Below are 87931 nucleotides of genomic sequence, written 5' to 3'. Positions count from 1 at the left end.
CGATCCGCTGGCGATCTTTTCCAATGACGAGAAGGCCGAGGCCCCTGCCCCCAGCCGCACCGGGACGATCTACGGCTCGGATGTGGAATCCGAAGTCGCCCTGAAGACCGTCGACTTTCCGCTGAAGGGGTCGACGCTCGCCTTCGGCCCCTCCATGACGCTCGACGAGGTGGAGGAGAACGTCCGGTCGAATGGCGCAGCGCTGACCGACGGCAACACGCAGCTGGCCTCGCTCTTCTATGTCGATCCGCGCCGCTTCTCTTCCGAGAGCAATGATCTCGATCTGATGCAGGGCCTGGCTGCCCGCGTCGTCGAAGAGAACATGACGGTGACGCCGTTCGAGACCATCAGCGACCAGAGCGCCGAATATGCCGACGACGTCATCCCGATCCGCCGCGAGACGGAGATGGCGGCCGCCCTTGTTGCAGCCGGATACGGGCGTGCGCAGGCGGCGGATATTGCCGAGGTGCTGAAGCGCGAGCTGAAGTCCGACACCTTCCGCGAAGGCGATGTCGTGCGGATCGGCATCATCCAGAAGGGGCAGAACGACGAGGCCAAGGTCGTTCGGGCCAGCGTCTACGGCAAGGGCGCGCAGCATCTCCTGACCATGGCGCTCGATGACGATGGCGCCTTCGTGCGGGGCGAGGCGCCGGCGCCGCTCGATGCGGTGAACACCGCCTTCGACGACACGGGCGCACCGACCATTGCCGCCGGCCGCGATCTGCCCCGCGTCTATGACGGGGTCTACCGCGCCGCCCTCTCCTACGGCATGAATCAGAGCATGGTCTCGCAGCTCGTCAAGCTGCTCGCCAGCAATGTCGATTTCCAGGCGCAGCTGAAACCGTCGGATTCGCTCGAGGCCTTCTTCTCGGTTGCGGATGACAGCGGGCGCGCGACGGACAGCTCCGAGCTGCTTTACGTCAACGCCCGCTTCGGCGATGCCGAGACGCGCTTCTATCGCTTCCAGGATCCGGACGACAATTCGGTCGATTACTACAACGAGCAGGGCAAGAGCATTCGCCAGTTCCTGCTGCGCAATCCCGTGCCGAACGGCATCTTCCGCTCCGGTTTCGGCATGCGCCGCCATCCGATCCTCGGCTTTTCGCGCATGCATACCGGGGTGGATTGGGCCGCCCCGCGCGGAACGCCGATCATCGCGGCCGGCAACGGCACGGTGGAAAAGGCCGGCTGGGATTCGGGCGGCTATGGCAACCAGACCCTGATCCGCCATGCCAATGGCTATGTCTCCTCCTACAATCACCAGAGCGCGATCGCCAAGGGCGTGAAGCCCGGCGCCCGTGTGGTTCAAGGTCAGGTGATCGGCTGGGTCGGCACAACCGGTCTTTCGACCGGGCCGCATCTTCATTACGAACTGATCGTCAACGGCAACCGCGTCGATCCGCTGCGCATCCGCCTGCCGGGCGGGAAATCGCTGGACGGCAAGGCGTTGGCCCAGTTCGAGGACGAACGGCATCGCATCGACGAACTGCTCGCCAAGGACAATGGCGGCGAGGTCGCATCGGCGACGCAGTAGGGGTGGCGATCGGAGTCATGAAAAGAGGGCGGCCTCCTCGCGGAAGCCGCCCTTTTTCATTTCCGTCTCAGCCTGCGGAAGCAGCATGCCGAGACAGGCATGCCACTCGAGAGGCGACACTCAGGCCGCAGCCTTGTCCTCGCCGGCACCGCGCAGCTTGAAGTTCAGGCGATCCGAGCCCTCCAGAACCTTGACCAGCGATCCATCCGGGATCTCGCCCGAGAGAATCTTTTCGGCCAGGGGGTCCTGAACGAACTTCTGGATCGTCCGCTTCAACGGCCGGGCGCCATAAACCGGGTCATAGCCCCGCTCGGCGAGCCAGTGACGCGCCTCCGCATCAAGGTCCAGCGTGATCTTGCGATCGGCGAGCAGCCTGCGCAGCCGCTCCAGCTGGATGTCGACGATCGCGCCCATCTCGCCGCGCTTCAGGCGGTGGAAGAGGATGATCTCATCGACCCGGTTCAGGAATTCCGGCCGGAATGCCGCCCGAACGACGCCCATGACCTGCTCGCGCACGCTGTCCGTGTCCTCGTTCTCGCCGAGCGCGGTGAGATATTCCGCGCCGAGATTGGAGGTCATGATGATCATCGTGTTGCGGAAATCGACGGTGCGGCCCTGGCCATCGGTCAGGCGGCCATCATCGAGCACCTGCAGGAGCACGTTGAACACATCCGGATGCGCCTTCTCGATCTCGTCGAACAGGACGACCTGATAGGGCTTGCGCCGTACGGCCTCGGTCAGCGATCCGCCTTCCTCATAGCCGACATAGCCCGGAGGTGCGCCGATCAGCCGGGCAACGGAGTGCTTCTCCATATATTCCGACATGTCCATGCGCACGAGCGCAGTCTCGTCGTCGAAGAGGAAGCGCGCAAGTGCCTTGGTCAGCTCCGTCTTGCCTACACCGGTCGGGCCCAGGAAGATGAACGAGCCGATCGGCCGGTTCGGATCCTGTAGGCCGGCGCGGGACCGACGAACGGCACGGGACACGGCCTGAACAGCATCGCCCTGGCCGACGACCCATTTGGCGAGCTCGTCCTCCATGCGCAGCAGCTTGTCACGCTCGCCTTCCAGCATCTTGTCGACCGGGATACCGGTCCAGCGGGAAACGACATGGGCGATGTTGTCGGGCGTCACCACCTCCTGAACCATGGAGGCGGCGTCGCCGTCCTGCGCTTCCGCCGTCACCAGATCCTTTTCAAGATTGGGGATGACGCCATAGGCCAGTTCGCCGGCCCGCTGGAACTCACCCTTGCGCTGGGCAATCGCCAGTTCGTTGCGGGCTTCGTCCAGTTGCTTCTTGAGATCCGCGGCGAGGCCGAGCTTCGACTTTTCCGCTTGCCAGCGCGCCGTCAGGGCGTCCGCCTGCTCCTCGAGGCCGGTCAGATCGAGCTCGAGCTTCTCCAGCCGGTCCTTCGAAGCACGGTCCGTCTCCTTCTTCAGGGCCTCGCGCTCGATCTTCAGCTGAATGATGCGCCGGTCGAGTTCGTCTAGCTCCTCGGGCTTGGAATCCACCTGCATCCGCAGCCGCGAGGCGGCTTCGTCCATCAGGTCGATCGCCTTGTCGGGCAGGAAGCGGTCGGTGATGTAGCGGTTCGAAAGGGTCGCGGCGGCAACCAGGGCGGAGTCCGAGATGCGGACCTTGTGGTGCTGCTCGTACTTCTCCTTCAGGCCGCGCAGGATCGAAATCGTATCCTCGACCGTCGGCTCGTCCACCATGACAGGCTGGAACCGGCGGGCGAGCGCCGCATCCTTCTCGACATGCTTGCGATACTCGTCGAGCGTGGTGGCGCCGACGCAATGCAGCTCGCCGCGGGCCAGGGCCGGCTTCAGCAGGTTCGACGCATCCATGGCGCCGTCGGCCTTGCCGGCGCCCACCAAGGTGTGCATCTCGTCGATGAACAGGATGATTTCGCCGGCTTCCGACTGCACCTCGTTCAGGACCGCCTTCAGCCGTTCCTCGAACTCGCCACGGAACTTGGCGCCGGCGATCAACGCGCCCATGTCGAGCGCCATCAGCCGCTTGTCCTTCAGGCTTTCCGGCACGTCGCCATTGATGATGCGCAGTGCCAAACCTTCGGCGATCGCGGTCTTGCCGACGCCTGGTTCGCCGATCAGCACCGGATTGTTCTTCGTGCGGCGCGAGAGGACCTGGATGGTCCGGCGGATCTCGTCGTCGCGGCCGATGACCGGATCGAGCTTGCCGTCACGGGCGTCGGCCGTCAGGTCGCGCGCATATTTCTTCAGCGCGTCGAAGCCGGCTTCGGCGTTCGCACTGTCGGCGGTGCGGCCCTTGCGAATCTCGTTGATGGCCTGGTTCAGACGGGCTGCGGTGACGCCGGCCTTGGAGAGGATCTGCGCGGTTGCGGCCGAGCTTTCGACGGCGAGCGCGAGCAGCAGACGCTCGACGGTGACGAAACTGTCGCCGGCCTTCTTGGCAGCCTCCTCGGCCGTGGTGAAGACGCGAGCAAGCGGCTGCGAGAGCGCCAGCGAGCCGTTGCCGCCCGAAACCTTGGGCAGCTTGGCAAGAGCGGCGTCATTGGCAATCTTGGCATCCCGCGCGCGGCCGCCGGCCCGCTCGATCAGCGAGGCCGCCATGCCCTGATCATCGTCAAGCAGCACTTTCAGCACATGTTCGGGCGTGAACTGCGGATGTCCTTCCGACAGCGCATAGGTCTGCGCGGACTGCAGGAATCCGCGGACCCGTTCGGAATATTTCTCGATATCCATACTCATAACCTCCGTCAGACCGATGCGCCCGAAACGGCGCGCAGCGGCGGTTGGGATCAGGCTCCCGATTGCGGCAAGCCCGTCGATTCTCGCCCGTCCCGTTTGGTCGCGGGCGAACGCTTGACTGACATATGGGAGGGAAATTTCGGGAATTAAAGCAGGTCTGCAGAGGAAAAAACGCGTCTTCGAAAGAGCGGCCTTTCAGCGGATGAGGCTTGGGTCGCAGATCCAGCCTTCGAGCGGATCGGCCAGCGCCGGAATGCCGAAATTCCGCCGCCTCTCCCGCCAGGCCCACGCCGCCTGGACGGCGCAGATCAGCGCATCCAGGGAATCGCCGCTCGCATCCTCCGCCAGCGCGTCGGGCGCCTCGAGGGTCAGTCCATGAAGGGCGCCGCCTTCCGCCTTGAGCCGGCTCATCACATCGCGGCGGGCGGCCAGCCGGTCGGCTGTCTGGCGGGCGCGGTCATCGGACTTATAGGACCGCGAACCGATCAGCCGACGGACCATCACACCCGGATAGGCTTCGACCACGATGCGCCGCGGATCACCATGCTGCAGAAGCGGGATCGTGACGCCGGAGGCCAGAAGTCGTGGCGCGCCTTCATAAAACATCAGCCCGACGGGCACGCCATGCAGCTTCTGCGGACTGATCGCGCGGGTGGCAACATCCACCTGGCGGCGATGCTCCTTGTCGCCTTTGTCGCGTGGGAGACGATAGGCGGTCAGGGTCTCGTGGAACTCGGCACGCGTCATCGTGGACACAAGGCCGACATAGGCGGCCCAGTCGCGTGGCCAGCCGATCGTCTCGACGAATCTGCGGGCCTGGCCGAAGGGGAAGTCGAGCCCGGCGATGAAGGGACCCGGCGAGGCCAGCATGGTCGAGAAGCCCTCGAAGCTCGGCCAGCCGTGCAGCGCGGTGACCCGCAATGTCGTCCCCTCCAACAGGCATTCGACGCAGGCAATCGGCTTCCTGCGGGAGGGAGCGGAGGTGAAATCGACGCCGTAGACCGTCATGGCCCCTTCGAGGTCGTCGCCGGAGAGGGCCGGCATCTGCATCCGGGTCATCACCGCGCGAAATCCGGCTCCGGCAGCCTCCCCTCCCCCGCCGGGGCAAGACGCTGGATATGCTGAACGGCAAGAAGGATGGCCGCCACATGCATGGACTGGCCGATCAGCCCCTGGCCGAGGCCAACAAGCACGGAAGCAAGCGGCAGACGCTCGACCGTCAAGCCTTCCTCACCCGCTTCAAGCTGCTGACGGCCCACGGGACGAGCATCGAGCGCCAGAAAGGAATGCATCCGGTTCGCCTGCATGGAGGGATTGGCGTAGAGCGCGCCGAGCGGGATCATCCGCGCGCAGCCATGGCCTGTTTCTTCCATGAGTTCGCGGGCCGCCGCGGCGGCCGGATCCGCATCGTCGGGATCGATCGCGCCGGCGACGCATTCGAGCAGAACCTCACCGGCGCCATGACGATATTGGCGGACCAGAACCAGCTCGCCCTCGGGCGTGATGGCCACCACGCAGACCCAATCGGGATAATCGAGAACGTAATAGGGGTCGATGCGCTGGCCGGACGGTGTCTGGCAGGCGTCGGCGCGCAGGCGCATCCAGCGGTCCTTGATGATGGACCGTGTCTCCAGAACCGTCCAGACCTGTTGCCCGTCAGACATTGCGCTCCCCTCCCCTCTCGCCTGGCGCCGAGATCACCATGTTCTGCCGGTAGGCACAATGCAGAAAGGGCGACGTTGCCGCCGCCCTTTCGCTTTCGATGTTCAGTACGGACCTGGTTATTCCGAGGCGGCCAGGGCCGGGGTTTCCGGCTGGTCGCCCGCCGCACCCTCTTCGCCGGCAGCGTCCGTGCGGCGCGGGCGGCGGGGACGCGGGGTTCCACGACGCCGGCTCGGCGCACGGGCAGCGGAGCCGGAGACTTCCTCCTCGATCGACACTTCGACGGGCGTGCCCTCGATCACCGGCTGCGGGCCGGTTCCATCGTCCACAGGCTCGGGGGCATGCGACGCTGCGGGGGCCGGCTGCGGCTCGCGCACCGGCACATCGCGGGCGGGCTGCGTGTCGCGGGCCTGTGTTTCACGCGGTTGCGCGTCCCGCGGCTGTGTCTCACGGGTCTGCGCGTCGCCGCGGTCCTCGCGCGGCTGCCGGTCGGCACGGCCCTCGCCGCGGTTTTCGCGCGGCTGCTGATCGCGGTTTTCCCGTTCGCGCGGCTGGAAGCTGCGCGGCTGCTGCTGGCGCGGCGGCTGGATGACCGCTGGCGCCTCGTCATAGCCCTGATCCTGATCGTCATCGCCGTCCGCGCCGTCGAGATCCGCGCCCTCATAGGACTGGCGGTCTTCGCGCTGGAAGCGTTCCTGCAGCTGCGCCTGGGCAGCGGCGATGATGCGGTTGTAATGTTCAGCGTGCTGGAGATAGTTCTCCGCCATGACCCGGTCGCCGGCGCTCTGCGCATCGCGCGCAAGGGCGGCATATTTCTCGGCAATGTGCTGCGCGGTACCGCGAATCTTCACATCGGGGCCGGAGCTGTCATAGGTCCGGGTGAGCGGGTTCTGCCCCTTCCGGTTATGATTGTTGCCGCCGCCGCCGCCATTGTTGTTGTTATTGTTGTTGTTACGCCCGCGGCCGCGCTTATTCTGCTGTCCTGGCCTCATTCTTTCATCACCCAAAGTCTCTTGAGAATCTAGTTGGTGGTCGTGGTGTTCCTGGGACGACGCCCTTGGATCCGGCCGTTCAGCTCGGGCCTCCTCTTGGAGGATGGCCGCATCTATCGGCACAGCGCGACAAAAATGCCGGTGACGGCACGTCGCTGGTTCAAGTCAACCGTAACAGATACCCGCACCAGGCTCTGCCAATCTCGCATCTCTTCCGTGAGAGCACTTCTCGCGGCGAGGCCTGACCGGAACGAATCCTCTAGTCCAAGCCGTCTGCCCAGTGCGTGGCCGCAACCTAGACCGCCTGAGCAGGGATTCCAAGCTCTTTCTTCATGTTTTCCGAAAGAACATGTCCCGCCTTGCGTTCGGAACCTGCCACTCACAGATGCAGCGACCTAAGCCTCGTCACCGCGAAATACAGTGCCAAGCCTGCTTCAAGCTGGTGCAAAGACCAGCACCCGGTCCTGCCCCGCCAGATCGCGCAGCGCTGCGATTCGGCGGAAGCGCTCGGCCTCGAAGAGGCCTGAGACTGATTCTCTCTGATCGTAGCCGATCTCGACGCCGACGGTCCCGCCCTCTTCCAGGAAAGTGCGGCTTCGAGCGGCGATGACACGGTAGGCATCGAGGCCGTCGGCACCGCCATCCAGGGCAGCGAGCGGGTCGTGGTTGCGAACCTCGGGGTCCAGCCCACCGATCACCTCTGTCGGTATATAGGGAGGATTGGAGACGATGACATCGAAACGGCCGGAGACATTCACGAACCAGTCGCTCTCGATCAGCGTCACGCGCGGCGAAAGACCGTGCGCCTCGGCATTGCGCGCCGCCGTCACCAGCGCATCAGAAGACAGATCGACCCCGACCCCCTCCGCCTCCGGCGCCTCGGCAAGCAGCGCCAGGAGAATGGCGCCGGTTCCGGTGCCGAGGTCGAGAATCCGGCAGCCGCCGGTGTCCGCGATCCGCGCGCGGACATGCGGCAGCATTGCATCGACAAGGGTCTCCGTATCCGGCCGCGGCTCCAGCGTTCCAGGAGACAGCGCCAAATCGAGCCCGCGAAAGGCCCGGTGGCCGAGGATCCGGTAGATCGGCTCCCGCGCCAGGCGACGGGCAAGCGCCTGTTCCACCTTCTGCTCGTCCGCCGAAGAGACCGGCCGGTCGCCGCGGCTCAGCATCTCGCTCGCCGTCAGATCGAGAAGACCGCCCAGGAGGAGGCGCGCTTCCTGGCCGGGATCGTCGAAATCGGCGGCCTTGAGCGCACTGCGAAGCCGAGCCAGCAGCTGATCGACCGTCTTTGCCATCAGCCCTGCACTTCGCCGAGCTGCGCCAGCTGTCCGGCCTGGTAGTCGGCCATCAAGGCATCCACCACCTCGTCGATCTCGCCCATCATCATCCGGTCGATCTTGTAGAGCGTCAGGTTGATGCGGTGATCGGTCACGCGCCCTTGCGGGAAATTGTAGGTGCGGATCCGCTCGGAGCGGTCGCCGGACCCGACCTGGCTGCGGCGGGAGGCGGAGCGCTCGCTATCGGCCTTCTGCCGCTCCATGTCGTAGAGCCTGGAGCGCAGCACCTGCATGGCCTTGGCACGGTTCTGGTGCTGCGATTTTTCCGAACTCGTCACCACGATGCCGGACGGCAGGTGGGTGATGCGCACAGCGGAGTCGGTCGTGTTGACGTGCTGGCCGCCTGCACCGGACGAGCGCATCGTATCGATGCGGATATCCTCGTTGCGGATCTCGATATCGATCTCTTCCGCTTCGGGAAGCACGGCGACGGTGGCGGCCGAGGTGTGGATACGGCCGCCGGCTTCCGTCTCTGGCACACGCTGGACGCGGTGGACGCCGGACTCGAATTTCAGCTTCGAAAACACGCCGCGGCCGGTGACGGTGGCGATGATTTCCTTGAAACCGCCGGCTTCACCATCGCTGGCGGAAAGAACCTCCACCTTCCAACCCTTGGCAGAGGCGTAGCGCTCATACATGCGGAACAGATCGCCGGCAAACAGGGCGGCCTCGGAGCCGCCGGTGCCGGCGCGGATTTCCAGGATCGCGCTCTTCTCGTCCGCCGCATCCTTCGGCAGCAGCAGGATCTGCATTTCGCCTTCCAGCGCCTCCAGCCGCTCCGCGATCTCCGGCTTCTCCATTTCGGCCAGCTCGCGCATGTCCCGGTCGGTCGTCCGGTCCGAAAGCAGCGTCTCGACATCGATCAGCTCGGACTTCGCCTTCTCATAGGCGCGAATCTTGGCGACCACCGGCTGCAGTTCGGAATATTCGGAGGCCAGCTTCACATAAACGTCCGCAGCAGGCCCCTCGGCCATGCGCGCCTCGATCTCCGCAAAACGCCGCTCCAGCTCGCGCATTTTTTCGACAGGCAATGTCGCCACGTTGAAACTCCAGGGCCGCCGAGCGGCGCGATGGTCGACCGGCAAAACGGTCGAGGGTCGCCAAAGGACGCTTGCGCGCTTTCCAGGCGGGTGTTGAGGACAAGGGGCCAGGCCCCCGGAACGGGGGCAGCTAGACCGGGATCTCGTGGTCCGCGGCAAAGGCCTTCAGGAACTCGCGCGGCGTCTGCCGGCTCTTCGTGTCATCGAGCAGCGCATTGAGCGCCGGCGACAGGAGCGAGAGATCGGTGGCGAGCAGCATGGCCTTGACCGGACCCACCGCCGTCGGCGACATGGAGACCGAGCGGAAACCGATGCCAAGCAGAGCCAGCGCCGAGAGCGGCTTCGACGCCATTTCGCCGCAGAGCGTCACGGAAGTCCGGTTGCGCTCGCCAGCGCGCGCAATGTCGCGCAGCATGCGCAGGAAGGGCCGTCCCAGAACGTCGAACCGATCGGCCACGCGCGAATTGCCGCGATCCACCGCCATGGTGAACTGGAAGAGGTCGTTCGAGCCGACGGACACGAAATCCACCTCGCTCATCAGCTCGTCGAGCTGCCAGAGCAGGGCCGGAACCTCCAGCATGGCGCCGAACTGCAGCTTGCGCGGCAATTGCTCGCCGACCTTCGACTGGCGCTGGATCTCTTTTTGCAGAAGCTCGCGCACTGCGCGCAGCTCCTGCACCTCGGTCACCATGGGCAGCATCAGCTTGAGCTCGGCACCCGCCGAGGCGCGCAACATGGCGCGCAGCTGCGTGCGCAACAGGCCCGGCCGGTCGAGCGAGAGGCGGATTGCCCGCCAGCCGAGCGCCGGATTTTCTTCCTCCGCCGCCCGGAAATAGGGCACCACCTTGTCGCCGCCGATATCGAGCGTGCGGAAGGTCACGGGCTTGCCGCCGGCCTGCTTCATCACATTGCGGTAGAAGGCCTCCTGCTCCTCCATCTTCGGCATGGTGGAGGCGATCATGAACTGCAGCTCGGTGCGGAACAGGCCGATGCCCTCCGCTCCCGATTCGGCCAGCTGCGGCAGGTCGACCATCAGGCCGGCATTCATCTGCAGGCGAATGCGGCTGCCATCCTTCGTCACCGGCTCGACACCGCGCAACGCCCGGAACTGTTCCTGGCGTCGGGCGCGCAGGCGCACTTTTTCTTCGTAAGCCCGCTGGAGATCCGCCATTGGGCGCAGATGCACCTTGGCATCATCGCCGTCTACGATGATCGCATCGCCGTTTTCGGCAAGCGCCACGACGCCGGCCGCCTGGCCGACCACGGGAATCCCCATGGCACGCGCCACGATGACGACATGGCTGGTGACAGCGCCATCTTCGAGCACCAGGCCGCGCACGTTTTCGCGCGGATAATCGAGCAGCTCGGCAGCACCCATGGCCCGTGCGACCACGATGGCATCGACGGGAAAGTCCCCGCCGGCAATCCGCGCACCATAGCCGGTCAACTGCCGCAGCAGCCGGTTGGCGAGGTCGTCGAAATCATGCATGCGCTCGCGCAGATACGGGTCCGTCAGCCGCATCATGCGCGCCTTGGTCTCGCTCTGCACCCGCTCCACCGCCGCTTCCGCGGTCAGGCCGTTGCGGATCGCCTCTTCGAGCTTGCGCACCCAGCCGCGGTCATGGGCAAACATGCGGTAGGCCTCGAGCACCGCCCGGTGCTCGCCCTCCATCGACACATCGCGGCGCGACAGCATGTCGTCGATCGACAGGCGGAGCGAGCCAAGCGCCTCGCTCAGCCGCGCCAGCTCCTTGTCGCTGTCTTCGTTCAGCAGATTGGTGACGACAATGCGCGGCTCGTGCAGGACGACATAGCCGAGGCCGACCCCTTCGCCGAAGCTCGAACCGTCGATCGAGACGGGACGCGAGAGGTCGAGTTCGAGCCCGGGACGGGTGATTTTCTTCAACTCGCCGGTCGCCACCATTTCGGCAAGCACCATGGCCGTGGTTTCCAGCGCCTCCACCTCGTCATCGCGATAGGTGCGGCTGGCCTTGTTCTGCACGACGAGAACGCCGAGCGATCGGCCGGTGCGCAGGATCGGCACGCCGAGGAAGGAATGGTAGACCTCTTCTCCCGTTTCCGGAAGATAGGTGAAGGCCGGGTGCGACTGGGCGTCCGACAGGTTGAGCGGCCGGGCGCTGGCGGCAATGGTGCCGACAAGGCCCTGCCCCATCTGCAGCTGGGCCAAATGCACCGCGTCCTTGTTCAGACCTTCGGTGGCGTAGAGTTCGAGAACGCCATCGGAGCGAAGAACATAGACCGAGCACACCTCGGCCACCATGTTCTGCGCGATCTGGCGCACGATCCGGTCGAGACGCTCCTGCGGCTCCAGCGGCTCGGCCATCAGCTCGCGCAGCCGCTTGAGAAGTACGCGTGGACCCGAAAGGTCTCTCATCGCGGGACCATCTCCCAGATCAGAACGAATGGCGGAAGCAGGCTGCTTCGCGCCGGTCTCAACTCTTATCGAGACCGTAGACGGAATGCAAAGTGCGAACCGCGAGTTCCGCATAGGCACCGTCGATCAGGATGGAAATCTTGATCTCGGAGGTGGTGATCGCCTTGATGTTGATGCCCTTTTCGGCGAGCGCCCGGAAGGCGGAGGCCGCAACGCCCGCGTGGCTGCGCATGCCGATGCCGATGACGGAGACCTTGGCGAGGCCCGATTCGTTCTGGACCGCGTCGAAACCGATCTTGTCCTTCTGGGCGTCGAGGACGCGCAGGGCCTTGTCGACATCGCCCGATGGGACGGTGAAGGTCATGTCGGTCTTGGAGCCGTCCTCGGAAATGTTCTGGACGATCATATCGACATTGATGTGGGCTTCGGCGAGCGGGCCGAAGATCGCGGCGGAGACGCCGGGCCGGTCCGCCAGGCGCCGGAGCGAGATCTGCGCCTCATCCTTGGCATAGGCAATGCCGGTGACGACTTCCTGTTCCACGATTTCTTCCTCATCACAAATCAGCGTACCGGGCGGGTTCAAGAGGTCGCCCATGCCCGGCGCATCGGGGTCTTCGAAACTGGAGCGGACGAAGGTGCGCACCTTGTGCACCATGGCGAGCTCGACCGAGCGTACCTGCAGCACCTTGGCGCCGAGCGACGCCATTTCGAGCATTTCCTCGAACGCGATCTTCTTCATGCGCCGCGCCTTGGGCTCGATGCGCGGATCGGTGGTGTAGACGCCGTCGACGTCGGTGTAGATGTCGCAGCGATCGGCCTTGACGGCAGCGGCAATCGCGACCGCGCTGGTATCGGAGCCGCCGCGGCCGAGCGTCGCGATGCGGTTGTCCGGGCCGAGACCCTGGAAGCCGGCGATGACGGCGACCTGCCCCTCCTTGAAGCGGCGAATGAGATCCGAGCCGTCGATATCGAGAATACGGGCGGCGCCATGGGCATTGTCGGTGCGGATCGGGATTTGCCAGCCCTGCCAGGAGCGGGCATTGATGCCGATATGCTGGAGCGCGATGGCCAGCAGGCCGGAGGTCACCTGCTCGCCGGAGGCGACCACCGCATCATATTCGCGCGCGTCATGCATGGGCGAAGCATCGCGGGTCCAGGCGACCAGCTCGTTGGTCTTGCCGGACATCGCCGAGACGACCACCGCCACCTCATGGCCGGCATCGACTTCGCGTTTGACGTGACGGGCGACGTTCCGGATGCGATCCATATCCGCGACGGAGGTTCCGCCGAATTTCATCACGATGCGTGCCATCTGCCTCTACCAGTACGAGGGGCCCCGCCGCGCTGCAGCGTCTGCGGGCCGAAAACTCGCGGTCTCTTAGCGAAAGAGCGATTGCGGTGCAATGGCAGTCGGCGCTCTGCGGCCTTCTGGCACCCCGCCATCCCTTGACAATCCGCCCCCTGCGGCCGACTTCCTGTCGCAAACGAGCACAGGAGCACGAGGCAATGAGCGAAGCGGCGCGGACGACGATCGACCAGGGCGAGATCGACCGGTTTTCGGCCCTTGCCGCCGAGTGGTGGAATCCGCGCGGCAAGTTCAAGCCGCTGCACAAGTTCAACCCGGTCCGCCTTGCCTATATCCGCGACAAGGCCTCCGCGCATTTCGGCCGCGATCCCAAGGCGCCCAAGCCGCTGCAGGGCTTGCGCCTGCTCGATATCGGCTGCGGCGGCGGGCTGCTTTCCGAGCCGATGGCGCGCATGGGCGCCGACGTCCTTGGCGCCGATGCCTCGGAGAAGAACATCCGCATCGCACAAACCCATGCCGAAGCGAGCGGTGTCGCGGTGGACTACCGGGCGGTGACGGCCGAGAGCCTGGCCGCGGACGGCGAGACCTTCGACATCGTGCTCAACATGGAAGTGGTCGAGCACGTCTCCGACGTCGATTTCTTCTTGAAGACCTGTGCCTCCATGGTGCGTCCGGGCGGCCTGATGGTGATCGCCACGATCAACCGCACGCTGAAGGCGCGGGCGCTGGCCATTTTCGCAGCCGAGAACGTGCTGCGCTGGCTGCCACGCGGCACGCATCAATATGAGAAGCTGGTGACGCCGGAGGAGATTGAAGGCCCGCTCGGCGCCAGCGGCATGGTGATCGCCGAGCGCACCGGCGTGTTCTTCCATCCGCTGTCGAACGCCTGGCATCTCTCGAGCGACATGGACGTGAACTACATGCTCCTCGCCAAGCGGCCGGCGCCGGTTCAGCCGGCCGGCTGAACGGGAGGTCAGTTCGCGTCGTCGGGAAGCAGGGGCAACGGAGCGATCTCGATCCCCTCCTCGATCAAGCCGCGCGCCTCCTCGGCCGTGGCCCGGCCGATCAGACCGCGCGCATCGGCCTCGCCATAATGGATCTTGCGCGCTTCCTCCGGGAATTTCTCGCCCACATCCTCGGAATTGGCGCGAATGGTGGCAACGATCTCGCGGATCTTCGCCGCGGCCTCCCGATGCGCGCTCTCGAGCATCAGCGCTCGCGTCTTCTCTCTCGCCCGGCCGGTGGAAACGGAGGGCGCCATGAGCGCCCGCTTGACGGCGGTGCTGCCGCAGACGACGCAACTGACCAAACCCGCCTCGGCCTGGCCGTCGAAGTCGCTGCTGGAGGAGAACCAGGCCTCGAAGTCGTGGCCCTGGTCGCAGACAAGGCTGTAGCGGATCATGCGCCGGGCTCCGCCCCGCCCGTTGCGGCTTCGAGCGTGAAGCTGCGGGCATTCTTCAGGTTGGGAATTTTTGCCCGCGCCGCGCCGACGTCGGAAAGGTCGAGATCGGCGATGACGATCTCCTCCCCGGCCGCACCGGCCTCGCCGAGCACGCGCCCCCAGGGATCGACGATCATCGAATGGCCATAGGTCTCGCGGCCGTCCTCATGCACACCGCCCTGCGCGGCCGCGACGAGGAACATGCCGTTCTCGATGGCGCGGGCGCGCAGCAGCACGGACCAATGGGCCTCACCTGTCTGGCGGGTGAATGCCGCCGGCAGGGACATCAGCTTCACCCCGTCCACCGCCTGGCGGCGGAACAGCTCGGGAAAGCGCACATCGTAGCAGATGGCAAAGCCCAGCCGGCCGAAGGGGAGGTCCGCCATGCGCGCCGTTTCGCCCGGCGTATAGGCGGCACTTTCCCGCCAGCTCTCGCCATTGTCGAGATCGACATCGAACATGTGGATCTTGTCGTAGTGGCAGATCTTCGCCCCATCCGGTCCGAACAGCAGGCCGCGATTGGCGATCTTGCCATCGTCCAGCGCAATCGCCGTCGAGCCGACATGGAGGTGGATACCGAGCTCGCCGGCAAGGCGGGCCGCCGTGGCGACGATCACATCGTCTTGTTCGCCGCGGAGCTGGGCGCGCAGGGCCGCACGGTCACGCTGCAGAGCGCCGGTCATTTCCGGAGTCTGGATATAGCTCGCCCCCTCGGCCGCGGCCTGGCGCACGAGGCGCGCCATGGCGTCGGCATTGCGGGAGACATCGACGCCCGAGCACATCTGAACAGCGGCAACGCGCAGGGTCACGCACAGCCCTCCTTCGAAAGGCTCTTCTTGCGGGTCATCGCCGGCTCAGGCCGCCAGCATCGGATCGAGCTTGCCAGCGCTGTCCAGCGCGTGAAGATCGTCGCAGCCGCCGACGTGGATGTCGTTGATGAAGATCTGCGGAAAGGTCCGCCCGCCATTCGAGCGCGCGATCATTTCTTCCCGCACCGCCGGCGCATTGGTCGCGTCATGTTCCTCATAGGCGACACCCTTCTTCTCCAGAAGCCGCTTGGCGGCGGAGCAGTAGCTGCAGAACTGGCGGGTATAGATGGTGACGGAAGCCATGATCGATCCTGACGGGAGAAAGGGCTGGCGGGCCGCCGGCGCAGCCGCGACAGCGACGCCGCCACCGGACGGCATAGGACTGTCATATAGGACCGGGCAGCGCCCTTGCAAAGGTCAAAACCGTGATCTCGACCACCCCCGCCCGCCGCAATGCCCGGGCGGCGGCGGCCACCGTGGCGCCCGTCGTATAGACATCGTCCACCAGCACCACCCGCTTGCCGAACAGCACCGCCGCGCCGGCTTCGGTCACCGCGAAGGCACCCCGCACATTGTCGGCACGCTGGAGCGCGCCAAGCCCGATCTGCGGCTGCGTGCGGCGAACCCGGGACAGCGCCAGCGGCAGCAGCGGCGTGCCTGTCAACCGGCTCATGGCCCGGGCCAGTTCGCCCGCCTGGTTGTAGCGCCGCCGCCAGAGGCGCGAGACATGAAGAGGCACGGGCAGGATCGCGTCGGCCGCCTCGACATGGCCCTCGCCTGCCCGCACCATCCAGGCGGCCATCATCGGCGCCAGATCGGTCCGATCCTTGTATTTCAGCCCATGGACAAGCGCGCGCGCCACGCCCTGATGCAGGGCGACGGAGCGGAGCCGATCGAAGGGTGGCGGATGGGCAATGGCCTCGGCCGAGACCAGTGCCTCGCCGAGATCATGCGAGAAGGGAATGCCGAGCACCGGGCAGAAGGGCCGTTCGATGAAGCCGACGCTCTGCCAGCAGGCCGGACAGAGCGCTGCATGCCGGCCCGTCAAACGACCGCAACCGCGGCAGACAGGTGGAAAGAGAAGGTCGCCGACGGCCGAAATGCTGCCCTTCGCACCGTGCCAAATCCGACGGTGCCAGGCTTGCCCCTCGACTGGATGCTCTGCCTGCTCCACATCCATGGCGTTGACTTGTCCCTGGCGGCGCGCGATGTGAGCCCGATCCTAGCAGCGGGGCGGGTCGTCCCGCAATCGAAAGGAGCTTTCCCTTGGACATCGTCTTTGACCAGACGCTGATCGCCGCGCGTCGCCTTCGGGCCCTGAAGGCGGGCGACGAGAAGGCATCCTTCCTGCTGGACCTGGTGGGGCAGGATCTCGCGGAACGTCTCTCCGTGGTGGAGCGCCAGTTCGACGCGGCGGTGGAACTGCATGGCTATACGGGCGCCACGGCCCGGGCACTGCTTGCCACCGGCAAGATCGGCACGCTGCGGCGCGTCGAGACGGACGCGGCCTTCGCCGCCCCCGGCGAGGATCTGCTCGTTTCGCCGCTGGAAACGGTGCCGCTCGCGCCCGCCTCGGTCAACCTCGTCGTCTCGCCGCTCTCGCTGCATCTGACCAACGACACGCCGGGCGTCTTCATCCAGGTTCGGCGCGCGCTGAAGCCGGACGGGCTGTTCCTTGCCGCCATTCCGGGTGCCGGAACGCTGCAGGAACTGCGCAGCGTCCTGCTGGAGGCGGAAAGCGAGGTGACCGGCGGAGCGGGACCGCGCGTGGTGCCCTTTGCCGATGTGCGGGACATGGGCGGGCTTCTGCAGCGCGCCGGCTTCGCGCTTCCCGTGGCCGACACGGAAACCTACACGGTGCGCTACGCCTCGCTGTTCTCGCTGATGAAGGACCTGCGGGCCATGGGCATGACCAACCCGCTCGTCGCCCGCAGCCGCAAGCCGCTGCCGCGCGCGGTGTTTCTGCGGGCCGCCGAACTCTATGCGCAACGATATGCCGATGCCGATGGCCGCATCCGCGCGACCTTTTCCGTCATCTTCATTTCCGGCTGGGCGCCGCATGAAAGCCAGCAGAAGCCGCTGAAGCCCGGATCGGCGAAGGCGCGCCTGGCGGACGCGCTCAAGGTGCGTGACGATCTGTAAGGGAGAACTGCAGCCCTTGTCGCCGCCTTACTTCCAGGCGTTGGCCAACACGTCGGTGATGTAGGTGAACATGTCGGTGAGCGCGGTGGTGAAGTTGCCGAAGGCGACGATGATCACCACCGCCATGATGCCGCCGATAAGGCCGTACTCCACGGCAGTTGCCCCGGAGCGCGCCTTCAGGAGGCGATTGAGAATAGCCTTCATGCCCTTCGCCCCCTGGCCGGCGGCACACAGGCTCGCCGCGCCTTCTTTCGCACCCGGATCAGCAGCCGCTCTTGCTGCCATCCCCATTGATCACGCAGACGGCACCCGGCATGTCCTGCAGAATGCTGCGGCGAACCGTGTAGCGCTTGGTCTCGCCCGCTTGCGCGGGGATCGAGCCTGTCTGGATCGTGTCGTAATCGATCGGCGCATTGGCCAGCACCTTGCTGTCCGACTTCTGGGACAGCATCGGGGTGAGGATCAACGTCAGGGCGATGACGGCCGTGCCGAAAAGCAGCGACAGATTCAGGACGCCGGTGCTTTGACGCTGCGGCATGTCGATGTCCTTGTCCTGCACAGTGCGCCAGAAATCGTCGTTTGCCATGAGACCCTCTTACCATGCGCCTGCAATGGCGGTCCCCTGCTACGCCATTGCGCCTTTGCGCCACAATCGAACACCATTGTGCCGTGAGGAGATAAACGATCCCTTAACGGGCGCCTCCCTTGGAAAGGATTCATCAGTCAGATTGTTGAAAACTTGGCCTGTTGCCGCAATGCCACCAGGCGCTGCCGCGGCTGCGGAGCGCCTAGAGAAGGTCGATCAGATGGGGGATCAGCGGCTCGTCGGCGGGCGGCATGGGATAGTCCCGCAGGCTGGTCGCACGGACCCATTTCAGCGCCTGGCCCTCCCTGCCCTGCGGAATGCCCTCATAGCGCCGGCAGACATAGAGCGGCATCAGCAGGTGGAAGGCCTCGTAGGAGTGGCTGGCGAAGGTCAGCGGCGCCAGGCAATCGACCTTGGTGGTGATCCCGAGCTCCTCGTTCAGCTCGCGGATCAGCGTCTGTTCCGGCGTTTCGCCGGCCTCGACCTTGCCGCCCGGAAATTCCCACAGTCCTGCCATCGGCTTGCCTTCCGGCCGCTGCGCGATGAGCACGCGGCCGTCGCCATCGATGAGGGCGCAGGCGGCCACGACGAGAATGCGGAACTCACGGGGCGGGCTCATGGGTGGTCCTTCGGCTGGCGGTAGACATAGCGATAGGTTTCGCGGAAGCCGAAGCCTTCGTAAAGGGCCCGCGCCGGCGCATTGGCCGCCTCGACGGCCAGCCAGGCCTGGCGCGCACCCTTGAGCCGTCCCCAGCGCAGGCAGGCGGACAGCAGCGCGGTACCGAGCCCGGCGCGGCGGCGCTGCGCATGCACAGCCACCTGGTTGATGCCGAGCAGATCACTGTCATGAACGGCCATGGCCACCGCCGTCGGCCCGAAGCCGCGTTCTTCGAAGAGGAACAGGCCACACTCCGGCTTGATCGCCTCCAGGATCGACAAGAGCGTCGAGGCGCTTTCCGGCGGTTCGCCGCTGATAGCCAGTCGGGCCTCGGCGAAGCGCGCCAGATCACGCAGCGGCAGATGCTCGACCGTTTCCCCCGCCTCATGGGGCGGGATCTCCCCCGTCATGACGATGGTTTCGGCAAAGCGCGACCAGCCGGCTCCATCGAGATAAGCGACCAGGGATGGCGGCGTCAGCGGCGTCTGGCGCAGCGTCAGGGGTCGGCCGGCTGTGGCAAACCGGCGACCGGCGCGGGCGAGCCGGCCCTCAAGATCGCCGCAGTCGAAGGGATCGAGCGGGTTGACCGAGTTCAGCCGGCGGGAGCCGTGACCGGGCGTCAGCCGCACGAGCCAGCTGCCGTCATAGTGGATGTCCGCCGCCGGCCAGGCGCGGAACCCTACGGCCTCGAGCCGCCGGACGGCCGGCAGCGTGGGAGCGGCGGCTTGGCCCGGCATGCTGGTCCCGTCAGCTCCGGTAGTCGCCATTGATCTCGACATAGGCCTTGGTAAGGTCGCAGGTGTAGACGGTCGCCGTTCCGTTGCCGAGACCGATCTCGACCTTGATGGCGATGTCCTCTTCCTTCATCACCGCGGAGGCGGCGGCCTCCGAATAGTCGGGGTCCCGCTCGCCATTGACGGCGACGCGAATGCCGCCGAACCAGATGGCCAGCCGGTCGCGATCGGCCCGTTCGCCGGCCTTGCCGACAGCCATGACCACGCGGCCCCAATTGGCATCCTCGCCGGCGACCGCAGTCTTTACCAGCGGCGAATTGGCGATCGACAGGCCGATCCGCTTGGCGGCCGCATCGCTTTCCGCCCCCTCGACCGCGATGGCCACCATCTTGCGGGCGCCCTCGCCATCGCGCACCACCTGGAGCGCGAGATCGAAGAGCAGCGCATCGAGCGCCGCCTTGAAGCCGGCCAGTGCGGGATCGGCGGCGTCGGTCACCCGGGCCTGTCCGTCCGCAGCTGCCGCGCCGGTGGCAAACAGCATCAGCGTGTCGGAGGTGGAGGTGTCGCTATCGACGGTGATCGAATTGAAGGACGGGCCGACGCCCGCGGACAGAAGCACCTGCAGCGCAGCGGGCGCGATATCGGCATCGGTCACGACGAAGGAGAGCATCGTCGCCATATCGGGGGCGATCATGCCGGCGCCCTTGGCAATGCCGTTCAGCGTCACCGGCACGCCGCCGATCTCGGCGCTGCGGGTGGCGACCTTCGGATAGGTGTCGGTGGTCATGATCGCCTTGGCGGCCTCGAACCAGAAGTCTTCCGTCGCCCGCGCCGTCATGTCTGCGAGCACGCCGGAAAACTTGGTGGCGTCCAGCGGTTCGCCGATGACGCCGGTGGAGGCCAGGAAGACCTCCCCGGTCGTGCAGCCGACGGCTTCGGCCGCCTTCTCGGCGGTCAGTTCGGTCGAGGCGCGGCCCTTGACGCCGGTAAAGGCATTGGCATTGCCGGAATTGACGACGACGGCCCGGGCGACGCCGCCGGCAAGGTTCCTGCGGCAGAAGTCGACTGCGGCCGAAGGGCAGAGCGAACGGGTAAAGACGCCTGCCACCGCAGCCGGCGCGTCGAACACCATCATCAGCACGTCCGTCCGGTTCCGATACTTGATGCCGGCCTCCGCAGTGGCCATGCGCACGCCGCGCAGCGGCGGAATGATGGCGAAGGTCTTCGGAGCGAGCGGTGAGACGGTGTCGGACATGGGCGAAATCCGGTGCTGAAGGATGAAGGATGAAAAATCCCGGGAGCAGGCCCCCGGGATCCATATGGTTCTAGACCAGAGCCTGTCACGGCATCGTGACAGGATGCCGATCAGTTGGCGCCGTCTTCGGCCTCGGCCTTGTTGGCCTCGTCATAGGCCTTCTTGAGAGCCGGATCGCTGATCTCGACGGTCGAGCCCTGCTTGGCAGAGGCGAGCAGAGCAAGATACTTGTCGCGCATGACCAGCTGCTTGACCTGCGGCTCGACCTGTTCGAGCGGCGGCGGCGGCTGCAGGCGCTTATCTTCGAGCAGGATGACGTGATAGCCGAACTGGGATTTGACCGGCGTCGTCGTGTACTTGCCCTTTTCGAGCGCGAAGGCGGCTTCGGAGAATTCCGGCACCATGCGGTCCTTGGTGAAGTAGCCGAGATCGCCGCCGTCATCCTTGTTCGGATCGGTCGACTTCTCCTTGGCGAGCGTGGCGAAATCCTTGCCGCCGTCGAGCTCCTTGATGATCGCCTTGGCTTCATCCTCGGTCTTGACCAGGATATGGCGGGCCTTCACCTCTTCCTGCGGCTTGATCACTGCGACTTCCTTGTCGTAGCGCGCCTTCACCTCGTCCGGCGTCACGGCCTCGACGACATGCTTCTTGAAGAAGGCGTTGTGGAGTTCGCGGTCGTTCAGATAGGCGAGACGCTTCTTGAAGTCGGCGTCGTTCTGCAGGCCTTCCTTCTCGGCATCCTTGGCAAGCAGCTTCACGTCGACAAGGCCCGAAAGGGCGGCGGCGCGCTTCTGTTCGTCCGGCAGCTGGGCCAGCTGCGGATCGAGCGAGCCGATGGCCAGATCGAGTTCGGACTTGAGGATCTCTGCATCGCCCACCTTCGCGACGACCGGATCGGCGGCATCCTGCGCCAGGACGGGGCCGGAGAGCGCCATCACTGCGGTCAGCGCCACGGCTGCGAGCAGTCTGTTCTTCAACATTCCTCTAAAACCTTTCGAGATCGAGTTTCCGAGCCACCCTTCGTAAGGGCCGGGCCGCCGCTTCGAAACCACCAGATTGTGGCCGTTCTTTAGCCTTGCGACGTCGGTTTTTCAGGGTCTTGTCGGGCCGGAACTCCCGTTGACATCAATCGACCCCCCTCTTATCTGTCACGCAACCTCGCGTCCAGAACAAGATCAGGGCGTTTCAGCGCATGCGGCGGGATGACGGAACGCGCGCGAAACGTCGACGGCACAGATGAAAGGACCATGCAGATGGTCAGTCTCGGCGGTTTCGCCCGCAAGCTTTTCGGCTCTTCCAACGATCGCCGCGTCAAGGGATATCGAAGCCGGGTCGAGGCGATCGCCGCGCTCGAACCGGAAATTTCCGCACTCAGCGACGAGGCGCTCGCCCACAAGACGGTGGAGTTCCGCGCGCAGCTTGCAGCCGGCAAGACGCTGGACGACCTGCTGGTGCCGGCCTTCGCCGTGGTGCGCGAGGCTGCACGCCGAACGCTTGGCCTGCGCCCCTTCGACGTGCAGCTGATCGGCGGGATGATCCTGCATGAGCGCGCCATCGCCGAAATGAAGACGGGCGAAGGCAAGACGCTGGTGGCCACGCTCCCCGTCTATCTGAATGCGCTCGCCGGCAAGGGCGTGCATGTCGTCACCGTCAACGACTATCTGGCGCGGCGCGACTCCGCGACGATGAACCGCATCTATTCCTTCCTCGGCATGACGACCGGCGTCATCGTCCATGGCTTGAGCGACGACGAGCGCCGCCAGGCCTATGCCTGCGACATCACCTACGCCACCAACAACGAACTCGGCTTCGACTATCTGCGCGACAACATGAAGTATGAGCGCGGACAGATGGTCCAGCGCGGCCACTTCTTCGCCATCGTCGACGAGGTGGACTCGATCCTGGTCGACGAGGCGCGCACGCCGCTGATCATTTCCGGCCCGCTCGACGACCGGTCGGAGCTCTACCAGACGATCGACACCTTCATCCCGCGTCTGGACGCCGAAGATTACGAGATCGACGAAAAGCAGCGCTCGGCCAATTTCTCCGAAGTGGGCACCGAGAAGCTCGAAAACCTGCTGCGCGATGCCGGCCTGCTGAAGGGCGAGTCGCTCTACGACGTCGAGAACGTGGCGATCGTCCACCATGTCAACAATGCGCTGAAGGCCCACAAGCTCTTCCAGCGCGACAAGGACTACATCGTCCGCAACGACGAGATCGTCATCATCGATGAGTTCACCGGCCGCATGATGCCGGGCCGCCGCTATTCGGAAGGCCAGCACCAGGCGCTCGAAGCAAAGGAAAAGGTGACCATCCAGCCCGAAAACCAGACGCTGGCCTCGATCACCTTCCAGAATTATTTCCGCATGTATGCCAAGCTCGGCGGCATGACCGGCACGGCCTCGACCGAAGCGGAAGAGTTCGGCAATATCTATGGCCTCGAAGTCGTGGAAGTGCCGACCAACCTGCCGATCCGGCGTATCGACGACCATGACGAGGTCTACCGGACAGTCGAGGAGAAGTTCAAGGCGATCGTCGAGGAGATCCGCCAGGCGCGCGACCGCAACCAGCCGGTGCTGGTGGGCACGACCTCGATCGAAAAGTCCGAAATGCTGGCCGCGCTGTTGAAGCGCGAAGGCTTTACCAACTTCCAGGTTCTCAATGCCCGCTACCACGAGCAGGAAGCCTATATCGTCTCGCAGGCCGGCGTTCCGGGTGCCGTGACGATTGCCACCAACATGGCCGGCCGCGGCACCGACATCCAGCTCGGCGGCAATGTCGACATGCGGCTCGAGGCGGAGCTCGCCGATCTGGAACCGGGTCCCGAGCGGGAGGCCCGCGAAGCAGCCATTCGTGCCGAGATCGCCGCGCTGAAGGAACAGGCGCTCGCCGCCGGCGGGCTCTATGTTCTGGCCACCGAACGCCATGAGAGCCGGCGTATCGACAACCAGCTGCGCGGCCGCTCCGGCCGCCAGGGCGACCCCGGCCGCTCCAAGTTCTACCTGTCGCTCCAGGACGACCTGATGCGGATCTTCGGTTCGGACCGCATGGATTCGATGCTGCAGAAGCTGGGTCTGAAGGAGGGCGAGGCGATCGTCCATCCCTGGATCAACAAGGCGCTGGAGCGCGCGCAGAAGAAGGTCGAAGCCCGCAACTTCGACACGCGCAAGAACCTCCTGAAGTATGACGACGTGCTCAACGATCAGCGCAAGGTGATCTTCGAGCAGCGCATCGAGATGATGGATGCGGCCGATGTTTCCGAGACCGTGGCCGACATGCGCCACGAGGTGATCGAGGACATCGTTGCTCGCCGGATCCCCGAAAAGGCCTATGCCGAGCAGTGGGATGTCGAGGGCCTGACCGCAGACGTCAACGAACAGCTCAATCTCGACCTGCCGATCGCCGCCTGGGCGGCCGAGGAAGGGATCGACGAGAACGACATTCGCGAGCGCATCACCGCGGCTGCCGATCAGGCCGCTGCCGACCGCGCCGAGCGCTTCGGTCCGGAGATCATGCGCTATGTCGAGCGCTCGGTCGTGCTGCAGACGCTCGACCACCTGTGGCGCGAGCATATCGTCAACCTCGACCATCTGCGCTCGGTCATCCACTTCCGCGGCTATGCCCAGCGCGATCCGCTGCAGGAATACAAGGGCGAGGCCTTCGAGCTGTTCCAGGCCCTGCTCGGCAACCTGCGCCAGGCGGTGACGGCCCAGCTGATGCGCGTCGAACTGGTGCGCGAGGCGGCCCAATCGCCGCAGCCGGTTCCGCCGGAAATGGCGGCCCATCATGTGGACGCCACGACGGGCGAGGACGAGTTCGGCGGCTCCGGCGCGCCGAGCCGCGATCCCGCCGATCCGGCAACCTGGGGCTTCGTCTCGCGCAACGAGCCCTGCCCCTGCGGCTCGGGCAAGAAGTACAAGCACTGCCACGGCGCCTTCGAGACGACCGAGGTCTGAGGGAAACGGGTGGGCCCACGGCCCGCCCCGGCCACCCTTGAGCGTCTCGCCGCGCCGTCCAACCAAATCTTAACTCTGTCCTGCTATCGCTTGCCTTTGGGTTGTGCGGTCCAAGGCGAGTGTTTTTCCAGTGTTGATGGCGGCGTGTCAGACGGCGGGGCGTGCCCTGCCGCCGGGTTTGAGAGACCGGATCCTGCCGTTGATGCACCGGCTCGAACCGCTGCTCACGAGCTCTGACGCTAAATATCTCGCACAGCGCATGGCGCTGGTCGCCTTTTCCATCCGCATCGTCAGCGCCGCCATCGCCTTCGCGTCCCAGATCGTCCTTGCCCGGCTGATGGGCGAGTTCGACTATGGAATCTATGCCTTCGTCTGGGTGCTGGCGGTGCTGTTCGGCAATCTCTCCTGCCTTGGTTTCCATACCGCGATCATCCGCTTCCTTCCCCAATACAGTGCGCGGGACGCGCACGCCGAAATCCGGGGCCTGACGCTGACGGTACGGGTTTTTGCCATGCTTTCGGCCAGCGCGCTGGCCGGCCTCGGCCTCCTCGGCCTCGTCTTCTTCGGCCGGATGATCGAGGGCTACTACCTCGTCCCGCTTATTCTTGGCCTGATCTGCCTGCCGATGATCGCGCTCGGGGATGTGATGGACGGCACGTCGCGGGCCCATAGCTGGGCTGTCTCGGCGCTCAGCCCCACCTACATCATCCGCCCGCTGCTGATCCTCGGCGCCATGGTCGGCGCCGTCGCGCTCGGCTTTCCCCCGAGCGCGGAAACGGCGATGGTCGCCTGCATCCTCGCCACCTACTGCACGAGCCTCGGCCAGTTCCTAGCCCTGTCCTACCGGCTCGGCCGGCGCTATGCGGCGGGCCCGCGGCGGATCGAGTTCGGCAGCTGGTTTCGCGTCGCCCTGCCGATTTTCCTGATCGAGGGATTCAATTTCCTGCTGACCAATTCCGACGTGGTGGTGGTGGGTCTCTATCTCGAGCCCGACAAGGTCGCGATCTATTTTGCGGCGGCCAAGACCATCGCGCTCGTTCACTTCGTGCTGTTCTCGGTCAAGGCGGCGGCCGGACCGCGCTTCTCGGCGGCCATGGCGGGCAGCGACGGCAGAGAACTCGCCATCATCGCGGTCGAAAGCGCGCGCTGGTCGTTCTGGCCATCGCTGGCCGTCGGCGGCAGCGTGCTGCTTGTCGGCAGTTTCCTCCTTTCCCTGTTCGGCCCCGCCTTCACGCAGGGCTACCCGCTGATGGCGATCCTGCTCGCCGGCATCCTGGCCAAGGCCTTCGTCGGACCGGCCGAGACCCTGCTGACGATGGCCGGTCATCAGTCGCTCTGCGTCAAACTCTATGCCGGCGCGCTGGTCATCAATCTGGCGCTCAATGCGCTGCTCATCCCGCTGTTCGGCCTGCCGGGCGCGGCGACGGCAACGGCGGGCGCCATGGTGGCGGAAGCGCTTCTTCTTCACCTGGCCGTTCGCCGCACCTTCGGGATCGTGCTGCACGCCTTTGCCGCGCCCCGTCCTTTCACGATCCGCAGCCCTGCCGCTTCGTCGTCTGGAGCCGGCGGTGCGCCACGACCAGCAGCGGAGACTGCGCCATGACCGAGGGCACGCCCCACTATCCCACCGACGGAAATGTTCGCCCCTCGCCGATGCCGAGCGGTCCGCTGCCGCGTTTTTCCGAACATCGCGATGCCGAGGCGATCCTCCCCGTCGGGCGGCCGGGGCGGGAGCTTTGCCTCTACCCCGCCCGCGCCGGCTACGACCTGCAGCAGGAACTCGATTTCCTTTCCAACCGGGTGCTGGAGCCGAACATCTTCTTCTCCGGCCGGTTCCTGGCGCCCGCCATGCCCCGGCTCGAGGACCGCGTCGTGCGGCTGGCACTGGTGCGCGACCTCAGCCAGAGCCGCAGCCGCATCCGCTTCCTCATGCCTTTCTCCATCGAACGACCGGGCTTTTCGATCGGCGCGCCGATCCTGCGGGCCTGGGCGAACCCGTTCGGACCGCTCGGCACGCCGCTGCTCGACATGGAAGACGCCGCCGAAACGCTCGACAATCTGTTCGAGGCGCTGGGGCAGCCGGATAACGGACTGCCGGGCGTGCTGGTGCTGCCCGATCTTCGGCTGAACGGCCCCTTCGCGCAGCTGGCCCGGGCGGTCGCGATCGGCCGCAACCTGCCGATCACGGTCGCCGATACCTACCGCCGCCCGATGCTGGACAGCCGGCTCGAAGGCGAGGCCTATCTTGCCGGGACGATCAGCGCCGGGCACCGGCGCGAGGTGCGGCGGCAGTGGAAAGGCCTGTCCGCCTATGGCGAGGTTGCCTACCGCGTTGCCCGCAGCCCGGAAGACATTCGCCTGCGGATGGAAGAGTTCCTGACGCTGGAGGCGCTCGGCTGGAAGGGCAAGCAGCGCACGGCGCTCGTCATGGACCGGCTGCGCGCCGCCTTCGCCCGCGAGGCGATCACCAACCTTGCCGAATCCGACGCCGTGCGCATCCACACGATCGACCTTGATGGCGTGGCGATCGCCTCGATGATCGTCTTCCTGATGGGCGGCGAGGCCTATACCTGGAAAACCACCTATGACGAGGCCTATGCCCGCTTCTCGCCCGGCAAGCTCTTGATGAGCGCTTTGACCGGCTGGCATCTGGACGATCCCAATATCACCCGGACCGACTCCTGCACCCAGGACGACCACCCGATCATGAGCCGCTTCTGGAAGGAGCGGGAGAAGATGGGGACGCTGGTGATCGGCCTGCAGGCCAACCGCGACCGCGATATGCGCCAGGCTGCCGCCCAGCTGCATCTCTATCGCAACACCCGCAACATGGCGAAGATGCTGCGCGACAAGATCCGCGCCTTCGCCCTGCGTTAGACGGGACCGGCTGGCGCGGCGGACTCAGCGCGTTCCGCCTCCGCGCGTGCCTGGTCGCGCAGAAGCCGGCGGATGATCTTGCCGGAGGTGGTCAGGGGCAGGGTTTCGACGAAGGCGATCTCGCGCGGATATTCATGCATGGAAAGCCGCGCCTTCACATGGGCTGCCAGCGTCTGCGACAGTGCCTCCCCCGGCTCGAAGCCCGGCGCGAGCACGACATAGGCTTTCACGATTTCGGTGCGCAGCCGGTCCGGCTTGCCGACCACGGCCGCCATGGCCACGGCGGGATGGCCGACGAGGCAATCCTCCACCTCGCTCGGCCCGATCCGGTAGCCGGAGGAGGTGATGACATCGTCGTCGCGGCCGAAGAAGGTCACATAACCCTCCTCGTCCATGACCCCCTGGTCCCCAGTCGTCATCCAGTCTCCGATGAACTTCGCCTGCGTCGCCGCGTCCTGCTTCCAGTAGCCGAGGAACATCACCGGGTCCGGGCGGCGCACGGCGACCTGCCCCGGCTCGCCCGGGGCAAGCGGCCGCCCGTCGGCGTCGATGATCGCCACCTGATGGCCAGGCGCCGCCTTGCCCATGGAGCCCGGTTTCAGCACGCCCCAGGCCGAGCCGGAGGACAGCACGATGTTGCACTCGGTCTGGCCGTAGAACTCGTTGATCGGCACGCCCAGTGCGGCGCTGGCCTGCTCGTGGGTCTCGCGCCCCAGCGCCTCGCCCGCGGCGCCGACGCTGCGCAGCGCGAATCGGAAACGGGCCTTCGGGTTGTCCACCGTTGCCATCAGCCGCAGCGCAGTCGGTGGAATGAAGGCATTGCGCACCTGCATGGTCTCGATGATGCGGAAGGCCATCTCCGGATCAAACTTCTGCGCTGGCGAGGAGACCACCGGGACGCCGAAATAGAGCGAGGGCAGCAGCGCGTTCAGCAAGCCGCCGGCCCAGGCCCAGTCGGCCGGCGTCCACATGCGGTCGCCCGGCTGGGGCAGGCCGCCATGGTGGAACTGGAACCCCGGCAGATGGCCAAGCAGCACGCGGTGACCATGGAGAGCGCCTTTCGGCGGGCCCGTGGTGCCGGATGTGTAGATCATCAGCGCCGGATCGTCCGGGCCGGTTTCCGCTGGGCGGAACCCCTCCCCCGCACCCTCCGTCAGGGCGGCGAAAGGTTCCGTGCCGGGATCCTTGCCGCCGTCCTGATCGACAAGGACCACCAGTCGCAGTTCCGGCAGACGGGCGCGCAGGGCGGAAATCTTTTCATAGCCAAAGCCATTGGTCACGATTGCGGCCACGCCGGCATCGCGCAGTCGGAACTCGAGCGCCTCGACCCCGAAGAGCAGCGCCAGCGGCAGGGCGATCGCACCGCGCTTGTAGATGCCGGCATGGGCGATCGCCGCCTCGAAACCCTGCGGCAGAAGGATGGCCACCCGGTCGCCCGACGCGATGCCGCGCGCCGCAAGGCCTGCGGCGAAGCGGGAGGAGGCTTGAGCAAACGCCTGATAGGTGAGCGCGCGGTGCTCGCCCGTGGGATCGAAGTGCTGAAGACAGATCCGATCCGGATCGCGACTGGCCCAGACATCGCTGACTGCCGCGCCGATGTTGAAGCGCGCGGGGATCTCCCAACGGAAGTCCCGGATCAGCGCGTCATAGGTCGGTCGGTCGGGCAGCATCGGCGATCCGCAGGAGTTATGCTGCAGCAGCTAACACTGCAGCCCCGGCAAGATCAATTCTTTCGCACTGCCAACGCCGCCCTAGAGCGCGCGAACCGCGTCATCCCCGGCGCACAGCGCCTCGCGAAGGGCATCCTGCGTCTGATAGCCTGCGCAGAACAGGCTGATGGCGGCACCGGCAACCCGAACGCCGGCCTGGCTGCGCAAGGCGATGCTGCGCTCCGCGCAGAGCGAGAAGACAGCCGCTTCGACGACATCGATCTCCGACTGCGGCGGAATGAAAGACTCAGACAGTGACATGGGCGGGCATCCTGCGTGGCGTGATGGGGATGAAAGGCAGGATGCGGCCGACCTGTTCCATTGCGCAACTCACGTCTTCCTCCTGTCTCAACAGCACTTTTCGCCTGTCCCGCCATGGCACGGCATGGAGCGTTTTCGTGCATATTTCCATGGCCGTTTACCTCGCCTTCAGACTTGGCAGGCATGATCCTTCCACGCGCGGTAAGTGCTTGCGTCCGCGCGCCCTTCGCCTCTTTTCAGAGGCCGACGAGGCCAAGACACTCCTCCTCTCTCATGACACGGCACGCCGGCGCGCAAACGAAAGCGGCGCGCCGTTGCCGACGCGCCGTTCCAGGCTTGTGAGAATGAGCCGTGGCGCTCAGAGCGCCTTTTCAAGCTCGGGCAGGATCTCGAAAATATCGCCGACGAGGCCATAATCGGCGACCTGGAAGATGGGCGCTTCCTCATCCTTGTTGATCGCGACGATGACCTTGGAATCCTTCATGCCGGCCAGATGCTGGATCGCCCCGGAAATGCCGCAGGCGATGTAGAGCTGCGGGGCGACGACCTTGCCGGTCTGGCCGACCTGCCAGTCGTTCGGCGCGTAGCCGGCATCGACCGCCGCGCGCGAGGCGCCAACCGCGGCACCGAGCTTGTCGGCGAGCGGCAGGATGACCTCCTGGAACTTCTCCGACGAGCCGAGCGCGCGGCCGCCCGAGACGATGATCTTGGCGGAGGTCAGCTCCGGGCGGTCGGAGGACGACAGCGCGTCCGACACATGGCTCGACAACGCCTTTGCTGCCGGGGCCGGGACAGCCTCGACCGTTGCCTGTCCGCCGGTTGCCGCCGGAGAGAAGCCGGCTGTACGCACGGTGATCACCTTTTTCGCGTCGCCTGACTGCACGGTCTGGATGGCGTTGCCGGCATAGATCGGCCGCTTGAACGTGTCGGCGGAAACGACCTCGGTGATTTCCGAGATCTGCGCCACATCGAGAAGTGCTGCCACGCGCGGCAGAACGTTCTTGCCGAGCGAGGTGGCGGGCGCCAGGATCACGTCATAGGCGCCGGCAAGCGACAGGATGAGATCGGCCAGCGGTTCGGCAAGCCCGTGGGACAGCGCATCCCCCTCGGCCGTCAGGACCTTGGAGACGCCGGACAGCGTCGCGCCATGGGCGGCCGCTGCATCAAGCCCGGTGCCGGCGAGCAACAGGTGGATCTCGCCGCCGATGGCGCCGGCTGCAGAGATCGCCCGGGCGGTCTGGTCGGATACGGTGCTGGCGTCGTGGTCAGCCAGGACAAGAATGGCCATGATCGAATTCCTCATCTCGGCATCCGGGACTAAAAACCGCCCGCCGGACTGCCTTCCTCAACTTCTGTTCGTCGTTTTGCGGTGCCGGCGGGAGCCTGACGCCGCATGGCGCGCGCGCCTTAAAGCACGCCGGCTTCGGTCTTCAGCTTCTCGACCAGTTCGGCCACCGACTTCACCTTGACGCCTGCCTGGCGGCCGGCCGGTTCTTCCGTCTTGAGAACCTTGAGGCGCGGGCTGGTGTCGACGCCGAAATCGGCCGGGCTCTTCTTGTCGAGCGGCTTCTTCTTGGCCTTCATGATGTTCGGCAGCGAGGCATAGCGCGGCTCGTTCAGGCGCAGGTCGGTGGTGACCACGGCCGGCAGGGTGATCTCGATCGTCTGCAAGCCGCCATCGACTTCGCGCGTGACGGTGGCCTTGTCGGCGCCGAGCTCGACCTTGGAGGCAAAGGTGCCCTGGCTCCAGCCGAGCAGGGCCGCCAGCATCTGGCCGGTCTGGTTGCTGTCGTCGTCGATCGCCTGCTTGCCGACGATGATCAGGCCCGGCTGCTCGGCCTCGGCAACGCCCTTGACGATCTTGGCGACGGCAAGCGGCTCGACCGCATCCTCCGTTTCCACCAGGATCGCCCGGTCGGCGCCCATGGCGAGCGCGGTGCGCAGCGTTTCTTCCGCCTTGGCCGGGCCGATCGACACCACCACGACCTCGTCTGCCTTGCCGGCTTCCTTCAGCCGCAGCGCTTCCTCGACAGAAATCTCGTCGAAGGGGTTCATCGACATCTTCACATTGGCAAGCTCGACGCCCGTGCCATCCGGCTTCACGCGGATCTTGACGTTGTAATCAACGACCCTCTTGACGGTCACGAGAATTTTCATGGGATGCGTTCCTCTTGATCGGTCCGGAGACCATGCTCCATCACCGGCAGGGCCGATTGTCGGTTGGCGACATGGATACGCGTTTTCGCTCCAAATTCAATCGCCGCGGCCGACGCTCCCCCAGCCAATGACACTCCTGTGACGTTGACGTACACGTCATGGCCGCCTCGATCAAGCGATGGGTCATGCGCTTCCGCCGCCCTCCCTTCCCTTGGAAGCCTGAGCCCGAGGCCCCCAGGGGCCTGGGGCCGGGCGGCCGGTGTCCACCACGGCCTGCGGCGTGACAAGGCGACGATCGAACAGCGGCACGTCCGGGCGGCGCAGCAGCAGGATCAGGCCGAGACCGGCGAGAATCCCCCCGACATGCGCCCCCCAGGAGACATCGGCCGTCGGATCGACAAGCAGCATGTAGAACTGCTGGCCGATCCATAAGAGAAGCGGCACGAAGGCGGGGAGTGGTAGAGGAATGCGGAAGAAGACCAGCACCCAGACCCGAACGCGCGGATGCAGCACGAGATAGGCCGCAACGACGCCCGACACCGCGCCCGATGCGCCGATCAGCGGCGCCTGCGACTCCACGTTCAGCAGGCCGTGGACCAAGGCTCCGGCGGCCGCGCAGAGCAGATAGAAGAGAAGGAAGCGAAGGTGGCCCAGCGCATCCTCGACATTGTCGCCGAACACCCAGAGGAACAGCATGTTGGTGCCGAGATGCCAGATGTCGCCATGCAGGAAGGCATAGGTGAGAAAGGTCGCCGGCTCGGGAATGACGATCAGATCCGGCGCCAGGCGCGCATCGCCGAAGATCAGCGCCGGGATATAGCCGAAGCTCAGCAGCTCCATATTGGCGCGCATCTCGGAAATGAAGGGCGGCCCGGTCATGACGAAGGTCACGACGTTCACGAGGATGAGCGCGATCGTGACATATTGCAGGCGAATATGTTTGAGCGTGTTCGCATCGTGCAGCGGAATGAACATGCGGTTCCTCGTGCGGCCGAACGCGCCCGGCCGGGCGGCGGCCTAACGGTTCTGGCCGGGCACCCAGAGAATGTCGCCCCGCCCCTTCTCGTTGGCGAAACGGGCCGCGACGAAGAGGAAGTCCGACAGGCGGTTGATATATTCGAGCGCCGGCACCCCGACATGCTCGCCCTCCGTATGGGCAAGCGCCACCATCAGCCGCTCCGCCCGCCGCGCGATGGTGCGGGCGAGATGCAGATGCGCAGCAGCCGGCGTGCCGCCCGGCAGAACGAAGGAGCGCAGCGGATCGAGCGCAGCGTTCAGCTGGTCGATCTCCGTCTCGATCCGCAGCACCTGGGCAGGCACGATCCGCAGCGGCGGGAAGCCCAGCGTTTCGCCGGTGTCCGGCGTCGAAAGATCGGCACCGAGATCGAAGAGATCGTTCTGGATCCGCATCAGCATGCCGTCGAGAACCGGATCGGCGCCGGTCGAGAGCCGTGCCATGCCGATCGCCGAATTCGTTTCGTCCACCGTTCCGTAGCTCTCGACGCGCAGATCGTGCTTCAGCCGGCGCGGGCCTGCCGTCAGGCCCGTCGTGCCATCGTCGCCGGTGCGGGTGTAGATCTTGTTCAGCCGCACCATGCTCAGCGGCCCCCGCCGGTGATCCACAGCGTCAGCATGATGAGGGCGATCGCCACGGCCTGCAGCAGCACGCGCGCCTGCATCAGCTTGTTCGACGTATTGCCGCTTCCGCCTTTCGCCATATGGAAGAGCCCGCGGATCAGAACGATCACGACAAGACCCATGACGAGAAGGGTCAGACCGGTAAGAAAGGAATTCATGGCGGTGTCCGGTTGTTGAGAGGGTCAGCCGAGCCGGCCGATGATGCGGTAGAAGAGGCTGGCCGGCAGGAGTTTCTTCAGCAATACGCCCTGCTTGGCCGGTTGGGTCACGATATAGTGCGGCTTCGGCGATTTTGCCGTCAGCGCCTGTTTGAGGACCGCATAGACCGCCTCCGGCCCAAGCTTGCCGCGCGCCGGCCCGCTTTCCCCGCGCAGGCGGCGGAGCTGACGCGCATATTCCTCGCGATGGACCGAACCTTCGACATCGATGTGTCGTTCCACCGAGGCCAGCGCATTGGCCGTAAATCGCGAGGCGATCGGCCCCGGTTCGATGAGGCTGACGCCGATGCCGCTGCCGGCGAGCTCCATGCGCAGCGTCAGCGTCAGCCCCTCGAGCGCGAACTTGGAGGCATTGTAGGCGCCGCGCCAGCGATAGGGCACGATGCCGAGGATCGACGAGCATTGCACGATGCGGCCATGGCCCTGCGCTCGCATGACGGGGACGACCCGACGCGTCAGATCGTGCCAGCCGATGACGTTGGTTTCCAGCTGGAGGCGCAGCGCCTCCACCGGCAGGTCCTCGACTGCGCCCGCCTGGCCATAGGCGCCGTTGTTGAACAAGGCGTCGAGCCGGCCGCCGGTGCGAGCCAGAACATCGTCCACCAGTCGCTCGATCGTAGCGCCCTGCGTGTAATCCATTAGGAAGGTTTCGATCCCCTCCGCCTCGAGCGGGCCGCGGTCGGCCTCGCGCCGGACCGTGGCGAAGACGCGCCATCCATCGCCCGTCAGGGCCCGCGCCGCATAGGCGCCGATGCCGGAGGAGCAGCCGGTGACGATGATCGAGGGACGGTCTGCCATGCGCGCTTCGCTGCTGCCTTCCGGGAGTGGACAAGAAGCCGAGCTTTCCCATATTCGGGATAGGGTGACAATCTGCCATTGCGGCTCGTTGGAAAGCGGGCCCTGACCAGTGTCGATCGGGGAGACCGGATGCCGTCCTATCTGAGCGTAGCCTGGAAGGTCGTCTTCGACGCGATCTGGCATTTTAGCGACGATGACGGCTGGGCCATGGCGAGCCATGTGGCGCTGTCCTCGCTGCTCGCGGTCTTCCCCTTTCTCATCTTCGGCACCGCGCTTGGCAGCTTTCTCGGCGCCGACCAGTTTGCCGAAACCGCGGTCCACCTGATCTTCGACACCTGGCCGCCCTCGATCGCCCGGCCGCTCGCCGACGAGATCGTGCAGGTGCTGACCATCCCGCGCGGCGGCCTGCTTACCCTCTCCGTCCTTGCGGCGGCCTATTTCGCCTCCAACGGGGTCGAGGCGCTGCGCGTCTCGCTCAACCGGGCCTATCGTGTGGCAGAAAGTCGCGCCTGGTACATGACGCGCCTGGCAAGCCTCGGCTTCGTGCTGGCGGGCACCATCGTGCTCGCCTCGGTCAGCATCGTGCTGGTCGTGGTGCCGCTGGCCCTGCGCTATGCGGACCGCTGGCTGCCATGGCTGGACGAGCTGATGGCCGTCGTTGCGAACTGGAGTGCGGTGCTGGCGCTGCTCGTGCTCACGGCGGGGTTGATCATCTCGCATCTCTACCTGCCGGACGGGCGGCGCAAGATCATGGATGTGCTTCCCGGTGTGCTGGTCACGCTGATCGCCTGGTCGATCGGCGCCTATGCCTTCGCCTCCTATCTCTCGACCTTTGCCAACTATGTCTCGACCTATGCCGGCCTTGCTTCGATCATGATCGTGCTGGTCTTCCTCTACATGGCCGGCGCGATCTTCATCATCGGCGCGGAGATCAATGCCGCGATCATGAAATACAAGGTCAAGCGGATGGTTATCAGCCATTTCCGCGGTGCGCGCGGCGCGCCGAGCCCGGCTGCGGCGGAAACTGTCGCAGAGGAAAAGGCTGCGGAGCAGGTGGCGGAAGTTGCCGTCGCCAAGGCACAGGATGCCGAGCTAGACGAGAAGGAAGCGGCGAAGCTCGTCCGCTGACCGGCCGGACAGGCGCCAGGCCGTCAGCCCCGCATCCCCCTTGCTCTTCGACAGCTTGCGCCCCTCGGGGTCGAGCAGCAGCCGGTGATGGTGATAAAGTGGCACGGGCAGATCAAGCAGCCTTTGCAGAAGCCGATGCACCGATGTCGCGTGGAACAGGTCGCGGCCGCGCGTCACATGGGTCACACCCTGCAGCGCATCGTCCACGACCACGGAAAGATGGTAGCTGGATGGCGCATCGGGCCGCGAAAGGATAACATCGCCCCAGGCTTCCGGCGCGGCGAGAATTTCGCCCGTTTCCCCCTCCGGCCCCTCCCCGCTCTCCGCCCAGAACAGCAGCGCACCTGCGGCCCGTACCGCCTTTCCCATGTCGAGCCGCCAGGCATGCTGACGACCGGTTGCCAGCGCCGCTTCCTGCTCCGCACGGCTCCACTCTCGCTCCGGCCCCGGATAGAGCGGCGCACCATCCGGATCGCGCGGCCAGACGCGTCCCTGCGCTTCATGGGCCGCGACATGAGCCTTGATCTCCCCGCGCGAAAGGAAGGCGGGATAGACGAGGCCCAGCGAGCGCAGCGTGGCGAAGGCCTCTTCATAGTCGGAGAGATGCTCCGATTGCCGGCGGACGGGGCGCTCGTAGGGAATCCCGAGCCAGTCGAGATCGGCCTGCAGCGCGGTTTCGAACTCCGGGCGGCAGCGGGTCCGGTCGATATCCTCGATCCGCAGCAAAAGCCTGCCTCCAAGCTCAGACGCCTGTCGCTCGTTGATGAGCGCAGACAAGGCATGACCGAGATGGAGCGGCCCATTGGGACTCGGCGCGAAGCGGAAAACGGGACGGGACCAGGCATTCGGCATGATCTGCTTTTCGCACAGCCGCACGCGGCCAGAAAGAGGCCGGACCGGCCCTCAGACCCATCTCGGAGTGAGAGGATGGTTTTCTTTCCCCGGAGCATCACGCTTGAAGTAAGAAAGGCCCGCCCCGGCTGGCAAGTCATCGTGAGCTGGGCTTGCTCTAGGCGAACGGCAGCCGAGGTTCGTGCCCCGGCCGCCGCTCCCTCACTCTGTTCGAGGCATCATGACTCTCAAGCGCACCGCATCGATGCACCGGGCTGCGGACAGGTTTGGCGCATGCAGCTGATCCAAACGGATGCCGACGTGGAGACCGGTCTGCGTGCCTTGCTGCGGAAAGACCCGCGCCTTGCGGCCGTTCTCTCCGAGGCGGGCCCGATCCCTCTCCGCCGGACCTCGCCGGGCTTTGCCGGTCTTGCCTCGATCATCGTCTCACAGATGATCTCCAAGGCCAGCGCGGCGGCGATCTGGGCGCGGATGGAAGCCCGGATGAGCGAGGTTACGGCGATGGCCGTGGCGCAGTCGAGCGAGGCGGAGTTTCGGGCGGATGGCCTGTCCCGAGCCAAGAGGCTGACGCTCGCGGGCCTGGCCGAGGCCGTGCTCGCCGAGCGGATCGATCTCGTTGCTCTATGCATGCTGGATGCGCCTGCCGCCGTCGAGCGCCTGTGTGCGCTGCCCGGCATCGGCCCCTGGACCGCAGAGGTCTATCTGCTCTCCTGCGCCGGGCATGCCGACATCTTTCCGTCCGGAGACGTCGCCCTGCAGGCGGCGGTGGCGCATGCTCTTGCGCTCACCGCGCGCCCGGACCGGAAAGCCATGGCAGTGCTTGCGGAAGACTGGGCACCGTGGCGAAGTGTCGCGGCACGGCTTTTCTGGGCCTATTATGCGGTCGGCATGCGGCGCAGCGGCGCCCCGCAGCCGGCGGTTTCCAGCCTCTCAAGCGGGGCCAAAAAGCCAATGCAATGAATCTTTTGCGCGCTTCGGGTTCGGGCTTCACAATCTTGACGTAACACGCCTAATATAGAAGGGCAGATGCCGAATCGATCAGGAGTCCACGTACTTGACGATTGCAGTCTCACCTCAGGCTCTCCCGGCGCTCGTGCTGAACGCCGACTACAGGCCGCTGAGTTATTACCCCTTGTCGCTCTGGTCCTGGCAGGACGCGATCAAGGCCGTTTTTCTTGACCGTGTCGTCATCCTGGCCGAGTACGAGCATCAGGTTTCCTCTCCCAGCTTCTCGATGAAGCTGCCGAGCGTCGTCTGTCTCAAGAGCTATGTGCAGCCGTCGCGGCATCCGGCCTTCACGCGCTTCAACGTCTTCCTGCGCGACCGTTTCGAATGCCAGTATTGCGGCTCGACGGACGACCTGACCTTCGATCATGTGATCCCGCGCTGCTGCGGCGGGCAGACCACATGGGAAAACGTCGTGGCCGCCTGCTCGCCCTGCAATCTGCGCAAGGGCGGCAAGATGCCTCGACAGGCCGGCATGTTCCCGCATCAGAAGCCGTATCACCCGACCGTGCAGGACCTGCACAACAACGGCCGCCTTTTCCCGCCGAACTTCCTGCATGAAAGCTGGATGGACTATCTCTACTGGGATGTCGAATTGCAGCCCTGAGCGGGCGGCAGGGACGCGCGGAAAAGCAACCGAAGGCCCGCTTTACCGGGCCTTTGCGATCCCGATCGCAGCGATGGCGGCGAGCCCCAGGCTAGCCAGAACGTTCCATCCCGCGAAGGAGAGCCCCAGCACCCGCAATGCGGCGCTGGTGCAGGAGGGCCCGTGCTTGCTGTCGAGATCGCCGAGCAGATCGCCGACATTGGAGGAAATGCCCTGCGCCGTGGTGGAGCAGCTGGCAGGCCCTTCCCAAAAGCCCCATTCCGCTCCGGCGTGATAGACGCCGATGCCACCGCCGACGAGCATCATCACCACGATGACGAGAAGCAGCAGCCGCGTCAGCCAACGCGGCATGCCGAAGGCGGCGCTGAGCATGGCCAGCAGGCCGACCGGAATGCCGAAATAATAGGGCTCGCGCTGCATGAGGCAGAGCGCGCACGGGATGTAACCGCCGAGATGCTCGAATCCGAGCGCGATGCCGACGGTGACCGCCATGCCGAGCGTGACGAGCGTGGCATAGAGGAGGGCCGGCGAACGGCGGGCCGAAAAGCCGGCGGACGAGGATGGAAGGGTCATGGGCTCTGGTCTGCGCAATCCTGTCAGATGAACAGGCGGTAGCCGACGAAAATCACGATCAGCACGGCCGCCACGATGCCCGCCAGCAGACCGAGACGCTTCTCGATGAAATGGCGGATGTCTTCACCATAGCGCTTCAGGAGCCAGGCGATAAGATAGAACCGCGCCCCGCGCGCAATGATCGCGGAGACGATGAACAGGCCGAGATTGATGTTGGCGGCGCCGGACAGGATCGTCACCACCTTGATCGGCGGCAGATGCGCCAGACCGGAGGTGACGAGCAGCAACACCAGCGTCTCGTAGCCGACCGAATTCTTGAGCTGCTCGAAGGCTTCCAGCTTGCCGTAGAAGGCGAGGATCGGCTTGGCGATGGCCTCATAGGCGTAATGGCCGAGATACCAGCCGGCAATGCCCCCGAGGACGGAGGCGACGGTCGCGATCAGCGCATAGCGCCAAGCGCGCTGCGGCCGCGCCAGCGCCATCGGCAGGAACAGCACGTCGGCGGGAACAAGGAAGATCGAGCTCTCGACGAATGCGATGATCGCCAGCCAGACTTCCGCGGATTTGCGGGCGGCAAGCGACATGGTCCAGTCGTACAGGCGACGCAGCATACGGGAACCCTTGTCTTGCTCTAGGAGGAATGGGCGGGAGATGAGGCGGCCGGAACCGGCCACGGCGTTTTCTAGGCTGCGCGAACGGCGCTGTAAATCACCCGCAGCGCATGGAAGCCATGCAGGGATGGCTTTTGTGGGCGCGGGTGACCAAAATGCCGTTGACCCGCTTTTGACCCTTCGTATACATCTCTCCCGCTGCCTCCGTGCCCCATTGGCGGAATTGGTAGACGCGCTCGACTCAAAATCGAGTTCCGAAAGGAGTGCTGGTTCGACCCCGGCATGGGGCACCAGCAGGCCTATGGCACGCTCTCCCCTCGCCTTTGCCGACCCTGCTGGAACCAGCCAGCCTGCAATGGGTTTTCCTGTCAAATACAGGAGAAAGCCATGAGCGACGCCAGCAATTCCGATCTCGCGCAGAACGCCGGTTTCGGCAGCGGCAACCAGACGACGCCTTCGGCGGTCGATGTCGAGCGCCAGCCCCAGCCGGCCTCTGCGCCTGAGACCGACTCGACCGTCAGCCCCAAGCCGCCCCTGCCGCTTGGCCCCGGCAGCAAGGCAGAGGAAGCGCCGGTGGAAGGCGAGCCGGGGACGAACCCCACCCATCATCGCGGCCACATGCCGCCGCCGGTCACCGCCAATCGCGACTGAGCAGGAATGACGGCGCTCTTCCGTCACGTCCTCCGGCATTTTTGGACGTGACGGCAGCGGCTGTCTGTTTCATCATGGCGCATGATCCGTCGACACCGTGATAAGACCAGGATGGTTTCGGTCTGGCATTGGCTATCGTGGTTTTGCCCGCTCTCGCCCGTCTCGGCGGGTGACGGCCCGAACGGCCGGCTGGCCGAGACGGTCTCTGGATGGAGGGACTTGCGCATGGAGACCCGCTACGCCGTTCGCCGCCAGCATGGCGACCGCTTTGCCGTCATCGACGAACAAACCGGCCTGCCCGCCGCCTCGGACGGGCGTGATCTGGTCGGCCTTGCGCGGGAAGATGCCGAGGACATCGCCGACGTCCTGAACCGCAGCGAGGACAGCCGCAGCAGTCCGCTCGTATAGCGCCCTGCGCCACGGACTGCCGATGGCTCGGACGTGAAGACGGAGGATTTAGGACCCCTATAGTCCCGCCGCGCCTCGTCATCCGCTTCCCCGCTTGTGCAGCCGCCGCTTATCCCGCAAAATGATCCGGACCCGAGGAGCACGGCCCGTGCCGGCTTCGTCCGCCCGCCCGGAGTGTTTCATGCACCATCCCCGTTTCACGCCTTATCGCCTGGTGCCCGCCGAGGTGGAGGACAGTGCCAACCGTCTCGCCGAGCACGTGGCCGCCGTTCACCTGGAAAGCGGCGAGTTCAGCATCATGACCATCACGGTCGAGGATGTGGTGATCGACGGCATGCCGATGGGCACCTACGAGGTCGAGGTGCGGCAGATCAAACAGCCGGATTTCCTCGAATTGCAGGCCGGACGCTGACCGACACGGACGCGGCCGTGCCTCTCCCCGCTTGCAGGCCGCCAAGAGCCGAATAGACTGGAAATACCGAAGGCGAGCCTCTATCACTTCCCCACCGGCCAGGGCCGGAACTCTTTCGAGCCAACGCGACGAGGAAAAGACCGTCTGATGATCAAGAATGTCGGAGTAGTCGGCGCCGGACAGATGGGCTGCGGCATTGCACAGGTTTCGGCAATGGCCGGGTACCGGGTGCATATCTATGATGTCTCGCCCGAACGGATCGAGACCGGGCTGGCGACGATCAACGGCAACATGGCGCGCCAGGTCGCGTCCGGCAAGCTGACCGACGAGGACCGCAAGAAGGCGCTCGCCCTGATCAAGGGCTCGGTCGACCTGAACGATCTTTCCCCTGCCGACCTCGTCATCGAAGCTGCGACGGAAGACGAGACGGTCAAGCGCCGGATCTATGGCCAGATCTGTCCGGTGCTGAAGGCGGAAACCATCCTCGCCACCAACACGTCCTCGCTCTCCATCACCCGTCTTGCCTCCGCCACGGACCGGCCGGAACGCTTCATGGGCATCCACTTCATGAACCCGGTCCCGGTGATGAAGCTGGTCGAACTGGTGCGCGGCATCGCCACGGAGGAGGAAACCTTCTCTACCGCCAAGGCCTTCGTCTCGACGCTCGACAAGACGATCACCGTGGCGGAGGACTTTCCGGCCTTCATCGTCAACCGCATCCTCCTGCCGATGATCAACGAGGCGATCTATACGCTCTACGAAGGTGTCGGCAGTGTCGACGCGATCGATACGGCGATGAAGCTCGGCGCCAACCACCCGATGGGTCCGCTGCAGCTGGCCGATTTCATCGGCCTCGATACCTGCCTTTCGATCATGCAGGTGCTGCATGACGGGCTGGCCGACTCGAAGTATCGCCCCTGCCCGCTCCTGGTCAAATATGTCGAAGCCGGCTGGCTCGGCCGCAAATCCGGCCGCGGCTTCTACGACTATCGCGGAGAAACCCCGGTGCCCACGCGCTAAGCGCGAAAGGCCTGCACTGCCGTCGTTCTCGGTTAGGGGCTTGCCGGCCCGCCATCGCGCACCGCCGTCACCAGAGCCCGGCCATCGGCACTGTCCCAGCTTGCCGGGCCGTTCATGGCGGAGAGCAGGCAGCCCTGATCGTCGATCAGCAGGGTCACGGGCAGGCCGAAGGCGAGGCCCTCGCGCTTCAAGGCATTGAAGATGCCCATCGAGGAATCGCGATAGGGTTTGAGCGCGGACACGCCAGTTTCGGACAGGAAGGCCCGCGGCTTCTCGTCGCCGCCCGTATCGATATTGACCGCCACGACCTCGAACCGGTCGTTGCCTTCGGCCTTCTCCAGCGCGTCCAGGGCCGGCATTTCCTCCCGGCACGGCACGCACCATGTGGCCCACAGGTTGAGCAGCACGCTCCGTCCGGCAAAATCCGCGATGCGCCGCTCGGCGCCGCTGCCATCCTTGAAGGTCAGCTGGTCGAGGCGGCGGGGCGGGTCGACCGGCGCCATGGCCGCCGCCTGGCCCTTCATCAGTGGGGTCAGGCGCGCGATCCGGTCCTTCGACGCGGCGCACTGGCCGGCATCGGCCGTTTGCGTGGCGGCGCCATTGCCAGACCGGCTTTCCATCACGTATACCCCTGCCGCTCCGGCCAGCACGCCCAGAAGCGCGGCGACCGAGAGCAATCCGACGGTGGAACGGCGCGTGGTCTTTTCTGTCATGTCGGGTCCATCATGTCGGGTCCATGTGATCCTCCCGCCAGGGGTCTTTCCCCAGCCGGGCAATTTCAAGGCGGGCAAGAGAAATGGCGGAGCAGTCAACCGAGTCGAAGACCTCGAACGCGATGTGGGGCGGCCGCTTCGCCTCCGGTCCCGCCGCGGTGATGGAGGAGATAAACGCCTCGATCGACTTCGACAAGAAGCTCTATGCCCAGGATATTCGCGGCTCGATCGCGCATGCCACCATGCTGGCCGCACAGGGCATCATCTCGCAGGCGGACAGGCAAGCCATCGTCGACGGCCTGACGACCATCCAAAGCGAGATCGAGGCCGGCAGCTTCGAATTCTCCCGGCGGCTCGAAGACATTCACATGAATGTCGAATCGCGGCTGGCGGCCCTGATCGGTCCCGCTGCCGGCCGCCTGCACACGGCCCGCTCGCGCAACGACCAGGTGGCCCTCGATTTCCGCCTGTGGGTCAAGGAAGAGCTGCAGCGCACCGAAACGGCGCTGAGCGGCCTCATCGCCGCTTTCCTCGACCGGGCGGAAGAACATGCCGATACGGTCATGCCGGGCTTTACCCATCTCCAGACCGCCCAGCCGGTCACCTTCGGCCATCACTGCATGGCCTATGTCGAAATGTTCGGTCGTGACCGCCAGCGCGTCCGCCACGCCATGGAGCATCTGGACGAAAGCCCGATCGGCGCCGCCGCTCTCGCCGGCACCGGCTTTGCGATCGACCGCCACATGACGGCTGCGGCACTCGGCTTCCGCGAGCCGACCCGCAATTCGATCGATACGGTCTCCGATCGCGACTTCGCCCTGGAGTTCCTGTCGATCGCCGCCATCACCGCCGTGCATCTTTCGCGCCTGGCGGAAGAGATCGTCATCTGGTCGACGCCGCAATTCGGCTTCGTCCGGCTGTCCGATGCCTTCTCGACCGGCTCTTCCATCATGCCGCAGAAGAAGAACCCGGATGCGGCCGAGCTGGTCCGCGCCAAGACGGGCCGCATCAACGGCTCGCTCATTGCGCTCCTGACCGTGATGAAGGGCCTGCCGCTCGCCTATTCCAAGGACATGCAGGAAGACAAGGAACAGGTCTTCGATGCCGCCGAAAGCCTGGAACTGGCGCTGGCCGCCATGACCGGCATGGTGCGCGACTTGCACGTCGCGACCGACCGCATGAAGGCCGCCGCCGGCTCGGGCTATTCGACCGCCACCGACCTTGCCGACTGGCTGGTCCGCGAAGCCGGCCTGCCCTTCCGCGATGCCCATCACGTCACGGGCCGCGCGGTCGCCATGGCGGAAGCCAAGGGCTGCGATCTGGCAAGCCTGTCGCTGGACGAGCTGCAGACGCTCCACCCGGGGATCACCGCCGGCATCTTCGATGTTCTGAGCGTCGAGGCCTCGGTCGCGAGCCGTACCTCCTATGGCGGGACGGCGCCTTCGGAAGTCCGCCGGCAGATCGCCTGGTGGCGCGCGCGCAACTGATCCAGTATAAGCCTCCGTATTCCTTGCCACCGGCCTGGTCCCGGCGGCAGTTCCGACCCGCTCGTTCAAGGACGATCCTCATGCCCTCCCGGCCCCAGCGCCCCCGGCTTTCCTCTCTCGGCGCAACGGCGCTTCTTGCCGCCGCTCTGACGCTCGCGCTGTCCGGCTGCGGCCGCAAGGGCGATCTCGATCCGCCGAGCACGCCGGCCGCCGCTGTGAACCAGAAGGGCAACGACACCAACAAGACCGTGCCGGAGCGGCGCTTCTTCCTGGATCCGCTGCTCTAGCACCCGCGGAGGAACGGACCGCGCGAAGCGCCGATGCCGAATTGCACGTTGCCGGAATGGCAAGACCCAAGACATTCATGCCGATCCGGTACAGGGCAAGGGCCCGCGTTCCGGCCGGACCGAGGAGCAGAAGCTGCCGTGAACCACTTCGATTATCGTGATGGCGTTCTCCATGCCGAGGATGTTTCGCTTCTCGACATTGCGCGCGCCGTGGGCACGCCCTTCTACTGCTATTCGACCGCAACGCTCGAGCGGCATTACCAGGTCTTCGCCAGCGCCTTCGCCGAAGTGGATTCGCTGGTCTGCTATGCGATGAAGGCCAATTCCAACCAGGCAGTGCTGAAGACGCTCGGTCGGCTCGGCGCCGGCATCGACGTCGTCTCGGGCGGCGAGCTGGCGCGCGCGCTGGCCGCCGGCATTCCCGCATCGCGCATCATGTTCTCCGGTGTCGGCAAGACGGCGGGCGAGATGGACATGGCGCTCGAAGCCGGCATCTACTGTTTCAACGTCGAGTCCGAGCCGGAGCTCGAAGTGCTGAATGCCCGCGCCGTGCGGCTGAACATGCGCGCGCCGGTGTCCTTCCGCATCAATCCGGACGTCGATGCCCGCACGCATGCCAAGATTTCGACCGGCAAGAAGGAAAACAAGTTCGGCATCGCCTACGAACGCGCCCGCGCGGTCTATGCCCATGCCGCCACCCTGCCCGGCATCCAGGTAACGGGCATCGATATGCATATCGGCAGCCAGATCACCGAGCTGCAGCCCTTCGACGACGCCTTCCGGCTCTTGAAGACGCTGGTGGAAACCCTGCGTGCCGACGGCCACGAGATCGAGCATGTCGATGTCGGCGGCGGTCTCGGCGTGCCCTACAAGGACGACAACCAGCCGCCGCCGCTGCCCGATGCCTATGCGGCCATCGTCAAGACCCAGCTGAGCGGCCTCAACTGCCGGATCGTCATGGAGCCGGGGCGGTTGATCGTCGGCAATGCCGGCGTGCTTGTGACCGAGGTCATCTACGTCAAGGATGGCGGCTCGAAGACCTTCGTCATCGTCGATGCCGCTATGAACGATCTGATCCGCCCGACACTCTACGACGCCTATCACGAGATCCGGCCGGTAAGGATCCAGGCCGCGAACGCGCCGCGAATCACCGCCGATATCGTCGGCCCCGTCTGCGAAACCGGCGACTATCTGGCGCTCGACCGCGAAATGGCCATGCCGAAGCCGGGCGATCTGTTCTCCGTCAGCACCGCGGGCGCTTATGGCGCGGTGCAGGCCGGAACCTACAATTCGCGGCTTCTGGTGCCGGAAGTGCTGGTGAAGGGCGACCGTTTCCACGTCATCCGCCCGCGAAAGACGATCGAGGACCTGATCGGCCTCGACTCCCTGCCGGACTGGTTCGACTGATCAGCCGCAATCACGATTGCGTTCTCGCCCTCGTCTTCGCCACAAAGGATGGTATCCTCGATCCTGGTCGAGCCGGTGAAGGCTATGGCCGTTGAAGGGATGATGCATGACGGATCGGCAACGGCAGGCACGACAGGGCGATGACCGCACATCGGGCGCGATGAGCGAGAGCCTGGCCCGAAGCCTGGCCGCCAAACGCACTGCTGCGTGTCTGATCCTGATCGCCGAGCGGATAGCCCCGCGGCTGCTGCTGCCGGTTTCGGTGCTGTTGCTCTTTCTCTCCGCGGCCTGGTTCGGCCTGTTCCGCCTTCTTCCCTTCGCTGCCCATGCTGCCTTGCTGTCGCTGTTCGGACTGGCGTTCCTGGCGGCGCTGATCCCGCTGTTCCGCCTCCGTCTGCCGGCGCGCGAGGAGGCGGACCGAATGCTGGAGGCACGCAATGCGCTGCCCCATCAGGCCATTGGCGTGCAGCAGGATCGTCCGGCCACCGATGGCGCCTTCGGCGCGGCGCTGTGGGCCGAACACCAGGCGCGCATGGCCCGGACGATCGAGAGCCTGCGAACCGGCGTCCCGCAGCCGGATATCGCCCGCTTCGACAGGCAGGGTCTGCGCGCCGTTCCCGTTCTTCTGGTGGCGGTCGCTTTCGCCTATTCCTATTCCAACCGCGCCGGCCTGATTTCCGATGCGGTCCATCTGCCGGTTGCCGCTGGCCCCCTTGGACCGGATGTGCGGATCGATGCCTGGGTCACGCCGCCCGGCTATACTGGCCGTGCGCCGCTCTTTCTGACCGCGCGTCCGAATACGGCCGGCGAGGACATGCAGGGCAGCGCTCTGCGCGTTCCCCAATTCAGCGACCTGACCGTGCGCATCACCGGCGGCGCAGCACCGACAGCCGTCTCCTACCAGGCCGATGGCGATGCGGCAGCGGTCGAAATACCGGTCGAAGACGCCAAGAGCGAAGCGGACGGAAAGGCAAGCGCGCCAAAGGACGTGAGCGGCGAACCTGCTGCCGCGCCCAGCGAGCAAACGGCGACGGCGCCCGGAAAGGCCACGACGCACCTCGCCAAGATCACCCGGGACGGCACGCTGACGGTCGGCACCGAGCGCTGGCACTTTGCCGTGATCCCGGATGCCGTGCCGGAGATCGCCTTTGACGGCGGCCCGCGTGCCACGGTCAATGCGGCGCTTGAAGTCCCCTTCATCGCCAAGGACGACTACGGACTGACTGAGGCCTTTGCCGAGATCGTGCCCATCGACACTCCGGCCGCCGATGCCCGGCCGCTCTATCCCGCGCCGGAATACCGGCTGGATCTGCCGCGCCGCAACGCCAAGGACGCAAAGGCCGTCGCCAGCCGCAATCTTTCTGAACATCCGTTGGCCGGCAAGCGCGTCCGGATCACGCTGGTCGCCCGCGATGCCGCCGGTCAGGAGGGCCGCAGCCAGCCGCAGGAGATGATCCTCCCCGCCCGCCGCTTCTTCGAGCCTCTGGCCGGAGCGGTAGCCGAGGAGCGCCAGGTCTTTGCGCTCGACGCGAACCGCGTCGATCGGGCGATCGAGCTGAACGAGGCGATCACGCTTCGGCCGGAAGAGAATATTCCGAACCTGACGCACTACCTGCTGCTGCAATCGGCCAAGGGCCGGATGGAGACGGCGCGCGGCGACGACATGCTGCGTGGAACGGCCGACTACCTCTGGGAAATCGCGCTCGGCATCGAGGACGGCAATCTGTCGCTTGCCGAAAAGCAGCTTCGCGACGCGCAGCAGAAGCTGTCCGACGCGCTGGAGCGCAATGCATCGGACGAGGAAATTTCCAAGTTGATGAAGGAGCTGCGCGACGCCATGCAGGCCTTTATGCAGGCGCTGGCCGAGCAGGCGATGAAGAACCCGCAAATGGCGCAGCGCCAGGCACCCGAAAACAGCCTGACCAGCCGCGACCTGCAGAAGATGATGGACCAGATCGAAAACCTGGCGAAATCGGGCTCGAAGGACCAGGCGCGCCAGATGCTGTCCGAGATGCAGCGGATGATGAACAATCTCCAGGCCGGCCGCCAGCCGCAGATGCAGAACGGCCAGGACAACAGCGCCATGCGCCAGCAGATGGACAAGCTGGGCGAGCTGATGCAGCAGCAGCAGAAGCTGATGGAAGAAACCTTCCGCACCGACCAGGCGCTGCGCGACCGGATGCAACGCGGCGACCCGCTCGGCACCGACCCCCTGTTCGACCAGCCGATGCCGCAGGAGCCGGGCCAGAGCCAGCCGCAGGACCAGGCAGATGCCAATGATCCGATGCAGCAGATGACGGAAGAAGAACTCCGCCAGGCGCTCAAGGACCTGCAGAGCCGCCAGAAACAGCTGGAACAGCAGCTGAGCGAGCTGCAGAAGGGTCTGGAAGGCATGGGCGCCAAGCCCGGTAAGGGTTTTGGCGAGGCCGGCAAGGAAATGCGCGGCGCGACCGGCCAGCTCGGCCAGGGCCAGGGCGACCAGGCGGTCGGCAGCCAGGGACGCGCGCTGCAGGCGCTGCGTGAGGGCGCGCAGGAGATGATGAACCAGATGGGGCAAGGCCAGGGCCCAGGGCAAGGACCCGGCCAGGGCGTGCCGCAATATGGCCAGAACGGCCGCGACCCGCTTGGCCGTCGCCAGCAGAATGTCGGCCCGGACTTCGGCGATCAGGTCAAGGTGCCGGACGAGATCGACACGCAGCGCGCCCGCCAGATCCTCGAAGAAATCCGCCGCCGCCTCGGCACCAACAGCTCACCCGAGCTCGAACGGCAATATCTGGAACGCCTGCTCGATATGCCGTGAGCGCCAAGGAAAGACCCCCTCTGGCCCGCCGCCCATCTCCCACACAAGGGGGGAGAGACCAAGAGGCGCGCGATCGCCCAGCCATTGGGCCAAGTGCTGCTGAGATGGAGGCAGAGGCGCGCTGACCTTGCGCTTTAACTAGAAGAATTCCGCGCGATGGCTTGTCGTGTCCGAGCAGTCGCCCACGTTCTCCCTCCCTTATGGGGGCAGGCAGGCCAGAGGGGGTCTCGGCCGCCGCGCGATAAGCGGCCCAATCGGGGGAGCCCGGCCCTTACGCCGCCAGCGCGGTTGCCACAGCGCGGCGAATATCCGGGAGGCTGAAGGGCTTGGAGACGACGTCGACGATCTTGCCGGCGAGGTCATCCGCCCGTTCCCGCTGCTCGGCATAGCCGGTCATCAGAAGAATCTTCAGGGCGGGAAAGGCGTCGGCGGCCTGGTGGGCGAGCGCGATGCCGTCCATGACCGGCATACGGATATCCGACAGCAGGAGATCGAAGGGCCCTTCCTGGAGCTGGGCCAGGCCATCGGCCCCGTCGGCAGCCTGCGCCACCTCGTGTCCGTCCATCTGCAGCGCCCGCGCCACGAAGCGCCGGAGCGAATCCTCGTCTTCCGTCACCAGAATTCTCGCCATCATGGCCTCCTTGCCCGCACGCCGCAACGCGGCCGTTCGGGCAGGACATGATCAGAGTTTCGTTGGGAAAAGGTAAAAGGGGGTGCAGTGAGCAGTGAGCAGTGAGCAGTGAGCAGTGAGCAGTGAGCAGTGAGCAGTGAGCAGGCTGCCAGCCGCACAACCGCCGTCAAGCCTTGCCAATCACTAACTACCAAAACTAAAAACTAATCACTGATCACTGATCACTGATCACTACAATTCTCACTCCCCAACCACCACCCCCACAAACGGCAACTCTCGAAACGCATAGGCCACGTCCATGCCGTAGCCGACGACGAAGTGGTCGGGGCATTCGAAGCCGATGTGGTCGGCTTCGAAATCCACCTCGCGTTTGACCTTCTTGTCGAGAAGCACGGCGATGGAGACGGACTTGGCGCCGCGTTCCAGCATGAGATCGCGGGCAAAACGCAGGGTGCGCCCGGATTCGAGGATGTCGTCGATCAGCAGAACGTCGCGACCGGCGACATTGCTGTCGATATCCTTGATGATCTTGACCCCGCGCGAGACCGTGCCCGTGCCGTAGCTCGACAGGGTGATGAACTCGACCTCGGGCGCGAGCCCGGCGTCGTGCATGGCGCGGATGAGATCGGCTGCGAAGATGAAGGAGCCCTTGAGCACCGAGATGACGAGCAGGTCGTCGTTGCTGCCGCGGGCGATCGTCTCCGCCATTTCCCGATTCCGCTGCGCGATGACTTCAGCAGTGAACAGCGGTTCGATGGTTTTTCCACGGACGACGGGCATGGCAACGGTTTCTCCGGAAAGAGACGGCGAAGGCGCACCGGCCGGACAAGCGGCGATGCGGTGAGACCTGCCGTTAGCACAGTCAGCGCGCGGACGCACCCGTGGGCGCGAAGGAAACCTCGACCTGCGGCAAGGACCCGCCGGAATGCGGAAGACGCGCGGTAAACCGCCGGCTCTCGCCGGGTGCCAAAGGGCCGATCCCGGCCAGTTGCCCCTGGACGCGCATCAGCCCGGAGGGACCTGTGAGCTCGACCGTGATTGCGGGCACGCGGCGGGTTTCGCCGGAGCCGTTGACCACCGCGCCATAGACCGAGACGACCCGCATGCCGTTCATGTCGGAGAGCCGGGCTTCGACATCCTCGACCCGCAGCGTCGGCGCAGGACCGGCCGATACCTGGCCGCCCAGCAGGAAGGCCACCAGACACAACGTGCCGGTCAGCGCAACGAAGCTGCGGAGCGAGAGAAGGGTCAGCGCCCGCTCCAGCGTCTGCAGCAGCATGGATGCCTTGGCCGGGCCCCGCCCGAGAGGCGGGGAAGCCTTTGCCGATGCGGCGGCGCGCCTGGCACCCGGCACGGTTTCGAAGACGGCATCGACCACGTCCAGCCGTCGCGACGCAGTGCGTTGCGCGGGCCGCGGGCCGCGCCGGCCTTCCGGCGGCAGAAGGTCGGCGGCGCTCGGTGTGAAGCCGCGATGCGTGGATGCGTTCAACCCTTGCTCTCCCTACGGATCATCGGTGGTGACACGCAAAACAGAACACGAAGCCTAGGGGAAACAGGGTTAACGAATCCTTAACCGCGCGGACCCGGCATGCCTCTGCGCATCGTCCGATGCGGGATACCGCAGTCAAGATAGGGCTCTCCGATCGTCTCGAAGCCGAAGCCTTCGTAGAACCCTGTCTTGTCGGCCTGGGCAGAGAGCTCGAACCGGCCGGCCGCCAGCGTCTCGAAATCTGACAGGACTCGGCGCATCAGCGCGGCGCCGACACCGCGGCCGCGTGCCTCCTGCGCCACGGCGACCCGGCCGATCTTGATCGGATCGGTGTCCGCCAGCACCCGCAGCACACCGCAGACCGAGCCATCGAGCACCGCCACCAGATGGTGCGCAGTAAGATCCAGCGCGTCGAACTCCTCGTCCGCAGGCACGCGCTGCTCGGCAATGAAGACCTGGCGCCTGAGACGGAAGCCGAGATTGCACAGGTCCGAAAACAGCGGCACGGTGAGAATGATGGGTGATTCGGCCATGGACACTCCTTTTGCGGCAAGCAAAGCATGGTGCGCGTGAGGCAGGAAGCCGTGCTGCGCGGAGGCGAGCCCTGAAAGCGGCGCTTTTTCATGGAAAATTAACCGGTGTTTAACCATGTTGGAGACGCGCGGCCGCCCGGCCGCTCTGATGCTTCTCGAGGCGGGCAGGCCTTTGATCCATTTTGAAAATGTCGGATTGCGCTATGGGATGGGACCGGAGATCCTCCGCGACCTGACGTTCGACATTCCGCGCCGGTCCTTCCAGTTTCTGACCGGCCCCTCCGGCGCCGGCAAGACGACGCTGCTGCGCCTCCTGTTTCTGTCGCTGAAGCCGACACGCGGTCTGATCCGCATGTTCGACCGCAACATCACCTCGATCCCGCGCGACGAACTTCCCATGCTGCGTCGCCGGGTGGGGATCGTGTTCCAGGATTTTCGCCTGCTCGACCATCTGACGACCTATGAGAACGTGGCGCTGCCGCTCAGGGTGCGCGGCAAGGAGGAATCCTCCTACCGTGCCGACGTGCTGGAGCTGCTCGGCTGGGTCGGGCTCGGGGAGCGGATCAACGTCCTGCCGCCTGTGCTCTCCGGCGGTGAGAAGCAGCGGGCGGCCATTGCGCGCGCGCTGATCGACCGCCCGGAGATCCTCCTCGCCGACGAACCGACCGGCAATGTCGATCCGCCGATGGCCCGGCGCCTGCTGACGCTGTTCATGGAACTGAACCGGCTCGGCACCGCCGTCGTCATCGCCACGCATGATCTGTCGCTGATGGACCAGGTGGAGGCCCGCCGGATGATTCTCACCGAAGGGCGGCTCGATATCTATGACTGAGGCCCGCTCCTCCCTCCGCCGACCGGCCACGCCGCAGGCCAAAGCCCCGCCCGCCGGCGAGGCCCGCCGACCGCCGCTGCGCGTGCGGCCCACAGGGCCGATCGTCCCGCCGGTGAACGTCTCCGGCCAGGCGCTGATGCTGGTCATCGCCATCATGTCCTTCCTTGCCTGCCTGACGCTCGGTGCCGTCTCCATGGTGCGCGCCACCGCGCAGAGCTGGCAGAGCGAAATCTCGCGCGAGGTGACGATCCAGATCAGGCCTGACGAGGGGCTCGATATCGATGCCGCCCTGGCGGAGGCGCGCCGCGTGGCGCTGACCTTCGACGGCACGGTCGACGGCGCCATCGTCGATCGCGAGGCGACGGCCCGCCTGCTTGAGCCCTGGCTCGGCGAGGGGCTGGATCTCGACGAGCTGCCGGTGCCGCGCCTCGTCGTCGTCACCATCGACGAGACCAACCCGCCGGATTTTGCCGCCATGCGCACGGCGCTGACGGAGAAGATCCCGCAGGCATCGCTCGACGATCACCGGACCTGGGTGGACCGGCTGGTGGCCATGGCGCGGACGACCTCGCTGATCGGCACCGGTGTCCTCATCCTGGTCTTCTCGGCCATGGTCCTGACCGTGGTCTTCGCCACGCGCGGCACGCTCTCCGGCAACCGCCATATTGTCGAGGTGCTGCATTTCGTCGGTGCGGAGGCCGGTTTCGTCGCCAACGAGTTTCAAAAGCATTTCCTGCGCATCAGTTTGAAGGGTGCAGGGGCCGGCGGTCTGCTGGCCGCCCTCTGCTTTGCGGCAGCAGGCTGGTGGCAGAGCCGGTCCCTGGCGACGCCCGAAAGCGACCAGGCGACCGCACTTTTCGGCACCTTCACCATCGGCGCGCTCGGCTATGTCGGCATCGCCTTCATCATGATCGTCATCGCCCTGCTGACAACGCTGACCGCGCGATTCACCGTCATGCGGACGATCTACGAAATCGACCTTCTCCGCTCCGATCCGGCTCGGGCGGAGTTTTCGCAGAATTCCTGACATGAGACCGGCGCCGTTCCCCTCCTTGCCGCAATCGCCCGCTAACAGAGGGCCCGCCGAACGCATGGGTGCGCCGGCGAACGAGCGTCGCGGACTGACGGGGCCGAAGCCGGCCCGAGACGAGCACTGATGGCGAACCAGACGACGGAGCGCACGGGAATGGACGAGGACGGCCTGCGCCGTCCGCTGGCGCGGCGCCATGTGGGCCGCGTCCGCCAGGCCGTGCGTGCAATCTTCTATCTGCTGCTGTTCATGGCGGGCCTCACGCTGATCGCCTTCCTCTATTTTGCCGACCAGGTGGCCTCGCTGCAGCCACCGCAGGATCCAAAGGCCGATGCGATCGTCGTTCTGACCGGCGGCTTCCAGCGGATCGACCAGGCCGTGGATCTCCTGAAATCCGGCGCGGGCGGCCGGCTGCTCATCTCCGGCGTCCATCCGAGCACGACCAGCACCCAGATCCGCCGCAACACGCAGAGCCCGCCCGACCTGTTCCAGTGCTGCGTCGATCTTGGCCGCGACGCGATCGACACGATCGGCAATGCCAATGAGACGGCGGGCTGGATCCGCAGCAATGGCTACCAGACCATTCTGGTGGTCACCAACAATTACCACATGCCGCGCAGCCTGCTGGAGCTGCGCCGCGCCAATCCGGGCATCAGCTTCATCGCCTATCCCGTCGTCAATTCCGACCTGAAGAGCACGAACTGGTTGCGCAACCCGATGGTGTTGAAGGCAATCCTTTTGGAATTTGCAAAATTCAGCGTCGCCACCGCGCGGGATGCGCTCGGCGCCCATAGCGCCAGCGGCCTGCGCACGGTCGACGGCCCGGCTGCGGCCGACTGAGCGGGCACTGGCCAAGCGGGGTTTTCGCGGCGCGAAGGATCGTGTAGGCAGCCTTCACCCGCTCCTCGGAAGCTCGCTCATGGTCCCCCTCCGTTCGGCCCTCTTCAACGTCGTCTTCTACGCCAACCTGATCCTGCAGATGATCGTGTTGACGCCCGTCTATTTTCTCATGCCGCGCAAGGCGTCCTGGATCGTTCCGAAAACCTGGGCCAAGACCAATCATGCCCTGATGCGGGTGCTGGTCGGGACGACCTTCGAGATCGAGGGGCTTGAGAACCTGCCGGCCGACGGCGTCTATATCCTTTCACCCAAGCACCAGTCCTTCTGGGATGTCTATGCGCTGCTGCCCTGGCTGTCCGACCCCTTCTTCATCCTGAAGAAGGAGCTGATGCGCATCCCGCTCTTCGGCTGGTACGTGGCCAAGCAGCGCATGGTGCCGGTGGACCGCGCCGCCCGCGGCCGGGCGATGGCGGCAGTGATGGAGCGGACCAAGCAGGAAATGGCGACCGGCCGCCAGCTCATCATCTACCCCGAAGGCACGCGCAAGCCGCCGGGCGCTGCGCCGGACTACAAATACGGCATCGCCCGGCTCTATCGCGATCTGCAGGTGCCTGTGGTGCCGGTGGTCATGCATCCGGGTCTGTTCTGGCCGCGGCGCTCGCTGCGCCGCTATCCCGGCCATTTCAAGGTGCGGATCCTGCCGCCGATCCCGCCGGGGCTCGATGCCGACGCATTCCTGGCCCGGCTGATCGATACGACCGAGACCGCCAGCGACCAGCTGCTCGTCGAAACCCTGCGCGACAATCCGCACCTCCCCGTGCCGCCTGAAGCGGCGGAGAAGCTGCGCGCAATGCAGGCCGCTGCCTGAGGCGAAAGTTCACGCCTCGGCCGGGTGCGACGTGCGGGCGAGAAGCCTTTTCACACCGCGCCCGACCTCTTCCAGCCAGTGATCGCGGATCTTCATGGCGCGCAGATGCTCGAGCGTGTTCATCACATAATCGACGTTCTCGCCGGAGCGGCCGCGCGCATGCGCCACGATCAGCGCTGCCTCGTCGGCCTTCAACGCTCCGGCATATTGGACATGGGCCCGGTCGATCACATAGCCCAGCGCTGACACCCGCCGCCCGTCGGCCAGCATCAACGGCAGCAGGCGCTCCTTGTAGACATGGGTCACCAGCTCCCGCTCGCGCAGATAGGCGATCACGGACGCCCGATCCGAGGCCGCCACCTCGAAGGCCATGCCGCGGCAGGAACCGCCCCGATCAAGCCCGAGCACCAGCCCCGGCGCAGCCTCCGTGCCGCGATGGACATAGGAGCGCACGCACAGCGCCCGACGATAGCCATAGGTCATGGCGGCCATGCTGGAGGTATGGGCAAAGCCCGGGTTCCACATCAGCGATCCATAGCCAAACACCCAGAGATCGCCGCCCTCAAGATCGACAGCCTCGCCTGCCACCTGCATTCATCCTCCTCGTTGCGATCCGGCGCAGAACCGCCGCGCAGAATCATCGTCTCACGCAGTGTTGAAGCAAGGCGGGGTGGCCAGACAAGGGCCGAATTGCACGGGTTGATCGCTTCTCTCCCGCTTTGGTGCGAGTTCCGCCGCAAATCCCGCGCCGCTCTCCACCTCGGAGGGTTGGACGGCCGGCCAATCATGGCCTAAATGGTCGCTTCTGACTGAGCGGGCCCTTGCGTCCGCTGGCGCGGCGCCGAGGCGCGCCCTCCCGTCCGCATGCCGCATCGACGGCCCAACCCGAAGGTCGATCCTGAATGTCGTCAGCCACGCCCACTGCCGCACGCGTGAAGATCAAGCGTCTGGCGATCGGCATCCTCGTCTTTCTCGCTGTCTATACCGGCGTCTGGTTTCTCGCCGCCTATCAGATCGAGACCCGGCTTTCGGCCTTTCTTGCCGGGCGCAGCGGCTCGGCACGCACGCTGGAATGCGACGACATGGCCGTGCGCGGTTTCCCGTTCCGCATCGGGCTGTTCTGCGATTCGCTGCGGCTGGACGACCGGGGCAATGCGGCCTCGGCTTCCTTCGGCGCGCTGCGCTCCGCCGCGCAGGTCTATTGGCCGGGCCGCGCGGTCATCGAACTCGACGGACCGGCAGAGATGCGGGTCTCGCCGGATTTTGGCCTCTCGGCCGTATGGTCGCGGCTGCAGGCCAGCATCGATGCCGGGTTTTCCAGTCTCAACCGCTCGTCGATCAGTGCGGACGATCCGTCAGGCACGCTGGTGCTGGGCTCGATCGGCGAGCGGCTGGCCTTTTCCGCCGCCCATGGCGAGCTGCATCTGCGCCGCAACGGACCGGATCTCGATGCGGCCGCGACGCTCACCCGCTTCGACCTGAAGCCCGCCGACGGACCGAGCCTGCTGCCGCCGCTCGACAGCGCGGTGGATCTGACCGTCAAGGACCGGGCCGACATGCTGGGCCTCGGCCGCCTGCGGGCCGCCGCGTTGCGCGGTGCCAGCGGCGAGGTGCGCAACCTTACCCTCGATTTCGGCAATGGGCTGGTCACCACCGCATCCGGCCCCTTCACCGTCAGCGAGGATGGGCTGATCTCGGGGGCCTTCAAGCTGTCGATGCGTGATGTCGAAGGCTGGCGGCGGACCCTTGCAGCCGCCTTTCCCGAGGATGAAGACACGATCGACAACACCGCCAACATGCTGACCGCGCTTGCGGCCGGCGCCAAGGATGCCAGCGTGACGCTGAACGTGCGCGACGGCACGGCCTTCCTCGCCTTCATCCCGATCGGTGTGTTGCCGACGCTCTGACGATCACCCCTTGCCGTCCAGCGCATGCCGGCCGAAGTCGGCCTGGTCCGTATCCTGCCCGGCCTGAATGATGGATCGGCGAATCGCGCGGGTGCGGGTGAAGAGGTCGAACAGCTTCTCGCCATCGCCCCAGCGGATCGCCCGCTGCAGATAGGCGAGGTCTTCCGAAAAGCGTGCGAGCATTTCCAGGATCGCGTCCTTGTTGTGCAGGCAGACGTCGCGCCACATGGTGGGATCGGAGGCGGCCAGACGAGTGAAATCGCGGAACCCCGAGGCGGAGTATTTGATCACTTCCGACTCCGTCACCGTTTCCAGATCATCCGCCGTGCCGACGATATTGTAGGCGATGATGTGCGGGAGATGCGAAACGATGGCGAGGACCTTGTCGTGATGGTCCGGATCCATCTCCTCGACATTCGACCCCAGGCTTTCCCAGAACGCCCGAAGCTGGGCCTTGGCGGCCTCGTCCGTGCCGGGAAGCGGCGTCAGGATGCACCAGCGCCCCTTGAAGAGACCGATGAAGCCGGCATCCGGGCCGGAATATTCCGTCCCCGCGATCGGGTGACCGGGGATGAAATGCACCGTCTCCGGCAGATGCGGCGCCATCTGGGCGATCACCGACCCCTTGGTCGAGCCGACGTCGGTCACGATGGCGCCGGCCTTGAGATGCGGAGCAATCGCCTGCGCCACGGCGGCCGAAGCGCCGACAGGCACGGACACGATGACAAGATCTGCGCCGGCCACGGCCTCGGCCGGGGACAGGACATAGCTGTCCCCGAGGCTGAGCGCCTCGGCGCGCTTCAGCGTTTCGGCGCTGCGGGTCGAGATGGTGACATGGCCGGAAAGCTGCTTGTCGCGGATCTCGCGGGCGATGGAGGAGCCGATCAGGCCGATGCCGATCAGGGCGATACGATCGAAAAGCTGCGCCATCTCGCCTTACGCCCGCATGAAGTCGGTCAGCGCGGCCACCACGCCGTCATTGGCCTCGGGCGTGCCGATCGACAGGCGCAGCGCATTGGGGAACCCGTAGCCCCGCACCGCCCGCAGAATATAGCCGCGGCGCGACAGGAACTCGTCCGCCTCGGCCGCCCGCTTGCCGTCGATGTCCGGGAAATGGATGAGCACGAAATTGGCGACCGAGGGCGTGACCCGCAGGCCGAGCGCCGACAGGGCGTCGGTCAGCCGGTCGAGCCAATGCGCGTTGAAGTCGACCGCCTCGGCGGTGAAGGCGCGATCCCGCACGGCCGCCGCGCCGGCTGCAATGGCCGGGGCGTTGAGGTTGAAGGGCCCACGTACCCGGTTCAGCGCATCGATGATGGCCAGCGGTCCGTAAACCCAGCCGATGCGCAAGGCAGCAAGGCCGTAGATCTTCGAGAAGGTGCGGGTCATCACCACATTGTCATTGGAGGAGACAAGCTCGATGCCAGCCTCGTAGTCGTTGCGGCGGACATATTCGGCATAGGCCGCATCGAGCACCAGCACGACCGATTTCGGCAGGCCGGCATGCAGGCGGCGGACATCGGCGACGGGCACGAAGGTGCCGGTCGGGTTGGCCGGATTGGCGAGAAAGACCATCTTCGTCTTCTCGGTGACGGCGGCGAGAATGGCATCGACATCCACGCGGCAATCGACTTCCTTCACCGTGACCGGCGTGGCGCCGGCCGCCATGATCTGGATCTTGTAGACGAGGAAGCCGTGCTCGGTGATGATCGCTTCGTCACCCGGACCCAGATAGACATGGGCGAGCAGGCCGAGCAGCTCGTCCGAACCATTGCCGCAGAGAATATTGGCGGCATTCAGGCCATAGACTTCGGCGATCGCCGCGCGCAGCTCATGCGCCTGCCCGTCCGGATAGCGCTCGAGGCTTGCGGCAGCGGCCTGGAAGGCGGCGAGCGCCTTGGGGCTTGCCCCGAGCGGGGTCTCGTTCGAAGACAGCTTGTAGACCTTCTCCACCCCCGGCGCGGTCTCCTTGCCGGGCACATAGGCGGCGATGTCGAGAATGCCGGGGCGCGGGATCGGGTGGGTGGTCGCGGAGCTCATGGGCGTGCTTTCTGCGAAGAAGACGATGCGGTCGGAACAAGCAATGGCAGAGCCATTACCGGCCGGCTGCCCGCTTGTCGAGCCCGCCCATGCCTAGCCTCGGCGGCGAATCACCGCGGCCCGGCCCCGTCGCGCGTCGTCGGCACGCCCTGGGGCGCCAGCACCGGCACGAAGACGCGGCGCGAGGCCCGCGCGGCGACCGGCAGGCCCTGATAGAGCCGCTTCTGCGCCTCCACGACGATCACGCCGGAAAAGAGCGGCCAGAGCGAGCGGCCGATGCGCTCGAAGCCGCGGCCGAGCTTCAGAATGGTCTTGCTGCTCGAAGGCGGGAAGAACAGCGCCTCCGCCGAAGCCCCGGGCGTGAAATTGGTTTCCCGCAAGAGGGCCGTCAGCTGGCCGCGCGAATAGGGCCGGCCGGAGCCGAAGGGCGTATGCTCCATCCGCGCCCACACCCCCTGCCGATTGGGCACGACGATGACGAGCCGGCCGCCGGGCGCCAGCACGCGCCAGAGCTCCTTCATCGTCTCGCGCGGGTTTTCGGCAAATTCCAGCGAATGGACCATCAGTACCCGATCGATCGACGAATCAGGCAGCGGCAGCTCCTCGTCGAAGATCAGCGCCGTGGCGGAAAGCTCTGCCACCGGCCAGTTCACTGCCCCCTGCCCTGCCGGCATGAAGGCAAAGGTGCGCTCCGTATCGGCCTTGAAGCGCTCGAGATAGGGCACGGCATAGCCGAGGCCGACCAGCCGCTCTTCCGGCAGCCGCGCCCAGACGGCGGCGATCGCCATGGTGATCGCCTGCTCGGCGCTGCGCCCCAGAAGCGAATGATAGAACTGGCGAAGGTCGACGATATCGGCGTGCATGGTCGGCAAGGGTAGATCGGGTCGGGCCGAAAGAAAACTCTCCACGGCACAAATTGGAGCGCCGCGACGTTACGGGCGCAGGAGGTCCCGCTGGACTTCCCCTCGCCTTTTCGTCACCTTTCCCGCGTCCACCTCAGGAACCCGCTTCATGCCTGCCTTTACCATCGAGCTCTTTGCCTGCCGCTCCGACAATTTCGGCGTGCTCATCCATGATGAGCTGAGCGGGGCAACCGCCTCGATCGATGCGCCGGAAGAGGCGCCGATCCTCGCCGCGCTGGAGCGCCGAGGCTGGACGCTGACCCATATCTTCACCACCCACCACCATGCCGACCATGTGGACGCCAACCTGCCGCTCAAGGCGCGCTTCGATGCGCAGATCATCGGTCCGGCGCTGGAGGCGGCACGGATTCCCGGCATCGATCTGACGATCGGCGACGGCGGCGATTTCACCTTCGCGGGGCGGCCGGTGCATGTCATCGGCACGCCGGGCCATACGGCCGGTCACATCTGCTATCATCTGCCGGAAGACCACCTGCTGTTTGCCGCCGATACGCTGTTTGCGCTCGGCTGCGGGCGGCTGTTCGAGGGAACCCCGCTCGACATGTGGACATCGCTGTCGAAGCTCATGGAGCTGCCCGACGAGACGCTGGTCTATTTCGGCCACGAATACACGCTCTCCAACGCCCGGTTCGCCGTGACCATCGACCCGCAAAATGCCGAATTGCAGGCCCGGGTGCGGCAGATCGAGGAGGTGCGAGAGCGCGGTGGGTTCACGGCGCCGACGACGATCGGGCTCGAGAAGCGCACCAATCCGTTCCTGCGCGCCCGTGACACGAAGATCCGCGCCGGGCTTGGCCTCGAAGACGCCGGCGATGCCGAGGTCTTTGCCGAAATCCGGCGGCGCAAGGACGCGTTTTGATGACGGCCGACGAGATCATCGAAACGCTGCAGCTCGAACCGCATCCGGAAGGGGGCTACTATCGCCAGACCTTCCGGGATACGGCCGGCGGCGCGCGCGGCCACTCGACCGCCATCTATTATCTCTTGCGCGCCGGCGAGCGCTCCCACTGGCACCGCGTGCGCGATGCTGCCGAAGTCTGGCACTTCTATGCCGGCGATCCGCTGGTGCTGCGCATGTCGGTCGACGGCGGGGCGGCCGAAGGCGGGGCGGTCAGGGAGACCGTGCTTGGACCGGATCTCGTTGCCGGCCAACGCCCGCAGGCCGTGGTGCCTGCGGATGTCTGGCAATCGGCAGAGAGCCGCGGCGCCTTTACGCTTGTCGGCTGCACGGTCGCGCCGGGATTCGAGTTTGCCGCCTTCGAGATGGCACCTCCCGGCTGGACACCTGCCGGCTGAGCGCGACCAAGCGGGGCGCTCCCAGCTATTGCGCGGCTTCCGGCGCGGCGGAGCGTTTCAGGATCACGTCCTTCGAGGCGAGCACCGCCCCGCCGGTGACGAGCAGGCAGGCAAGCCCGATGGCGAGAGAGGGTTCTGCAAAGCCGAAGAGGACAAGCATCAGCGTCGAAAGCACCGGCGCGGAATAGCTGGCGACGCCGAGCAGCTGGATATTGCCGTTCTTGACGCCGAAATCCCAGGCATAGAAGGCCGCGCCGACCGGCAGCAGGCCGAGACCGAGGACAGCCAGCCACTCGCTCGGCCCCTGCGGCCAGACGGTCTGTTCGAGCGCCAGGTGGCAGAGCAGCGACAGAACGGAGGTGGCAAGGCAGAAGCCGGTGACGACATCGGTCGAGACCGCCTCGAAGCGGCGGGTCATGAGGGAGTAGCCGGACCAGGTGAAGGCGCAGGCGAGCGCCGCGCCGTAGCCAAGCGCATAGGCGCTGTCGAAGTCGACGCCCTTGCGCGCCACGATCAGCGCCGTCCCGGCGAGGCCGGCAAGCGCGCCGACGACATGATGCCAGGCCAGCCGCTCACCCGGCAGCAGCGCCGAGCCGACGACGATCAGCAGCGGCCAGAGATAGGCAATGAGCCCGGCCTCCACGGCCGGCGCGTTGCGCAACGCCGTGAAATACAGGAAGTGGTAGCCGAACAGCCCGGCAATGCCGACGATCCAGACCTTGGCCGGCTGGCGCAGCAGCGCCAGGCGCTCGGGCCTCAGCAAGAGCACCCCGAGCCCCGGCAGGCTTCCGATCGCAAAGCAGAGGGCGGAGAGCTGGAACGGCGGCATCTTGCCCGAGGCGGCGGTGAAAAGCGCCAGCAGGGCCCACATCAGGATCGCGGTAAAACCGATCAGCGTGGCCCGAACCGTCATGCGCCTTAACTCCGTACGTCACCCTTGAACCGCGTGGCCCAGACGGTCACCGGACCATATTTCGTGGGAACGCGCACATAGACCGGAGCGTATACATTCCCCGCCTCAGCCTTGGCAAACCAGATCTCCATCGTGTCGAGCTTCTTCAGATATTCGACATCCGAGCGGCCCTTCTTGTAGCCGGAGCGCGGCACGAACTTGACGCCGCAGACGATGACGTCACCGGAGAAACCGTCGGTCTTGAACGGCTTGCTGCCCTTGGCCGACAGCTTGAAGTCCATCCGCGATTCGCCGTCGAACACCGGCAGCGTCTTCGGGCAGACCTTGGCATCGGCCGGGAAGATCAGGCCGGAGAGCGGATCGACGACATTGCGCATATCCGCCTTGGTCACCGGCACCCAGTTCTTCGGCGTGCGCCGCTCGGGACGCAGCGTCGCGGAGGTGACATTGCCATCGGCGAAGGAAACATCGATCGCGCGCGCCTTCTTGCCGCTCTTGTAGCGCACCGAATAATCGGTCGCCGAAAGCTTGTCCGGCTCGATGACGCCCGAGACCGAGGTCTGGCCGGAGGTCGAGGACAGGATATCGGCGAGGCCGGCCGAGCTGAGCTTGCCGGAGATCGAATAGCGATCGTCGGTAAAGACAGTGTGGAACGAGGCCCGGGCGATCGGCAGGCCGGCGAGCGAGATCGTATAATCCGTTTGGTGTTCAGCCTCGGCCGCGCGCGAAGCCGCGGGCGCCGACAGCGAAAGAGACAGGGCCAGAAGGGCCGCAGAACCGACACGCCACGCCATGCGCGAGACCTTTCCGTCGAGAAGGGGGAAGAAGGAGGATTGCAGATAGGGTGCCAATGAGGCAATTCTACGCCCGGCTCCCCGGCGCAGATGCTTCGTTCACCCTGTTTATCCCCGGCAGCGTGGCATGGGACGCGCGAAAATACGCTCTGCGGCTTGACGCGGCGAGCCCGTCTGACTATAGAACCGCAACTTTCCAATCATGGCCGGTGGGAATGGTGCCTGGGCTTGTGGCCCGCAACTGCATTGAACGCTGGCAAGTACAACGATAGGTGATTCCATGTCCCGTGTTTGCGAACTGACCGGCAAGGGCGTCCAGTCGGGCAACAATGTCAGCCACGCCAACAACAAGACCAAGCGCCGCTTCCTGCCGAACCTGTGCAGCGTCACGCTGATTTCGGATGCTCTCGGCCAGCGTTTCCGTCTGCGCGTTTCGGCATCGGCCCTTCGTTCGGTCGAGCATCGCGGCGGCCTCGATGCCTTCCTGCTGAAGGCTGACGAGACCGAACTGTCGATGCGCGCCCGCCTGCTGCGCCGCCAGATCGTCAAGAAGTCGGCTGAAACGGCCGTTGCAGCCTGAGCTGCTTGAGCTTAGGCTCAAGCCTGGCTTGAACGCTTTCGATGAAGGCCCGCCTCCGGCGGGCTTTTTCATGGGATTTCGCCGCCGCGAGGACGACACGCTTCGCGGCTTCTCCACTCCAACTGGTGGCATCACCCAGGATAAAAAAATGCTGAAGCAACGGACTTTCGCGCTCTACGTCGTTCTGATGACCCTGGTGGTCGTCGCCTCCAATATTCTCGTCCAATATCCCCTGCCCGGCGCCATTGGCCCGCTGCAGCTCGGAGATCTTCTGACCTGGGGCGCGTTCAGCTATCCGGTCGCCTTCCTCGTCACGGATCTGACCAACCGGCAGTTCGGGCCTCGCATCGCGCGGCGCGTCGTGTTCTGCGGTTTCGCGGTGGCCGTCGTGCTTTCGGTCATGCTGGCGACACCGCGTCTGGCCATCGCTTCCGGAACGGCCTTTCTGCTCGGCCAGCTTCTCGACATCACGCTCTTCAACCGGTTGCGGACCCAGGGCTGGTGGCGCGCGCCGCTGGTCGGCTCGCTGATCGGCTCGGCCCTCGATACGCTGATCTTCTTCTCGATCGCCTTCGCGCCGGCCTTCGTCGTCTTTGGCCCCAACGACCCCTTCGCTCTGGAATCGGCGCCGCTCTTCGGCTTGCTCGCAACCGAGGCGCCGCGCTGGATCTCCTGGGCCCTGGGTGACCTCAGCGTCAAGATCCTCGTCGGGCTTGTCATGCTGCTGCCCTACGGGGCGCTGATGGCAGTGATCAAGCCCATGCCGGGCGTGAAGGCCAGCGCGCAGGGTTAGTCCGGAACGGCCTTTCGACCTGTTCAAACGAAGGGTCCGGGCTGCCCACCTCGGAACCAAATGCAGGTCTGGTCATTTCCGTGTCCGTAAGACAAGGAAAGGACCCGTATCATGACCCGTAAGATCATCCTCGCCTCGGCTGCCCTTCTGTCGCTCAACCTCGGCAGCGCTGCCTATGCGCAGAACGGCACCGTCACCGGCACCGCCGGCGGCGCCGTGACCGGCGCGATCGTGGGCGGCCCGGTGGGCGCCGTTGTCGGCGGTGCCGTGGGCGCCGTAGCCGGCACGGCCATCGATCCGCCGCCGGAACGCGTCGTCACCTATGTGCAGCAGGCCCCGATGCCCGCCGAGCCGGTCGTCGTCGAGCAGGAAGTCGTCGTCGGCAAGCCGCTTCCGCAGACGGTCGTGCTGCAGCAGATCCCGGAAGATCCGGCCTATGCCTACACGGTCGTCAACGACCGCCGCGTGATCGTCGATCCGAAGAGCTATACGGTCGTCCGCGTTCTCGACTAAGCCTTCGAGGCAAGCCGTTCAAAGGCCCCTTCGCCAGCGTGAACTGACCCCGAAAAGTTGTGTCCAACTTAATGGGGTCAGTTCACCGGCGGAGGGGCTTTTTTCAGTCCGGCAGCAGCCTGAATTCGAGCATCAGGTTGCGCTCGAGGATCGAGTGATTGTCGTCGGAGACGATGATGATCCGGATCTCGCCATCGGGCTGCACGACGACATCCAGCCCTTCCATATTGTCGATCTGGTAGCCGAGATCGGCAGTGAGAATAACGTCTCCATCGACGACAGCGTCGGGCGCGATGCTCTCACCCTTGATGCGGCGGATCTGCATGCCGAGCCCTGCGGCGAAGGAGAAGCGGCGTTCCAAAAGCAACAGATCGCCGTTCGGCAGGAAGGCGCCATCCGTCACCGCAAAGGGGTCGTGCTGCACGACCGCGAAGCGACCGCGGCGCGGGCCCTCGAGAACAGCAGCAAGAAGGTGGTTCTGCTTGTCGAAGGAGAGCTCCGCCACGATGACGGGCGATCCCTTCAACGGGCCGGTTTTTGGCGAGACGGCAACCGTTTCCAGCCCGCGATTGTCTCTCAGCAGACCGGGCGGGATGAGCATGGGCAGGCTGCGCAGGGGCCGCGCCGTCGCAAAGCCGGGGTCGGGATAGGCGTCGACGCGGGCAAAGCGCTCGAAGCTGACCAGCGCCTGGCCATCGCGCAGCGCCAATCCTTCGGCGTCCATCCGGTGCTTGACCTTCTCCGTGCGACCGGAGGCATCGCGCATCGAGGTGATTGTCACATCCTCGACACCCGCCAGCTTTCCCGCCTCATCCCGCGTGACCCGTCCCTCGATCCAGTGGCCGGTATCGAGGATGCCGACGAAATGGGTGCGATCGGGCCGGAAGCGGATGGAGGAGAAGGCACCGAACAAGGCGTTGCTCGACGACATGGCGATGCCGCCGATAAACTCGGTCTTGCCGAACACGGTCTGGGCGGAACCATGTTTGAAGCTGCGGATCTGCGTGCTGCGAATCGGCGCGGCCTCCTGGGCGGCAAGAGGACCGGCCAGGCACAGGGTCATCAAGGCGGCCAGCAAGGGCCTCATGCGCGGGGCGATCACGTGATCAGCCGGCGCGCCGGGCGCTGCGGGGCATGCGACGCTTGCTCTCGTCGTCGAACAGCGAGGCGAGCTGCTCGGTCATCGCGCCGGCCAGTTCGTCGGCATCGACGATGGTGACGGCACGCCGGTAATAGCGCGTCACGTCGTGTCCGATGCCGATCGCCAGAAGCTCCACCGGAGAGCGCGTCTCGATCTGCTCGATCACCGCGCGCAGATGCCGCTCCAGATAGTTGCCCGGATTGACCGACAGCGTCGAATCGTCGACCGGCGCACCGTCCGAGATCATCATCAGGATCCGCCGCTGCTCGGAGCGAGCAAGCAGCCGGTTGTGCGCCCAGATGAGTGCTTCCCCGTCGATGTTTTCCTTCAGCAGTCCCTCGCGCATCATCAGGCCGAGATTGCGACGGGCGCGGCGCCAGGGCGCATCGGCCGACTTGTAGATGATGTGGCGCAGATCGTTAAGGCGGCCCGGCAGTTGCGGCTTGCCGTTGGCGAGCCAGCGCTCGCGGCTCTGCCCGCCCTTCCAGGCCTTGGTGGTGAAACCCAGGATCTCGACCTTGACGCCGCAGCGCTCCAGCGTGCGGGCCAGAATATCGGCGCAGGTCGCCGCCACGGTGATCGGCCGACCGCGCATGGAACCGGAATTGTCGATCAGAAGGGTGACGACAGTGTCGCGGAAATTCGTGTCGCGCTCGCGCTTGAAGGAGAGCGGCTGCATGGGGTCGATCACCAGGCGCGGCAGGCGCGCCGGGTCGAGATAGCCTTCTTCGAGGTCGAATTCCCAGGACCGGTTCTGCTGCGCCATCAACCGGCGCTGCAGCCGGTTGGCGAGACGGCCGACCGCACCCTGAAGATGGGCAAGCTGCTTGTCGAGGAAGGCGCGCAGACGGTCGAGCTCCGCCTCGTCGCACAGGTCCTCCGAGGCGATGGTCTCGTCGAATTCGCTGGTGAAGACCGCGTAATCAACCTTCTCGTTGAAATCGTCGAAGGGATGGGCCGGGCGCTTGACCTCGCCGGGCGTTTCGCTGTCGTCCTCGCCCTCGTCCGACATCTCCTCGTCGGAGATCTCGGCGCCGTCCATCTCGCCGTCGTCCATCTGCTCTTCGGCGGATTCATTTTCTTCCGAAGGTGCTGCATCCGAGCCCGCATCCTCTTCCGAGGTGCTCTCGTCCTGCTCCTGGCTGCGCGGCTGGTCTTCGTCGGTCTGGCTTTCCTCGTCGTCGGGCTCGGCCTCGTCCTCGCCGTAGCGTTCGGCCACATCCATGGAGGCGAGCATGTTGCGCACGACGCGGGCGAAGGCCTGCTGGTCGTTGACCGCCGCCGAGAGGCCTTCCATGTCCTGCCCGGCCTTCTCCTCGATGAAGTCCCGCCAGAGGTCGAGCACCTTGCCGGCGGAGGCCGGCGGCGCACGTCCGGTCAGCCGCTCGCGCACGATCAGGGCCACGGCTTCTTCAATCGGCGCATCGGCCTGGCGGTCGATCGCGCCGAAATTGGCCTTGGCATATTTTTCCTCGAGCATGGAGGCGATGTTGTCGCCGACGCCGTCCATGCGCAGCGCACCGATCGATTCGACGCGGGCCTGTTCGACCGCGTCGAAGATCACCCTCGCATCCGTTCCCTGCGGCGACATGGTGGCGTGGACCCGGGCGTCGTGGCACGCCTTGCGCAGCGCCATGGAATCGCCGATGCCGCGCGTGACCGACAGCTCCTGCCGGGTTGGCCGCTTGGAAAGCTCCGGCAGGCGCATGCGCTCGCCGGTCAGGCCGGGGCGCTCGTTGGCGAAGGTCACCTCGACCTCCGGGTCGCCGGCGATCGAGCGGATGCAGCCGGTCAGCGCGCGGCGGAAGGGTTCCACATCCACCACTGCACTGGGTCTTGGCCGTGAATTGTCGCCGCGCCCTGCCATTCGATCAGGCCGTCGCGTCGAGAACGATGTTGGCGGCGCTCTCCTTCAGCTCCACGCCGAAGGCGCGCTGATAATGCTCGGCCACCAGCGCCCGCTCCAGCTCGTCGCACTTGTTGAGGAAGGTGACGCGGAAGGCGAAGGCGATATCGCCGAAGATATGGGCGTTCTCGGCCCAGGTGATGACCGTTCGCGGGCTCATGACGGTCGAAAGGTCACCGTTGATGAAGGCGGCGCGGGTGAGATCGGCGACGCGCACCATCTTCGACACCGTGTCGCGCCCGCGCTTCTCGGTGAAGCCCTTCACCTTGGATGCGACGATATCGACCTCATTGTCATGCGGCAGATAGTTGAGCGTGGTGACGATCGACCAACGGTCCATCTGCGCCTGGTTGATCTGCTGCGTGCCGTGGTAGAGACCGGTCGTGTCGCCGAGGCCGACCGTGTTGGCGGTGGCGAACAGGCGGAAGGCGGGGTGCGGACGGATGACGCGGCTCTGGTCGAGGAGCGTCAGGCGGCCCGCCGATTCCAGCACGCGCTGGATGACGAACATCACGTCCGGACGGCCGGCATCATATTCATCGAAAACCAGCGCCACATTGTGCTGATAGGCCCAGGGCAGGATGCCGTCCTTGAACTCGGTGACCTGCAGCCCGTCCTTGACGACGATCGCATCCTTGCCGACGAGATCGATGCGGCTGACATGGCTGTCGAGGTTGATGCGCACGCAGGGCCAGTTCAACCGGGCGGCGACCTGCTCGATATGGGTGGACTTGCCGGTGCCGTGATAGCCCGACACCATGACGCGACGGTTGTGGGCAAAGCCGGCGAGGATGGCGAGCGTCGTTTCGCGATCGAACAGATAATCCGGATCGGCGTCGGGCACATAGGCATCGCCCTTGGAATAGGCCGGGACCTTCAGGTCCGTATCGATGCCGAAGACCTCGCGGACGGATACGGTCGTATCGGGAAGATTGGAAATATCGAGGTCTACCTTGCTCATCATGTCTCCGGGGACCGCGACTCCGGCGGTCGCAGTGTGCATTGCAACGGGATCGTGTCTTCCTAGCAGAAGCCGGCCTGCTTTAACAATTGGTAGGCCTGAATGACCGCGCGAAATCGGTCTTCCGAGCCGCGATCGCCGCCGTTGGCATCCGGGTGGTGCTTCTTGACGAGATCCTTGTAGGCCGCCTTGATATCGGCCTGGGTCGCATCGGCATGGAGGCCGAGGGTTTCGAAGGCCTTGGCCTCCAGCGTCTTCAGCTTGCGCTGGCGCGGCTCCTGCTTCGGCGCACGGGCCCGTGCTTCGCTGACAAAGCCGAAGGGATCGCGCATCCGCGCCTGCGCGCCGGCGGTGCCCGAGCGCGTCTGAGACTGGGCAGGGCCGTTCTTCGCGCTCTTGTTCACGCCGATCGTCCAGGTCGGGCGATGGCCGGTCAGGGCTTCCTTCTGGTAGCGGGCGATCTCGGTGTCGGAGAGGCCGGAGAAGTAGTTGTAGCCCTTGTTGTACTCCTTCACATGCTCGAAGCAGAACATGAAGTACTCGTTCTCGGCATTGCGGCCGACCGGGGCGCGATGCGCGCCATTTTCCTCGCAGCCATCCCACTGACAGACAGGCGCCATCCGTTCTGGCTTGGCGCTCGTGCGGCGCTTGGTCCGGATCGTATCGAAATATTTTGAATCGAGCTTCATGAGGCACATTATGGGGCGTGGGCAGGGCCACAACAAGAATTGACAAACCGGAATGTTGGTGGCTTTGAGGAGGTGATTTCTCCGATGCGAACCGCCTTGCGGCGGTCTGCCCTCAAGCCAGAAGAAGCGGGCCGAAAGATGTCAGTCAGAGAGCGTATCGAGGCAAAGCTGAGCGAGGCTTTCTCGCCCGAGCGCCTGGCCGTGATCGACGAAAGCGCCAGCCATGCCGGCCATCAGCCGGATGTCACCGGCACGGGCGAAACTCATATGCGAGTTCGCATCGTGGCCGATGGCTTTTCAGGCCTTTCGAGGCTGGCCCGTCACCGGGCGGTCAATGCGGTGTTGCAGGGCGAACTTGACGCCGGGCTGCATGCGCTGGCGATCGAGGCGGCGGCGCCCGGCGAAGCGACGCGCTGGTAGCCTGATCTCAGGCCGAAAGTTTCTCTTCCAGGAAGCCGAGCACGGCGGAGGCCGGCACATCGTCGGCCACGAAGGATTGTCCGAGGCCGCGCGTCAGGATGAAGGTCAGCTTGCCGCCCTTCACCTTCTTGTCCTGGGCAATCGCATCCATCAGCACCTCGGCCGGCGGCAGTCCGCCCGGAATATCGCCAAGCCGGGTCGGCAGGCCGACGGTCCTTAGATGCGACTCGACAAGGGCCGCGACATCGGGGCTTGCGAGGTTCATGCGGGCGGAAAACTGGTGCGCGAGCACCATGCCGATCGAGACCCCTTCGCCATGGACGAGCCGGGCACTCTCATAGGCCGTTGCCGCTTCCAGGGCATGGCCGAAGGTATGGCCGAGGTTCAGGAGCGCCCGGCGGCCGTTCTCCCGCTCGTCCGCCGCCACAACATCGGCCTTGGCCTGGCAGCTCACCGCGATGGCCTCGATCCGCGCCTCGCCGCCTGCAAAGACCGCCTGCCAGTTGTCCTCCAGCCAGGCGAAGAAATCGGGGCGGTCAATCAGCCCATATTTGGCGACTTCGGCATAGCCGGCACGAAATTCGCGCGGCGAGAGCGTGTCCAGCACGTCGGTATCGGCGAGCACCAGATCCGGCTGGTGGAAGACGCCGATCAGGTTCTTGCCCTGCGGCGAGTTGATGCCGGTCTTGCCGCCGACGGAGCTATCGACCTGCGCCAGAAGCGAGGTCGGCACCTGGATGAAGCGGGAGCCGCGCCGCACGATGCCGGCGGCAAAGCCGGTGAGATCGCCGATCACCCCGCCGCCCAGCGCAATCACCGCATCGTTGCGCTCGATGCGCGCGCGGATGATCGCTTCGCAGACCGGGATCAGATGCTCGAAACTCTTGGTCTTCTCGCCGGCCGGCAGGATGGTCGAGACCGCTTCGATACCGGCTGCGGCCAGCCCGGCCATGAAGGGTTCGAGATAGAGCGGCGCGACATGTTCATCCGTCACCACCGCCATGCGTCGGCCCTTCAGCCGCGCGGCGATCTCGCCGGCCGCCGAGGCGATCAGGCCGGGCCCGATCAGAATGTCATAGGCGCGCTCGCCGAGATCGACACGGATCGTGCGGGCGGGAGACGGCGTGGCGGTCATGCTCAGGTCCTCTTCAGCGCGGCGACGGCTTCGAGAACCTCCTCCACCATGCGCTCCTTCTTGACGTCGCGCGAGAGCACGCTGACATCGGCTTCGGCATAGATCGGGTAGCGGGCCTCCATCAGGCGCGCCAGCGTGCCCTTGGGGTCTTCGGTCTTCAACAGCGGACGAGTGTCGCGCTTGTTGACCCGTTCCCAGAGGACGTCGAGATCGGCATTCAGCCAGACCGACAGGCCGTTCTTGCGGATCTGCCGCCGGGTGGCCTCGTTGATATAGGCACCCCCGCCCGTCGACACGACACGCGCGCCGGAGGTGAGCAGCCGCCGGATCACGCGGGTTTCAAGCGCCCGGAATTCCGGCTCGCCATATTGGGCGAACAGTTCGGCGATGGTCATCCGCGAGACACGCTCGATCTCGTGATCGGAATCGACGAAGGGGATGCCGAGCGTCTGGGCCGTGAGCCGGCCGATGGCCGACTTGCCGGCCCCCATCAGCCCGACGAAGACGAGGTTGCGCTTTCCAAGCACGGATTTCACCTGCTGGACCAGCGCCTCCGACACGGGTTCGACCACGTCACTCATCGTTTATCTTTTTCGTCCCCTTTTCCCCTTCCTATCGTCAATCGCGCATGAAGCGTCAAGGGAGGCAGGGTACGGCGCGCAAGCCGGTGCTTGCACTCGACGCCGCATGCCGCCATATGACACCGCATGTCCAGGAGCGATCGATGCCCACCCTTGTCCGGTTTCTCTTCATCTGCCTCGTCCTTGCGGGGATCGTCTATGGCACGATGCTGGCGCTTGCCACCTTCGTGGTGCCGACGGAGCGGGACGTGACGGTGCGCATTCCGGCCGAGCGGATGAACCGTCCGTGAGCCTGGACCTGTCCGCCGCCCATCTCGAGGCGTTCCTGGAGATGATGAGCGCCGAACGTGGCGCGGCCGCCAACACGCTGAACGCCTATCACCGCGATCTCTCCGACGCGCAGGCCTTTCTCAAAGGCCGCGGCGTGCGGGCGGGAGAGGCCACTTCGGACGATCTGCGTGCCTATCTGACCATGCTTGCGGAGGAAGGCTTCAAGCCCTCGAGCCAGGCGCGACGGCTCTCGGCGCTTCGCCAGTTCTACAAGTTTCTCTATGCCGAAGGCCTGCGCGCCGATGATCCGACCGGCATTCTGGACGCGCCGAGGAAGGGCCGCGCCCTGCCGAAAACCCTAAGCCTTGACGACGTGACGCGCCTGCTCGCCCGCGCCGAGGAAGAGGCGAAGGCAGAGCCGGATCGCATCGAGCCGCTGCGCATGCATGTCCTGATCGAGATGCTCTATGCGACCGGCATGCGTGTCAGCGAGCTCGTGACGCTGCCCGCCTCGGTTCTCGCCCGCAACGGACGGATGCTGATGATCCGCGGCAAGGGCAACAAGGAACGCATGGTGCCGCTGTCGCGCACGGCGATCGCGGCGCTCGACCTCTACGGCACGAAACTCGCCGCATTCCAGGCAGCACAGCCGGCCGGCAAGGAAAGCCCCTGGCTGTTTCCGGCAGCGTCCGAGGCGGGCTATCTGCCGCGCCAGGTTTTCGCCCGTGACCTGAAATCCCTGGCCGGGCGGGCGGGAATTCGCGCGGCCGTCATCTCGCCGCATGTGCTGCGGCACGCCTTCGCCAGCCATCTGCTCGCCAATGGTGCGGATCTGCGCGCGGTGCAGGAACTGCTTGGCCATTCCGACATTTCGACCACGCAAATCTATACTCATGTGCTGGAGGAGCGGCTGCACCAATTGGTGCAAACGCACCACCCCCTTGCAAAACAGGCCAAAAAACGGGATTAGACCCCCCTGACCGAAGGGCTGACCAGCCCGGAGGCCGTGCGGCCCACCGAACGGAAGCGACCCGATGCACCATTATCTCGATTTCGAAAAGCCGATCTCGGATCTCGAGGGCAAGATCCACGAGCTCAAGAAGATCGCGTCCGAGGACGAGAGCATCGACACGAGCGAAGAGATCGAACGCCTGGAAGCGCGCGCGCGCGAGGCCATGGTCGAGATCTATTCCAAGCTGTCTCCCTGGCAGAAGACGCAGGTCGCGCGCCATCCGCAGCGTCCGCATTTCCAGGACTATGCCGAGGGGCTGTTTACCGAATTCACGCCGCTTGCCGGCGACCGCAAGTTTGCCGAGGACGCGGCCATCCAGGCGGGCCTCGCCCGCTTCCGCGGCATGCCCGTGGCCGTGATCGGCCAGGAAAAGGGCAATGACACGAAGTCGCGCATCAAGCACAATTTCGGCAGCGCCCGGCCGGAAGGCTACCGCAAGGCGATCCGCATCATGGAAATGGCGGACCGCTTCAACCTGCCGCTGATCACGCTGATCGACACCGCCGGCGCCTATCCGGGCGTTGGGGCCGAAGAACGCGGCCAGGCGGAAGCCATCGCCCGTTCGACCGAAATGTGCCTCGCCGTCAAGGTGCCGATCATTTCGGTCGTGCTCGGCGAAGGCGGTTCGGGCGGCGCGATCGCGATTGCGACCGGCAACCGCGTCTATATGCTGGAACATGCGATCTATTCGGTGATTTCGCCCGAAGGTGCGGCTTCCATTCTCTGGCGGGATTCGACCCGGGCCAAGGAAGCGGCCACCAATATGAAGATCACGGCCGAGGACCTGAAGGGCTTCGGCATCGTCGACGGCATCATCGAGGAGCCGGTCGGCGGCGCGCATCGCGATCCGGGCGCCGTCATCGAGCGCACCGGCTCGGTGATCGCCGATGCTCTCAAAGACCTTTCCGGCCTGAAGGGCACCGAGCTGCGCAACAGCCGGCGCGAGAAATATCTGGCCATCGGCCGTTCGCTCTAAGGCGCAGCCCGCCCCATCGCCGCCGCAATCGTCGCGCCTTCTGGCGCGGCCATGGCGGATGCCTCCGGATGGTTAGGGACTCGTAAACACTCGCAGCTTATTGATTCTTGCGGCAATCCCCGTTAGGGGAGAACCGCGTCCGATCTTTCGATGATGGGCTGATGCCGATGCGCCTGACACATCTTGCCGCCACTGCCGCGATCGCCGCCCTGCTCAGCGGCTGCACTGCCAGCGAGACCATGGTCGACAGTGTCGACGTCAATCTGAAGACGGTGACCAGCAAGGTCAATTACGAGCTGTCGGGCAAGATCGTCCAGAAGATGCAGGCCATGAACATGGCGAAGACCTCGCCGATCATGCTGCGCATCTTCAAGGAGGAAGGCGCGCTGGAGGTCTGGAAGGCCAATTCCGCCAACCGCTTCGAGAAGCTGCGCGAGTACAAGATCTGCGCTTGGTCCGGCAAGCTCGGCCCCAAGGTGAAGGAAGGCGACCGCCAGGCGCCCGAGGGTTATTATCCGCTGGCGCCGGGGCAGATGAACCCCAATTCGTCCTATTACCTGGCGATCAACACCGGCTTTCCGAACCAGTTCGACCGCGCCAATGGCCGGTTCGGCACCAATCTGATGATCCACGGCGCCTGCTCGTCCTCCGGCTGTTACTCGATGACGGACGAGCAGATGCAGGAGATCTTCGCGCTCGCGCGCGACGCCTTCAAGGGCGGGCAGAAGACCATCCAGCTGCAGGCACTGCCGTTCCGCATGACGGCGGAGAACATGGCGCGCCATCGCAATAGCCCGAATTTCGAGTTCTGGAAGAACCTGAAGGAAGGCTACGACCAGTTCGAGATCACCAAGAGGCCGCCGGAATTCGCGGTCTGCGAGAAGAAATACGTCTTCAACAAACAGATCGACGGCAAGCCGAACCCCACCGGCCAGTGCCCGGCGATGAGCACGCCGCCGGCCATGGAAATGGCCCTGGCGAGCTACAACAAGAAATATGACGAAGAGTATGGCAAGGCGCTGAAGAAGCTCGACGGGCTCGTCTGGTACGAGCCGACGGAGGCCGAGCGCAAGGCGATCGTCGCCAAACAGCGGGCCGGCCGCGAGCTCGCCTATGCGCCCACCGGCACCTCGCTCGATGCCGGCAAGCTGATGAAGGTCGCCGACCTCGAGAAGCAGGAGGCGCGGCGCGCCGAGCTCGAAGAAGCGCGCAAGGCGATCGAGATCCAGACGGCCGCCCTCGAGAAGACCACGCGCGGCGGCAAGTCCGTGCCGGTGCCGCAACAGAACCCGCTGCCGCGCCCCGTGCTTCAGGCCGAGGCCCCGGCTGCGGAGAATGCCGGCAATGGGTTCTTCGCCAGCCTCTTCAAGAAGAAGCAGCCGCTGACCACCGCCACGATCGATCCCGAAGCGGCCCCCCAGCCGACCGCGCCGACGACATCTCTGCCGGTGACGGTGGAAACACAGCAGGTGAAGGTGACACCACCCGCAGCCAAGGCCGTGGCGAGCGCGCAGAAGAAGCCGCTCCCCGGCCAGCCGCAGCCGGCCCCGGACGCGCAGGCCGCGCCGACCGCCGACCAGGCGATGCTGGACCAGCCGCCGACAGCGGACAAGAAGCCCTTCTGGAAGCTTTGGTAGGACAGGGCGCGTGAGCGACGAGGAAGGCGAGGTCTACGACCTCAAGGGGCTGAAATGCCCCCTCCCCGTCATGCGAACCCGCAAGCGCCTCTCCACCCTGCCTCCCGGCGCGCGCCTCACCATCCTCACCACCGACCCCCTCGCCACCCTGGACATCCCACATTTCTGCCGGGAGGAGGGCCATGCGCTGGAAGGCCAGGCGAAAGTGTCAAACGGGCACCGGTTTGTAATTCGGAAGGCTCTATAGCAGCAGCAAGCGCCTATGGCCTTGCGTCAAAAAGCACCGAGGCCTTGCTGACGCGTTTCTAAAGAGATCTTCGACCCTAGATCCTCAGCCCCGGCACCGCGAGCGGATTGTCTTCCAGGGCTGCGCGGTCCGGGCGGTCGATGGCGGGGGTGCCGGTGAAGGCGTCGAAGAGGTCGCGCACGAAGCTTTCCGCAAGGCCCTTGGTGATGATCACCATGCGGGTGCGGCGGTCCGCCGGATCCGGCCAGGCGGCAAGGCGCTGCGGTGGATGGAAGATCTGCTGGACGCCATGCAGCACCAGCGGCCGCTCCGGCTGCTCCGCCGTGCAGACGATTGCCTTCATGCGCAGGAGCTTTTCGCCATGGGCCGAGCGCAGCAGGTCGATGAACATGTCGAGCGCCATGGCGGAGATCGGCCGGTCGTGAACGATGCTGAAGGAGCGGATATCGGCGCCGTGCCGGTTCACGTCGTGGTGATGATGATGGTGGCCGTGGCCATGTGCGGCGGCGGCATGGCCATGGTCGTGATCATGTTGGTCAGCATGATCGTGATCATCATCATGCTCGTGATGGTGGCCATGATCTGCCTGTTCGTCCTCGTCCTGCAGCCAGCGGCTGACGTCGGGGATCTTGGTCGAGGCATCGTAAAGGCCGCACGCAAACAGCGTGCCTCGCGCCGCGTCCTCCCGGTCGCCATCGATCTGCGGCGCGCGGGGATTGAGGGCGTCCAGGCGGCCCTTGAGGCTTAGGAGCGTGTCCGGGCTCGCAAGGCCAGCCTTGCTGATGACGAGCCGGTCGGCCACCGCCACCTGCTTGACCGCTTCCTCATGATGATCGAGCGTGGAAAGCCCGTTCACGGCATCGACGACGGTGACGACGCCATCGAGGCAGTAGCTCTGGGCAACGATCGGATTGCCCATCACCGACTGCATGACCGGCGCCGGATCGGCAAGGCCGGTCGTCTCGATCACCACGCGTTTCAAGGGGTGGATGCGCCCGGTCTGCATGCGGTCCATCAGATCCGCCAGCGTATCGACCAGTTCGCCACGCACGGTGCAGCACAGGCAGCCGTCGGAAAGCTCGATCACGCCATCATTGGACGACTCGACCAGCAGGTGATCGAGCGAGACATCGCCGAACTCGTTGATGATGACGGCCGTGTCCGCCAGTGCGGGATCGCGGAGCAGGCGATTGAGCAGCGTCGTCTTGCCGGCGCCAAGGAAGCCGGTGAGGATCGAGACGGGAACGGGATCGAAGGCAGCGAGCGGCATGGGTCAAAGCGCCGGCTTGGGCTGCGGGATCGGGATATTGGCGAGATCGCCCTGCCCTTCGGCCGGCCCGCCGGCATCGGCCGCCGCGGGAACCGACCCAGGGATCAGGCCAGCCTCGACAAGCTGCAGCGGGCGGTTGATCTCGTGGATGAAGGGGGACAGCAGCTTCTGGCGGCCGGCCTCGTCGCGGCCCTCGCTGCGCACCTTGGCGGCGCTGGCCGAGCAGATCTGCTTGGAGATATCCGCAGTCACATCCCGCGTTTCGCCATAGGGGGCGATCTGGCCGAGGCTCGGCTTGGCCGCGCCGTTTTCCGTCAGCGCCATCTGCATCAGCCGCGCCGATTCGTCGGCGCGGGCTCCCAGGCTCTCCGCACCGAGCACGACGGAGACGACGCTGCGGCCGTTCCTTGTGGCGGAGGAGACCTGGTTGAAGCCCGAGGCGCAGATGAAGCCGGTCTTCATGCCGTCCGCCCCGTCGAAACGGCCGATCAGCATGTTGTAGTTCGGGTAGCTTTTCTTGCCCGTCGTGAAGCCTTCATAGGCGAAGTAGGGCGCATATTGCGGAAACTCGCGCTTGATGGTGATGGCGAGAACCGCAAGGTCGCGCGCCGTCGTATATTGGCCCGGCGCCGGCAGCCCGTTCGGATTGACGAAATGCGAGTTCGACATGCCGATGCGTGCGGCCTCGGCATTCATCTGCGCGACAAAAGCCGGCTCGGAGCCGGCGACCGTCTCGCCAATGGCGACCGCGATATCGTTGGCCGATTTGATGAGCATCATCTTCAAGGCGCTGTCGAGCGTCATCTTCGAACCGGGCTTGAAGAACATCTTGCTCGGCGGCTCGGCCGCGGCGTTCTTCGTCATCACCACGGGCGAGTCCAGCGTCAGCTGGCCGGACTTGATGGCGCGAAACGTGGTATAGGCCGTCATCAGCTTGGTCAGCGACGCGGGATACCAGCGTTGGAAGATATCCTGCTGCTCATAGACCTTGAGCGAGTTGATATCGACCACCAGGCGCGGATTGGCCTCGGCGGAGGCGGCGGTGGCGAGAGCCGACAGGGCAGTCAGGAGCGCCACGACGGCACCGCGTCCACAGGTCTTCATTCCGGATAAATGCACGATCAGTCCTCGAATTTTAGCAGCATTGCGGCGGGCGATCGGTCCGCAGCGCGGCAATCCCCGGTTTGCGTCGCGCACTTGGTCACGCGCCGTCTTCCGGCCGGCGAGGGACGGCGAACCATTTCTGGCATTGCCTCGCAGGGTGCCGGTATTTAACCTATATGGCGCTGTGAAGGCAAAGCCATTTGCGGCTTTCACCGTGACCGACCCACAGGACGCTCGACCCATGCCTATTCTCAACCGTGCCGCCGAACTCCAGGACGAGGTCACGGAATGGCGCCGCCATATCCATTCCCGGCCCGGCTTGCTCTATGCCGTGGAAGAGACCGCATCCTTCGTGGCCGAGAAGCTGCGGGGCTTCGGCGTCGACGAGGTGGTGACCGGGATCGGGCGCACGGGCGTCGTCGGCCTGATCCGCGGGCGCCTGGGTGACGGGCCGGCAATCGGCCTGCGCGCCGACATGGACGCCCTGCCGATGACCGAGACGACGGGCAAGCCCTATGCCTCGACCGTACCCGGAAAGATGCATGCCTGCGGCCATGACGGGCACACCGCCATGCTGCTCGGCGCGGCCAAATACCTGGCCGAAACGCGCAACTTCAAGGGCGCGGTCGCCGTCATCTTCCAGCCGGCCGAAGAGGGCGGCGCGGGTGGCGATGCCATGGTCAAGGACGGGATGATGGAGCGCTTCGGCATTGCCGAGGTCTATGGCATGCACAATCTGCCGGGCATGCCGCTTGGTCATTTCGGCACCCGCCCCGGCCCGGTCATGGCATCGACCGACGAGTTTTCCATCACCATCGATGGCCGCGGCGGCCACGCGGCCCAGCCGCACCGCACGGTCGACCCGATCGTGCTCGGCGCGCAGATCGTCACCGCGCTACAGACGATCGCCTCGCGCTCGGCCGATCCCTTGGCCTCCGTCGTCGTATCGGTGACCAAGTTCCATGCCGGCTTTGCCCACAATATCATTCCCGAGCAGGCGAAGCTGGCCGGCACGGTGCGCACCCTGATGCCGGACACGCGCGACCTGGCCGAGCGGCGGATCCGCGAGATCGCCGGAGGCCTTGCCGCCGCCTTCGGTGCGACGATCCACGTGCATTACGACCGCAACTATCCGGTGACCGTCAACCACCCGCGCGAGACGGAGCATGCCGTGGAAGCCGCTGCCGCGGTTGCCGGGCCGGCCCAGGTTTCGGCCACGCTCGACCCGATGATGGGCGGGGAGGATTTCTCCTACATGCTGCTTGCGCGCCCGGGCGCCTTCGTCTTCATCGGCAATGGTGAAACGGCGGGCCTGCACAATCCAGCTTATGACTTCAACGACGAAGCGATTCCGCACGGCATTTCCTACTGGGTGAAGCTCGCCGAAACGCGGCTGGCTGCCTGAGACACGCATGAGCGGCATCGACAAGATCGACCGGAAGATCCTTTCGATCCTCCAGGGTGACGGGCGCATCACCAATCTCGAACTGTCCGAGCGCGTGGGGCTCTCCCCCACGGCCACCAGCGAGCGGATGCGCCGTCTCCTGAAGGAGGGCTATGTCTCGGGGTTCGGCGCGCGGCTCGATCCGCAGCGGCTTGGCTTCGGCCTGCTCGTCTTCATCGAGGTGATGCTCGACAAGACGACGCCGGAGGTGTTCGACACCTTTGCCGAGGCGATCCGCAAATCGCCCTCGGTGATCGAGTGCCATATGGTGGCAGGCGGGTTCGACTATCTGGTCAAGACCAGGTTCGAGGACATGAGCGCCTATCGCAATTTCCTCGGCCAGTTTCTCTGGACCCTGCAGGGCGTGAAGGAAACGCGCACCTATGCTGTGATGGAGGAAATCAAGAACGACGGCCCGCTGCCGCTTCTTTAGTCCTGCCTCATTTCCTTGCACTGCAACAACTTTCGCACAAGCTTTTCTGTTTTAGAGTTTTCTTGTTGAGAGATTGTGATAGGCGAGCGAGGGAAGGCATGGCGGAGCAAGCCGAGCAGAAGCCGAAGGCCGGCCAGCCGGAGAGACGCGCGACACCGCGCGCCATGCGGGCCCTGACCGAGCGGATCGGCACCGAAGTCGACAAGTTCGGCCGGGAGAACGAAGAGATCGTTCGCCAGATCCGGCTGCTCGGCATCAATGCCAGTATCGAGGCAGCGCGCGCCGGCGAGATCGGCCGCGGCTTTGCCGTCGTGGCGCAGGAGGTGCAACGGCTGGCCGGCGTTTCCGCCAGCGTTGCGGCAGCGTTTCAGAAGGAGGTGCTGGAGCGGGTGCTGCTGGGGCGCAGCATGGCGGATGAGCTCGTGCACCAGATGGAGGGCATCCGCCTCGTCGACCTGGCGCAGACCCTGGTGCAGCTGATCGTCCGCAACCTCTTCGAGCGCACGGCCGACGTGCGGTGGTGGGCCACCGACACCGCGCTGTGGGAAGCGCTGGAACGACCCGACGCAGCCCGCAACGCCTTCGCCGCAGAGCGCCTCGGCGTCATCAACCGCTTCTACACCGTCTATCTCGACCTGGTGATGGTCGACCGGGCGGGACGGGCCATAGCCTCCGCCAATCCACGGTTTCGCAAGACCATTCTCGGGCGCGATCTCTCGAATGAGCCTTGGGTCAAGGCGGCCATGGGCACGCACAGCGGCGACGACTATATCGTCGATGTCGTCAAGCCGAGCCCGCTGCACGGCAATGCCGATGCGCTGGTTTACGCAACCGGGATCCGCGGCGGCGGCAAGACGGACGGAGCGCTGCTCGGTGCGTTGGGCGTCTATTTCGACTGGGCAAACCAGGGCCAGTCGATCGTGCGCAAGGAGGCGAATATTCCCGAAGCGGACGAGGAGCGCACCACGGTGCTGCTGCTCGACGGCCAGGGCATGGTGATCGCCGCTTCCCGGGCGGACCTCGTCTATACCCGATTTGCGCTGAGCCCGCCGCAGAAGGCCCCGCGCGGCAGCTATTATATGAGCGACGGCACGCTCGTCGCCTATGCCGAGACGCTTGGCTACGAAGATTACAGCGGGCTGGGCTGGAGCGGCGTCGTCATCCAGCGGCAGGAAAAGGACGAGGACATCAAGCGCCGGTTGGCGCTGTGAGAGCGCCGGCGCGGAGCGGACCCCGCGCCGGCAGGCTGGTCAGATCGTCGCCGTGTCGATGACGAAACGATAGCGGACATCGCTCTTCAGCACGCGCTCATAGGCCTCGTTGACCTGATCCATGCGGATCATTTCGATCTCCGAGACGATGTTGTGCTCGCCGCAGAAGTCGAGCATTTCCTGCGTTTCCTTGATCGAGCCGATCATCGAGCCGGCCAGGCTGCGGCGGCCGCCGACGAGGCCGAAGGCGTGAACCGGCACAGGGTTCTCCGGAATGCCGAGAAGCACCATCGCGCCATCGGGCTTCAAGAGCGACAGATAGGCGTTCCAATCGATTTCGGCCGAGACCGTGCAGAGGATCAGGTCGAAGCTGCCGGCAAGCGCCTTGAAGGTTTCCGGGTCCTTGGTCGCATAATAATGCGTGGCGCCGAGCTTCAGCCCGTCTTCCTTCTTGGAGAGCGACTGGCTGAGCACGGTGACTTCCGCACCGAGCGCTGCGCCGAGCTTGACGCCCATATGGCCGAGACCGCCCATGCCGACGACGGCGACCTTCTTGCCCGGGCCCGCCTGCCAGTGCTTGAGCGGCGAATAGAGCGTGATGCCGGCGCACAGAAGCGGCGCGGTGGCCGCAAAATCCAGATTGTCGGGGATGGAGAGCGCATAGTCCTCCTTCACGACGATCGAGTCGGAATAGCCGCCATAGGTCGGGGTCTTTCCGTCCGCCTCGTAGCCGTTATAGGTCGGCACCAGACCCGGCATATACTGTTCGCGGTCGAGATCACGGCTGGCGCAGGCGGTGCAGGAATTAACGAAGCAGCCGACGCCGGCCTTGTCGCCCGGCTTGAACTTGGTCACGTTCTTGCCGACGGCGGACACGATGCCGACGATTTCGTGGCCCGGAACCATGGGGTAGATCGAATTGCCCCACTCATTGCGAACCTGATGAATGTCGGAATGGCAGATGCCCGAAAACTTGATGTCGATGACGATATCGTCGTCATTCGGGGCCCGCCGTTCGAAGGTGAAGGGCTGGAGGGGTTTCGACGCGTCGGTCGCGGCATATCCTCGTGCGAGAGCCATGCGGTGCATCCTTTCAGGAATGTCGGAGTAGCGCCGGCATCATGCGCGTAAAGCGGCGCGCACGCATCGTCCTTTCCTGCAAACTTCTTGCACGATCCTGCAAAAGGCACGTAGTGTCGTCTCGCCCGCACGCCCTCACAGGCGCAGACGGCAGCGCAGTTCGACATACCCGTTCAGGACCGTAATGGATCGCCGACAGACATTCATCGACCTCATCGCCCGCCACGCAGCCACCGTTGGCGACCACCGGACCGCCGTGCCCGGCCTGACGCTGCATCGCTATTCCGGCGATGGCGCAATGGCCTGCGGGCAGTACAAGCCGAGCTTCGCCCTGATTGCCCAGGGCGCCAAGCGCGTGCTGCTCGGCAACGAGGCCTATCTCTATGGCGGGCAGGACTATCTGCTGACCTCCTTCGACCTGCCGGTCTCCTCGCAGATCATCGCCGCCTCGCCTGACAAGCCCTATCTGTCCCTGGTGTTCGAGATCGACCCTCTGCGAATCCCCGCCGTTCTGCAGCGTCTCGGCACGGTGGTTGCGCCGGCGCCTGTTTCCCCGCGTGGAATGAGTGTCGCACCGCTGACGGAGGAGCTTGAAGAGGCCGCATTGCGGCTCCTGCGGCTCATCGAGCGTCCCGAAGAAATTCCGGTTCTCCTGCCGCTGATCGAGCAGGAGCTGATCTTCCGCCTGCTCATCGGCCCGCATGGCGCGCGGCTGCGGCAGATGGCGGCGGCGGAGAGCCAATCGCAGCAGATCAGCCGCGCCTGTCTTTGGCTGAAGGAGCATTACCACCTGCCGCTGCGGATCGAGGATCTCGCGCGTCGGGTGAGCATGAGCGTGTCTTCGCTCCACCACCATTTCAAGGCGATCACCGCCATGAGCCCGATGCAGTACCAGAAGCAACTGCGCCTGCAGGAGGCGCGGCGGCTGATGGTGGAGCAGCTGCTGGATGCCGGCAGCGCCGGCCGGCAAGTCGGCTACGAGAGCCCCTCGCAATTTTCTCGCGAATATGCCCGCCAGTTCGGAGCGCCGCCGCTGCGCGATGCCGGGCGGCTGCGCCGCGGCTTTGCCGAGATCATGCGCGCAGAGGAAGAACTGCTGAGCGACGGGTAAGCCATCGACGAATGCTCAATGGTGCGATCAGCAGTGGGTTAGCACCGCTTGACAGTATATTTTATACATTTTATGGTGCGTCATCCTTCGCCACATTGGGAGACCTGAGCATGGCACCGAAAATCAGCTGGTCGGGTGTGTTCCCCGCCGTCACCACGCAGTTCAAGCCCGATTTCTCGCTCGATCTGCCGGCCACCCATGCCGTGATCGACAATCTGGTGCGCGATGGCGTTTCCGGGCTGATCGTGTGCGGCACGGTGGGCGAAAACACCTCGCTGTCGCGCAAGGAAAAGATCGCCGTCATGGAAACCGCGAAGGACGCAGCCAAGGGCCGTGTCCCTGTCATCTGCGGCATTGCGGAATTTACGACCGAGCATGCCTCGGCGGTGGCCCGCGATGCGGCCCGCATCGGCCTTGACGGCGTCATGGTCATGCCGGCGCTCGTCTACTCCTCCAAGCCGCATGAAACGGCCGAGCATTTCCGCGGCGTTTCCAAGGCGACGGACCTGCCCGTCATGGTCTACAACAACCCGCCGATCTACAAGAACGATGTGACGCCGGCGATCCTCGGCTCGCTCGCCGATTGCGAGACCATCGTCTGCTTCAAGGATTCCTCCGGCGACACCCGCCGCTTTACCGATGTGAAGAACATGGTGGGCGACCGCTTCGTGATGTTTGCCGGCCTCGACGACGTGGTGGTCGAGAGCGTGATGCTGGGTGCTGCCGGCTGGATCTCCGGCATGTCCAATGCCTTCCCGCAGGAAGGCGAAACCCTGTTCCGCCTCGCCAAGGCCGGACGCTATGCCGAGGCGATCGCCCTTTACGACTGGTTCATGCCGCTGCTGCATCTCGATGCCCGTCCGGACCTCGTCCAGTGCATCAAGCTCTGCGAGGAAATCGTCGGCCGCGGCTCGGCCCTGACGCGGCCCCCGCGCCTGGCGCTTCTGCCGCATGAGCGCAAGGAGGTCGAGGCGATCATGGAGACCGCGCTCGCCACCCGCCCGAGCCTTCCCGAGGTCGGCCTCGCCAAGGCGGCCTGAGGCTTCGTAAGGGCAGAACGCAGCGTCCGGCTTGAGGCCGGGCCGCAGGCGCGCTAGCACAGTGCACCGCCAAGCCGAGCGGCCCCGCCAGGGGCCGTTCCCCGTTTGGCGGATGAGACCGGGCACTCGAATGCCCCGCCGGAGCCGATGATGACCGATACCGTTCGCCTGTCCCTCGCCGATGCCCGCACCCTGGCACGCGATGCCTTCCGCAAAGCCGGGCTGACAGAGGCCCATGCCGAGGCGCTGACCGATACGGTGATGGCCGGGCAGCGGGACGAATGCCATTCGCACGGGCTTTATCGCGTGCTCGGCTGCGTGCGCACGGTCAAGGAGGGGAAGGTCGATCCGCGGGCTGTGCCGGAGGTGAAGGATACGGCACCGTCGATCGTCACCGTCGATGCCCGCTACGGCTATTCGCCGCTCGCCTTCCGGCAGGGCCTGCCGCATCTCGTCGAGAAAGCCCGCACCCAAGGGGTCGCGGCCTTGGCCATCAACAATTGCTTCCATTTCTCGGCTCTTTGGCCGGAGGTCGAGCTCATCGCCGCCGAGGGCCTTGCCGCCCTGGCGCTCACCCCCAGCCATGCCTGGGTGGCGCCGGCCGGCGGCACCAAAGGCGTGTTCGGCACGAACCCGATCGCCTTCGCCTGGCCGCGGCCAGGCCCCTTCCCCTTCGTCTTCGATTTCGCAACCAGCGCATCGGCGCGCGGCGAGATCGAACTGCATCGCCGCGCCGGCAAGCCGATCCCGGAGGGATGGGCGATCGATGCCGAGGGCGCGCCGACAACCGATCCGGCTGCCGCGCTCGCCGGCGCCATGCTGACCTTTGGCGGGCACAAGGGTTCGGCGCTCTCCGCCATGGTGGAGCTCCTGGCAGGACCGCTGATCGGCGACATGACGAGCGCGGAATCCATGGCTTTCGATGCCGGCGTCGGCGCCGCACCCTGCCATGGCGAATTGCTGATCGCTTTCAACCCCACGTCCTTTCTCGGCGCGGCGGCGACGCAAAATATCGAGCGGGCGGAAGCGCTGTTCGACGCAATCCTCGGCCAGGGCGCCCGCCTGCCTTCGCAGCGTCGCTACGAGGCGCGCCAGCGCACCGAGACGAGCGGCGAAATCGAGATTCCGAAGGCGCTTTACGACGATCTGACGGCGCTGGTCGCTTGACCAGGGACCGGCAGCCTTCCCTTAGGCGGCGCGGCGCCACTCGCGCCGGCCGATCACGATGGTTGCCGCCGCCAGCATGGCAGCGAGCGAGAACCAGGTGATGGCGTAGACGAGGTGGTTGTTGGGGAAGACGACCCGGGTCAGGCCGCCGATCGGATAACCGCCCTGGTTTGGTGCGCCATCGGCATCGATGAAATAGGGCGCCACATCGCCGATGCCGCGCGCTGCCGCAATGGCTGCGACATCGCGGGAATACCACCGGTCCTCGCCCGGCACATTGCTGCGGAGAAAACCGCCGCCGGGTTCGCTCAGGCGCAGCAGGCCGGTCACGGTCTGGGGTCCCGCCCCGTTGCTCTCGAGGCGGCTTTCGACCGCGCGGCGATCCGGCGGCACGAAGCCGCGGTTGATGAGGATCGTGGTGCCCTCCGCCTGCACGAGCGGCGTAATGACCCAGAAGCCGGGGCCCCGCTCGGTCGAGGCCTGCACCAGCGCTTCCTTCTCGTGCTGGAATGTGCCGGAAACAGTGACGTGCCGATACTCGTCAGAATCCGCCGTGATGGCGCTCCATGCCTCCCGGGCAGGGGGCGCGACGGGGGCAGCGGCAACGCGCGCGTCGACACGGGCGATGAGATCGAGCTTCCAGCCTAGCCGCTGGACCTGCCAGGTCCCGAGGGCGAGGAGAACGATCATTAGAAACAGCGAAATTCCGCCGAGGACGGCGAGCGACCGCTTCGAGCGGCGCTCGTCCTCCGGCTGCCGCCCGGCAGCCGCATTCGGCTGCCGGTTCATGTCAGGGGACATTGCGCATCATGTCCGGGGACATGGGCATCATGTTCGTGTTCAGGTGGTGCATGACCCAGAGCGAGCCCGACAGGGCGATGGCGATGATCACCAGCGTGAAGATCAGCGCCATCATGGTCCAGCCACCCTCAGACTTTGAGTTCATGTGCAGGAAGTAGACCATGTGCACGACGATCTGGATGACGGCGAAGACCATCACCAGCGCGGCGGTCACGGCCTTGTTCTCGAACACGCCAGCCATGACCAGCCAGAAGGGAATGGCCGTCAGGATGACCGAGAGCACGAAGCCCGTCATATAGCCTTTGAAGGAGCCGTGGCCGGCCTCATGGCCGTGGCTATGGCCGTGATGCGCCTCGTGCGCGTCTTCCGTAGCGGGAGCGTGCGTGGTCATCCGAGTACTCCGTTGAGATAGACGAGGGAGAAGACGCCGATCCAGATCACGTCGAGGAAGTGCCAGAACATGGACAGGCACATCAGGCGACGACGGTTTTCGACGGTCAACCCATACATCGACACCTGCACCATCAGCGTCACCAGCCAGATCACGCCGAAGGTGACATGCAGGCCGTGCGTGCCGACCAGGGTGAAGAAGGCCGACAGGAAGGCCGAGCGCTGCGGGCCGGCCCCTTCATGGATGAGGTGGATGAACTCGTAGATTTCGAGCCCGAGAAAGGCGAGACCAAACAGGCCGGTGATGCCGAGCCAGAACAGCGTCTCGGCTTTCGCCTTTCGCTCCATCTGCAGCATCGCAAATCCATAGGTGATGGACGAGAGCAGCAGCATGGAGGTGTTGATGGCCACCAGCGGCAGATCGAACAGATCGGCCGGCGACGGGCCGGCCGCATAGGAGCGGCCGAGCACGGCATAGGTGGCGAAAAGCACGGCGAAGATCAAGCAGTCGCTCATCAGATACAGCCAGAAGCCGAGGCCCGTGCTGTTTTCCGGATGATGGTCTTCGGTGAGATAGAAGACCGGCTTGTCTTTCGCGGCGCCGTGCGTGGCGGTGTGGGTTGGTGCGCTCATGGGTCAGCCCTGCCGAGCGAGCTGGCGGGTCCGCTCGCCTTCCGTCGCGACCACATCCTCTGCAGGAATATAGTAGTCGCGCTTGTAGTTGAACGTATGCCCGATCGAAACCGCGATCATGGCGACGAAGGAGACGATGGCGAGCCACCAGATGTACCAGATGATCGCGAAGGCAAGTGCCACGCTGATCCCGGCCAGGATGACGCCCGTGCCGGTGTTCTTCGGCATATGGATCGGGCGGAACCCGTCGACCGGACGCGAATAGCCGCGGCCCTTCATGTCGTACCAGCTGTCATGGTCGTAGATGACGGGCGTGAAAGCGAAGTTGTAGTCCGGCGGCGGCGAAGAGGTCGACCATTCGAGCGTCCTGCCGTTCCACGGATCGCCCGTGACATCGCGCAGCTCTTCCCGCTTCAGGAAGGACACGACGAGCTGGATGATGAAGGAGCCGATGCCGAGCGCGATCAGGACCGCGCCAAAGGCAGCGATGACGAACCAGATCTGCAGCGACGGATCCTCGAACTGGCTGAGGCGGCGCGTGACGCCCATCAGGCCGAGCACATAGAGCGGCATGAAGGCGAAGTAGAAGCCGGTGAGCCAGAACCAGAAGCTCATCTTGCCCCAGAACGGGTCGAGCTTGTACCCGAAGGCCTTCGGGTACCAGTAATTGACGCCGGCCAGCAGACCGAACACCACGCCGCCGATGATGACATTGTGGAAGTGGGCGATGAGGAACAGCGAATTGTGGAGCACGAAGTCGGCCGGGGGCACGGCGAGCAGGACGCCGGTCATGCCGCCGATGACGAAGGTGACCATGAAGCCGACCGTCCACAGCATTGGAACTTCGAACCGGATCCGGCCACGATACATGGTGAAGAGCCAGTTGAAGATCTTTGCTCCTGTAGGGATCGAGATGATCATCGTCGTGATGCCGAAGAAGGCATTGACGCTGGCGCCCGATCCCATGGTGAAGAAGTGGTGCAGCCAGACGATGTAGGAGAGAATGGTGATGACGACGGTGGCATAGACCATCGAGGCATAGCCGAACAGGCGCTTGCCGCAGAAGGTCGCCACGATCTCCGAGAAGATCC

The 87931-nt window shown here is 65.4% G+C and carries 92 protein-coding genes and 1 tRNA gene (2 of these 93 only partly in view); 40 read left to right on the top strand and 53 right to left on the bottom strand.

The features are described 5' to 3' along the window. A protein-coding gene (locus tag U8330_RS03755; RefSeq protein WP_323103810.1) for a M23 family metallopeptidase crosses the window boundary here: on the top strand, positions 1–1534 show its 3' portion. Its footprint begins 434 nt before the window's first position; only the last 1534 of its 1968 coding nucleotides appear in the window; the start codon falls outside the window, past its left edge; its stop codon occupies positions 1532–1534. Between the two features lie 120 nt (positions 1535–1654). Here U8330_RS03755 and clpB read toward each other — a convergent pair whose 3' ends face one another. The 8 genes from clpB to U8330_RS03715 all read right to left on the bottom strand — a co-directional run bounded on the left by clpB (position 1655) and on the right by U8330_RS03715 (position 13005). After that, positions 1655–4261 carry an ATP-dependent chaperone ClpB gene (gene clpB, locus U8330_RS03750; RefSeq protein ID WP_323103809.1) on the bottom strand — a complete coding sequence of 869 codons (2607 nt, stop codon included), beginning with the start codon at positions 4259–4261 and terminating at the stop codon, positions 1655–1657. Between the two features lie 201 nt (positions 4262–4462). Then, positions 4463–5326, bottom strand: coding sequence for a DUF429 domain-containing protein (locus U8330_RS03745; RefSeq protein WP_323103808.1), 864 nt, complete (start codon positions 5324–5326; stop codon positions 4463–4465). Then, positions 5326–5931 (bottom strand): NUDIX hydrolase, encoded by a 606-nt coding sequence (locus tag U8330_RS03740; protein ID WP_323103807.1) that lies wholly within the window; start codon positions 5929–5931, stop codon positions 5326–5328. Before U8330_RS03740 ends, U8330_RS03745 begins: the two co-directional genes overlap by 1 nt. Positions 5932–6048: 117 nt before the next feature. After that, positions 6049–6921, bottom strand: coding sequence for a DUF4167 domain-containing protein (locus tag U8330_RS03735; RefSeq protein WP_323103806.1), 873 nt, complete (start codon positions 6919–6921; stop codon positions 6049–6051). Between the two features lie 434 nt (positions 6922–7355). Next, on the bottom strand, positions 7356–8216 hold the full coding sequence (gene prmC / locus U8330_RS03730) for a peptide chain release factor N(5)-glutamine methyltransferase (RefSeq protein ID WP_323103805.1): 861 nt from the start codon (positions 8214–8216) through the stop codon (positions 7356–7358). Further along, positions 8216–9298: a peptide chain release factor 1 gene (gene prfA / locus U8330_RS03725; RefSeq protein ID WP_323103804.1), complete on the bottom strand. Its 1083-nt coding sequence runs from the start codon at positions 9296–9298 to the stop codon at positions 8216–8218. The genes prmC and prfA overlap by 1 nt, the downstream gene beginning before the upstream one ends. A gap of 130 nt (positions 9299–9428) precedes the next feature. Beyond that, positions 9429–11693, bottom strand: coding sequence for a phosphoenolpyruvate--protein phosphotransferase (ptsP, locus tag U8330_RS03720; RefSeq protein WP_323103803.1), 2265 nt, complete (start codon positions 11691–11693; stop codon positions 9429–9431). 58 nt (positions 11694–11751) lie between these two features. Beyond that, positions 11752–13005 carry an aspartate kinase gene (locus tag U8330_RS03715; RefSeq protein ID WP_323103802.1) on the bottom strand — a complete coding sequence of 418 codons (1254 nt, stop codon included), beginning with the start codon at positions 13003–13005 and terminating at the stop codon, positions 11752–11754. A gap of 194 nt (positions 13006–13199) precedes the next feature. On the opposite strand from U8330_RS03715, the gene ubiG reads away from it, so the two are divergent. Then, the gene (gene ubiG, locus U8330_RS03710) at positions 13200–13964 is read left to right on the top strand and encodes a bifunctional 2-polyprenyl-6-hydroxyphenol methylase/3-demethylubiquinol 3-O-methyltransferase UbiG (protein ID WP_323103801.1); all 765 of its coding nucleotides are present in this window, start codon (positions 13200–13202) and stop codon (positions 13962–13964) included. An 8-nt stretch (positions 13965–13972) separates the two neighbouring features. Here ubiG and U8330_RS03705 read toward each other — a convergent pair whose 3' ends face one another. The 4 genes from U8330_RS03705 to U8330_RS03690 all read right to left on the bottom strand — a co-directional run bounded on the left by U8330_RS03705 (position 13973) and on the right by U8330_RS03690 (position 16429). Further along, a complete protein-coding gene (locus U8330_RS03705) occupies positions 13973–14401 on the bottom strand; it encodes a DUF1178 family protein (protein ID WP_323103800.1) in 429 nt (142 codons plus the stop codon). Next, on the bottom strand, positions 14398–15249 hold the full coding sequence (locus U8330_RS03700; RefSeq protein WP_323103799.1) for a carbon-nitrogen hydrolase family protein: 852 nt from the start codon (positions 15247–15249) through the stop codon (positions 14398–14400). The genes U8330_RS03705 and U8330_RS03700 overlap by 4 nt, the downstream gene beginning before the upstream one ends. Before the next feature lie 45 nt (positions 15250–15294). Next, positions 15295–15552, bottom strand: a complete 258-nt coding sequence (grxC, locus tag U8330_RS03695; protein ID WP_323103798.1) for a glutaredoxin 3 — start codon at positions 15550–15552, stop codon at positions 15295–15297. An 82-nt stretch (positions 15553–15634) separates the two neighbouring features. Further along, positions 15635–16429, bottom strand: a complete 795-nt coding sequence (locus U8330_RS03690; protein ID WP_323103797.1) for a ComF family protein — start codon at positions 16427–16429, stop codon at positions 15635–15637. Between the two features lie 86 nt (positions 16430–16515). Between U8330_RS03690 and U8330_RS03685 the strand changes: the two genes are divergently transcribed. Then, entirely contained in the window at positions 16516–17391 is an 876-nt protein-coding gene (locus tag U8330_RS03685; RefSeq protein WP_323103796.1) for a methyltransferase domain-containing protein, read from the top strand. 27 nt (positions 17392–17418) lie between these two features. Here U8330_RS03685 and U8330_RS03680 read toward each other — a convergent pair whose 3' ends face one another. The 6 genes from U8330_RS03680 to U8330_RS03655 all read right to left on the bottom strand — a co-directional run bounded on the left by U8330_RS03680 (position 17419) and on the right by U8330_RS03655 (position 21604). After that, the gene (locus U8330_RS03680) at positions 17419–17595 is read right to left on the bottom strand and encodes a Flp family type IVb pilin (protein WP_323103795.1); all 177 of its coding nucleotides are present in this window, start codon (positions 17593–17595) and stop codon (positions 17419–17421) included. Between the two features lie 58 nt (positions 17596–17653). Beyond that, positions 17654–17977 (bottom strand): hypothetical protein, encoded by a 324-nt coding sequence (locus U8330_RS03675; RefSeq protein ID WP_323103794.1) that lies wholly within the window; start codon positions 17975–17977, stop codon positions 17654–17656. Positions 17978–18179: 202 nt separating this feature from the next. After that, on the bottom strand, positions 18180–18596 hold the full coding sequence (gene mutT / locus U8330_RS03670; protein WP_323103793.1) for an 8-oxo-dGTP diphosphatase MutT: 417 nt from the start codon (positions 18594–18596) through the stop codon (positions 18180–18182). Further along, on the bottom strand, positions 18593–19372 hold the full coding sequence (locus U8330_RS03665) for a GNAT family N-acetyltransferase (RefSeq protein WP_323103792.1): 780 nt from the start codon (positions 19370–19372) through the stop codon (positions 18593–18595). Before U8330_RS03665 ends, mutT begins: the two co-directional genes overlap by 4 nt. Positions 19373–19382: 10 nt before the next feature. Then, positions 19383–20624 carry a bifunctional glutamate N-acetyltransferase/amino-acid acetyltransferase ArgJ gene (gene argJ / locus U8330_RS03660; RefSeq protein WP_323103791.1) on the bottom strand — a complete coding sequence of 414 codons (1242 nt, stop codon included), beginning with the start codon at positions 20622–20624 and terminating at the stop codon, positions 19383–19385. A gap of 110 nt (positions 20625–20734) precedes the next feature. Then, on the bottom strand, positions 20735–21604 hold the full coding sequence (locus tag U8330_RS03655) for a peptidylprolyl isomerase (protein WP_323103790.1): 870 nt from the start codon (positions 21602–21604) through the stop codon (positions 20735–20737). A gap of 273 nt (positions 21605–21877) precedes the next feature. On the opposite strand from U8330_RS03655, the gene secA reads away from it, so the two are divergent. The 3 genes from secA to U8330_RS03640 all read left to right on the top strand — a co-directional run bounded on the left by secA (position 21878) and on the right by U8330_RS03640 (position 27457). Continuing rightward, complete coding sequence (gene secA / locus U8330_RS03650) at positions 21878–24580, top strand: preprotein translocase subunit SecA (RefSeq protein ID WP_323103789.1); 2703 nt, start codon at positions 21878–21880, stop codon at positions 24578–24580. A gap of 136 nt (positions 24581–24716) precedes the next feature. Next, positions 24717–26183, top strand: coding sequence for a lipopolysaccharide biosynthesis protein (locus U8330_RS03645; protein WP_323103788.1), 1467 nt, complete (start codon positions 24717–24719; stop codon positions 26181–26183). A gap of 50 nt (positions 26184–26233) precedes the next feature. Next, positions 26234–27457: a GNAT family N-acetyltransferase gene (locus U8330_RS03640; protein WP_323107141.1), complete on the top strand. Its 1224-nt coding sequence runs from the start codon at positions 26234–26236 to the stop codon at positions 27455–27457. Here the strand turns inward: U8330_RS03640 and U8330_RS03635 are convergent. The 8 genes from U8330_RS03635 to U8330_RS03600 all read right to left on the bottom strand — a co-directional run bounded on the left by U8330_RS03635 (position 27454) and on the right by U8330_RS03600 (position 34238). Continuing rightward, positions 27454–29127: an AMP-binding protein gene (locus tag U8330_RS03635; RefSeq protein ID WP_323103787.1), complete on the bottom strand. Its 1674-nt coding sequence runs from the start codon at positions 29125–29127 to the stop codon at positions 27454–27456. The genes U8330_RS03640 and U8330_RS03635 overlap by 4 nt on opposite strands. A gap of 81 nt (positions 29128–29208) precedes the next feature. Then, positions 29209–29427, bottom strand: a complete 219-nt coding sequence (locus U8330_RS03630) for a hypothetical protein (protein WP_323103786.1) — start codon at positions 29425–29427, stop codon at positions 29209–29211. 358 nt (positions 29428–29785) lie between these two features. Further along, positions 29786–30715: an electron transfer flavoprotein subunit alpha/FixB family protein gene (locus U8330_RS03625; protein WP_323103785.1), complete on the bottom strand. Its 930-nt coding sequence runs from the start codon at positions 30713–30715 to the stop codon at positions 29786–29788. 119 nt (positions 30716–30834) lie between these two features. After that, positions 30835–31584: an electron transfer flavoprotein subunit beta/FixA family protein gene (locus tag U8330_RS03620; protein WP_323103784.1), complete on the bottom strand. Its 750-nt coding sequence runs from the start codon at positions 31582–31584 to the stop codon at positions 30835–30837. 183 nt (positions 31585–31767) lie between these two features. Further along, a complete protein-coding gene (locus U8330_RS03615; protein ID WP_323103783.1) occupies positions 31768–32559 on the bottom strand; it encodes a rhomboid family intramembrane serine protease in 792 nt (263 codons plus the stop codon). A 42-nt stretch (positions 32560–32601) separates the two neighbouring features. Next, positions 32602–33180 carry a cob(I)yrinic acid a,c-diamide adenosyltransferase gene (locus tag U8330_RS03610; RefSeq protein WP_323103782.1) on the bottom strand — a complete coding sequence of 193 codons (579 nt, stop codon included), beginning with the start codon at positions 33178–33180 and terminating at the stop codon, positions 32602–32604. Positions 33181–33182: 2 nt separating this feature from the next. Next, positions 33183–33380 (bottom strand): twin transmembrane helix small protein, encoded by a 198-nt coding sequence (locus tag U8330_RS03605; protein WP_323103781.1) that lies wholly within the window; start codon positions 33378–33380, stop codon positions 33183–33185. A 24-nt stretch (positions 33381–33404) separates the two neighbouring features. Continuing rightward, positions 33405–34238, bottom strand: coding sequence for an SDR family oxidoreductase (locus tag U8330_RS03600; RefSeq protein ID WP_323103780.1), 834 nt, complete (start codon positions 34236–34238; stop codon positions 33405–33407). A 129-nt stretch (positions 34239–34367) separates the two neighbouring features. Between U8330_RS03600 and U8330_RS03595 the strand changes: the two genes are divergently transcribed. Further along, positions 34368–35366, top strand: coding sequence for a YihY/virulence factor BrkB family protein (locus U8330_RS03595; RefSeq protein WP_323103779.1), 999 nt, complete (start codon positions 34368–34370; stop codon positions 35364–35366). Here the strand turns inward: U8330_RS03595 and gluQRS are convergent. Then, positions 35331–36218 carry a tRNA glutamyl-Q(34) synthetase GluQRS gene (gene gluQRS / locus U8330_RS03590; RefSeq protein ID WP_323103778.1) on the bottom strand — a complete coding sequence of 296 codons (888 nt, stop codon included), beginning with the start codon at positions 36216–36218 and terminating at the stop codon, positions 35331–35333. The two genes, U8330_RS03595 and gluQRS, sit on opposite strands and share 36 nt — an antisense overlap. Positions 36219–36491: 273 nt before the next feature. Between gluQRS and U8330_RS03585 the strand changes: the two genes are divergently transcribed. Then, positions 36492–37178: a DNA-3-methyladenine glycosylase 2 family protein gene (locus U8330_RS03585; protein ID WP_323103777.1), complete on the top strand. Its 687-nt coding sequence runs from the start codon at positions 36492–36494 to the stop codon at positions 37176–37178. Positions 37179–37272: 94 nt separating this feature from the next. Then, entirely contained in the window at positions 37273–37830 is a 558-nt protein-coding gene (locus tag U8330_RS03580) for an HNH endonuclease (protein ID WP_323103776.1), read from the top strand. A gap of 42 nt (positions 37831–37872) precedes the next feature. Here U8330_RS03580 and U8330_RS03575 read toward each other — a convergent pair whose 3' ends face one another. After that, positions 37873–38403, bottom strand: coding sequence for a disulfide bond formation protein B (locus U8330_RS03575; protein ID WP_323103775.1), 531 nt, complete (start codon positions 38401–38403; stop codon positions 37873–37875). A gap of 23 nt (positions 38404–38426) precedes the next feature. Further along, positions 38427–39014: a YqaA family protein gene (locus U8330_RS03570; RefSeq protein WP_323103774.1), complete on the bottom strand. Its 588-nt coding sequence runs from the start codon at positions 39012–39014 to the stop codon at positions 38427–38429. Between the two features lie 208 nt (positions 39015–39222). Here U8330_RS03570 and U8330_RS03565 point away from each other — a divergent pair. The 5 genes from U8330_RS03565 (at position 39223) to U8330_RS03545 (ending at position 41505) form a co-directional block, all read left to right on the top strand. Next, a tRNA-Leu gene (locus U8330_RS03565) sits at positions 39223–39307 on the top strand. A gap of 94 nt (positions 39308–39401) precedes the next feature. Continuing rightward, entirely contained in the window at positions 39402–39665 is a 264-nt protein-coding gene (locus U8330_RS03560) for a hypothetical protein (protein ID WP_323103773.1), read from the top strand. Positions 39666–39890: 225 nt separating this feature from the next. After that, a complete protein-coding gene (locus U8330_RS03555) occupies positions 39891–40073 on the top strand; it encodes a hypothetical protein (protein ID WP_323103772.1) in 183 nt (60 codons plus the stop codon). A 181-nt stretch (positions 40074–40254) separates the two neighbouring features. Next, complete coding sequence (locus U8330_RS03550) at positions 40255–40485, top strand: hypothetical protein (protein WP_323103771.1); 231 nt, start codon at positions 40255–40257, stop codon at positions 40483–40485. Between the two features lie 147 nt (positions 40486–40632). Further along, entirely contained in the window at positions 40633–41505 is an 873-nt protein-coding gene (locus U8330_RS03545; protein ID WP_323103770.1) for a 3-hydroxybutyryl-CoA dehydrogenase, read from the top strand. 32 nt (positions 41506–41537) lie between these two features. Here U8330_RS03545 and tlpA read toward each other — a convergent pair whose 3' ends face one another. Continuing rightward, the gene (gene tlpA, locus U8330_RS03540; RefSeq protein ID WP_323103769.1) at positions 41538–42218 is read right to left on the bottom strand and encodes a thiol:disulfide interchange protein TlpA; all 681 of its coding nucleotides are present in this window, start codon (positions 42216–42218) and stop codon (positions 41538–41540) included. An 83-nt stretch (positions 42219–42301) separates the two neighbouring features. Here tlpA and argH point away from each other — a divergent pair, with 83 nt between their 5' ends. The 4 genes from argH (at position 42302) to U8330_RS03520 (ending at position 48199) form a co-directional block, all read left to right on the top strand. After that, complete coding sequence (gene argH / locus U8330_RS03535; protein WP_323103768.1) at positions 42302–43705, top strand: argininosuccinate lyase; 1404 nt, start codon at positions 42302–42304, stop codon at positions 43703–43705. 80 nt (positions 43706–43785) lie between these two features. Further along, positions 43786–43992 (top strand): LPS translocon maturation chaperone LptM, encoded by a 207-nt coding sequence (lptM, locus tag U8330_RS03530; RefSeq protein WP_323103767.1) that lies wholly within the window; start codon positions 43786–43788, stop codon positions 43990–43992. A 138-nt stretch (positions 43993–44130) separates the two neighbouring features. Next, positions 44131–45399, top strand: a complete 1269-nt coding sequence (lysA, locus tag U8330_RS03525; protein ID WP_323103766.1) for a diaminopimelate decarboxylase — start codon at positions 44131–44133, stop codon at positions 45397–45399. Positions 45400–45559: 160 nt separating this feature from the next. After that, entirely contained in the window at positions 45560–48199 is a 2640-nt protein-coding gene (locus U8330_RS03520) for a TIGR02302 family protein (RefSeq protein WP_323107140.1), read from the top strand. 271 nt (positions 48200–48470) lie between these two features. Here the strand turns inward: U8330_RS03520 and U8330_RS03515 are convergent, their stop codons facing one another. From U8330_RS03515 to U8330_RS03500, 4 genes are all read right to left on the bottom strand, one after another. Then, entirely contained in the window at positions 48471–48830 is a 360-nt protein-coding gene (locus tag U8330_RS03515; RefSeq protein ID WP_323107139.1) for a response regulator, read from the bottom strand. A 240-nt stretch (positions 48831–49070) separates the two neighbouring features. Next, positions 49071–49610 carry a hypoxanthine phosphoribosyltransferase gene (hpt, locus tag U8330_RS03510; RefSeq protein WP_323103765.1) on the bottom strand — a complete coding sequence of 180 codons (540 nt, stop codon included), beginning with the start codon at positions 49608–49610 and terminating at the stop codon, positions 49071–49073. 82 nt (positions 49611–49692) lie between these two features. Next, positions 49693–50319 (bottom strand): hypothetical protein, encoded by a 627-nt coding sequence (locus tag U8330_RS03505; protein WP_323103764.1) that lies wholly within the window; start codon positions 50317–50319, stop codon positions 49693–49695. 80 nt (positions 50320–50399) lie between these two features. Beyond that, complete coding sequence (locus tag U8330_RS03500; protein ID WP_323103763.1) at positions 50400–50852, bottom strand: GNAT family N-acetyltransferase; 453 nt, start codon at positions 50850–50852, stop codon at positions 50400–50402. Between the two features lie 172 nt (positions 50853–51024). On the opposite strand from U8330_RS03500, the gene ftsE reads away from it, so the two are divergent. The 4 genes from ftsE to U8330_RS03480 all read left to right on the top strand — a co-directional run bounded on the left by ftsE (position 51025) and on the right by U8330_RS03480 (position 54422). After that, positions 51025–51684, top strand: coding sequence for a cell division ATP-binding protein FtsE (ftsE, locus tag U8330_RS03495; protein WP_323107138.1), 660 nt, complete (start codon positions 51025–51027; stop codon positions 51682–51684). Then, positions 51677–52711 carry a cell division protein FtsX gene (locus U8330_RS03490; RefSeq protein WP_416236811.1) on the top strand — a complete coding sequence of 345 codons (1035 nt, stop codon included), beginning with the start codon at positions 51677–51679 and terminating at the stop codon, positions 52709–52711. Before ftsE ends, U8330_RS03490 begins: the two co-directional genes overlap by 8 nt. Positions 52712–52840: 129 nt before the next feature. Then, positions 52841–53554 (top strand): YdcF family protein, encoded by a 714-nt coding sequence (locus tag U8330_RS03485; RefSeq protein ID WP_416236810.1) that lies wholly within the window; start codon positions 52841–52843, stop codon positions 53552–53554. A 79-nt stretch (positions 53555–53633) separates the two neighbouring features. Beyond that, entirely contained in the window at positions 53634–54422 is a 789-nt protein-coding gene (locus tag U8330_RS03480; protein WP_323103762.1) for a 1-acyl-sn-glycerol-3-phosphate acyltransferase, read from the top strand. Positions 54423–54431: 9 nt separating this feature from the next. Here U8330_RS03480 and U8330_RS03475 read toward each other — a convergent pair whose 3' ends face one another. Further along, positions 54432–55016: a gamma-glutamylcyclotransferase gene (locus U8330_RS03475; protein WP_323103761.1), complete on the bottom strand. Its 585-nt coding sequence runs from the start codon at positions 55014–55016 to the stop codon at positions 54432–54434. A 308-nt stretch (positions 55017–55324) separates the two neighbouring features. On the opposite strand from U8330_RS03475, the gene U8330_RS03470 reads away from it, so the two are divergent. Continuing rightward, the gene (locus U8330_RS03470) at positions 55325–56329 is read left to right on the top strand and encodes a DUF2125 domain-containing protein (protein ID WP_323103760.1); all 1005 of its coding nucleotides are present in this window, start codon (positions 55325–55327) and stop codon (positions 56327–56329) included. A 3-nt stretch (positions 56330–56332) separates the two neighbouring features. On the opposite strand, the gene U8330_RS03465 is transcribed toward U8330_RS03470, so the two are convergent. From U8330_RS03465 to U8330_RS03455, 3 genes are all read right to left on the bottom strand, one after another. Next, positions 56333–57259 (bottom strand): prephenate/arogenate dehydrogenase family protein, encoded by a 927-nt coding sequence (locus tag U8330_RS03465; protein WP_323103759.1) that lies wholly within the window; start codon positions 57257–57259, stop codon positions 56333–56335. Positions 57260–57265: 6 nt separating this feature from the next. Beyond that, complete coding sequence (gene hisC / locus U8330_RS03460) at positions 57266–58369, bottom strand: histidinol-phosphate transaminase (RefSeq protein WP_323103758.1); 1104 nt, start codon at positions 58367–58369, stop codon at positions 57266–57268. A gap of 110 nt (positions 58370–58479) precedes the next feature. After that, on the bottom strand, positions 58480–59232 hold the full coding sequence (locus U8330_RS03455) for a class I SAM-dependent methyltransferase (RefSeq protein WP_323107132.1): 753 nt from the start codon (positions 59230–59232) through the stop codon (positions 58480–58482). 148 nt (positions 59233–59380) lie between these two features. Between U8330_RS03455 and gloB the strand changes: the two genes are divergently transcribed. After that, positions 59381–60151: a hydroxyacylglutathione hydrolase gene (gene gloB, locus U8330_RS03450; RefSeq protein ID WP_323103757.1), complete on the top strand. Its 771-nt coding sequence runs from the start codon at positions 59381–59383 to the stop codon at positions 60149–60151. After that, a complete protein-coding gene (locus U8330_RS03445; protein ID WP_323103756.1) occupies positions 60151–60588 on the top strand; it encodes a cupin domain-containing protein in 438 nt (145 codons plus the stop codon). Before gloB ends, U8330_RS03445 begins: the two co-directional genes overlap by 1 nt. A gap of 25 nt (positions 60589–60613) precedes the next feature. Here the strand turns inward: U8330_RS03445 and U8330_RS03440 are convergent, their stop codons facing one another. Beyond that, positions 60614–61501 carry a DMT family transporter gene (locus tag U8330_RS03440; RefSeq protein ID WP_323103755.1) on the bottom strand — a complete coding sequence of 296 codons (888 nt, stop codon included), beginning with the start codon at positions 61499–61501 and terminating at the stop codon, positions 60614–60616. Between the two features lie 5 nt (positions 61502–61506). Next, complete coding sequence (locus U8330_RS03435; protein ID WP_323103754.1) at positions 61507–62295, bottom strand: DUF3108 domain-containing protein; 789 nt, start codon at positions 62293–62295, stop codon at positions 61507–61509. 280 nt (positions 62296–62575) lie between these two features. Here U8330_RS03435 and rpmB point away from each other — a divergent pair, with 280 nt between their 5' ends. The 3 genes from rpmB to U8330_RS03420 all read left to right on the top strand — a co-directional run bounded on the left by rpmB (position 62576) and on the right by U8330_RS03420 (position 64181). Further along, positions 62576–62875, top strand: coding sequence for a 50S ribosomal protein L28 (gene rpmB, locus U8330_RS03430; RefSeq protein ID WP_323103753.1), 300 nt, complete (start codon positions 62576–62578; stop codon positions 62873–62875). 148 nt (positions 62876–63023) lie between these two features. Further along, positions 63024–63668: a queuosine precursor transporter gene (locus U8330_RS03425; protein ID WP_323103752.1), complete on the top strand. Its 645-nt coding sequence runs from the start codon at positions 63024–63026 to the stop codon at positions 63666–63668. Positions 63669–63779: 111 nt separating this feature from the next. Further along, the gene (locus U8330_RS03420; RefSeq protein ID WP_323103751.1) at positions 63780–64181 is read left to right on the top strand and encodes a DUF1236 domain-containing protein; all 402 of its coding nucleotides are present in this window, start codon (positions 63780–63782) and stop codon (positions 64179–64181) included. A gap of 103 nt (positions 64182–64284) precedes the next feature. Here the strand turns inward: U8330_RS03420 and U8330_RS03415 are convergent, their stop codons facing one another. The 4 genes from U8330_RS03415 to U8330_RS03400 all read right to left on the bottom strand — a co-directional run bounded on the left by U8330_RS03415 (position 64285) and on the right by U8330_RS03400 (position 68887). Then, on the bottom strand, positions 64285–65268 hold the full coding sequence (locus tag U8330_RS03415; protein ID WP_416236809.1) for an esterase-like activity of phytase family protein: 984 nt from the start codon (positions 65266–65268) through the stop codon (positions 64285–64287). Between the two features lie 19 nt (positions 65269–65287). After that, positions 65288–67189: a cobaltochelatase subunit CobT gene (cobT, locus tag U8330_RS03410; protein ID WP_323103750.1), complete on the bottom strand. Its 1902-nt coding sequence runs from the start codon at positions 67187–67189 to the stop codon at positions 65288–65290. Between the two features lie 4 nt (positions 67190–67193). Next, positions 67194–68189: a cobaltochelatase subunit CobS gene (cobS, locus tag U8330_RS03405; protein ID WP_323107130.1), complete on the bottom strand. Its 996-nt coding sequence runs from the start codon at positions 68187–68189 to the stop codon at positions 67194–67196. Positions 68190–68251: 62 nt separating this feature from the next. Then, entirely contained in the window at positions 68252–68887 is a 636-nt protein-coding gene (locus U8330_RS03400) for a J domain-containing protein (RefSeq protein ID WP_323103749.1), read from the bottom strand. 129 nt (positions 68888–69016) lie between these two features. Between U8330_RS03400 and U8330_RS03395 the strand changes: the two genes are divergently transcribed. Then, the gene (locus U8330_RS03395; protein WP_323103748.1) at positions 69017–69298 is read left to right on the top strand and encodes a BolA family transcriptional regulator; all 282 of its coding nucleotides are present in this window, start codon (positions 69017–69019) and stop codon (positions 69296–69298) included. Between the two features lie 7 nt (positions 69299–69305). Here U8330_RS03395 and aroB read toward each other — a convergent pair whose 3' ends face one another. Both aroB and U8330_RS03385 read right to left on the bottom strand, forming a co-directional pair. Next, positions 69306–70433, bottom strand: a complete 1128-nt coding sequence (gene aroB / locus U8330_RS03390; protein WP_323103747.1) for a 3-dehydroquinate synthase — start codon at positions 70431–70433, stop codon at positions 69306–69308. 2 nt (positions 70434–70435) lie between these two features. Next, entirely contained in the window at positions 70436–71014 is a 579-nt protein-coding gene (locus tag U8330_RS03385) for a shikimate kinase (RefSeq protein ID WP_323103746.1), read from the bottom strand. 143 nt (positions 71015–71157) lie between these two features. Here U8330_RS03385 and U8330_RS03380 point away from each other — a divergent pair, with 143 nt between their 5' ends. The 5 genes from U8330_RS03380 to U8330_RS03360 all read left to right on the top strand — a co-directional run bounded on the left by U8330_RS03380 (position 71158) and on the right by U8330_RS03360 (position 75156). Further along, on the top strand, positions 71158–71304 hold the full coding sequence (locus tag U8330_RS03380; protein WP_323103745.1) for a hypothetical protein: 147 nt from the start codon (positions 71158–71160) through the stop codon (positions 71302–71304). Further along, the gene (gene xerD / locus U8330_RS03375) at positions 71301–72254 is read left to right on the top strand and encodes a site-specific tyrosine recombinase XerD (RefSeq protein WP_323103744.1); all 954 of its coding nucleotides are present in this window, start codon (positions 71301–71303) and stop codon (positions 72252–72254) included. Before U8330_RS03380 ends, xerD begins: the two co-directional genes overlap by 4 nt. Before the next feature lie 64 nt (positions 72255–72318). Beyond that, positions 72319–73272 (top strand): acetyl-CoA carboxylase carboxyltransferase subunit alpha, encoded by a 954-nt coding sequence (locus tag U8330_RS03370; RefSeq protein WP_323103743.1) that lies wholly within the window; start codon positions 72319–72321, stop codon positions 73270–73272. Positions 73273–73439: 167 nt separating this feature from the next. Continuing rightward, positions 73440–74909 carry a L,D-transpeptidase family protein gene (locus U8330_RS03365; protein ID WP_323103742.1) on the top strand — a complete coding sequence of 490 codons (1470 nt, stop codon included), beginning with the start codon at positions 73440–73442 and terminating at the stop codon, positions 74907–74909. Between the two features lie 10 nt (positions 74910–74919). Beyond that, positions 74920–75156: a sulfurtransferase TusA family protein gene (locus U8330_RS03360; protein ID WP_323103741.1), complete on the top strand. Its 237-nt coding sequence runs from the start codon at positions 74920–74922 to the stop codon at positions 75154–75156. Positions 75157–75232: 76 nt separating this feature from the next. On the opposite strand, the gene U8330_RS03355 is transcribed toward U8330_RS03360, so the two are convergent. Beyond that, a complete protein-coding gene (locus U8330_RS03355; protein ID WP_323103740.1) occupies positions 75233–76426 on the bottom strand; it encodes a GTP-binding protein in 1194 nt (397 codons plus the stop codon). A 3-nt stretch (positions 76427–76429) separates the two neighbouring features. After that, entirely contained in the window at positions 76430–77530 is a 1101-nt protein-coding gene (locus tag U8330_RS03350; RefSeq protein ID WP_323107129.1) for a D-alanyl-D-alanine carboxypeptidase family protein, read from the bottom strand. A 241-nt stretch (positions 77531–77771) separates the two neighbouring features. Between U8330_RS03350 and U8330_RS03345 the strand changes: the two genes are divergently transcribed. From U8330_RS03345 to U8330_RS03335, 3 genes are all read left to right on the top strand, one after another. Then, positions 77772–78935 carry a M20 aminoacylase family protein gene (locus U8330_RS03345; RefSeq protein ID WP_323103739.1) on the top strand — a complete coding sequence of 388 codons (1164 nt, stop codon included), beginning with the start codon at positions 77772–77774 and terminating at the stop codon, positions 78933–78935. A 7-nt stretch (positions 78936–78942) separates the two neighbouring features. Further along, entirely contained in the window at positions 78943–79407 is a 465-nt protein-coding gene (locus tag U8330_RS03340) for an Lrp/AsnC ligand binding domain-containing protein (RefSeq protein ID WP_323103738.1), read from the top strand. Positions 79408–79505: 98 nt separating this feature from the next. Next, positions 79506–80618 (top strand): methyl-accepting chemotaxis protein, encoded by a 1113-nt coding sequence (locus U8330_RS03335; protein ID WP_323103737.1) that lies wholly within the window; start codon positions 79506–79508, stop codon positions 80616–80618. A 39-nt stretch (positions 80619–80657) separates the two neighbouring features. Here the strand turns inward: U8330_RS03335 and U8330_RS03330 are convergent, their stop codons facing one another. Beyond that, a complete protein-coding gene (locus U8330_RS03330; RefSeq protein WP_323103736.1) occupies positions 80658–81698 on the bottom strand; it encodes an NAD(P)-dependent alcohol dehydrogenase in 1041 nt (346 codons plus the stop codon). Between the two features lie 184 nt (positions 81699–81882). Between U8330_RS03330 and U8330_RS03325 the strand changes: the two genes are divergently transcribed. The 3 genes from U8330_RS03325 to U8330_RS03315 all read left to right on the top strand — a co-directional run bounded on the left by U8330_RS03325 (position 81883) and on the right by U8330_RS03315 (position 85016). Then, positions 81883–82809, top strand: coding sequence for an AraC family transcriptional regulator (locus U8330_RS03325; protein WP_323103735.1), 927 nt, complete (start codon positions 81883–81885; stop codon positions 82807–82809). A gap of 110 nt (positions 82810–82919) precedes the next feature. Then, positions 82920–83849 (top strand): dihydrodipicolinate synthase family protein, encoded by a 930-nt coding sequence (locus U8330_RS03320; protein WP_323103734.1) that lies wholly within the window; start codon positions 82920–82922, stop codon positions 83847–83849. Positions 83850–83996: 147 nt separating this feature from the next. Beyond that, positions 83997–85016 (top strand): Ldh family oxidoreductase, encoded by a 1020-nt coding sequence (locus U8330_RS03315; protein WP_323103733.1) that lies wholly within the window; start codon positions 83997–83999, stop codon positions 85014–85016. 21 nt (positions 85017–85037) lie between these two features. Here U8330_RS03315 and U8330_RS03310 read toward each other — a convergent pair whose 3' ends face one another. The 4 genes in view from U8330_RS03310 to cyoB are tightly spaced (at most 3 nt apart) and all read right to left on the bottom strand, a layout consistent with a single transcriptional unit that may run on beyond the window. Next, entirely contained in the window at positions 85038–85817 is a 780-nt protein-coding gene (locus tag U8330_RS03310; RefSeq protein WP_416236808.1) for an SURF1 family protein, read from the bottom strand. Beyond that, positions 85807–86208 (bottom strand): cytochrome o ubiquinol oxidase subunit IV, encoded by a 402-nt coding sequence (cyoD, locus tag U8330_RS03305; protein ID WP_323103732.1) that lies wholly within the window; start codon positions 86206–86208, stop codon positions 85807–85809. The genes U8330_RS03310 and cyoD overlap by 11 nt, the downstream gene beginning before the upstream one ends. Beyond that, entirely contained in the window at positions 86205–86840 is a 636-nt protein-coding gene (gene cyoC / locus U8330_RS03300) for a cytochrome o ubiquinol oxidase subunit III (RefSeq protein WP_323103731.1), read from the bottom strand. Before cyoC ends, cyoD begins: the two co-directional genes overlap by 4 nt. A gap of 3 nt (positions 86841–86843) precedes the next feature. Next, positions 86844–87931, bottom strand: partial view of a cytochrome o ubiquinol oxidase subunit I gene (gene cyoB, locus U8330_RS03295; protein WP_323103730.1) — the 3' portion only. 916 nt of this gene lie beyond the right edge of the window; the window shows 1088 of its 2004 coding nt (coding positions 917–2004); the start codon falls outside the window, past its right edge — the gene reads right to left on this strand; it ends in the stop codon at positions 86844–86846.

Origin of the sequence: Rhizobium sp. CC-YZS058 (assembly GCF_034720595.1) — a bacterium.
GTDB lineage: Bacteria > Pseudomonadota > Alphaproteobacteria > Rhizobiales > Rhizobiaceae > Ferranicluibacter.
This window is presented reverse-complemented; position numbering and strand designations above follow the sequence as displayed.

Bases quoted from the DNA above. Each gene is read 5' to 3' on its own strand.
- clpB (WP_323103809.1), bottom strand. From the start codon at position 4,261: ATGGATATCGAGAAATATTCCGAACGGGTCCGCGGATTCCTGCAGTCC.
- U8330_RS03745 (WP_323103808.1), bottom strand. From the start codon at position 5,326: ATGACCCGGATGCAGATGCCGGCCCTCTCCGGCGACGACCTCGAAGGG.
- U8330_RS03740 (WP_323103807.1), bottom strand. From the start codon at position 5,931: ATGTCTGACGGGCAACAGGTCTGGACGGTTCTGGAGACACGGTCCATC.
- U8330_RS03735 (WP_323103806.1), bottom strand. From the start codon at position 6,921: ATGAGGCCAGGACAGCAGAATAAGCGCGGCCGCGGGCGTAACAACAAC.
- prmC (WP_323103805.1), bottom strand. From the start codon at position 8,216: ATGGCAAAGACGGTCGATCAGCTGCTGGCTCGGCTTCGCAGTGCGCTC.
- ptsP (WP_323103803.1), bottom strand. From the start codon at position 11,693: ATGAGAGACCTTTCGGGTCCACGCGTACTTCTCAAGCGGCTGCGCGAG.
- U8330_RS03715 (WP_323103802.1), bottom strand. From the start codon at position 13,005: ATGGCACGCATCGTGATGAAATTCGGCGGAACCTCCGTCGCGGATATG.
- ubiG (WP_323103801.1), top strand. From the start codon at position 13,200: ATGAGCGAAGCGGCGCGGACGACGATCGACCAGGGCGAGATCGACCGG.
- U8330_RS03705 (WP_323103800.1), bottom strand. From the start codon at position 14,401: ATGATCCGCTACAGCCTTGTCTGCGACCAGGGCCACGACTTCGAGGCC.
- grxC (WP_323103798.1), bottom strand. From the start codon at position 15,552: ATGGCTTCCGTCACCATCTATACCCGCCAGTTCTGCAGCTACTGCTCC.
- U8330_RS03690 (WP_323103797.1), bottom strand. From the start codon at position 16,429: ATGGATGTGGAGCAGGCAGAGCATCCAGTCGAGGGGCAAGCCTGGCAC.
- U8330_RS03680 (WP_323103795.1), bottom strand. From the start codon at position 17,595: ATGAAGGCTATTCTCAATCGCCTCCTGAAGGCGCGCTCCGGGGCAACT.
- U8330_RS03675 (WP_323103794.1), bottom strand. From the start codon at position 17,977: ATGGCAAACGACGATTTCTGGCGCACTGTGCAGGACAAGGACATCGAC.
- mutT (WP_323103793.1), bottom strand. From the start codon at position 18,596: ATGAGCCCGCCCCGTGAGTTCCGCATTCTCGTCGTGGCCGCCTGCGCC.
- U8330_RS03665 (WP_323103792.1), bottom strand. From the start codon at position 19,372: ATGCCGGGCCAAGCCGCCGCTCCCACGCTGCCGGCCGTCCGGCGGCTC.
- argJ (WP_323103791.1), bottom strand. From the start codon at position 20,624: ATGTCCGACACCGTCTCACCGCTCGCTCCGAAGACCTTCGCCATCATT.
- U8330_RS03655 (WP_323103790.1), bottom strand. From the start codon at position 21,604: ATGTTGAAGAACAGACTGCTCGCAGCCGTGGCGCTGACCGCAGTGATG.
- secA (WP_323103789.1), top strand. From the start codon at position 21,878: ATGGTCAGTCTCGGCGGTTTCGCCCGCAAGCTTTTCGGCTCTTCCAAC.
- U8330_RS03645 (WP_323103788.1), top strand. From the start codon at position 24,717: ATGGCGGCGTGTCAGACGGCGGGGCGTGCCCTGCCGCCGGGTTTGAGA.
- U8330_RS03640 (WP_323107141.1), top strand. From the start codon at position 26,234: ATGCCGAGCGGTCCGCTGCCGCGTTTTTCCGAACATCGCGATGCCGAG.
- U8330_RS03635 (WP_323103787.1), bottom strand. From the start codon at position 29,127: ATGCTGCCCGACCGACCGACCTATGACGCGCTGATCCGGGACTTCCGT.
- U8330_RS03630 (WP_323103786.1), bottom strand. From the start codon at position 29,427: ATGTCACTGTCTGAGTCTTTCATTCCGCCGCAGTCGGAGATCGATGTC.
- U8330_RS03625 (WP_323103785.1), bottom strand. From the start codon at position 30,715: ATGGCCATTCTTGTCCTGGCTGACCACGACGCCAGCACCGTATCCGAC.
- U8330_RS03620 (WP_323103784.1), bottom strand. From the start codon at position 31,584: ATGAAAATTCTCGTGACCGTCAAGAGGGTCGTTGATTACAACGTCAAG.
- U8330_RS03615 (WP_323103783.1), bottom strand. From the start codon at position 32,559: ATGTTCATTCCGCTGCACGATGCGAACACGCTCAAACATATTCGCCTG.
- U8330_RS03610 (WP_323103782.1), bottom strand. From the start codon at position 33,180: ATGGTGCGGCTGAACAAGATCTACACCCGCACCGGCGACGATGGCACG.
- U8330_RS03605 (WP_323103781.1), bottom strand. From the start codon at position 33,380: ATGAATTCCTTTCTTACCGGTCTGACCCTTCTCGTCATGGGTCTTGTC.
- U8330_RS03600 (WP_323103780.1), bottom strand. From the start codon at position 34,238: ATGGCAGACCGTCCCTCGATCATCGTCACCGGCTGCTCCTCCGGCATC.
- U8330_RS03595 (WP_323103779.1), top strand. From the start codon at position 34,368: ATGCCGTCCTATCTGAGCGTAGCCTGGAAGGTCGTCTTCGACGCGATC.
- gluQRS (WP_323103778.1), bottom strand. From the start codon at position 36,218: ATGCCGAATGCCTGGTCCCGTCCCGTTTTCCGCTTCGCGCCGAGTCCC.
- U8330_RS03585 (WP_323103777.1), top strand. From the start codon at position 36,492: ATGCAGCTGATCCAAACGGATGCCGACGTGGAGACCGGTCTGCGTGCC.
- U8330_RS03575 (WP_323103775.1), bottom strand. From the start codon at position 38,403: ATGACCCTTCCATCCTCGTCCGCCGGCTTTTCGGCCCGCCGTTCGCCG.
- U8330_RS03570 (WP_323103774.1), bottom strand. From the start codon at position 39,014: ATGCTGCGTCGCCTGTACGACTGGACCATGTCGCTTGCCGCCCGCAAA.
- U8330_RS03560 (WP_323103773.1), top strand. From the start codon at position 39,402: ATGAGCGACGCCAGCAATTCCGATCTCGCGCAGAACGCCGGTTTCGGC.
- U8330_RS03555 (WP_323103772.1), top strand. From the start codon at position 39,891: ATGGAGACCCGCTACGCCGTTCGCCGCCAGCATGGCGACCGCTTTGCC.
- U8330_RS03550 (WP_323103771.1), top strand. From the start codon at position 40,255: ATGCACCATCCCCGTTTCACGCCTTATCGCCTGGTGCCCGCCGAGGTG.
- U8330_RS03545 (WP_323103770.1), top strand. From the start codon at position 40,633: ATGATCAAGAATGTCGGAGTAGTCGGCGCCGGACAGATGGGCTGCGGC.
- tlpA (WP_323103769.1), bottom strand. From the start codon at position 42,218: ATGACAGAAAAGACCACGCGCCGTTCCACCGTCGGATTGCTCTCGGTC.
- argH (WP_323103768.1), top strand. From the start codon at position 42,302: ATGGCGGAGCAGTCAACCGAGTCGAAGACCTCGAACGCGATGTGGGGC.
- lptM (WP_323103767.1), top strand. From the start codon at position 43,786: ATGCCCTCCCGGCCCCAGCGCCCCCGGCTTTCCTCTCTCGGCGCAACG.
- U8330_RS03520 (WP_323107140.1), top strand. From the start codon at position 45,560: ATGAGCGAGAGCCTGGCCCGAAGCCTGGCCGCCAAACGCACTGCTGCG.
- U8330_RS03515 (WP_323107139.1), bottom strand. From the start codon at position 48,830: ATGGCGAGAATTCTGGTGACGGAAGACGAGGATTCGCTCCGGCGCTTC.
- hpt (WP_323103765.1), bottom strand. From the start codon at position 49,610: ATGCCCGTCGTCCGTGGAAAAACCATCGAACCGCTGTTCACTGCTGAA.
- U8330_RS03500 (WP_323103763.1), bottom strand. From the start codon at position 50,852: ATGGCCGAATCACCCATCATTCTCACCGTGCCGCTGTTTTCGGACCTG.
- U8330_RS03490 (WP_416236811.1), top strand. From the start codon at position 51,677: ATGACTGAGGCCCGCTCCTCCCTCCGCCGACCGGCCACGCCGCAGGCC.
- U8330_RS03485 (WP_416236810.1), top strand. From the start codon at position 52,841: ATGGCGAACCAGACGACGGAGCGCACGGGAATGGACGAGGACGGCCTG.
- U8330_RS03480 (WP_323103762.1), top strand. From the start codon at position 53,634: ATGGTCCCCCTCCGTTCGGCCCTCTTCAACGTCGTCTTCTACGCCAAC.
- U8330_RS03475 (WP_323103761.1), bottom strand. From the start codon at position 55,016: ATGCAGGTGGCAGGCGAGGCTGTCGATCTTGAGGGCGGCGATCTCTGG.
- U8330_RS03470 (WP_323103760.1), top strand. From the start codon at position 55,325: ATGTCGTCAGCCACGCCCACTGCCGCACGCGTGAAGATCAAGCGTCTG.
- U8330_RS03465 (WP_323103759.1), bottom strand. From the start codon at position 57,259: ATGGCGCAGCTTTTCGATCGTATCGCCCTGATCGGCATCGGCCTGATC.
- hisC (WP_323103758.1), bottom strand. From the start codon at position 58,369: ATGAGCTCCGCGACCACCCACCCGATCCCGCGCCCCGGCATTCTCGAC.
- U8330_RS03455 (WP_323107132.1), bottom strand. From the start codon at position 59,232: ATGCACGCCGATATCGTCGACCTTCGCCAGTTCTATCATTCGCTTCTG.
- gloB (WP_323103757.1), top strand. From the start codon at position 59,381: ATGCCTGCCTTTACCATCGAGCTCTTTGCCTGCCGCTCCGACAATTTC.
- U8330_RS03445 (WP_323103756.1), top strand. From the start codon at position 60,151: ATGACGGCCGACGAGATCATCGAAACGCTGCAGCTCGAACCGCATCCG.
- U8330_RS03440 (WP_323103755.1), bottom strand. From the start codon at position 61,501: ATGACGGTTCGGGCCACGCTGATCGGTTTTACCGCGATCCTGATGTGG.
- U8330_RS03435 (WP_323103754.1), bottom strand. From the start codon at position 62,295: ATGGCGTGGCGTGTCGGTTCTGCGGCCCTTCTGGCCCTGTCTCTTTCG.
- rpmB (WP_323103753.1), top strand. From the start codon at position 62,576: ATGTCCCGTGTTTGCGAACTGACCGGCAAGGGCGTCCAGTCGGGCAAC.
- U8330_RS03425 (WP_323103752.1), top strand. From the start codon at position 63,024: ATGCTGAAGCAACGGACTTTCGCGCTCTACGTCGTTCTGATGACCCTG.
- U8330_RS03420 (WP_323103751.1), top strand. From the start codon at position 63,780: ATGACCCGTAAGATCATCCTCGCCTCGGCTGCCCTTCTGTCGCTCAAC.
- U8330_RS03415 (WP_416236809.1), bottom strand. From the start codon at position 65,268: ATGAGGCCCTTGCTGGCCGCCTTGATGACCCTGTGCCTGGCCGGTCCT.
- cobT (WP_323103750.1), bottom strand. From the start codon at position 67,189: ATGGCAGGGCGCGGCGACAATTCACGGCCAAGACCCAGTGCAGTGGTG.
- cobS (WP_323107130.1), bottom strand. From the start codon at position 68,189: ATGAGCAAGGTAGACCTCGATATTTCCAATCTTCCCGATACGACCGTA.
- U8330_RS03400 (WP_323103749.1), bottom strand. From the start codon at position 68,887: ATGTGCCTCATGAAGCTCGATTCAAAATATTTCGATACGATCCGGACC.
- U8330_RS03395 (WP_323103748.1), top strand. From the start codon at position 69,017: ATGTCAGTCAGAGAGCGTATCGAGGCAAAGCTGAGCGAGGCTTTCTCG.
- aroB (WP_323103747.1), bottom strand. From the start codon at position 70,433: ATGACCGCCACGCCGTCTCCCGCCCGCACGATCCGTGTCGATCTCGGC.
- U8330_RS03385 (WP_323103746.1), bottom strand. From the start codon at position 71,014: ATGAGTGACGTGGTCGAACCCGTGTCGGAGGCGCTGGTCCAGCAGGTG.
- U8330_RS03380 (WP_323103745.1), top strand. From the start codon at position 71,158: ATGCCCACCCTTGTCCGGTTTCTCTTCATCTGCCTCGTCCTTGCGGGG.
- U8330_RS03370 (WP_323103743.1), top strand. From the start codon at position 72,319: ATGCACCATTATCTCGATTTCGAAAAGCCGATCTCGGATCTCGAGGGC.
- U8330_RS03365 (WP_323103742.1), top strand. From the start codon at position 73,440: ATGCGCCTGACACATCTTGCCGCCACTGCCGCGATCGCCGCCCTGCTC.
- U8330_RS03355 (WP_323103740.1), bottom strand. From the start codon at position 76,426: ATGCCGCTCGCTGCCTTCGATCCCGTTCCCGTCTCGATCCTCACCGGC.
- U8330_RS03350 (WP_323107129.1), bottom strand. From the start codon at position 77,530: ATGAAGACCTGTGGACGCGGTGCCGTCGTGGCGCTCCTGACTGCCCTG.
- U8330_RS03345 (WP_323103739.1), top strand. From the start codon at position 77,772: ATGCCTATTCTCAACCGTGCCGCCGAACTCCAGGACGAGGTCACGGAA.
- U8330_RS03340 (WP_323103738.1), top strand. From the start codon at position 78,943: ATGAGCGGCATCGACAAGATCGACCGGAAGATCCTTTCGATCCTCCAG.
- U8330_RS03335 (WP_323103737.1), top strand. From the start codon at position 79,506: ATGGCGGAGCAAGCCGAGCAGAAGCCGAAGGCCGGCCAGCCGGAGAGA.
- U8330_RS03330 (WP_323103736.1), bottom strand. From the start codon at position 81,698: ATGGCTCTCGCACGAGGATATGCCGCGACCGACGCGTCGAAACCCCTC.
- U8330_RS03325 (WP_323103735.1), top strand. From the start codon at position 81,883: ATGGATCGCCGACAGACATTCATCGACCTCATCGCCCGCCACGCAGCC.
- U8330_RS03320 (WP_323103734.1), top strand. From the start codon at position 82,920: ATGGCACCGAAAATCAGCTGGTCGGGTGTGTTCCCCGCCGTCACCACG.
- U8330_RS03315 (WP_323103733.1), top strand. From the start codon at position 83,997: ATGATGACCGATACCGTTCGCCTGTCCCTCGCCGATGCCCGCACCCTG.
- U8330_RS03310 (WP_416236808.1), bottom strand. From the start codon at position 85,817: ATGTCCCCTGACATGAACCGGCAGCCGAATGCGGCTGCCGGGCGGCAG.
- cyoD (WP_323103732.1), bottom strand. From the start codon at position 86,208: ATGACCACGCACGCTCCCGCTACGGAAGACGCGCACGAGGCGCATCAC.
- cyoC (WP_323103731.1), bottom strand. From the start codon at position 86,840: ATGAGCGCACCAACCCACACCGCCACGCACGGCGCCGCGAAAGACAAG.